The 112062-nt window shown below is 60.7% G+C and carries 112 protein-coding genes, 3 tRNA genes, 1 other RNA gene and 1 pseudogene (2 of these 117 cut by a window edge); 69 read left to right on the top strand and 48 right to left on the bottom strand.

The features are described 5' to 3' along the window. Positions 1-641, bottom strand: partial view of a MurR/RpiR family transcriptional regulator gene (locus ACR0BA_RS04245; RefSeq protein WP_480726582.1) — the 5' portion only. The gene continues 262 nt to the left of window position 1, outside the view; the window shows 641 of its 903 coding nt (coding positions 1-641); its start codon is at positions 639-641; the stop codon falls past the left edge of the window. An 88-nt stretch (positions 642-729) separates the two neighbouring features. Here ACR0BA_RS04245 and ACR0BA_RS04240 point away from each other — a divergent pair, with 88 nt between their 5' ends. Beyond that, complete coding sequence (locus ACR0BA_RS04240; protein WP_480726581.1) at positions 730-1491, top strand: beta-keto acid cleavage family enzyme; 762 nt, start codon at positions 730-732, stop codon at positions 1489-1491. 1 nt (position 1492) lies between these two features. Further along, positions 1493-2809, top strand: coding sequence for an aspartate aminotransferase family protein (locus ACR0BA_RS04235; RefSeq protein ID WP_480726580.1), 1317 nt, complete (start codon positions 1493-1495; stop codon positions 2807-2809). Positions 2810-2888: 79 nt separating this feature from the next. On the opposite strand, the gene infC is transcribed toward ACR0BA_RS04235, so the two are convergent. The 7 genes and pseudogenes from infC to cobA form a co-directional block, all read right to left on the bottom strand. Further along, positions 2889-3350 (bottom strand): translation initiation factor IF-3, encoded by a 462-nt coding sequence (gene infC / locus ACR0BA_RS04230; protein WP_260066269.1) that lies wholly within the window; start codon positions 3348-3350, stop codon positions 2889-2891. A gap of 245 nt (positions 3351-3595) precedes the next feature. Further along, complete coding sequence (locus tag ACR0BA_RS04225) at positions 3596-4429, bottom strand: ferredoxin--NADP reductase (RefSeq protein WP_170339407.1); 834 nt, start codon at positions 4427-4429, stop codon at positions 3596-3598. An 88-nt stretch (positions 4430-4517) separates the two neighbouring features. Next, positions 4518-4925 (bottom strand): DUF934 domain-containing protein, encoded by a 408-nt coding sequence (locus tag ACR0BA_RS04220; RefSeq protein WP_480726578.1) that lies wholly within the window; start codon positions 4923-4925, stop codon positions 4518-4520. Continuing rightward, on the bottom strand, positions 4922-5683 hold the full coding sequence (locus ACR0BA_RS04215) for a phosphoadenylyl-sulfate reductase (RefSeq protein WP_480726576.1): 762 nt from the start codon (positions 5681-5683) through the stop codon (positions 4922-4924). The genes ACR0BA_RS04220 and ACR0BA_RS04215 overlap by 4 nt, the downstream gene beginning before the upstream one ends. Continuing rightward, positions 5673-7337 (bottom strand): nitrite/sulfite reductase, encoded by a 1665-nt coding sequence (locus ACR0BA_RS04210; protein WP_480726575.1) that lies wholly within the window; start codon positions 7335-7337, stop codon positions 5673-5675. Before ACR0BA_RS04210 ends, ACR0BA_RS04215 begins: the two co-directional genes overlap by 11 nt. Positions 7338-7402: 65 nt before the next feature. Then, entirely contained in the window at positions 7403-7717 is a 315-nt protein-coding gene (locus ACR0BA_RS04205) for a DUF2849 domain-containing protein (RefSeq protein ID WP_093961929.1), read from the bottom strand. Beyond that, positions 7717-8463, bottom strand: a pseudogene (gene cobA / locus ACR0BA_RS04200) (uroporphyrinogen-III C-methyltransferase); the annotation flags it as partial. The gene ACR0BA_RS04205 and the pseudogene cobA, both read right to left, overlap by 1 nt. 174 nt (positions 8464-8637) lie before the next feature. Here cobA and ACR0BA_RS04195 point away from each other — a divergent pair. Next, positions 8638-9117 (top strand): Lrp/AsnC family transcriptional regulator, encoded by a 480-nt coding sequence (locus ACR0BA_RS04195; RefSeq protein ID WP_093961931.1) that lies wholly within the window; start codon positions 8638-8640, stop codon positions 9115-9117. A 7-nt stretch (positions 9118-9124) separates the two neighbouring features. On the opposite strand, the gene ACR0BA_RS04190 is transcribed toward ACR0BA_RS04195, so the two are convergent. Continuing rightward, complete coding sequence (locus tag ACR0BA_RS04190) at positions 9125-10306, bottom strand: cytochrome P450 (protein WP_480727457.1); 1182 nt, start codon at positions 10304-10306, stop codon at positions 9125-9127. A gap of 47 nt (positions 10307-10353) precedes the next feature. Here ACR0BA_RS04190 and ACR0BA_RS04185 point away from each other — a divergent pair, with 47 nt between their 5' ends. From ACR0BA_RS04185 to ACR0BA_RS04155, 7 genes are all read left to right on the top strand, one after another. Continuing rightward, positions 10354-12087 (top strand): sensor histidine kinase, encoded by a 1734-nt coding sequence (locus ACR0BA_RS04185; protein WP_480726572.1) that lies wholly within the window; start codon positions 10354-10356, stop codon positions 12085-12087. Then, the gene (locus tag ACR0BA_RS04180) at positions 12084-13313 is read left to right on the top strand and encodes a sigma-54-dependent transcriptional regulator (protein WP_480726570.1); all 1230 of its coding nucleotides are present in this window, start codon (positions 12084-12086) and stop codon (positions 13311-13313) included. The genes ACR0BA_RS04185 and ACR0BA_RS04180 overlap by 4 nt, the downstream gene beginning before the upstream one ends. A 273-nt stretch (positions 13314-13586) precedes the next feature. Further along, the gene (locus ACR0BA_RS04175) at positions 13587-14588 is read left to right on the top strand and encodes a DctP family TRAP transporter solute-binding subunit (RefSeq protein ID WP_170338828.1); all 1002 of its coding nucleotides are present in this window, start codon (positions 13587-13589) and stop codon (positions 14586-14588) included. Positions 14589-14696: 108 nt separating this feature from the next. After that, the gene (locus ACR0BA_RS04170; RefSeq protein ID WP_170338826.1) at positions 14697-15374 is read left to right on the top strand and encodes a TRAP transporter small permease; all 678 of its coding nucleotides are present in this window, start codon (positions 14697-14699) and stop codon (positions 15372-15374) included. Further along, a complete protein-coding gene (locus tag ACR0BA_RS04165; RefSeq protein ID WP_170338824.1) occupies positions 15374-16750 on the top strand; it encodes a TRAP transporter large permease in 1377 nt (458 codons plus the stop codon). The genes ACR0BA_RS04170 and ACR0BA_RS04165 overlap by 1 nt, the downstream gene beginning before the upstream one ends. 193 nt (positions 16751-16943) lie before the next feature. Continuing rightward, the gene (locus tag ACR0BA_RS04160; protein ID WP_480726568.1) at positions 16944-17255 is read left to right on the top strand and encodes a DMT family transporter; all 312 of its coding nucleotides are present in this window, start codon (positions 16944-16946) and stop codon (positions 17253-17255) included. Then, positions 17248-17781, top strand: a complete 534-nt coding sequence (locus ACR0BA_RS04155) for a nucleoside deaminase (RefSeq protein ID WP_244952407.1) — start codon at positions 17248-17250, stop codon at positions 17779-17781. The genes ACR0BA_RS04160 and ACR0BA_RS04155 overlap by 8 nt, the downstream gene beginning before the upstream one ends. A gap of 15 nt (positions 17782-17796) precedes the next feature. On the opposite strand, the gene tpiA is transcribed toward ACR0BA_RS04155, so the two are convergent. Further along, the gene (tpiA, locus tag ACR0BA_RS04150) at positions 17797-18546 is read right to left on the bottom strand and encodes a triose-phosphate isomerase (RefSeq protein ID WP_170338818.1); all 750 of its coding nucleotides are present in this window, start codon (positions 18544-18546) and stop codon (positions 17797-17799) included. A 180-nt stretch (positions 18547-18726) separates the two neighbouring features. Further along, positions 18727-19092, bottom strand: coding sequence for a HesB/IscA family protein (locus ACR0BA_RS04145; RefSeq protein WP_170338817.1), 366 nt, complete (start codon positions 19090-19092; stop codon positions 18727-18729). 168 nt (positions 19093-19260) lie between these two features. Here ACR0BA_RS04145 and ACR0BA_RS04140 point away from each other — a divergent pair, with 168 nt between their 5' ends. Then, positions 19261-19596 (top strand): hypothetical protein, encoded by a 336-nt coding sequence (locus ACR0BA_RS04140; RefSeq protein WP_480726566.1) that lies wholly within the window; start codon positions 19261-19263, stop codon positions 19594-19596. Positions 19597-19859: 263 nt separating this feature from the next. On the opposite strand, the gene ACR0BA_RS04135 is transcribed toward ACR0BA_RS04140, so the two are convergent. From ACR0BA_RS04135 to ACR0BA_RS04125, 3 genes are all read right to left on the bottom strand, one after another. After that, positions 19860-20222, bottom strand: a complete 363-nt coding sequence (locus ACR0BA_RS04135) for an SUF system Fe-S cluster assembly protein (protein WP_170339389.1) — start codon at positions 20220-20222, stop codon at positions 19860-19862. A gap of 95 nt (positions 20223-20317) precedes the next feature. Then, a complete protein-coding gene (locus tag ACR0BA_RS04130; protein WP_480726564.1) occupies positions 20318-20596 on the bottom strand; it encodes an NfeD family protein in 279 nt (92 codons plus the stop codon). Next, positions 20596-21486 carry an SPFH domain-containing protein gene (locus ACR0BA_RS04125; RefSeq protein ID WP_170338815.1) on the bottom strand — a complete coding sequence of 297 codons (891 nt, stop codon included), beginning with the start codon at positions 21484-21486 and terminating at the stop codon, positions 20596-20598. Before ACR0BA_RS04125 ends, ACR0BA_RS04130 begins: the two co-directional genes overlap by 1 nt. 175 nt (positions 21487-21661) lie before the next feature. Here ACR0BA_RS04125 and ACR0BA_RS04120 point away from each other — a divergent pair, with 175 nt between their 5' ends. The 3 genes from ACR0BA_RS04120 to lon all read left to right on the top strand — a co-directional run bounded on the left by ACR0BA_RS04120 (position 21662) and on the right by lon (position 26390). Continuing rightward, the gene (locus ACR0BA_RS04120) at positions 21662-22573 is read left to right on the top strand and encodes a nucleoside hydrolase (RefSeq protein ID WP_480726562.1); all 912 of its coding nucleotides are present in this window, start codon (positions 21662-21664) and stop codon (positions 22571-22573) included. Positions 22574-22636: 63 nt separating this feature from the next. Further along, positions 22637-23767 carry a tRNA guanosine(34) transglycosylase Tgt gene (tgt, locus tag ACR0BA_RS04115; protein ID WP_480726561.1) on the top strand — a complete coding sequence of 377 codons (1131 nt, stop codon included), beginning with the start codon at positions 22637-22639 and terminating at the stop codon, positions 23765-23767. Between the two features lie 214 nt (positions 23768-23981). After that, entirely contained in the window at positions 23982-26390 is a 2409-nt protein-coding gene (gene lon / locus ACR0BA_RS04110) for an endopeptidase La (RefSeq protein ID WP_480726559.1), read from the top strand. Between the two features lie 47 nt (positions 26391-26437). Here the strand turns inward: lon and ACR0BA_RS04105 are convergent, their stop codons facing one another. Continuing rightward, entirely contained in the window at positions 26438-28021 is a 1584-nt protein-coding gene (locus ACR0BA_RS04105) for an APC family permease (RefSeq protein WP_480726558.1), read from the bottom strand. 95 nt (positions 28022-28116) lie between these two features. Then, positions 28117-28191 (bottom strand) — tRNA-Val (locus ACR0BA_RS04100). Positions 28192-28747: 556 nt separating this feature from the next. Here ACR0BA_RS04100 and ACR0BA_RS04095 point away from each other — a divergent pair. From ACR0BA_RS04095 to uvrA, 4 genes are all read left to right on the top strand, one after another. Next, positions 28748-28824 (top strand) — tRNA-Asp (locus tag ACR0BA_RS04095). A 50-nt stretch (positions 28825-28874) separates the two neighbouring features. Next, positions 28875-28951: transfer RNA gene (locus tag ACR0BA_RS04090), tRNA-Asp, on the top strand. A gap of 92 nt (positions 28952-29043) precedes the next feature. Further along, positions 29044-29613, top strand: coding sequence for a methyltransferase domain-containing protein (locus ACR0BA_RS04085; protein ID WP_170368387.1), 570 nt, complete (start codon positions 29044-29046; stop codon positions 29611-29613). A 104-nt stretch (positions 29614-29717) separates the two neighbouring features. Then, on the top strand, positions 29718-32576 hold the full coding sequence (uvrA, locus tag ACR0BA_RS04080; protein ID WP_480726556.1) for an excinuclease ABC subunit UvrA: 2859 nt from the start codon (positions 29718-29720) through the stop codon (positions 32574-32576). A 12-nt stretch (positions 32577-32588) separates the two neighbouring features. Here the strand turns inward: uvrA and ACR0BA_RS04075 are convergent, their stop codons facing one another. From ACR0BA_RS04075 to ACR0BA_RS04060, 4 genes are all read right to left on the bottom strand, one after another. Continuing rightward, a complete protein-coding gene (locus ACR0BA_RS04075) occupies positions 32589-32978 on the bottom strand; it encodes a hypothetical protein (RefSeq protein ID WP_480726555.1) in 390 nt (129 codons plus the stop codon). 102 nt (positions 32979-33080) lie between these two features. Then, on the bottom strand, positions 33081-33953 hold the full coding sequence (gene mmsB / locus ACR0BA_RS04070) for a 3-hydroxyisobutyrate dehydrogenase (protein ID WP_480726553.1): 873 nt from the start codon (positions 33951-33953) through the stop codon (positions 33081-33083). 3 nt (positions 33954-33956) lie between these two features. Further along, positions 33957-34991: an enoyl-CoA hydratase/isomerase family protein gene (locus tag ACR0BA_RS04065; protein ID WP_480726552.1), complete on the bottom strand. Its 1035-nt coding sequence runs from the start codon at positions 34989-34991 to the stop codon at positions 33957-33959. 7 nt (positions 34992-34998) lie between these two features. After that, complete coding sequence (locus ACR0BA_RS04060) at positions 34999-36141, bottom strand: acyl-CoA dehydrogenase family protein (RefSeq protein WP_480726550.1); 1143 nt, start codon at positions 36139-36141, stop codon at positions 34999-35001. Positions 36142-36316: 175 nt separating this feature from the next. Here ACR0BA_RS04060 and ACR0BA_RS04055 point away from each other — a divergent pair, with 175 nt between their 5' ends. Further along, positions 36317-37174, top strand: a complete 858-nt coding sequence (locus ACR0BA_RS04055) for a hypothetical protein (RefSeq protein WP_480726548.1) — start codon at positions 36317-36319, stop codon at positions 37172-37174. 3 nt (positions 37175-37177) lie between these two features. Here ACR0BA_RS04055 and ACR0BA_RS04050 read toward each other — a convergent pair whose 3' ends face one another. Next, positions 37178-38293 carry a carboxylate-amine ligase gene (locus tag ACR0BA_RS04050; RefSeq protein WP_170339368.1) on the bottom strand — a complete coding sequence of 372 codons (1116 nt, stop codon included), beginning with the start codon at positions 38291-38293 and terminating at the stop codon, positions 37178-37180. A gap of 143 nt (positions 38294-38436) precedes the next feature. Between ACR0BA_RS04050 and ACR0BA_RS04045 the strand changes: the two genes are divergently transcribed. After that, positions 38437-39282: a class I SAM-dependent methyltransferase gene (locus ACR0BA_RS04045; protein WP_480726546.1), complete on the top strand. Its 846-nt coding sequence runs from the start codon at positions 38437-38439 to the stop codon at positions 39280-39282. 75 nt (positions 39283-39357) lie between these two features. After that, positions 39358-39834, top strand: a complete 477-nt coding sequence (locus tag ACR0BA_RS04040; protein ID WP_170338788.1) for a fasciclin domain-containing protein — start codon at positions 39358-39360, stop codon at positions 39832-39834. Between the two features lie 56 nt (positions 39835-39890). On the opposite strand, the gene ACR0BA_RS04035 is transcribed toward ACR0BA_RS04040, so the two are convergent. Further along, positions 39891-40487 (bottom strand): L,D-transpeptidase, encoded by a 597-nt coding sequence (locus tag ACR0BA_RS04035; protein WP_409233613.1) that lies wholly within the window; start codon positions 40485-40487, stop codon positions 39891-39893. A 1-nt stretch (position 40488) separates the two neighbouring features. Between ACR0BA_RS04035 and ACR0BA_RS04030 the strand changes: the two genes are divergently transcribed. After that, positions 40489-40692, top strand: a complete 204-nt coding sequence (locus tag ACR0BA_RS04030) for a hypothetical protein (protein ID WP_480726544.1) — start codon at positions 40489-40491, stop codon at positions 40690-40692. Positions 40693-40708: 16 nt separating this feature from the next. Here the strand turns inward: ACR0BA_RS04030 and ACR0BA_RS04025 are convergent, their stop codons facing one another. Next, positions 40709-42208: a CoA-acylating methylmalonate-semialdehyde dehydrogenase gene (locus ACR0BA_RS04025; protein ID WP_480726543.1), complete on the bottom strand. Its 1500-nt coding sequence runs from the start codon at positions 42206-42208 to the stop codon at positions 40709-40711. Between the two features lie 101 nt (positions 42209-42309). Between ACR0BA_RS04025 and ACR0BA_RS04020 the strand changes: the two genes are divergently transcribed. The 3 genes from ACR0BA_RS04020 to coaD all read left to right on the top strand — a co-directional run bounded on the left by ACR0BA_RS04020 (position 42310) and on the right by coaD (position 44288). Further along, a complete protein-coding gene (locus ACR0BA_RS04020) occupies positions 42310-43212 on the top strand; it encodes a LysR family transcriptional regulator (RefSeq protein WP_170419025.1) in 903 nt (300 codons plus the stop codon). A gap of 61 nt (positions 43213-43273) precedes the next feature. Continuing rightward, positions 43274-43711 carry a CBS domain-containing protein gene (locus tag ACR0BA_RS04015; RefSeq protein WP_170367047.1) on the top strand — a complete coding sequence of 146 codons (438 nt, stop codon included), beginning with the start codon at positions 43274-43276 and terminating at the stop codon, positions 43709-43711. A gap of 85 nt (positions 43712-43796) precedes the next feature. Further along, positions 43797-44288, top strand: a complete 492-nt coding sequence (coaD, locus tag ACR0BA_RS04010) for a pantetheine-phosphate adenylyltransferase (protein ID WP_093961954.1) — start codon at positions 43797-43799, stop codon at positions 44286-44288. Here coaD and gap (ACR0BA_RS04005) read toward each other — a convergent pair. The 3 genes from gap (ACR0BA_RS04005) to gap (ACR0BA_RS03995) all read right to left on the bottom strand — a co-directional run bounded on the left by gap (ACR0BA_RS04005) (position 44280) and on the right by gap (ACR0BA_RS03995) (position 46593). Continuing rightward, a complete protein-coding gene (gap, locus tag ACR0BA_RS04005; RefSeq protein WP_449321169.1) occupies positions 44280-45284 on the bottom strand; it encodes a type I glyceraldehyde-3-phosphate dehydrogenase in 1005 nt (334 codons plus the stop codon). The two genes, coaD and gap (ACR0BA_RS04005), sit on opposite strands and share 9 nt — an antisense overlap. 92 nt (positions 45285-45376) lie before the next feature. Next, entirely contained in the window at positions 45377-45520 is a 144-nt protein-coding gene (locus ACR0BA_RS04000; RefSeq protein WP_480726540.1) for a hypothetical protein, read from the bottom strand. A 71-nt stretch (positions 45521-45591) separates the two neighbouring features. Then, entirely contained in the window at positions 45592-46593 is a 1002-nt protein-coding gene (gene gap, locus ACR0BA_RS03995) for a type I glyceraldehyde-3-phosphate dehydrogenase (protein ID WP_170339356.1), read from the bottom strand. A gap of 182 nt (positions 46594-46775) precedes the next feature. Between gap (ACR0BA_RS03995) and ACR0BA_RS03990 the strand changes: the two genes are divergently transcribed. Further along, on the top strand, positions 46776-47747 hold the full coding sequence (locus ACR0BA_RS03990; protein ID WP_480726538.1) for a DUF808 domain-containing protein: 972 nt from the start codon (positions 46776-46778) through the stop codon (positions 47745-47747). A gap of 57 nt (positions 47748-47804) precedes the next feature. Here the strand turns inward: ACR0BA_RS03990 and tkt are convergent, their stop codons facing one another. Continuing rightward, positions 47805-49826 (bottom strand): transketolase, encoded by a 2022-nt coding sequence (gene tkt, locus ACR0BA_RS03985; RefSeq protein ID WP_480726536.1) that lies wholly within the window; start codon positions 49824-49826, stop codon positions 47805-47807. 235 nt (positions 49827-50061) lie between these two features. Between tkt and ACR0BA_RS03980 the strand changes: the two genes are divergently transcribed. From ACR0BA_RS03980 to ACR0BA_RS03970, 3 genes are read left to right on the top strand one after another with little or no spacing between them, the layout of a single operon-like run. Next, complete coding sequence (locus tag ACR0BA_RS03980) at positions 50062-50748, top strand: hypothetical protein (protein WP_170357683.1); 687 nt, start codon at positions 50062-50064, stop codon at positions 50746-50748. Next, on the top strand, positions 50748-51143 hold the full coding sequence (locus tag ACR0BA_RS03975) for a cell division protein ZapA (protein ID WP_170357685.1): 396 nt from the start codon (positions 50748-50750) through the stop codon (positions 51141-51143). The genes ACR0BA_RS03980 and ACR0BA_RS03975 overlap by 1 nt, the downstream gene beginning before the upstream one ends. After that, the gene (locus ACR0BA_RS03970; protein ID WP_170371133.1) at positions 51140-51487 is read left to right on the top strand and encodes an MliC family protein; all 348 of its coding nucleotides are present in this window, start codon (positions 51140-51142) and stop codon (positions 51485-51487) included. The genes ACR0BA_RS03975 and ACR0BA_RS03970 overlap by 4 nt, the downstream gene beginning before the upstream one ends. 8 nt (positions 51488-51495) lie before the next feature. Here ACR0BA_RS03970 and grxD read toward each other — a convergent pair whose 3' ends face one another. The 5 genes from grxD to ACR0BA_RS03945 form a co-directional block, all read right to left on the bottom strand. After that, on the bottom strand, positions 51496-51858 hold the full coding sequence (gene grxD, locus ACR0BA_RS03965) for a Grx4 family monothiol glutaredoxin (RefSeq protein WP_170338767.1): 363 nt from the start codon (positions 51856-51858) through the stop codon (positions 51496-51498). Positions 51859-52240: 382 nt separating this feature from the next. Continuing rightward, positions 52241-52477 carry a BolA/IbaG family iron-sulfur metabolism protein gene (locus ACR0BA_RS03960; RefSeq protein ID WP_093961963.1) on the bottom strand — a complete coding sequence of 79 codons (237 nt, stop codon included), beginning with the start codon at positions 52475-52477 and terminating at the stop codon, positions 52241-52243. A gap of 139 nt (positions 52478-52616) precedes the next feature. Then, positions 52617-54776, bottom strand: a complete 2160-nt coding sequence (gene purL, locus ACR0BA_RS03955) for a phosphoribosylformylglycinamidine synthase subunit PurL (RefSeq protein ID WP_480726533.1) — start codon at positions 54774-54776, stop codon at positions 52617-52619. 196 nt (positions 54777-54972) lie between these two features. Then, positions 54973-57225: a mechanosensitive ion channel domain-containing protein gene (locus ACR0BA_RS03950; RefSeq protein WP_480726531.1), complete on the bottom strand. Its 2253-nt coding sequence runs from the start codon at positions 57223-57225 to the stop codon at positions 54973-54975. Between the two features lie 269 nt (positions 57226-57494). Next, positions 57495-58403, bottom strand: coding sequence for a LysR family transcriptional regulator (locus ACR0BA_RS03945; RefSeq protein WP_170442633.1), 909 nt, complete (start codon positions 58401-58403; stop codon positions 57495-57497). Between the two features lie 169 nt (positions 58404-58572). Between ACR0BA_RS03945 and ACR0BA_RS03940 the strand changes: the two genes are divergently transcribed. From ACR0BA_RS03940 to ACR0BA_RS03895, 10 genes are all read left to right on the top strand, one after another. Further along, on the top strand, positions 58573-61992 hold the full coding sequence (locus tag ACR0BA_RS03940) for an indolepyruvate ferredoxin oxidoreductase family protein (RefSeq protein WP_480726529.1): 3420 nt from the start codon (positions 58573-58575) through the stop codon (positions 61990-61992). A 76-nt stretch (positions 61993-62068) separates the two neighbouring features. Further along, the gene (locus tag ACR0BA_RS03935) at positions 62069-62947 is read left to right on the top strand and encodes a lysophospholipid acyltransferase family protein (protein WP_480726527.1); all 879 of its coding nucleotides are present in this window, start codon (positions 62069-62071) and stop codon (positions 62945-62947) included. A gap of 8 nt (positions 62948-62955) precedes the next feature. Further along, a complete protein-coding gene (locus tag ACR0BA_RS03930) occupies positions 62956-63765 on the top strand; it encodes a glutamate racemase (RefSeq protein WP_480726525.1) in 810 nt (269 codons plus the stop codon). 93 nt (positions 63766-63858) lie between these two features. After that, positions 63859-64887, top strand: coding sequence for an N-acetyl-gamma-glutamyl-phosphate reductase (gene argC, locus ACR0BA_RS03925; RefSeq protein ID WP_480726523.1), 1029 nt, complete (start codon positions 63859-63861; stop codon positions 64885-64887). A 7-nt stretch (positions 64888-64894) separates the two neighbouring features. Continuing rightward, positions 64895-65341 (top strand): cytochrome c maturation protein CcmE, encoded by a 447-nt coding sequence (gene ccmE / locus ACR0BA_RS03920; protein WP_170338751.1) that lies wholly within the window; start codon positions 64895-64897, stop codon positions 65339-65341. A gap of 138 nt (positions 65342-65479) precedes the next feature. Further along, the gene (locus tag ACR0BA_RS03915; protein WP_480726521.1) at positions 65480-66091 is read left to right on the top strand and encodes a holin-associated N-acetylmuramidase; all 612 of its coding nucleotides are present in this window, start codon (positions 65480-65482) and stop codon (positions 66089-66091) included. Continuing rightward, positions 66082-66660 (top strand): holin family protein, encoded by a 579-nt coding sequence (locus ACR0BA_RS03910; RefSeq protein ID WP_480726519.1) that lies wholly within the window; start codon positions 66082-66084, stop codon positions 66658-66660. The genes ACR0BA_RS03915 and ACR0BA_RS03910 overlap by 10 nt, the downstream gene beginning before the upstream one ends. Positions 66661-66735: 75 nt before the next feature. After that, positions 66736-68700, top strand: coding sequence for a heme lyase CcmF/NrfE family subunit (locus ACR0BA_RS03905; protein WP_170368527.1), 1965 nt, complete (start codon positions 66736-66738; stop codon positions 68698-68700). Further along, the gene (locus ACR0BA_RS03900) at positions 68697-69152 is read left to right on the top strand and encodes a cytochrome c-type biogenesis protein (RefSeq protein ID WP_222456616.1); all 456 of its coding nucleotides are present in this window, start codon (positions 68697-68699) and stop codon (positions 69150-69152) included. Before ACR0BA_RS03905 ends, ACR0BA_RS03900 begins: the two co-directional genes overlap by 4 nt. 71 nt (positions 69153-69223) lie before the next feature. Next, positions 69224-70000 (top strand): enoyl-CoA hydratase-related protein, encoded by a 777-nt coding sequence (locus ACR0BA_RS03895; protein ID WP_093961976.1) that lies wholly within the window; start codon positions 69224-69226, stop codon positions 69998-70000. Positions 70001-70003: 3 nt separating this feature from the next. Here ACR0BA_RS03895 and bmt read toward each other — a convergent pair whose 3' ends face one another. Next, positions 70004-71017 (bottom strand): betaine--homocysteine S-methyltransferase, encoded by a 1014-nt coding sequence (bmt, locus tag ACR0BA_RS03890; protein ID WP_480726518.1) that lies wholly within the window; start codon positions 71015-71017, stop codon positions 70004-70006. Positions 71018-71135: 118 nt separating this feature from the next. Next, positions 71136-71453 carry a DUF1476 domain-containing protein gene (locus ACR0BA_RS03885; RefSeq protein ID WP_170403268.1) on the bottom strand — a complete coding sequence of 106 codons (318 nt, stop codon included), beginning with the start codon at positions 71451-71453 and terminating at the stop codon, positions 71136-71138. 188 nt (positions 71454-71641) lie between these two features. On the opposite strand from ACR0BA_RS03885, the gene purC reads away from it, so the two are divergent. From purC to ACR0BA_RS03850, 7 genes are all read left to right on the top strand, one after another. After that, a complete protein-coding gene (gene purC, locus ACR0BA_RS03880) occupies positions 71642-72397 on the top strand; it encodes a phosphoribosylaminoimidazolesuccinocarboxamide synthase (protein WP_170338739.1) in 756 nt (251 codons plus the stop codon). 147 nt (positions 72398-72544) lie between these two features. Further along, entirely contained in the window at positions 72545-73213 is a 669-nt protein-coding gene (locus ACR0BA_RS03875) for a MarC family protein (protein ID WP_480726517.1), read from the top strand. Positions 73214-73342: 129 nt separating this feature from the next. After that, positions 73343-73573, top strand: coding sequence for a phosphoribosylformylglycinamidine synthase subunit PurS (purS, locus tag ACR0BA_RS03870; RefSeq protein ID WP_093961981.1), 231 nt, complete (start codon positions 73343-73345; stop codon positions 73571-73573). A 34-nt stretch (positions 73574-73607) separates the two neighbouring features. Beyond that, entirely contained in the window at positions 73608-74276 is a 669-nt protein-coding gene (gene purQ / locus ACR0BA_RS03865; RefSeq protein ID WP_170339318.1) for a phosphoribosylformylglycinamidine synthase subunit PurQ, read from the top strand. A 36-nt stretch (positions 74277-74312) separates the two neighbouring features. Continuing rightward, a complete protein-coding gene (locus tag ACR0BA_RS03860; protein ID WP_093961983.1) occupies positions 74313-76085 on the top strand; it encodes a sensor histidine kinase in 1773 nt (590 codons plus the stop codon). Between the two features lie 13 nt (positions 76086-76098). Beyond that, entirely contained in the window at positions 76099-77433 is a 1335-nt protein-coding gene (locus tag ACR0BA_RS03855) for a sigma-54-dependent transcriptional regulator (protein ID WP_093961984.1), read from the top strand. Between the two features lie 504 nt (positions 77434-77937). Further along, positions 77938-80640, top strand: coding sequence for a ribonuclease E/G (locus ACR0BA_RS03850; protein ID WP_480726515.1), 2703 nt, complete (start codon positions 77938-77940; stop codon positions 80638-80640). A gap of 39 nt (positions 80641-80679) precedes the next feature. Here the strand turns inward: ACR0BA_RS03850 and ACR0BA_RS03845 are convergent, their stop codons facing one another. Then, positions 80680-80919, bottom strand: a complete 240-nt coding sequence (locus tag ACR0BA_RS03845; RefSeq protein WP_170357716.1) for a sulfurtransferase TusA family protein — start codon at positions 80917-80919, stop codon at positions 80680-80682. 105 nt (positions 80920-81024) lie between these two features. Here ACR0BA_RS03845 and ACR0BA_RS03840 point away from each other — a divergent pair, with 105 nt between their 5' ends. From ACR0BA_RS03840 to ACR0BA_RS03825, 4 genes are all read left to right on the top strand, one after another. Then, complete coding sequence (locus tag ACR0BA_RS03840; protein WP_170338729.1) at positions 81025-81777, top strand: cytochrome c biogenesis CcdA family protein; 753 nt, start codon at positions 81025-81027, stop codon at positions 81775-81777. Between the two features lie 78 nt (positions 81778-81855). Then, positions 81856-83130 (top strand): hypothetical protein, encoded by a 1275-nt coding sequence (locus ACR0BA_RS03835; RefSeq protein WP_480726513.1) that lies wholly within the window; start codon positions 81856-81858, stop codon positions 83128-83130. Further along, positions 83127-84476: a cytochrome P450 gene (locus ACR0BA_RS03830; protein ID WP_480726511.1), complete on the top strand. Its 1350-nt coding sequence runs from the start codon at positions 83127-83129 to the stop codon at positions 84474-84476. Before ACR0BA_RS03835 ends, ACR0BA_RS03830 begins: the two co-directional genes overlap by 4 nt. A gap of 72 nt (positions 84477-84548) precedes the next feature. Continuing rightward, positions 84549-85430 (top strand): fructose bisphosphate aldolase, encoded by an 882-nt coding sequence (locus tag ACR0BA_RS03825; RefSeq protein WP_480726510.1) that lies wholly within the window; start codon positions 84549-84551, stop codon positions 85428-85430. Between the two features lie 2 nt (positions 85431-85432). Here ACR0BA_RS03825 and ACR0BA_RS03820 read toward each other — a convergent pair whose 3' ends face one another. From ACR0BA_RS03820 to fumC, 4 genes are read right to left on the bottom strand one after another with little or no spacing between them, the layout of a single operon-like run. Beyond that, positions 85433-86035 (bottom strand): DNA-3-methyladenine glycosylase I, encoded by a 603-nt coding sequence (locus ACR0BA_RS03820; protein ID WP_480726509.1) that lies wholly within the window; start codon positions 86033-86035, stop codon positions 85433-85435. 51 nt (positions 86036-86086) lie between these two features. Next, positions 86087-86317 carry a ribbon-helix-helix domain-containing protein gene (locus ACR0BA_RS03815; RefSeq protein ID WP_093961991.1) on the bottom strand — a complete coding sequence of 77 codons (231 nt, stop codon included), beginning with the start codon at positions 86315-86317 and terminating at the stop codon, positions 86087-86089. Continuing rightward, on the bottom strand, positions 86314-86490 hold the full coding sequence (locus tag ACR0BA_RS03810; protein WP_170338717.1) for a DUF4169 family protein: 177 nt from the start codon (positions 86488-86490) through the stop codon (positions 86314-86316). Before ACR0BA_RS03810 ends, ACR0BA_RS03815 begins: the two co-directional genes overlap by 4 nt. Beyond that, positions 86490-87884: a class II fumarate hydratase gene (fumC, locus tag ACR0BA_RS03805; protein WP_480726507.1), complete on the bottom strand. Its 1395-nt coding sequence runs from the start codon at positions 87882-87884 to the stop codon at positions 86490-86492. Before fumC ends, ACR0BA_RS03810 begins: the two co-directional genes overlap by 1 nt. A 244-nt stretch (positions 87885-88128) precedes the next feature. Between fumC and ACR0BA_RS03800 the strand changes: the two genes are divergently transcribed. Continuing rightward, the gene (locus ACR0BA_RS03800) at positions 88129-88656 is read left to right on the top strand and encodes a hypothetical protein (protein ID WP_480727455.1); all 528 of its coding nucleotides are present in this window, start codon (positions 88129-88131) and stop codon (positions 88654-88656) included. A gap of 40 nt (positions 88657-88696) precedes the next feature. Here the strand turns inward: ACR0BA_RS03800 and ACR0BA_RS03795 are convergent, their stop codons facing one another. From ACR0BA_RS03795 to ACR0BA_RS03760, 8 genes are all read right to left on the bottom strand, one after another. Further along, positions 88697-89161, bottom strand: a complete 465-nt coding sequence (locus ACR0BA_RS03795; protein ID WP_480726505.1) for an SspB family protein — start codon at positions 89159-89161, stop codon at positions 88697-88699. Between the two features lie 76 nt (positions 89162-89237). After that, a complete protein-coding gene (gene chrA / locus ACR0BA_RS03790; RefSeq protein ID WP_480726503.1) occupies positions 89238-90512 on the bottom strand; it encodes a chromate efflux transporter in 1275 nt (424 codons plus the stop codon). A 215-nt stretch (positions 90513-90727) separates the two neighbouring features. Next, complete coding sequence (locus tag ACR0BA_RS03785) at positions 90728-91159, bottom strand: ester cyclase (protein ID WP_093961996.1); 432 nt, start codon at positions 91157-91159, stop codon at positions 90728-90730. Positions 91160-91260: 101 nt separating this feature from the next. Next, positions 91261-91608: a transfer-messenger RNA gene (gene ssrA, locus ACR0BA_RS03780) on the bottom strand. A gap of 35 nt (positions 91609-91643) precedes the next feature. Next, on the bottom strand, positions 91644-92006 hold the full coding sequence (locus tag ACR0BA_RS03775) for a DUF4345 family protein (protein WP_170339292.1): 363 nt from the start codon (positions 92004-92006) through the stop codon (positions 91644-91646). A 64-nt stretch (positions 92007-92070) separates the two neighbouring features. Next, positions 92071-92721 carry a hypothetical protein gene (locus ACR0BA_RS03770; RefSeq protein WP_170339290.1) on the bottom strand — a complete coding sequence of 217 codons (651 nt, stop codon included), beginning with the start codon at positions 92719-92721 and terminating at the stop codon, positions 92071-92073. A gap of 13 nt (positions 92722-92734) precedes the next feature. Beyond that, positions 92735-94135 carry a selenium-binding protein SBP56-related protein gene (locus ACR0BA_RS03765; protein WP_480726502.1) on the bottom strand — a complete coding sequence of 467 codons (1401 nt, stop codon included), beginning with the start codon at positions 94133-94135 and terminating at the stop codon, positions 92735-92737. A 127-nt stretch (positions 94136-94262) separates the two neighbouring features. Continuing rightward, on the bottom strand, positions 94263-94994 hold the full coding sequence (locus ACR0BA_RS03760) for a FadR/GntR family transcriptional regulator (protein WP_005983321.1): 732 nt from the start codon (positions 94992-94994) through the stop codon (positions 94263-94265). A gap of 85 nt (positions 94995-95079) precedes the next feature. Between ACR0BA_RS03760 and ACR0BA_RS03755 the strand changes: the two genes are divergently transcribed. From ACR0BA_RS03755 to ACR0BA_RS03670, 18 genes are all read left to right on the top strand, one after another. Next, positions 95080-95871 carry a DUF2182 domain-containing protein gene (locus tag ACR0BA_RS03755; RefSeq protein ID WP_480726501.1) on the top strand — a complete coding sequence of 264 codons (792 nt, stop codon included), beginning with the start codon at positions 95080-95082 and terminating at the stop codon, positions 95869-95871. Between the two features lie 4 nt (positions 95872-95875). Then, a complete protein-coding gene (locus ACR0BA_RS03750) occupies positions 95876-96580 on the top strand; it encodes a DUF1326 domain-containing protein (protein ID WP_093962001.1) in 705 nt (234 codons plus the stop codon). Beyond that, positions 96580-97107, top strand: a complete 528-nt coding sequence (locus ACR0BA_RS03745; protein ID WP_170403223.1) for a DinB family protein — start codon at positions 96580-96582, stop codon at positions 97105-97107. The genes ACR0BA_RS03750 and ACR0BA_RS03745 overlap by 1 nt, the downstream gene beginning before the upstream one ends. Next, on the top strand, positions 97108-98211 hold the full coding sequence (locus ACR0BA_RS03740; RefSeq protein ID WP_170403220.1) for a dimethylsulfoniopropionate demethylase: 1104 nt from the start codon (positions 97108-97110) through the stop codon (positions 98209-98211). Between the two features lie 88 nt (positions 98212-98299). Beyond that, positions 98300-99295, top strand: coding sequence for an acryloyl-CoA reductase (gene acuI, locus ACR0BA_RS03735; RefSeq protein ID WP_170338698.1), 996 nt, complete (start codon positions 98300-98302; stop codon positions 99293-99295). Between the two features lie 183 nt (positions 99296-99478). Beyond that, positions 99479-100042 (top strand): ribosome recycling factor, encoded by a 564-nt coding sequence (gene frr / locus ACR0BA_RS03730; protein ID WP_170338696.1) that lies wholly within the window; start codon positions 99479-99481, stop codon positions 100040-100042. A 9-nt stretch (positions 100043-100051) separates the two neighbouring features. Further along, positions 100052-100783, top strand: a complete 732-nt coding sequence (uppS, locus tag ACR0BA_RS03725) for a polyprenyl diphosphate synthase (RefSeq protein ID WP_480726498.1) — start codon at positions 100052-100054, stop codon at positions 100781-100783. Beyond that, positions 100780-101562 (top strand): phosphatidate cytidylyltransferase, encoded by a 783-nt coding sequence (locus tag ACR0BA_RS03720; protein ID WP_480726497.1) that lies wholly within the window; start codon positions 100780-100782, stop codon positions 101560-101562. The genes uppS and ACR0BA_RS03720 overlap by 4 nt, the downstream gene beginning before the upstream one ends. Then, entirely contained in the window at positions 101562-102734 is a 1173-nt protein-coding gene (gene dxr, locus ACR0BA_RS03715) for a 1-deoxy-D-xylulose-5-phosphate reductoisomerase (protein ID WP_170586605.1), read from the top strand. The genes ACR0BA_RS03720 and dxr overlap by 1 nt, the downstream gene beginning before the upstream one ends. Before the next feature lie 4 nt (positions 102735-102738). Further along, entirely contained in the window at positions 102739-104091 is a 1353-nt protein-coding gene (gene rseP, locus ACR0BA_RS03710; RefSeq protein ID WP_480726495.1) for an RIP metalloprotease RseP, read from the top strand. A gap of 103 nt (positions 104092-104194) precedes the next feature. Next, the gene (locus ACR0BA_RS03705; RefSeq protein WP_254920122.1) at positions 104195-104323 is read left to right on the top strand and encodes a hypothetical protein; all 129 of its coding nucleotides are present in this window, start codon (positions 104195-104197) and stop codon (positions 104321-104323) included. 127 nt (positions 104324-104450) lie between these two features. Beyond that, complete coding sequence (bamA, locus tag ACR0BA_RS03700) at positions 104451-106811, top strand: outer membrane protein assembly factor BamA (RefSeq protein WP_480726493.1); 2361 nt, start codon at positions 104451-104453, stop codon at positions 106809-106811. A 59-nt stretch (positions 106812-106870) separates the two neighbouring features. Continuing rightward, positions 106871-107401, top strand: a complete 531-nt coding sequence (locus ACR0BA_RS03695) for an OmpH/Skp family outer membrane protein (protein ID WP_480726491.1) — start codon at positions 106871-106873, stop codon at positions 107399-107401. A 72-nt stretch (positions 107402-107473) separates the two neighbouring features. Further along, positions 107474-107947, top strand: coding sequence for a 3-hydroxyacyl-ACP dehydratase FabZ (gene fabZ, locus ACR0BA_RS03690; RefSeq protein ID WP_093962012.1), 474 nt, complete (start codon positions 107474-107476; stop codon positions 107945-107947). Beyond that, positions 107944-108729: an acyl-ACP--UDP-N-acetylglucosamine O-acyltransferase gene (gene lpxA / locus ACR0BA_RS03685; RefSeq protein WP_170363500.1), complete on the top strand. Its 786-nt coding sequence runs from the start codon at positions 107944-107946 to the stop codon at positions 108727-108729. Before fabZ ends, lpxA begins: the two co-directional genes overlap by 4 nt. 4 nt (positions 108730-108733) lie before the next feature. Continuing rightward, positions 108734-109528 (top strand): LpxI family protein, encoded by a 795-nt coding sequence (locus tag ACR0BA_RS03680; protein ID WP_170339259.1) that lies wholly within the window; start codon positions 108734-108736, stop codon positions 109526-109528. Then, positions 109528-110685: a lipid-A-disaccharide synthase gene (lpxB, locus tag ACR0BA_RS03675; protein WP_480726490.1), complete on the top strand. Its 1158-nt coding sequence runs from the start codon at positions 109528-109530 to the stop codon at positions 110683-110685. Before ACR0BA_RS03680 ends, lpxB begins: the two co-directional genes overlap by 1 nt. Then, positions 110685-111269 carry a hypothetical protein gene (locus ACR0BA_RS03670; protein ID WP_174822860.1) on the top strand — a complete coding sequence of 195 codons (585 nt, stop codon included), beginning with the start codon at positions 110685-110687 and terminating at the stop codon, positions 111267-111269. The genes lpxB and ACR0BA_RS03670 overlap by 1 nt, the downstream gene beginning before the upstream one ends. Here the strand turns inward: ACR0BA_RS03670 and mnmA are convergent. Further along, on the bottom strand, positions 111263-112062 hold the 3' portion of the coding sequence (gene mnmA / locus ACR0BA_RS03665; protein WP_170367080.1) for a tRNA 2-thiouridine(34) synthase MnmA. Its footprint extends 346 nt past the window's final position; only the last 800 of its 1146 coding nucleotides appear in the window; its start codon lies off the right edge, out of view — the gene reads right to left on this strand; its stop codon occupies positions 111263-111265. The two genes, ACR0BA_RS03670 and mnmA, sit on opposite strands and share 7 nt — an antisense overlap.

Genomic DNA, 112062 nt, shown 5'->3' with positions numbered 1-112062 from the left:
ATACCCCTTTCCCGGGCAAACCGGATGGCACGTATCGTGTCAGCAGAATAAGGATGAACGGTGATCGCGAACAGGCAGTCGGTTTCGCCCGCGCTCAGAAGGTCGTCGATGGCCGAGCCCATATGCCTGGGGATCAACTGCATTCCCGGGTGGGCCATGCGTCCGGCGTAGTGGAAGTAATAGGCCAAGGCATAGCTTGCGCGGGTTGCAGTGACCAAGCACTGGGGAGCATCGGACATCAGGGTGACTGCGGATCTGACCTTGACCGGATCCAGCTGGCGTAACGAACGTGACACTACGTTCACTTCGTTGCGGGCATAACTGGCCTGTGCCGACGCAAAGGCATCGCCGGCATTCAACTGGGTCAGCCAATCCCGGCTGAGGCGGTCTTCGCTGTCTGTCACAAGATTCCTGCGGAAAGGGCGGCGAAAGGCTTCGAAGCCATCAAAACCAAGATGTTGTGCCAGACGAACGATCACGTTTGTGCTGACGCCGATCTTTTCGGCAGACACGCGGATGGAGTCGATTCCGAAATCGCCCGGATGGTCGATGATGTATTTTGTTGCGGCCTGCAATTGGGCCGGCAAATGGTCGATCTCTCGGCGCAGCCGATCCATCAGCTGGTGAGTTGAGGGTGTCATGATGGGAGAAAAACAAATGTTATGATTATTACAAGAGAAAAACATCCTCACACGAGCTAAGCACGCAAGAAACCGATAGGATGATTCAATGTCTGACACACAGGCTTCGTCGCTTCCGTATGTTTTGGTCGCACCGAACGGTGCGCGACGCAGTCATGCGGATCACCCCGCCTTGCCGGTTTCGACCGGTGAGATTGTGGAGACGGCCATTGCCTGCCACGCGGCCGGGGCAAACGGGTTGCACCTGCATGTCAGGGATGGGCAGGGCGCGCATTCTCTGGATGCAGGGCGCTATCGGGAGGCTATGGCCGAGCTTGCCCGAACCGTGCCAACGATGGATGTTCAGATCACGACCGAGGCCGCCGGTATCTACGACGTTTCTGCGCAGTTGGAGTGCCTGCAGCAGGTGGCCCCGAAATGGGCCTCGATCTCGGTTCGGGAAGTTGCGCGCGCGCCCGATCTGGCCCCGCGGATTTATGGGCTGTGTGCGGAACAGGGAACTCGGGTGCAGCATATCCTCTACGATTCGACGGATGCGGATCTGTTGGAGCGATGGCAGTCGGATGGGGTCGTGCGGGGCGAGAAGGAAGACCGCTTGCTGGTGCTGGGACGCTATGCCACCGGGCAGGAATCCCAACCGACGGACCTCGAGGCCTTTCCCGCTGCTCGTACGCCTTGGATGGTTTGTGCTTTCGGGCGTCTGGAACACGCCTGTCTGGCGGCTGCGGCCGCTCGTGGCGGCGATGTCAGGGTCGGTTTTGAGAACAGCCTGACGAACTCGGATGGAACCCGATGGACGGACAACGCGACCTCGGTCGCGGCGTTGATCGCTTTGCTGAAAGGGAAATGATATGAGCCATGTTTTTCCGCGCCACACCAAGGCGGAATTGCCGGTCGCTGTCGGCGGTGATGGGTGTTATTTGATCGACGCGCAGGGCAAACGGTATCTCGACTGTGGGGATGCGGCCGTGTCGTGCCTGGGACATTCAAACCCGGCAGTGATCCACGCGGTGCAGGAGCAGGTCCAGAAGATCGCTTTTGCCCATACTGGTTTCATGACCTCGGAACCGGCCGAAGCCCTGGCAGATCTCCTGATCCAGCACGCGCCCGGATCGTTGGAGCGGGTCTATTTCGTGTCCGGCGGGTCCGAGGCGACCGAGGCCGCGATCAAGCTGGCGCGCCAGTACTTCCTTGAAATCGGGCAGCCCGATCGGTCTCGGGTCATCGCACGGCGGCAGAGCTATCATGGCAATACGCTGGGCGCGCTTTCAGCGGGCGGAAATGCATGGCGACGGGCTCAATTCGCGCCAATGCTGATCGAGATGAGCCATATCGCGCCCTGCTACGAATACGCCGAAAAGCCCGAAGGCGAGAGCAGCTATGACTATGGCCAACGCGTGGCGAATGAGCTTGAGTTGGAGATCCAGCGCCTGGGACCCGAGACCGTGATGGCGTTTATGGCGGAACCGGTGGTCGGGGCCACGTTGGGCGCCGTCCCCGCGGTCGAGGGGTATTACAAGCGGATCCGCGAAATCTGTGATCAATACGGCGTGTTGTTGATCCTGGACGAGGTCATGTGTGGCATGGGCCGAATCGGCCATCTGTTTGCCTGCGACCACGATGGGGTGGCGCCAGATATTCTTTGCATCGCCAAAGGCTTGGGGGCTGGCTATCAACCGATCGGTGCCACGCTGTGCACCGATCGGATTTATGACGCCATCCGAAATGGCTCGGGTTTCTTTCAGCACGGCCATACCTATGTTGGGCACCCCGTCGCCACGGCGGCAGCCCTCGCCGTGGTGACAGAGCTTACCTCGCGCGATTTGCCGGCCCGTGCCCGCAGCATGGGTGACAAACTACAAGCCAAACTCGAAGCGGCCTTTGGCCAGCATCCCAATGTCGGGGACATCCGTGGCCGGGGTCTGTTCCGAGGCATCGAACTGGTGGCTGACAGAGATACGCGCGAACCGTTTGACCCGGCCCGGGGGGTGGCGGCCAAGATCAAGAAAGCCGCCGTCGAAGCGGGGTTGATCTGCTATCCGATGTCCGGAACACGCGACGGCAGGAGAGGCGACCATGTGCTTCTGGCCCCGCCATTCATCATCGAAGAGCCGCAGTTGGACGAACTGGTGGAAAAGTTGTCGGTTGCGATTTCCAAAGCAATCTGACCCGCCGTCCTGACTTTGACCCACAAACAAAAAAGCTCCCTCGAACGAGGGAGCTTTGATCACTCGGATCCAAGTGCCGTCACTTCTGGGGAAGCGGTCCGATCATCATGATCATCTGGCGGCCTTCCATCTTCGGCATGTTTTCGATCTTGCCGATTTCCTTGACGTCCTCCGCCACGCGCTCAAGCAGTTCACGTCCCAGGTTCTGGTGCGCCATTTCCCGGCCGCGGAAGCGCAGGGTCACTTTGACCTTGTCGCCATTCTCGAGAAACTTGAAAACGTTCCGCATCTTGACGTCGTAATCATGCGTATCGGTGTTGGGCCGGAACTTGACCTCTTTCACCTCGATGATCTTCTGTTTCTTGCGGGCTTCGCTTTCGCGTTTCTGCTGCTCGTACTTGAACTTGCCAAAGTCCATGATCTTGCAGACCGGCGGATTCGCGTTGGGCGAGATCTCGACCAGATCAAGACCGGCATCGGCTGCCATCTGCATGGCCTTGGCGGGATGAACCACCCCGACATTCTCACCTTCGGCGCCGATCAGGCGAATTTCGGGGGCACGGATCTTTTCATTGACGCGCGGGCCGGTATCACGTTGTGGCGGCGCGTTGTGAGGTCTGCGGGCTATGGGTTCATTCCTTTGATAATTGCCGATTTCCGAGCCGGGAACTTAAACTGAGACGAAGGTTCTTTCAAGCGCCATATAGGTGCTATGACACGAAATTCGCACGTGTCGACGCGGTGCTCGGGCCGGCGGAACGGGCGTTCGCCGGCCCGGATCTCGGCTCAGCCGACAAAGGCTTTTTCGATCACGAATTCCTTGGGGTCCGAGTTCGCGCCTTCGCGCAAGCCGAACTCTTCGAGAATGGCCTTGATGTCGTGGTTGAAGGCCAGGCTGCCGCAGACCATCGCTCGATCGGTCTCGGGCTTGATGCCGCCTTCGATGCCCAGGTCCTTGAAGACGGTTCCGTCCTTCAGCAGGTCGGTGATCCGGCCCATCTTGGGGCTCTGTTCGCGGGTGGTGGTCGGGTAATAGCGGATCTTGTCGGCGAAACCTTCGCCGATCAGTTCGGCCAGCAACTCGTCCTTGCGGATGTTCTCGATCAGCTGGCGGCCATATTCCAGTTCCGCCACTTCGCGGCAGGTGTGGGTGATGATGACCTCGTCGTAGTCCTCATAGGTCTGAGGCTCGCGCAGCAGCGAGGCAAAGGGGGCAAACCCGGTTCCGGTGGCAAAGAACCACAGGCGCTTGCCCGGCAGCAGTGCATCATGCACCAGCGTCCCCACCGGTTTGGGCCGAAGGATAATCTGGTCGCCGGGCTGGATGTGCTGCAGTTTCGAGGTCAGCGGGCCGTCCTGCACCTTGATCGAATAGAATTCCAGTTCCTCGTCCCACGACGGCGACGCGATCGAATAGGCGCGCAGCAACGGTTTCCCGTTGTCGCCCAAAAGGCCGATCATCACGAACTCGCCCGAGCGGAAGCGCAGCGATTGCGGACGCGTGACCTTGAACGAAAACAGGCGGTCGGTCCAGTGTTTCACTTCCAGAACGGTCTGGGCGTCCGGCAGGACGGGGGCCTTCACGGCGGTTGCTTCGGTCACGGGCTTCATCTCTGTCATCGTTTCACTACCGGTCTGTTAAACCGGCATCTCCGTTTAAGCTTTGATCCAGGTCAGGAAAAGGGGGCAGATTGCCCCGATCGTCGCGTCAGCCGCGCAGGCGGGTCTGATAATCGTGGTCCTGCCAGTTGGCGCGGGCCAGCCATTGGTCCTCGGGCTGGCGGGCGGCAAGATCTGCGTCAATCTCGACTTCGTCGAAGCCGCTGCGCCGGGCCATCGCGTATTGGTCGGCCAACACGTGTCCTTTCGCGCGCAGACGGCCTTCATAGCCCTTCAGGCGCAGCGTGCGGGCAATGGTAAAGCCGCGGCCATCGGCAAACGACGGAAAGTCGACGCGCACCATGCGCGTGTTTCCAAGCCGTTCGAACAATTCGTCGGGGTCCGTATCCGAGGTGACGTCCAGTGCGATAACATCGTTTGCGGCATCCTCAAGGGTGACAAAGCCGTCGGTCCAGTCATCAGGGGCAAAGCCCTGGTCATTCACGATCACGTTCATGTTTTCTCTCCGCTGCGTACCATTTTGCCGTCGACGAAATGGATGCCGCATTCTTCCTTGTTCTGATCGCGCCAGCGTCCGGCGCGGGGATCTTCGCCATCCTTCACCGGCGAGGTGCAGGGCACACAGCCGATCGAGGGATAGCCCTTTGCCACCAACGGATGCCGGGGCAGGCGGTTTTCTTCCATGTAGGCGCGCACGTCCTGAGGCGCCCAATGCGCCAGAGGGTTCACCTTGATCCGGCCGGTGCCGTCCTCGACCTCGAAGAACTCGAGCGTGGCGCGGGTACCGGATTGGAACCGCTTTCGCCCGGTAATCCAGCCTTCATAGCCCGCCAAGGCCCGCTGCAAGGGGAAGGTCTTGCGCAGGTTGCAGCAGGCATCCATGTCGCGCAGCCGCAGCGCGCCATAGGGGTCTTCGCGCTGAACATCCTCGTCATCCGCGCGGATGATCTGGACGTTCTTCAAACCCAGACGCTCGCTGACCTCGTGCTGGTATTCCAGCGTCTCGGTAAACAGCATCATCGTGTCGATGAACAGGACCGGCGTGGCCTTGTCGACCACGGCAGCCATGTGCAGCAACACCACCGACTCGGCACCGAAGCTGGAGACCAGCGCCAGGTTGCCTGCCTCCTCAAGCGCACCATGCATGACGTCATGTGCGCTGTGGTGGCGGAACCGGGCGTTCAGCGCCTCGACCTTTTCGGTCAGTTCGCGTCGTTCCCGGCCCAGTTCCGTCTGGATCAGGTCAAGCGGCATTGGCCCGCGCCTCGGGGTAGAGGGCCGCCTTGAATGGCGCCATTCCAACACGGCGGTAGGTTTCCAAAAAGGTCTCCTCGGCGCTTGTGCGCTGTTCCAGATAGGTTTCCACGATACGTTCGACCGCGGGCACGATCTCGTCATAGGCAAAGCCCGGACCGGTGCGGTCGCCGATGGCAGCCGTTTCGGTGGCGTCTCCGCCCAGCGTGATCTGGTAATTCTCGACGCCCGCGCGATCCAAGCCCAGGATGCCGATGTGGCCCACGTGGTGATGCCCGCAGGCGTTGATGCAGCCCGAGATCTTGATCTTCAGGTGGCCGATGTCGTGCTCCAGCTTCAGCTCGTCGAACCGGGTCGCGATCTGCTGCGCCACCGGGATCGAGCGGGCCGTCGCCAGCGCGCAATAGTCCATGCCGGGGCAGGCGATGATGTCGCTGATCAGACCGATATTCGCGGTGGCCAGGCTGTGCTCTTTCAGCTTGGCATGGATCGCGGGCAGGTCCGATTTGTGGACATGCGGCAGGATCACATTCTGCTCGTGGCTGATGCGCAGTTCGTCATAGGCGTATTGCTCGGCCAGATCGGCCATCACGCGCATCTGCTCGGCGGTTGCATCACCCGGCGTCTGGCCGTGCTTCTTGATCGAGATCGTGACGATCGCGTGATCCGCCTGCTTGTGCGGCGCGATGTTGGTGTCGATCCACGAGCGGAATACCGGGTCGTTCGAATAGGCGCTCTCGAATGCCGCGACTGAGCCTTCGCGGAAGGCGGGCGGGGCGAAATGCGCCTTGATCTGATCCAGCAGCGCCATGTCGGCGCCCTTGAACTGCGGGCGGACCTGCAGGAAGCGTTCGTTGACCTTGGCGCGGATCGCGTCGATGCCGTGTTCATGCACGGTGATCTTGATGCGCGCCTTGTACTTGTTGTCGCGCCGGCCGATCTGGTTCCAGACCGAAACGGTGGCCTCCAGATAGGCCAGCAGATCGTCGAAGGCGACGAAATCAGACAGCTCCTTGCCGATCATCGGCGTACGGCCCAGACCGCCGCCGACCAGAACGCGGGCGCCCAGAACGCCGTCGCGCTCGACCAGTTGCAGGCCGATGTCATGGGCCTTGATCACGGCGCGGTCATGCTCGGACCCGGTGATGGCGATCTTGAACTTGCGCGGCATGAACTGAAATTCCGGGTGGTCGGTGGACCACTGGCGCAGCAGTTCGGCATAGGGGCGCGGATCGGCGATCTCATCCGCTGCGGCGCCGGCGAAATGGTCCGCGGTCACATTGCGGATGGTGTTGCCGCTGGTCTGGATCGCGTGCAGGCCGACCTCGGCCAGCGCGTCCAGCATGTCAGGCACGTCGCGCAGTTTCGGCCAGTTGTACTGGATGTTCTGGCGCGTGGTGAAGTGGCCGTAACCTTTGTCCCACTTCTCGGCCAGCAGGGCCAGTTGGCGCATCTGGGCGCTGTTGAGCGTGCCATAGGGGATGGCCACCCGCAGCATGTAGGCGTGCAGTTGCAGATACAGGCCGTTCATCAGGCGCAGGGGCTTGAACTCGTCCTCGGTCAGCGAGCCGTCGATGCGGCGTTCGACCTGGGCGCGGAACTGTGCGTTGCGCTCGGCCAGGAATGCTTTGTCAAACTCGGAGTAGCGGTACATCTTTGGCTGTCCTTTGTTGCAGCCCCGGATCCGGGGCCTTTTTACGGGGAGAGAGGGGCCTGAGGTCAGACCCGGGGCTGCGGGGAAGATTCCTGTTTGCCGTGGGCATAGTTGGACGGACCAGTCCGGCGGAAGTCTTCCCGAAAATGGGTGGGTTCAGGACCGTTTTCGCCTGCAACGACGTCGGCGAGATAGGCACCTACGATCTTGTCGACTTGCTTCTGTGCATCCAGAAGACGCAGCTGAGCGTGCGCTTCGTCGGTGATCAGTTCGGCCTCGCGCAGATCGCGCGACCAACGGTCATCGGCGGTCAGATAGATCACGTCGCCTTCCAGCAGGTCATTTGCGGTAACGACTTTGGGGGTAAAAGCGCGGGCCATCAGGCAAGCTCCTTGTTGAATTCGGTGACGGCTTTGGCCGCGTCGCGCGGGGCCAGGCCATAGAATGTGAGTGCAGGGCCGTCGAGGCCGGCAGCGGCGAGGTCTGCAGGCAGTTGATCCAGCGTCGTGGCGACAACGCGCTGATCAGGTCGCGAGGCGTTTTCGACCAACGTGACCGGCGTGGCGCGATCGGCGCCGTGCATGATCAGGCGTCCTTGAATGAAGCGGGCGGATTTCTTGCCCATGTAGATGGCTGCAACCGACCCCGGACGGGCCAGCGCAGCCCAGTCGTGATCGGCAAAGCCCTGCATGTCGTGCCCGGTCAGAAACCGGACCGAGGAGTTTCGGCCGCGTCGGGTCAAGCTTTGGCCAATTCCGGCCACCGCCGCCGAGGCAGCCGTAATGCCGGGAACGATCGTCCACGGGATACCGGCTGCGTCCAGTGCATCGATCTCTTCGTCCAGCCGGCCGAAAAGGGTCGCGTCACCGGATTTGAGGCGAACGACCCGTTGTCCCTTGAGCGCGTAGTCAACCAGCAATGCGTTGATGTCATCCTGCTTCCAGGACGGACCAAAGCCGGCCTTGCCCACGTCGACCAGCCGGGCGTTCTGGCCGGCCAGTTGCAAAACCTCTGGGCTGATCAGGCGATCATGCAAAACAACCTCGGCCCGCTGGAATGCGGACAGGGCCTTGAGAGTCAGCAATTCAGGATCACCGGGTCCCGCGCCGACGAAGTCGACCTGTCCCGTTTGTCCTTTTGTCTGCGTGGCCTTCATTGGGTAGCCCTGGCTGTTGTTTGACTTGGCCCTCAATATAGGAAATATTCCCGACCAGATGCCATATTGCCGAATAAATAAGGACAAGCGTTCTGAATTGCGCGGCAGGCGGAACAAGGGTTTTCATTCGGAAGGAAAATTGGAATGTCGGTTCGAATAGACGACACGGATCGGAAAATTCTGGCCGAGCTGCAGCGAGACGCCAGTCAATCGCTGGACGAAATCGCGGCCAAAGTGGGCAGTTCAAAGACACCCGTTTGGAATCGGATCCGCAAGATGAAAGGGGCCGGAATCATCGGTCAGCAGACCGTTCTGCTGGACGCAGAGGCGCTGGGTTTCGAGGCGACGTTCTTTGTTCTGATCCGAACCTCCGAGCATGAGGCGGATTGGCAACGCAAGTTCCTGCAGGCCCTGCGTGATCGTCCCGAAGTTCAAGAGGCGCACCGCCTGGCTGGCGACATCGACTACATTCTGAAGGTTCGGGTCAGGAACGCACGGGCCTACGATGCGTTTTATCAGGCGCTGATCTCGGAAGTGCGCGTGCACAACGTCACGGCGCTGTTGTCGATGGAAGAAATCAAGTCGACCACCATGCTGCCCCTGAACGCCCTGGCAGACACCTGATCGGCGCTCAGGCTTGGACCATTAGTCGTGTCAGCCCGTGGAAGTGGTAGGTGTTCGCATATTCCGGAGATTCGGCCAGTCGCAGGCCCGGACAGCGGTCAAAAAGAACCGGCAGAGCGATCCGCATTTCCAGCCGGGCCAGCGGAGCGCCGACGCAGAAATGCAAACCACCGCCAAAGCTCGTGTTGGCCTGAATGCTGCGGGTGGGGTCGAATTTGTCCGGGTCGGTCCAGACGTCGGGGTCACGGTTGGCGGCCCCAAGCATCAACGCCACCTGATCGCCGCGGGCAAACCGATGGCCAAAAACCTCGACGTCCTCATAGACATAGCGCGTGAACATATGTAGCGGCGGGTCGAAGCGCAGGATCTCCTCGACCGTCATGTCGATTGTGTCCGGGCCCAGGGCATCAGGGCTGGTTCCGGACTCCAAAAGCGTTTTGACGCCGTTGCCCAGCGAATGAACGGTCGCCTCATGGCCGGCGTTCAACAAAAGGATGCAGGTTGCGATCAATTCGTCGCGAGACAGTTTCTCACCGTCTTCCTCTGCCGTGATCAAACGGGTGATCAGATCGTCTTTCGGTTCGGATCGGCGGTGAGAGACGTAGTCGTTCAGAAATGCGGAGAACTCGGCGGCGGCCTGTGCTGCCTGATCTTCGGTCTCGCGGGTGCGACTGGCCTGATACATGGCGACCATGGCGTGGGACCACTGCAACAACTGCGGTGCCATGCTTTCGGGTACACCCAGCAACCGGCAGATCGTGATCACAGGAACCTGCGTGCAATAGGCATCCAGAATGTCGAATGGAGCATCGGGGAACGCGTCGATCAGGTTGTGACACAGCCTTTCGATGTCCGGTGCGAGCGCTCCGATAGCCCGCGAGGTAAAGGCGCGCAGAACCAGAGCGCGAAGGCGGGTATGGCGCGGAGGTTCCGCTTCGAGCAGCGAATGCGCTTCGACCGCCAGCCAAGGCGCAAGGTGATCTGGGCCTTTTGTGGCCATCTCTGGCGGTACTTCACGTCCGAAACGCCGATCGCGCAAGAGGGTCTGGACCGCCGCGTGAGACATCGCCGCGGGCATGTCGTAGTCCTGCCAGTACACCAAGTCACCGTGATCGCGCGCTGCCCGATAGAAAGGGTAGGGGTTTTGAACAAATTCGGGCTCGGTCGGAGATTGGTGCACGGTCTTCATGCGGCGCAGACTTGCCATGCGGCGCTGTGAATGCAAGACCCTGTTTCATGCAAAGAGTTTGGGTCACGATTGGTTTCCTGTTCGCGGTCGCGCTGTTGTCGGCAGCCGTCTGGTCTTATGGGTACAGGCAGGCGCTCTCTCAGCTTAGCGAGAAGGCCGAGGCCGATCTGGAGTTGGCGTCGGATCGTCTGAGCACTCAGTTGCAGGTCTATCAGGAACTTGCGGTGCTGATGGCCGAGCATCCCGCACTGCGGGCGTTGGACACCAGCGACGGGCGGCGGGCGGCGCAGGCGCTTCTGCTGGAGGTCGCGGACAAGACCTCGGCTGTGGATGTACTTTATGCGGACAAGACTGGGCGCGTTCTGGCCGCTGCGCGGGACGTGGTGAATGGCAACGTGGCCGATCAGCCCGCGTTTCAACGCGCGCTGCACGGCGCTCTTGGCAGTTCGCACGGGGTTTTGCGCGACACGGGAAACCGGATCTATTCCTATGCGGCGCCTGCGTTTTCCGAGGATGGTCAGGTAACCGGAGCCCTGATGGTCATCGCGGATGTCGAAGACGTTGAAAGCACGTGGCGCGGCAGTACCGAGGCGGTGTTTTTTGTGGATCGTTCTGGCTCGGTCTTCATTTCCAACCGGTCCGAACTGCTGTTTTGGCAACGTCCGCCGGGGCAGATCGGCTTGCAGCCGGCTGATGGCAAGCCGGGCGCGTTTTCGTCTACTCGCATGGGCCCGCATGAACTATGGTCGATCGGCTGGAGCCCGTACCTGCCGGATCGCGCCCTGCACCTGACCCGCGATCTGCCGGTGATCGGAATGACTGGCGAAGTCTTGATGGATGTGACGCCGGCACGACGGCTGGCCGGATTGCAGGCCGCCGCGGTCGCAGCGATCTGCCTAGCCTTTGGCGCGTTGCTTTTTCTTGCGACTGAACGGCGGCGTACGTTGGCCGAAGCCAATGCGGTGCTGGAGAGCCGAGTGGCCCAGCGGACCCGCGCGTTGACGGCCGCCAACGTGGCTCTGCGCCGCGAGGTGGCCGAGCGGCAAGAGGCCGAAGCGGCGTTGAAACGCGCGCAAGACGATCTGGTTCAGGCCGGCAAGCTGAGCGCTCTGGGGAAAATGTCGGCGGGCATCAGCCACGAATTGAATCAGCCGCTGATGGCGATCCGGCAATACGCCGACAATGGCACGGCCTTTCTGGCGCAGGGCAAGCCCGAAAAGGCCCGCGAAAACCTGGGGCGTATCTCGGACATGGCTGCCCGCATGGCACGCATTATCAAGAACTTGCGCGCTTTTGCCCGCAATGAGAGCGAGCCGATGGGCAAGGTCGATCTGGTTCAGGTGCTCAACACCGCCGTCGAACTGACCGACGGCCGGTTGCGCTCGGACGGGGTCACGTTGATCTGGCAGCCGCCCAATGCACCTGTCTTTGCCTGGGGTGGAGAGGTGCGGCTGGTGCAGGTCTTCGTCAATCTGATCACCAATGCCGCCGACGCGATGACAGGTCGCGAAACCCGAAGCCTGACGATCACGCTGACCCGTGGCGAGCGGTTGATGGTCGCGGTGCGCGATACCGGCCCGGGCATTCAGGATCCCGATCGCGTTTTTGAGCCATTCTATACGACCAAAACCGTTGGCTCATCCGAGGGAATGGGCCTTGGCCTTTCGATCTCATACGGTCTGGTCCAGAGTTTCGGAGGAGAGATACGCGGCGCGAACATGCCCGACGGAGCAGAATTCACCGTCGAGTTGGAACCATTTGAGAAGGAAGCCGCGGCATGATCCGAACGGTTCTATTGGTCGATGATGACGCCGCCGTTCGCGAGGCGCTGGCCCAGACTCTGGAACTTGCGGACTATTCCGTAATTCCCGCTGGATCGTTTGTGGCTGCCAAAGACCATATCCGGGAAGATTTCCCAGGTGTGATTGTCTCGGATATTCGGATGCCGGGACGGGATGGGTTTCATCTTCTGTCCTATGCCCGCGAGGTCGACTCGGAGTTGCCGGTCGTTCTGCTGACCGGCGAAGGCGATATACCGATGGCGGTGCAGGCTATGGGGCAGGGCGCGTTCGACTTTCTTGAGAAGCCCTGCGCCGCCGCCGATCTGCTTGCGGTTCTGAGCCGTGCATTTGCCGCGCGCAGTCAGGTATTGGACCACCGGGCAGCCAAGCGCGAACTGGAGAAGGGCGATCCCGCGGCCCGCTTGTTGTTCGGTTTGTCACCGCAGGCTGATGCATTGCGGAACAGGGTGCGCAGCGTTGCCCCAACTCAGGCCGAAGTTCTGGTCACTGGACCGCCGGGCAGCGGTATTTCGAAAGTCGCCGAAGTCATCCATTTGATGTCACCCCGCGCGCAGGGGCCGTTCGTCAAGCGCCCGGCGTCAGGTCTGGGCGCGGATGCCTTGCAGGCGATATGCAAGGATGCGGCAACCGGATCGTTGTTTCTGGATGAAGTCTCGGCCATGCCCGAGGCGACGCAATATGCGGCCCTGGAGATGATCGAAAACGGGCCCGGGGTCCGCATCATCGCCGGAACAACCGCGGATCTGGCCGAGATGGCGGCCGAGGGTCGTTTCAACGCAGATTTGTTCTATCGGTTGGACGTGATGCGGGTGCGCGTACCGTCTTTGGCCGAACGCCCCGAGGACATCCCGGTGATCTTTCGCCACTACGTCGCCCAGGCGGCCGAGCAGGCCGGGATCGCGGTACCTGATGTCTCGTCCGAACACTTGGCGTCATTGATGGCACGGGACTGGCCCGGCAACGCGCGTTCACTGATGTCAGCTGCAATGCGTTTTGTTCTGGGGATGCCCGAGGATGTTGCCGCCGCGGCCGATCTTGGGCTGAACGAACAGATGGCGCGCGTTGAGCGCTCGTTGCTGATTGCGGCCTTGGGTCGTCACAACGGAAGGGCGTCGGATGCGGCCAAGTCCCTGAAACTGCCGCGTAAGACGTTCTACGACAAATTGGCCCGCTACGGCATACGCCCTGAAGACTATCGGCGCTGACGCGGAACGATTCGCCCGATGATTCGATGTATGTGCGGTTTTTCGCACACTCGCGCATTTGGGTGTGCGGTTTCCCGCACAAATGTCTGCGATAACAAAATGCTCATTGCGGATGTTCTATTTAAGCCAATGAAAAGTAATTAGAAAATCTGTATTCTGCCAGTCGTTTTCGAATTGTTGAACGGTGACCGTCGATTCGTTTCACTCTTGCGCATCCGGCATCCGCATGGATGTCAAAGGAAGTTTCTTTGGAAGTCTGGGAGGAAAAGACAGATGAAATTCCTGGCAACAGCCGCCACCGCGCTTGCGCTTTCCGTTACCGCAACAGCGGGCTTCGCTGCCTGCGACGATGGCGAGATCGTCGTCAAGTTCGCGCATGTGACGAACACCGACAAGCACCCCAAGGGCATCGCCGCATCGCTGCTCGAGCAGCGCGTGAATGACGAGATGAACGGCGTCATGTGCATGGAGGTCTATCCGAACTCGACCTTGTACAACGACGACAAGGTTCTCGAGGCGATGCTGCAGGGCGACGTGCAACTGGCCGCCCCGTCGCTGTCGAAGTTCGAGAAGTTCACCAAGCAGTTCCGTCTGTTCGACCTGCCGTTCATGTTCAAGAACATCGACGCGGTTGATGCGTTCCAGGCCTCGGCGGATGGCCAGGCAATGAAGGATAGCATGCAGCGCCGCGGCCTGCAGGGTCTGGCGTTCTGGCACAACGGCATGAAGCAGATGTCGGCGAACAAGCCGCTGATCGATCCTTCGGACGCCAACGGCCTGAAATTCCGCGTTCAGTCTTCGGACGTGTTGGTTGCGCAGATGGAAGCCATCGGCGGCAGCCCGCAGAAAATGGCCTTCTCGGAAGTCTATGGTGCTCTGCAGCAGGGCGTTGTGGACGGTCAGGAGAACACCTGGTCGAACATCTACGGCAAGAAGTTCTTCGAAGTGCAGGATGGCATCACCGAAACCAACCACGGCATCATCGATTATCTGGTCGTGACTTCGGTCGACTGGCTGGACAGCCTGGATCCGGAAGTGCGCGAGCAGTTCCTGACGATCCTGGCCGAGGTGACCGAAGAGCGCAACAAAGAGGCGTTTGCGGTCAACGAAAAGGCCAAGCAGGCCATCATCGACGCGGGCGGAACGATCCGCGAGCTGACACCCGAGCAGCGTCAGGCCTGGGTCGACGCGATGAAGCCGGTTTGGGACAAGTTCTCCGGTGACGTCGGTCAGGACAAGATCGACGCCGCTCAGGCGATCAACGCCGGGTTCTGATCCGACACGCAGGTGTGCTCCGACGGTCGCAAGCCCGCCGGAGCACATACCAGGCGGGCCCAATCGCGCCCGCCACCTCGATAAATCAACAAAAATGGGGACAGAAAGATGTCTGGTGCGAAAACCGGCCCCGGTGGGCTGGTCGACCGAATCGAAGAAACCCTGATCGCGTTGCTTCTTGGCCTGATGACGGCCGTGACCTTTGCCAACGTGATCGCGCGTTTCGTCTTCAACTCCAACATCCTTTGGGCGCTAGAACTGACCGTATTCACGTTCGGATGGCTGGTATTGCTGGGGGCGTCCTACGCCGTCAAGAAACACGCGCATCTGGGTGTGGATGCCATCCTGAATATGCTGCCTCCGGCACCGCGCAGGGTATTGGCACTGATCGCGGTGGGGTGCTGCCTCGTATTCTCGCTGCTGCTGCTGAAGGGGTCCTACGACTACTGGGCGGTTTTTGCCGACCTGCCTCCGACCTCTGGACGCTGGTTCCCCACGGGCTTTGATTTCGACGCTCGTAGTCAGAGCTTCTACGAGGTGGACGACATCCCCATGGTCGCGCCGCTACGGTTCCTCGAAGACCTCATCAACTATGGCGAGTACTACGAGAAGCTGCCCAAGGTCGTGCCGTATTTCGTCCTGCCGCTGTCGATGCTGCTGCTGGTGATCCGCTTTGCCCAGGCCGGGCTGCAGATCCTGCGCGGTGAGGCCGACCGTATTGTCGCAAGCCACGAGGTTGAGGACGAGATCGAAGAAGTCCGGGCCCTTCAGGGAGAACACGACTGATGGATGTAGTACTACTTTTTGCCATGGTCGTGGGCCTGCTGCTGATCGGCGTTCCGATCGCAGTTGCCCTAGGGCTGAGCTCGACCCTGTTTCTTCTGATCTACTCGGACAGCTCGCTGGCTTCGGTTGCCGGGACCCTGTTCGAGGCGTTCGAGGGCCACTTTACACTGCTGGCCATCCCGTTCTTCATCCTCGCATCGTCCTTCATGACGACCGGAGGGGTGGCGCGCCGGATCATTCGGTTCTCGATCGCCTGCGTTGGTCACCTGCCTGGCGGTCTGGCAATCGCGGGCGTGTTCGCATGTATGCTGTTCGCCGCGCTGTCAGGATCGTCTCCGGCCACCGTTGTTGCGATCGGTTCCATCGTGATCGCTGGTATGCGTCAGGTCGGCTATTCCAAGGAATTCGCAGCTGGCGTCATCTGTAACGCCGGTACGCTGGGTATCCTGATCCCGCCGTCGATCGTTATGGTTGTCTACGCGGCCGCGGTCGAAGTCTCGGTCGGCAGGATGTTCCTTGCCGGTGTCATTCCGGGACTCATGGCCGGGTTCATGCTGATGGTCACAATCTATGTGATGGCCAAGGTCAAGAACCTGCCGAAAGGTGATTGGAAAGGCTGGGGCGAGATATTTGCGTCGGCACGCGAGGCCGGTTGGGGTCTGTTCCTGATCGTCATCATCCTTGGCGGCATCTATGGCGGTATCTTCACACCGACCGAAGCAGCGGCGGTCGCGGCTGTATACGCCTTCTTCATTGCCAGCTTCGTCTACAAGGACATGGGGCCACTCAGCACCCAGGATGGTGAGCAAAACCTCTCGCTTGTGAAAAAGCCGCTGGCGCTGATCACGGCCTTTTTCCACCCCGACACCAAACATACGCTGTTTGAGGCCGGCAAGCTGACGGTCACCCTGCTTTTCGTCATCGCCAACGCGCTGATCCTCAAGCATGTTCTGACCGATGAGCAGGTGCCGCAACACATTGCCGGCGCAATGCTGTCGGCGGGTCTGGGGCCGATCACTTTCCTGATCGTGGTCAACGTAATCCTTCTGATCGGCGGTCAGTTCATGGAGCCCTCGGGCCTGCTGGTCATCGTGGCGCCGCTGGTGTTTCCGATTGCCATCGAACTGGGCATCGACCCGATCCATCTGGGCATCATCATGGTGGTGAACATGGAAATCGGGATGATCACGCCTCCGGTCGGTCTGAACCTGTTCGTTACGTCGGGCGTCGCGGGAATGCCGATGATGGCCGTCGTGCGCGCAGCACTGCCGTTCCTGGCCGTTCTGTTCGTCTTCCTGATCATGATCACGTACATCCCGTGGCTGTCGACGGTGTTGCCTAACACCTTCATGGGCCCCGAGATCATTACGAACTAGACCGTCGCAATCGATCCGAACCGGGCAACCGGTTCGGGTCACTTTTTGCGCGGTCGGCCGGCATCTGCCAGGCCGCCTCGCTGAATGGCCGGGCTTGAACTCACCATCGGTTCTTCCCACATAGTGAACGAGGACGACCTCCCCACCATGGGTGATCATTCGGGACGACCCGAAGTCGATAGAGGTGTCCCCGATGTCCTGGATCTTTCTTCTTTTTGCCGGTTTGCTGGAAATCGTCTGGGCAGTTGCCATGAAGCAGTCTGCTGGATTCACGCGGCTCTGGCCGACCGTTGTCATGGGAGGCGCAATGGTCGGTTCGTTCGGTTTGCTGGCCCTGGCCATGCGCTCCTTGCCACTGGGAACCGCCTACGTGCTGTGGACGGGTATTGGCGCGGTCGGTGCGTTCCTGGTTGGTGTGATGTTTTTGGGCGAGGCACTGACCCCGCTGCGTGTCATCGCAGCGACACTGATCGTGTCCGGCTTGGTCGCAATGAAACTTGCGTGACCGGCCCGTTGTTGACGCAGGCACCCGCGGTGGGCAGGCTGGAACCACCCTGATCACCGCAACCAACGAGTGCCGAAACATGCTGACCGATGATGACAAGCGCCTGATGCGCGTTGCCTACCAAGAAGCCAAAGCCGGTTTCGATGAGGGCGGTTGCCCGATCGGATCTGTACTGGCTCGGAACGGCACGATCATCTCGCAGGGCCGAAACCAAAGGGTTCAGCAGGGGGATCCGATCGCCCATGGCGAGATGGATGCGCTGCGCAAGGCAGGCCGGCAGAAGACGTACCGAGATACCGTTCTGTATACCACCCTGTCTCCGTGCATGATGTGTGCCGGAACGATCGTTCAGTTCGGCATCCCACGCGTGGTCATCGGTGACACGGAAAACTTCGGCGGCAACGAAGACTTCCTGCGCGATCATGGGGTCGAGGTTGTTTTGGCCGAAGACCCGGACTGCATTGCCCTGATGTGCAGGTTCGTGACCGAACAGCCTGAGCTTTGGGCCGAGGACATCGCGGACTGAGTGTGCGTGGACCGGTCAGGCCTGTTCCAGCGCTGAAATGATGCCCGAGAAATCGCGTGCCTTCAGGCTTGCACCGCCGACCAGCGCGCCGTCCACGTTTGACACTCCGAAAATCTCCGCCGCGTTGTCCGGCTTGACCGAACCGCCATAGAGCAAACGAACCGACCGGCCGACACCTTCGCCAAATCGCCGTTCAAGTCTGGCGCGAATGAAATCGTGGACTTCTCCGATTTCTTCCAAGGTGGGAACCTTGCCGGTGCCGATGGCCCAGATCGGTTCATAAGCCACGACGAGGTTCTCTCCGGTAGCAAGATCCGGGATCGATCCAGACAACTGTCCGCCAATGATATCGAGCGTATTGGCCGCTTCGCGCTGTTCAAGGCTTTCGCCGACGCAGATGATTGCGGTCAGGCCCGCGTTCATGGCTGCCCGGGCCTTGGCGCGGATATCGTCGTCTTTCTCGCCGTGGTCTTCTCGCCGTTCCGAATGCCCGACGATTACGCTGGTCGCGCCGGCGTCTTTCAGCATCTCGGCGCTCAGATCACCCGTATGGGCGCCCGAAACTTCGGCGTGGCAATCCTGTCCGCCGATGGCGACGCCCGAGCCTTGCACGGCTTGTGCGGCTCGGTGGATCAAAGTTGCCGGAGGGCAGATCAGAATATCGACTGTCGGAGAAGGGTGCGTCGCAGTCAGCGTGTCCAACTCGGAAAGAGCAGCCCCGGTTCCGTTCATTTTCCAGTTTCCGGCTGCCAGTCTGCGTCGCATAGCGGGGTCTCCGTGATCTTTCGTGCGTTTCTATCCAGTTAGCACCCGGATCAAGGTCTGACAATTGCGCTTGGGTGGCTGCGCGCGGGCGAGTCGCGCGACGGATCGATCTGGGTGGACTCAACCAGACGGTGCAGGCGGCAGTTCACCCGCCCACAAACGTTGCAGGCTTTAGGTGACTCAGCGCTGTTCGGCCAGGTTTTCGTCGAACTTGATCGACTCGCCGCAGCCACAGGCATCGACGACATTGGGATTCTTGAACTTGAACCCGGATTCCAGCAGCGAGACCTCGTAGTCGATCTCGGTTCCGAACAGAAACATCTGAGCCATCGGAGCGATCATGACCCGCGCCCCATCCTGTTCGACCACTTCGTCATGCGGATCCGGCTGATCGACATACTCCATGGTATACTCCATACCGGCGCAGCCACCTTTCTTGACGCCAATCCGCAGACCGGCATGGCCACCCGACGTCATCAGGCGGAGGATCTGCTCTGCAGCTTTGGGCGTCATCGTCACGGCCTGTTTGCCGGGAATGCCGAACATCGTCGTCTCCATTTTCGCGCGTTAAACCTAATCTAAGGCCGCAAGGGCCCGGGCTCAAGAGAGCGCGGAGCCCCAAGTTTGCTCATCGCCAGTTTTGACCGTACCGTACGGGCAGTGGGCAGGGTTTGCCGATGAGATCGAATTGACAGCAGAACAAGGTGGGTTTCGATGATGTTGCGGATTTCAAATAAGATTGGCTTGTGCCGGCAGGTTGCGTTTCTGGCTCTTCTGGTGGCCGGCAGTGCCGTTCATGCAGCGGGCGATCACAAGCGGCACCCGGTGAATTGCTCGACCGCCGAAGGTGACCTGCGTGCAATTGCGGCGGAAAAGAAACATGCCGAGGATCAGCAGGCGGAAAGTGTGGTCGCGATCACGCCAGCCGGGGCGCTGCTTGGATTGATCTCTGGAACAGAACAGAAGCGGTTGCAGATGCTGTCGGGTGACTATGTCAAGAAACTGGACGACCGCGCCGCCGAGGTCAAAGCGCAGTGCAACGTGAAGTAAGTGCACCTCAGCGAGTAAAATAGGGCCGCTCTCGGGCAAGAACGGCCCAGTATTGCAGAGCCTCGGCAGGGGGGCGGTAGACGCTCCAACGTGGTCGCCATTGACTGCTGGAGCGATATTTGAGTTGCCGAGTTCCTGTGACGGGTCCGACTGCGAAGCCCGCGTTGTAATTGTTACGCAGCGACGTAACGGTTCGACGACCGATCCGTGACAACTGGGTTTCAGGTTTGTGACGTTTCCCGCGCGCTCAGCGCGGCAGGCGCTTACATAAAGCCAAGTTCCAGCCTGGCTTCGTCGGACATCATCTCCATGCCCCAGGGTGGTTCCCAGGTCAGTTCGACATCCACCTCCTTGACCCCGGCAACGGGCTCGATGGCCTCGACGATCCAGCCGGGCATGTCACCGGCTACCGGGCAGCCCGGAGCGGTCAGGGTCATGATGACTTTGACTGCGTTGTCGCTGCTGATGTCGATCGTGTAGATCAGTCCAAGGTCATAGATATTGACCGGAATTTCAGGGTCATAGACAGTCCTGCAGGCCTCGACCACGGATTCGTACAGAGGGTGCTCAACGGTCGAAGGCGCAATCAGGGGCGTGCCTTCAAGCTGTTCGCTGGGGTGGGTCATGAATGCCTCGGGTTGTTACCTGAGCAATTATATAGGGAAAGCTGAAGGCAGCGTCCAGAGGGGGTAGGGCTCCCCGCTACAGGGCGCCGCACCGGTCAGTCGTTGATATCATGGTCAAACGTCCTGACTTGCCCATGTGGCAGCGCGAACATGCGCCGCAGAACTAGCCATGCGATCAACGACAAGGTGGCGAAGATCAAAAGCAGGACGGGCAGGTTCGGGGCCAAGCCGGGGATGACCAGAAGGATTCCGGTGACAGCCGCGCCGATAGCGAAGCCAAGGAAGATGAAACCTGGCAAGGCCACTTCCAGAATGCCCAGCGCCAGTGCGGCTGCCAGCCATACCCACCACGTCAGCCAGAACGGATCTGCCATCATTTGCCTCCCTTGAGCATTTTGAAGGCGTCGCCAAACGCTTCGAGCGCATTTGCGGGCACAACAATCGTCTGGCTGCCTCCGCTTTTGCCCATCGCATTCAATGCCTCAACTTGTTTCAGCGCAACCTGATACTGGGCGGCTTCGATCCCATTGTCCTGGATGGCCTTTGCGACGACGCCGGTTGCATAGGCTTCCGCGTCCGCCTGAACGCGACGCGCCTTGGCGGCTTGTTCCGCAGCATACAGCTCTGCGTCGGCCTGGAGTTCGACCGCGCGTTTCTGGCCCTCGGCTTCGGTTACCTGAGCGCGACGTGCGCGTTCGGCATTCAACTGCTGAAGCATGGCGTCGCGGGTCGCCTGATCCAGGTTTACGTCCAGAATTTCGGCGCGGGTTACCTCGATCCCCCAGTCGTCAACTGCGGTTTCGACGCTTTCTTGAATGCGTTCAATCAGTTGCGCGCGATTTGACTGAACTTCGTCCAGGTCCATTTTGCCGATTTCAGCCCGCACGATACCAGCGACGGTCGTTGCGATGGCGCCGTCGACGTCCCGAATGCGGTAGACGGTCTTTTCAGGCTCGAGGATACGGTAGAAGACCGAAGTATCGATCTGCACCAACACGTTGTCCTTGGTGATTGCATCCTGCGTCGCATTGGGCAGCTGACGTTCCAAGATGGATATCTTGTGGCGCGCAACGTCAAGAAAAGGAACGATAAAGTTGATCCCGGGGCCCAGCACAGAGTGGAGGCGTCCGAACCGTTCGACCACGTATTTCTCGGATTGTGGAACGATCTTGATACCCTTGAGGATGATGACGACAACCAAGGCCGCCCCAAGCAGGTAGATGATGTTCGATGATAGCAGTCCGATGATCTGGTCTTCGGTCATTTCTGTCCTCATTTTTTGTGTACGATGGTATACATTTGGGGATTGAAGGTCTGAATTTCAACTCAGCTATGAAATGAACCGAACAGGATATCCATGCAAGGTAATTGGGACAAAGCACGGAGATTTCGGGTTGTCACTGCTTTGCATCCGCCGTTGATTGCGCTATCGGGGCGAAATGAAACTGATTATCGACACCGACCCCGGCATCGACGATGCCATGGCGATCGCATATGCCGCCGCCGCCCCGGAAATTGACCTGATCGGCCTGTCTACGGTCTTCGGCAATACGCATGTCCAGCAGTCCAGCCGGAACGCACGGTTTCTGGCTCACAAGCTGGGGTTGGACATACCTGTGGCGCAGGGCGCAGCGTTTCCACGGGAAGCTGACGCACACACGCCCTCTAAGCACGTGCATGGGGATGAGGGTTTTGGCGATGTGGTCGATGTGCCCGAGATCGGCGCGAACCACGACCTGAGCGCAGCCGAGTTCCTGGTTGAGATGGCCCGGCGTCACAAGAAGGACCTGACGGTGTGTGCGGTTGGGCCGCTGACCAACATTGCCGATGCAATGCGTCTGGATCCGGATTTCGCTCAGAACATCGGCCAATTGGTCATCATGGGCGGAGCAGTCTTCTGTCCTGGCAACATCACCGAACACGCCGAGGCGAATATCTATCACGATGTCAAAGCTGCAGACGAGGTGTTTGCCCAGCCCGCTCCGACGGTTCTGGTGGGTCTGGATGTGACCCTGAGAACGCTCTATCGCGCGGATGATTTCGAGGAACTGGCACGACGCGCTCCTGAAATCGGTGGATTTCTGAACGATATCTCTCAGTTCTATCTGAGTTTCTACCGCGATGTCGCCGGGTTGGACGGCTGCGGACTTCATGACTCGACGGCCGTTATCGCCTGTTCGCACCGTGCGATGTTCGAAATTCAAGAAACAGGTTTGAAGGTGGTAACCGAGGGGCCCGAGGTTGGGGCGACCCGGCCGGACCCGTCTCGCCCACCGTTGCAGGTGTGCTGTGACGTCGTTGGTCAGCAAGTGGTGGACCTGTTCACGCAAAGGGTTGCCAGCTTGCCTTGACGGGTTGCATTGGCCGGGCAGATCGGGCAAAGCCTGCCCGGTTCAGCGACCCGAGGCGATGACATGACCCAGCGTTTCTCATTCGAATTGAAGGCCACCGACGGCAAAGCTCGCACCGGCGTGATCCACACGCCGCGGGGCGAGGTGCGCACGCCGGCCTTCATGCCCGTGGGCACCGCCGCGACGGTCAAGGCGATGATGCCCGAAAGCGTGCGGGCGACTGGCGCCGACATCCTGTTGGGCAACACCTATCACCTGATGCTGCGGCCCACGGCCGAACGGATCGACCGTTTGGGCGGGCTGCACAAATTCATGAACTGGGAGCGCCCGATCCTGACCGACTCGGGCGGGTTTCAAGTGATGTCCCTGGCGGGCCTGCGCAAGCTGACCGAGAAGGGCGTGACCTTCAAATCGCATATCGACGGTTCCAAACACGAGCTGACACCCGAGCGGTCGATGGAGATCCAGCGCCTGTTGGGGTCGGACATCGTGATGTGTTTCGACGAATGCCCCGCATTGCCTGCCGACCGCGACCGGATCGCCGAGTCGATGCGCCTGTCGATGCGATGGGCCGAACGGTCGCGCGAGGCGTTCGGCGACCGGCCCGGCCATGCGCTGTTCGGGATCATGCAGGGCGGGTTGGAGCGCGACCTACGCGAGGAAAGCGCCGAGGCGCTGAAGGCCATCGGGTTCGAGGGATATGCCGTTGGTGGCCTCGCGGTGGGCGAGGGGCAGGAGGCCATGTTCGACTGTCTGGACTATGCGCCTGATTTCCTGCCGACCGATAAGCCGCGCTATCTGATGGGCGTGGGCAAGCCCGACGACATCGTGGGCGCCGTGGCGCGCGGGATCGACATGATGGATTGCGTGCTGCCGTCGCGCTCGGGACGGACGGGGCAGGTGTTCACCCGCCGCGGGGTCGTGAACATCAAGAACGCCCGCCACGCCGACGATCCGCGTCCGCTGGACGAACAGTGCACGTGCCCAGCCTGCTCGTGTTACTCGCGCGCCTACCTGCACCATGTATTCCGGGCCAACGAAATGATTTCGGGCATGCTGCTGACCTGGCACAATCTGCATTATTTCCAAGAGATCATGCAGGGCATGCGGGACGCCATCGCCGCCGGTGCATTCGAGGTCTGGCAGGCCGAGTTCCATGCGCAGCGGGCGCTGGGTGATATCGAGCCGCTCTAACGGGCGTGTTGGGCGACCCAAGTCAAAATCAGTGGATATGTTGCCGCGATGCCTTGCAGTCGGGGAAACCTCGGGCCATTCTGATTTGTACAGGTAAGGCGACGAGGTTGAAATGGGGCGGTCCGCGCCCCACCTTTATCGTCCGAGAAAGGAGATGGCCGACGGCTGCCTGAAACAGGGGTCAGTGCCATCTTGCCAATGATAAGGATAGAGCATGCAAGAGCCTCTTAATTCCTCATACCCCGTTCTGCCGCTGCGCGACATTGTCGTGTTTCCGCACATGATCGTCCCGCTGTTCGTAGGGCGTGAAAAGTCGGTGCGCGCGCTGGAAGAGGTGATGCAGGATGACAAGCAAATTCTGCTGTCCAGTCAAGTTGATCCTTCCGTCGACGACCCGACCCAAGACGGTATCTACCGCAGCGGCGTTCTGGCAAATGTCCTGCAGCTGCTCAAGCTGCCCGATGGTACTGTCAAAGTGCTGGTCGAAGGGCAGGCACGCGTCAAGATTTCGGAGTTCATTGAGAATGAAGAATTCTTTGAGGCCCGCGCCGAATACCTGACCGAGATCCCCGGCGACGTTACGACGACGCAGGCGCTTTTGCGCACTGTCGCCGATGAGTTCGAGCGGTACGCCAAAGTTCGCAAGAACATCCCGGAAGAAGCCCTGACTGCCGTCAGCGAGACAACCGATCCGGCGAAACTGGCTGATTTGGTTTCGGGTCACCTTGGCATCGAGGTCGAACAGAAGCAGGACCTGCTGGAAACGCTCAGCATCAGCGAGCGTCTGGAAAAGGTCTATGGCCTGATGCAGGGCGAGATGTCGGTTCTTCAGGTCGAGAAGAAGATCAAGACCCGCGTCAAGTCGCAGATGGAGAAGACCCAGCGCGAATACTATCTGAATGAGCAGATGAAGGCCATTCAGAAGGAGCTGGGCGACGGCGAGGACGGCGCGAACGAGATCGCCGAACTGGAAGCCAAGATCGCCGAGACCAAGCTTTCGAAAGAAGCCCGCGAAAAGGCGGAAGGCGAGCTGAAAAAGCTCAAGAACATGTCGCCGATGTCGGCCGAAGCGACCGTGGTGCGCAACTATCTGGATTGGATCCTGTCGCTGCCTTGGGGCACCAAGTCTCGGGTCAAGAAAGACCTTGGCCGGGCGCAGCAGATCCTCGATGCCGATCACTATGGCCTCGAAAAGGTCAAGGAGCGGATCGTCGAGTATCTGGCGGTTCAGCAGCGCTCGAAGAAGCTGAAAGGCCCGATCATGTGCCTTGTCGGCCCTCCGGGCGTGGGCAAGACCTCGCTTGGGAAGTCGGTCGCCAAGGCCACGGGGCGCGAGTTCATCCGCATCTCGTTGGGTGGGGTGCGCGATGAATCCGAGATCCGCGGTCACCGCCGGACCTATATCGGTTCGATGCCCGGCAAGATCATTCAGGCGCTGAAAAAGGCGAAAACCACGAACCCGCTGATCTTGCTCGATGAAATCGACAAGATGGGGCAGGATTTCCGTGGTGATCCAGCTTCGGCCATGCTCGAGGTGCTGGACCCGGAGCAGAACAGCACGTTCATGGACCACTACCTTGAGGTCGAATACGACCTGTCGAACGTGATGTTCCTGACCACGTCCAACAGCTACAACATGCCTGGGCCGCTTCTGGACCGGATGGAGATCATTCCGCTGGCCGGCTACACCGAGGACGAAAAGCGCGAAATCGCGAAGCAGCACCTGATCTCGAAGCAGGTGAAGAACCACGGGCTGAAAGCCAAAGAGTTCGAGCTGACCGATGAGGCGCTGACCGCGATCATTCGCACCTATACCCGCGAGGCCGGTGTGCGGAATCTTGAGCGCGAGGTTGCCAAGGTGGCGCGCAAATCGTTGACCCGGATCATCAAGAACGAGACCGACCGGGTTGTCGTGACGGCTGAGAACCTGCACGAGTTCCTGGGTGTACCCAAGTTCCGTTACGGTTTGGCTGAACAGGATGATCAGGTCGGCGTTGTGACCGGTCTGGCCTGGACCTCGGTCGGTGGCGACCTGCTGCATATCGAGGCGTTGAAGCTGCCAGGCAAGGGTCGGATGAAGACCACAGGCAAGCTGGGCGATGTGATGAAGGAATCCATCGACGCGGCTTCGTCCTATGTGCGGTCGATTTCGCCTCAGATCGGGGTCAAACCGCCGCAGTTCGACAAGATCGACATCCATGTGCACGTGCCTGACGGCGCGACTCCCAAAGATGGACCCAGCGCCGGCCTGGCGATGGTGACTTCGATCGTGTCGGTTCTGACCGGTATCCCGGTCCGCAAGGACATCGCCATGACGGGCGAAGTTTCGCTGCGTGGCAACGCCATGCCGATCGGCGGGTTGAAGGAGAAACTGCTCGCAGCTTTGCGGGGTGGCATCAAGACGGTGCTTATTCCGGAAAAGAACGAGAAGGATCTGGCCGACATCCCCGACAACGTGAAGGAAGGGCTGGAGATCATCCCGGTCAAGCACGTGTCCGAAGTTCTGGAGCGCGCACTGGTGCGCAAACCTGAGCCGATCGAATGGGACGAGGCCGCCGAAGAAGCCGCGGCCGCAGCGGCCAAGGCTTCGGATAACAGTGGACCTTCAGCCACGGCGCACTGATCTGAAAACAACGAGAAGGGCGGGGAATAATCCCCGCTCTTTCTGATTCAAAGCCCGATTACAGGTTTTGATGGGTCCAGAACTTCTTCCTCGTCTATGTAGCGCTGGAATTTCTCAGGGGGTAGGGCGGACCGGACTGCGATCCAGAAAATCGTCGATGACAGCAGGGTGCACAACAAGATGTCCCACCCGAACGGGATCAGGTGCAGCGCGCCGTCTCCGAACTGACCAAGAAACGAGATCAACCCAAGTCCAGCCAGATAGGGCGCGAGCCACAAGGCCTGATTGAGATCCATCTGCTCCAGGCGTCCCCGAAACCGCGCCAAAAGCAGGAGCAGCCCGATCAGAAGGGTGATGCCTAGGCGCCAGACAGTATCCCAGCCGCTCCAGTAGACGATCAGAGTTGCAATCGCAAAGGCCAGCATTCCGACAAAACCAACCGCTGGAACGCGGATCGAACGGGGCCTGTCTGGCAATAGGCTGCGCAGGCATACAACGGCGATGGGGCCGACGGCAAAGGACAGGACGATCGCTGCCCCGTTCAGGGCGATCACCGTCTCAAAAGGAATGGTCAAAAGGAAAAGGGTGCCAATCACGAAGTTGAGCACCAGCGCCCAGATGGGCACACCAAACGCCGACAGGTGTCGGATGCGCGCGGGCAGAAACCCGTTCTGCGACAGGGCCATCGCGATCCGAGCGTTCGAGCCGGTGGCCACGAGGGCGTTTCCGAACGGTCCGATCACCGAGCCGACGTTTAGGATGCTGATGAACCACAATATCCCGACGGACATTATGACCCCGTCCAAAGGGCCTTCTCCGGCAAAACTCAGCTTGGCCCAGCCCTGCGCCAGCATCTGAGGGTCGAGCGAGCCGATGAAAGCGATCTGCAGGCCCAGATAGATCGCCGCACACATGATGATCGACAATACAAGCGCCGCCGGAATGTCGAATTTCGGGTTTCGCACCTCGCCTGCCATGTCGACCACATGCCTGAACCCAATGAACGAGAAGATTACACCACCGGTCGAAACGGCGGCCATTATTCCCTTGAGCCCATACGGTGCGACCCCCTCGGGCTGCGTGAAGTTCTCGGCATTGAAACGTGAAATGATCAGCACCACGGACAACAGGATTGGAATGGCCACTTTTGCGCTTGTTATCATTGTGTTGACCCGCGCAAAGAACTTTACGCCAAGCATGTTGATCAGGACGAAGAACACCATGAATGCCAAGGCCACAGCCTGTCCGGGCGCGGTCAGGTCACCAGATGGCGCATGCAGCCAGCGTGCATAGGGTGCGAGGTAGGACAGCATCGCCTCGACCTCGATCGGAGCGGTCGTGTTGTACCCAATCCAGGCAGTCCAGCCCATCGTCATGGCGACGATATTACCGTGCGAAAACTGCGGGACCCGGGCGATCCCTCCGGGGATCGGCAACATGGCCGAGATTTCGGCGAATGTGATGGCCAGAATGAACATCGCGACGGCCCCGATGACCCAGGATAAAACGGCCGCGGGGCCTGCGTGCTGAACGGCCAGAAGCGGCCCGAACAGCCAGCCTGAGCCAATGATTCCTCCGACAGATATGAATGTCAGACCCACCAGGCCGATGTCGCGCTTTAGTTCGGCCATGCATGTCCCTGATTGCCATGCCGGTGCTTCACCGACCCGAACTCAAGGATAGACGGCGAGTCTCATCCGTTTCAAGCGTTGAAAAAGAGAGGGAATGGTGGGTGATAAGAGATTTGAACTCCTGACATCTTCGATGTGAACGAAGCGCTCTACCACTGAGCTAATCACCCGTAGGGCGGCGTCTTACAGTGCTTTTTATCCGGCTGCAAGAGGGGAGATACACGGTATTTTCGCCATATCCGGACAAGACCGATTGGGTCCTGTGATTGGGCTTTTGCCCTGTCCGATAACTTTGAGCGTCTAACACGTAGCGCAGCCCAAATGCGGTCAATGCGGCGAGCCAGCTGCGCTAGATTGAAACCGAAACAAATGAAGCCTTGGTATGAACCAGACACTGATCGCTAAATTCGTTTCGGAACTAGGAAACGACTGCAACGTGGACGGCTATGCAAGCCAAGCGAATTGTGTCGAGGGGGATTTTGCAGGGCAATTGGTAGCAGTAGAATCTACCGTCTGACTTTTCGTTAGCGAGTTCGCAGTTTTTGACGGCTCGGCGCTGGCAACCAAGGGTTAGCGTGTCTCCGCGCCGGCGCTATCCAAAAGGAGCGTGCCAAGCGCGCTTGGGAACAAATTTTCCGGTTCGTGCAAAAAACTTGAAAACGCCGCTTGACGATGCCCGGGCGTGGCCATAATACACCCCAACGTTCAGCAATGAACGGGCAGCGGGCGGTTGTAGCTCAGTTGGTTAGAGTACCGGCCTGTCACGCCGGGGGTCGCGGGTTCGAGCCCCGTCAACCGCGCCATCGCTGCCAGCCTTTGATCCGGGCAAACGGATCGACATAGACCCTAATGCGCGGTTGTAGCTCAGTTGGTTAGAGTACCGGCCTGTCACGCCGGGGGTCGCGGGTTCGAGCCCCGTCAACCGCGCCACTTCTCCTCAAAAGTCGTTGCGTTCCCTGTGGACACAGTTTTGCTTTTCTGGACAATCGGTCCCGGCAGGTAGCACGCAGTCGGGGTTTTCGATGGTCAGCTTGAACCGCGTCGTCATGGTTCGGCAAAGCAAGAAATGGATAGGGAGTCTGGGGCCCGAGGCGCTGGATTGCGCCGAAATTTCGGGAAAATGGGGAACGCAGTTCGGGTTTCGCAGCCATACCCAGATCTGGCATCGTCAGCACGATATCTGCAAAGGCCCGCTGATGGATGAGCGCGCGGAGGTTCGGCAATTCGATCTGATACTCGCCAATCAGGTCTGGGAACATCTTGACCGGCCCTATGAAGCCACTCTCAACGTGCTAGAAATGTTGCGGCCGGGAGGGTGGTTCTGGTTGGCCGTGCCGTTCTTCATCCCATTCCATGCCGCACCGCACGATTGTTCGCGTTGGTCGGCGCGGGGATTGCGCAACCTGCTGACCGAATGTGGCTTTGATCCGGAAAGTATACAGGCCGCGCAATGGGGCAACCGTCAGGCGGCTTTGCGGAACCTCGAACCGGTCTGGCCGCCTGTCTATGACCCTGAAACCGACAGCCTGGAAAACGACCCGGATTTTCCGATCTGTGCCTGGGCCATGGCGCGAAAGCCCGAAGACGGGTGACCCAAGCGGAGAAAATCTGCTCGTTCACACTTTGTTCTAACTTTTCGGTTGGAGACTCAGCGTCGCTCGCCTATCTCTAGGACACTTGTGTATTGGGGGCCTGAATGGCTGAGCTGAAGAATATCGAGGTGCGCGGCGCGCGCGAGCACAACCTGAAAAACATCGACGTGGACATTCCGCGCGATCAGCTGGTTGTCGTCACGGGCCTGTCCGGATCGGGCAAGTCGTCCTTGGCGTTCGACACGATCTATGCCGAGGGCCAGCGCCGTTATGTCGAAAGCCTGTCGGCCTATGCGCGCCAGTTTCTGGACATGATGGAAAAGCCCGATGTGGATCACATCAGCGGCCTGTCCCCAGCGATCTCGATCGAGCAGAAGACCACGTCGAAGAACCCGCGTTCGACCGTGGGAACGGTGACCGAGATCTATGACTATCTGCGCCTGCTGTTCGCGCGCGCAGGCACGCCCTACAGCCCCGCCACCGGTTTGCCGATCGAAGCCCAGCAGGTTCAGGACATGGTCGATCGGATCATGGCGATGGAGGAGGGCACCCGAGGCTATCTGCTGGCGCCCATCGTTCGCGACCGCAAGGGTGAGTACAAGAAAGAGTTTCTGGAACTGCGCAAGCAGGGGTTCCAGCGCGTCAAGGTCGATGGCCAGTTCTACGAACTGGACGAGCCGCCGACGCTGGACAAGAAGTTCCGCCATGACATCGACGTGGTTGTTGACCGGATCGTCGTGCGCGAGGGGATGGAGACCCGCCTGGCCGACAGCCTGCGCACCGCGCTGGACCTGGCCGATGGCATCGCGATACTGGAGACCGCCCCGCGCGAGGGCGAGCCCGAGCGCATCACGTTCTCCGAGAACTTTGCCTGTCCGGTCAGTGGGTTCACCATCCCCGAGATCGAACCGCGCCTGTTTTCGTTCAACGCGCCTTTTGGGGCTTGCCCGGATTGCGACGGGCTGGGGGTCGAGCTGTTTTTCGACGAACGGCTTGTGGTGCCCGATCAAACGCTGAAACTGTATGACGGTGCGCTGGCCCCGTGGCGCAAGGGTAAGTCGCCCTATTTCCTGCAGACGATCGAGGCGATCGCGCGCCACTATGAGTTCGACAAGAACACGCCGTGGAAGGACCTTCCGGCGCATGTGCAGCAGGTGTTTCTGCATGGCTCGGGCGATGATGAAATCCAGTTCCGCTATGACGAAGGCGGACGGGTCTATCAGGTGACCCGCAGCTTTGAAGGCGTGATCCCGAACATGGAGCGCCGCTATCGCGAAACCGACAGCGCGTGGATCCGCGAGGAATTCGAGCGGTATCAGAACAACCGTCCCTGCCACACCTGCGAGGGTTATCGACTGCGACCCGAGGCGTTGGCCGTCAAGATCGCAGGGCTGCACGTTGGCCAGGTGGTCGAAATGTCGATCAAAGAGGCTCTGGCCTGGGTCGAGGACGCGCCGAACCACCTGAGCGCCCAGAAAAACGAGATTGCCCGCGCAATTCTTAAAGAGATCCGCGAACGGTTGGGGTTCCTGAATAACGTTGGTTTGGAATACCTTACGCTGTCTCGTTCAAGTGGCACGCTGTCAGGCGGCGAAAGCCAGCGCATCCGGTTGGCCAGCCAGATCGGCTCGGGCCTGACCGGGGTGCTTTACGTGCTGGACGAACCCTCGATCGGGTTGCATCAGCGCGACAATGACCGCCTTTTGGGAACGCTGAAGAACCTGCGCGATCAGGGCAACACCGTGATCGTCGTCGAGCATGACGAGGAAGCCATCCGCGAAGCCGACTATGTGTTCGACATCGGCCCCGGTGCCGGCGTGCATGGCGGGCAGGTTGTCAGTCACGGCACGCCCGAGCAGATCGCGGCCGATGCGGCCTCGATCACGGGGCAGTATCTGTCGGGGGTGCGTGAGATACCTGTGCCCGCCGAACGGCGCAAGGGAAACAAGAAAAAGGTAACGGTTGTAAAGGCTTCGGGCAACAACCTCAAAGACGTGACGGCCGAGTTTCCGCTGGGCAAGTTCGTCTGCGTGACCGGGGTGTCGGGCGGCGGCAAGTCGACCCTGACGATCGAGACGCTGTTCAAGACCGCCTCGATGCGTCTGAATGGTGCGCGTCAGACGCCTGCGCCCTGCGAAACGATCAAGGGGCTGGAACATCTGGACAAGGTGATCGACATCGACCAGCGGCCCATCGGGCGCACGCCACGGTCGAACCCGGCCACATATACCGGCGCCTTCACCCCGATCCGCGACTGGTTCGCCGGTCTGCCCGAGGCGAAGGCGCGGGGCTACAAGCCCGGGCGGTTCAGTTTCAACGTCAAGGGCGGGCGCTGCGAGGCCTGTCAGGGCGACGGAGTCATCAAGATCGAGATGCATTTCCTGCCCGACGTCTATGTCACCTGCGAGACCTGCAAGGGCGCGCGCTACAACCGTGAGACCCTAGAGATCAAGTTCAAGGGTAAGTCCATCGCCGACGTGCTGGACATGACGGTCGAAGACGCGCAGGAGTTCTTCAAGGCCGTACCCTCGATCCGCGACAAGATGGATGCGCTGGCACGCGTGGGGCTGGGCTACATCAAGGTCGGCCAGCAGGCCACGACCCTGTCGGGCGGCGAGGCGCAGCGAGTCAAGCTTTCGAAAGAGCTGGCAAAACGTTCGACGGGCCGGACCCTGTACATTCTGGACGAGCCCACAACCGGCCTGCATTTCGAAGATGTGCGCAAGCTGTTGGAAGTGCTGCATGAACTGGTCGATCAGGGCAATACTGTCGTCGTGATCGAACACAATCTGGACGTGGTGAAAACCGCCGACTGGATCATCGACATCGGCCCTGAGGGTGGCGATGGCGGCGGCGAGATCGTTGCCGTGGGCGCCCCGGAAGAGGTCGCCGAATGCGAGCGCAGCCACACCGGGCGATACCTCAAACCGATGCTGAACCCCGAACGCGTGGCGGCCGAATAGGCTGCCTGCGCGTCAGTACAGAATATCCGCCACGGCGCCGATCAGGTTCAGCACTTTGTGCGTATCGGGGTCGATACTGTAGACGTAGTCGCCCGCGCGAACGTAGTTGCCGCCGCGTTTCAGGCCATAGCGGTACGGATCGTCGATCCAGACAAAGTCGCGGTCGATCCGGTCGCCGACATTGTACCAGTTCTTGACCTGCCCGGGCGGGACGCAGGGCACGGCCTTCTTGGCCAATCCGGGCGGGCAATTGGCAACGGATTTTGCGCCCTTCTGCGGGGCCACGCGCTCGACCGAGAACGCGTCCTTGGTCTTTCCCTTGCCTTTGCCGTTGTCAGCCAGCGTCGCGACCGGGGTCAGCGACAGGCCGGCAAGCAGTGCAATATGCAACAGTGTCTTCATGGGCGGTTCCCCTCGGTTCGTCGCGCCGTCATGCCGCGTTTCCCGATATTTTGGAATGCCCGCCAGAAGTTCAAGCCCTGGGCGGCGAAATGCCGCCCAAGCTCAGCTGCGGCCGCGCTTTTCGAAACGGGGCAGCATGGCCGAGAAATCCATGCCCTTGCCGTCTTCGGCTTCGACGAACTGTTCGTACAGCGCAGTGGCGATCTGGCCCATCGGCGTGTCGGCGTCGGCGCTTTCGGCGGCCTGCTGGCTGAGCCGCAGGTCCTTGAGCATCAGCTCGGCGGCGAAACCGGGCTTGTAGCCGTTGTCGGCAGGTGACTGCGGTCCGACACCGGGGGCGGGGCAATAGGCGTTCATGCTCCAGCTGTAGCCCGACGAGGTGCTGACCACGTCGAACATCTTCTGCCTGTCCAGGCCCAGCTTGTCGGCCAGGGCAAAAGCCTCGCAGGTGGCGATCATGGTGACGCCCAGGATCATGTTGTTGCAGATCTTGGCGGCCTGGCCTGCGCCGGCCGCACCGCAATGCACCGCCTTCTGGCCCATGATCTCGAACAGCGGAGCCGCCTTGGCAAAGGCCGCGTCCGATCCGCCGGCCATGAAGGTCAGCGTGCCTGCGGCCGCGCCACCGATTCCGCCCGAAACGGGCGCGTCCACGGCCAGAAGCCCGGCCCGCTCGGCCTGATCGGCCACGGCGCGGGCGCTGTCCACATCGACGGTCGAGCAGTCGATGAACACCGCGCCTTTCTCCATGTGCGGAATGATCTGATCGGCCACCGCGCGCAGGATGTCGCCATTGGGCAGCATGGTGATGACCGCCTCGGCCCCGCGGACAGCATCAGTGGCCGTTTCGGCCTTGGTCACGCCTTCGACCGACACGCCCGCGGCGTCGAACCCAGTCACGTCGTGACCGGCCTTGGCCAGATTGGCCGCCATCGGCGCGCCCATGTTGCCCAGGCCAATGAATCCGATCTTCATGTTTCACTCCTCCTCGAATGTCAGCGTGTCCGCGCCCAGCGGCATCAGCATCCGTGATACCGCCGTGGCCGGCACGTTCATGTCCGCAAACTGCCATTTCGGGTTGCGGTCCTTGTCGATGATCTGCGCCCGGATGCCCTCCAGAAAATCGCCATGCTCCATTGACCGGAAGGTAAAGCGGTATTCCAGCTCCAGCGCCTTGCGCATGGTCAGGGCGGGTCCGCGCAGGCGGTGCAGCATCTCGATCGCGCAGGCCATCGACAGCGGCGAATTGCGGCCCATCGCCGCGAGCGCGCCGCGTGTGAATTCGGTGTCGCCATTGCGCAGGTCGGTCAGCACGTCGCCCAGGGTTTCACCACCGAAGAAACGGTCGATGTCGTCCTGCGGTAAGGTGCGGTCCGGGGCAGGGGCGGCGTGTTCGGCCAGCAGGTCGGCTTGGCCCGAGGCCTCGAGCATCTCGATCATATCGGGCCATTGCTCCTGCGGGATGAAGTGGTCGGCGAACCCGGCAAAGATCGCGTCGCCCGGACCCATGCGCGCGCCGGTGACGCCCAGATATTCGCCCAGCCGCCCCGGCGCCAGCGCCAGCAGCAGCGACCCACCCACATCCGGCACCAGCCCGATCGAACATTCGGGCATCGCGATCTTCGAGCTTTCGCCGACGATCCGGTGCGTCCCGTGACAGCCGATGCCCACGCCGCCGCCCATGGTAAAGCCCTGCAGGAAGCTGACCACCGGCTTGGGATACTCGAAGATCATCGCGTTCAGGCGGTATTCATCGCGCCAGAACTTCTGCCCATAGGCATAGTCGCCCTTGGTGCCCGTTGCGTACAACTCGGCGATGTCTCCGCCCGCGCAAAAGGCCTTTTCGCCCTCGGCATCAAAGATGACCAGATCGACCTCGTCATCCTCGCGCCAGTTACGCAGGGCGGTGTCGATGGCCATGCACATCTCATAGCTCAGCGCATTCACGGCCTTGGGCCGGGTCAGGGTGATCCGGCCGGCGCGGCCCGTGGTGCGGATGTCGATATCGGACATGGAAACCTCAGCGATGGGCGAGCAGTTGGCGGGCGACGATCACGCGCATTATCTCGTTCGTGCCTTCCAGAATTTGATGCACCCGCAGATCGCGCACAAGCTTTTCGATGCCGTAATCGGCCAGATAGCCGTAGCCGCCGTGCAGCTGCAGGCACTGATCGACCACTTTCGATCCGGTCTCGGTCACGAATTTCTTGGCCATCGCGCAGAATTTGGTGGCGTCGGGCGCGCCCTGATCCAGCTTCCATGCCGCCTGACGCAGGAAGGTGCGGGCCGCTTGCAGTTCGATCTCCATGTCGGCCAGCCGGAACTGCAGGGCTTGGAACTGGTCGATGGTCTGGCCGAAAGCCTTGCGCTCGGACATGTACTGCAGCGTCATGTCCAGCCCCGCCTGCGCCGCGCCCAGCGAGCATGAGGCGATGTTCAGACGCCCGCCGTCCAGGCCCATCATCGCGTATTTGAACCCGTCGCCCTCGGTCCCGACAAGGTTCTCGGCCGGGATCTTGCAGTCGTCGAACTGGACCTGCGCGGTGGGCTGGCTTTTCCAGCCCATCTTCTGTTCCAGCGCGCCAAAGCTGAGGCCTGTTGTGCCGTCCTCGACATAGACGGTCGAGATTCCCTTGGGCCCGTCGCCGCCTGTGCGCACCATGCAGACATAGGCGTCGGAATAGCCGCCGCCCGAGATGAAGGCCTTGGTGCCGTTCAGCGTATAGCCCTCGTTGGTGCGCTCGGCCCGCGTCTTGAGCGCCGCCGCATCCGAGCCCGACCCCGGTTCAGTCAGGCAATAGCTGAGCACCGTGTTCAGGCTGAGAACGTCGGGCATGATGCGCGATTTCAGTTCATCGCTGGCAAAGCTGTCCAGCATCTTGGCGCACATGTTGTGGATCGACAGAAAGGCCGCGACCGAGGGGCAGGCCATCGACAGCGCCTCGAACACCAGCGTGGCGTCCAGACGGGTCAGGCCCGATCCGCCGCTTTCTTCGGACACATAGAGCCCGCCGAAGCCCAGTTCGCCAACCTTGGGCCACAGGTCCTTGGGAATGGTGCCCTCGGCCTCCCACTGGCGGGCGAAAGGTGCGATCTGTTCTTGCGCGAACGCGTAGGCCATATCGAAAATGGCCGTCTGTTCCTCTGTCAGCGCGAAATCCATGGCCGGTCTCCCCCCTTGTGGCGACGTGAATTGAACGACTGTTTATTTATTGCGCAATCCTTACAGAAATTTTTCACGCGGAGCAAACCCCGTGATGCACATGCGCCGGATTTGGGCGATTGCCAAAAGGCGGTTATGCTGAGCCATTCGTTTTAGTGATTGATCGGAGTTGTGGATGTCGAATTACAAGATGGCCGTGGTTGCGATACACGGAATGGGCAGCCAGTCGGTCGGACCGAACCAGCCGTCCTCGGTGCCGACGTTTTCGAGCGACTTGCACGATCGGGTGGGGCGGCAGTTGGGGCAGGACATGAGCAAAGTTGCCTGGCACGAGGTGATCTGGGCGCAGATCCTGCAGCGCCGGCAGATGGACTATCTGAACAGCATAAGCCCCTATACGGGCTATGACCGAACGCGCCGTTTCGTTGTGTGTAACCTGTCTGACGCGGCATCCTATCGCCCGACCCCCGACGGCAGCGACAAAACCTATGCCGCGATCCATGAACGAGTTGCGCAGGTGATACGCATCGTCCGGTTTCAGATCGGCGAGCGCGCGCCCATCCTGATCGTCGCTCATTCCTTGGGTGGGCACATTATGTCGAACTACATCTATGACCTTCAGCGCCATCTGCGCCACGGTGGATTGCCGCAGCATGGCGTTCCGGTGGAGGACATGCAGACAGTGGTCGGGATGGTCACGTTTGGCTGCAACATCCCGATCTTTCTGTTCGCCTATCCCGAACAGGACATCACGCCGATCCAACGCCCCAACCAGGAATTGCCACTGACCCTGCAATTCCATAACTGGTGGCAGAACTATTATGACAAGCACGACGTTCTTGGCTTTCCCCTTGGACCGATCGCGCCCAGCTATGGGCAGCTTGTCGGGACGGGTGAGATCACCGATCAGGCTATTCGGGTCGGGAATATCTTCACCGGATGGAATCCGTTTTCGCACAATGGGTATTGGAAAGCCCGCAGCCTGTACGAGCCCGTGGCCGGCCGGATCAGACAGATCCTGAATGCGGTATGAGAGTCACAGATCAGCGTGGAATTCGTCAATCAGGTGTCGGACCACGGCCTGGCCTGGATCGTCGCCATTGGCCAGCGCTTCGGCGTGAACGCGACGCTGTCGCGTGGCTGAGGTACCGCTCTCGGCAATCTGACGCAAACGGGCCAACTCGGCCATGGTGCCCAATGCTTCGGCATCTTCGGCCAGCATGCCCATCAACTCGCCCATCAGGTCGGGCATCGGTTTGATCGAGCGGTCTCCGAAATCGATCAGACCTTCGCCCACGCCGTAGCGCTGCGCGCGCCAACGGTTTTCGCCGATCAGGAACCGATCATATTGCCGCCAGCGCAGGTTGCGGTCTTTCAGGCGGCAGAGCATTCGGGTCAGTGCCTGCACCATGGCCGCAAGCGACAGCGCGTGTTCCATGCGAGGCTGCACATCCATGATCCGCGTCTCGAGCGTCGGATAGCTGTGCGACGGTCGAAGGTCCCACCAGATCTTCGAGGTATCCTCGATTACGCCCAATTCGACCAGGACACCGGTGGTGCGCTCGTATTCGGACCAGCTACCAAAAACAGGGGGCAGGCCGGTGCGGGGCAGGTTGTCGAACACCGTTAGGCGATACGAGGACAGCCCGGTATCCTGTCCGTTCCAGAAGGGTGATGAGGTTGAAAGCGCCAGGAGGTGGGGCAGAAAATAACACAGTTGCGGCAGGATATCGGCGCGCTGCGCGGGATCGTCCACGCCGACATGCACATGCATCCCGCAGATCAGCATGCGCCGGGCGACACCCCCCAGCGCGTGTTGCAGGTTGTCATACCGCTCTTTTCGCGTGTGGTGCTGGTCTTTCCAATCCGCAAACGGGTGGCAGGATACAGCGATGGGCGACAGGTTGTGCTCGGCGGCGCGCTTGGCGACACAGGACCGCAGCCGCCTGAGGTCCTCACGTGCGGACTTGACCGTCGTATGCGGGCGGGTTCCAACCTCGATCTGGCATTGCAGGAATTCCGGGCTGACCTGACCCTCAAAATCCGCCTGGCAGGCCTGCATCAATGCCTCGGGCGCCTGCGCCAGTTGCAAGCTGTCGCGATCGACAAGCAGGTATTCCTCTTCGATGCCGATCGTGAAATCCTGCTGCATGTGCGGGCCTCCCGTTCCCTTTTGGGATCAGTGAATACGGAATCTGCTCTTTTGCCAAGGCTTTGGCGCCATCGACCTTGCGCTGACCCGTGTGCCGACGGTAAGCACCCCAGAAGCCAGACAGATAATCGGAGCCGTGTGACGTGAAACCCAGGAAATTCCCGAAGCTCAATGCATTCTTGGACAGGTTCGGCACACGGTTGATCGACACGGCACCCGAGCGGGATGAGCGGGCACGGCTTGAAGCATTCGAGCGGGTTGGCGGCCTGACCCGACCGGCCTATGCCCTGTCACCCGGGATGGAAGGGTTCGATATTGCCGAACTGGTCTCAGAATATACGGTCCATGCCGAAGCACTGGCTGCCTTGAAAGATCCTGAGCGGAATCAGACCGGCTACCGGATCGGCAACGGGTACTACGACAGTCCGGACGCCGACGCTCTGTACTTGATGATCCGACGGTTCAAGCCGAAACGCGTCGTCGAGGTCGGATGTGGAAACTCCACCCGAGTGACCCGGCAAGCTGTTCTAGACGGCGGCTTGGAAACGCGGATCACGGCGATCGACCCGTATCCGCGCGCAGACATCGCGCATGTTGTTGATCAATTCGAACAGAAACGACTGGAAGAGGTCGACGCATCCGTGTTCGATCAGCTCGAGGCCGGAGACGTTCTGTTCATCGACTCGAGCCATGTCGTGCGCATGAGCAATGACGTAGCGCATCTGTTCTGCCGCATCATTCCGAACCTGAAACCGGGCGTCGTGATCCATGTCCACGATGTTTTTTTGCCCTATGAATACCCCAAGCGGTTTTTCTATGACTGCCCGGGTTGGGGCGAGCAGTACATGCTGCACGCGTTGCTGCAATCTGGTTCGTTTTCAATGCTTTGGCCCGGCTACTACCTTCAGCAGGCGCGTCCCGATGCCGTCGAAGCCTTGCCCTTTCTGACAGAAGGCCGAGCGCAGAGTATCTGGGTTCAGAAGCGGTAAAGCAGATTTTTTCGTGATCCGCTTTTCGAAAGCGCGCGTACCCCTTTCCATATCACGCTGGAGAGGAGACTAAACATGTTCCGTCGTACATTCATGGGTGCCGCAGCCGCCGTCGCACTCGCACTGCCGATGAAGGCCCAAGCTGCAGACATCGTGGACACCGCCGTTTCGGCCGGGTCGTTCAACACGCTGGTTGCCGCTGTGCAGGCTGCCGGTCTGGTGGACACGCTAAAGGGCAAAGGCCCTTACACGGTGTTCGCGCCCACCGATGAAGCGTTCGCCGCCCTGCCTGAGGGCACCGTCGAGACGCTGCTGATGCCCGAAAACAAGGATCAGTTGGTTGCCATCCTGACCTATCACGTTGTGCCGGCCAAAGTTATGTCGGGTGACATTGCAGGCAAGCGGGCGAAGGTCCTGACCGTTCAGGGCGAACGTCTGAGCGTCAATGCCAAGAACGGCGTCAAGGTCGACGGAGCGAATGTCGTTCAGGCCGACATCGAAGCCAGCAACGGTGTCATCCACGTCGTCGACACGGTTCTGATCCCCGAGTAATCAAGCCACTCGCCACAAAATCAAAGCCCCGGTCGATCGGCCGGGGCTTTGTCGTTTCAAAGCAGTCTGACTTTTGTTCCGATCTGGACCAGAGGATACAGTTCCTCGACATGCTGGTTGTACAACCCGATGCACCCGGATGAACTTTGGCGTCCGATCTTGCGGGTGTCATGTGTGCCATGCACCAGGTAAGCCGGCCAGGACAGGTACATGGCGCGGGTGCCAAGTGGGTTGCCCGGATCTCCACCTTCCATGCGGATCGGCAGGTTGGGATCGCGCTCGCGCATCGATGCGGTCGGTGTCCAGCTGGGATTTTCCGCTTTGCGCACGACTTCGGTGTAGCCGCGTTTGGTCAGCTCTTCGCTCATGGGAACCGAGCTGGGGTACAGTTTGTAGGTACCGTCAGGACCCCAGTAATGCACCGCCCGGCTGGTGATATCTGCCAGCAAGCAGCCCACGCCCAGTTCATCGAAGTGATCCTGCCAGTCCTGCTTGGAAAAGGACGATACGTTGCGGCGAACGGGAAGCTGAGTGCTGATCGCCTCCTCGCTTTGAGGGAAGGCGTCCTGGCTCTGCGCCCGCAACAAGGTCGGCGACGCCAATACGGATGCTACCCCCAAAAGGGCCGAGCGGCGGGAAATTCTGGTTGTCACGATGGCCTCCTGGCGACTGACTGCTCGAATTTTCGGCCAATTTATGCCGGGCAGAGAGGTGAAGCCAGAGGTCGGTGCTGAAATTCTCGTGAACGCAGTCCGGCTTGCGCAGTTTTTTGCCAAGCAGAAGCTGCACAAGGTGACGGTTGGCGGACTGGGTTTGCCTGCGGGCAAAAAGACCGCCCCAATTTTGGGCGGCCTTTGATCTTTAAGTAAGGGTGTTAGTCCATCGCTTTGAAGTTGAACTCGCCACCTTCCTTGATGCCCGACGGCCAGCGCGACGTCACGGTCTTGGTGCGAGTGTAGAACTTGAAGCTGTCGGGGCCGTGCTGGTTCAGGTCTCCGAACATGGATTTCTTCCAGCCGCCGAAGGTGTGATAGGCCAGCGGTACCGGGATCGGGACGTTGATGCCAACCATGCCAATATTGACCCGGCTGGCGAAATCGCGGGCGGTGTCGCCGTCGCGGGTGAAGATCGCGGTGCCGTTGCCGTATTCATGGTCCATCGCCAGCTTCAGCGCCTCTTCGTAGGATCCGGCGCGGACGGTGGACAGAACGGGGCCGAAGATCTCCTGCTTGTAGATGTCCATGTCGGGGGTGACATGGTCGAACAGGTGGGGGCCGACGAAAAAGCCGTTCTCATAGCCCTGCAGTTTGAAGTCGCGGTTGTCGACCACCAGCTTCGCGCCCTGTTCCACGCCCGAGTTGATCAGGCCCAGGATGCGTTCTTTGGCGGCGGCGGTCACAACCGGCCCCATGTCGACGTCGTCGCCGGCGGTATAGGGACCGACCTTCAGTTTTTCGATGCGCGGCACCAGCTTTTCAATCAGCGCATCAGCGGTTTCCTCGCCCACCGGAACGGCCACCGAAACGGCCATGCAGCGTTCGCCGGCAGCGCCGAAACCGGCGCCCACCAGCGCGTCGGCGGCCTGATCCAGGTCCGCGTCGGGCATGACGATCATGTGGTTCTTGGCCCCGCCAAAACACTGGGCACGTTTGCCGTTCGCCGTGGCGCGCGAATAGATGTATTGAGCGATGGGGGTCGAGCCGACGAAGGACACACCCTGGATGATCTCGCTGTCCAGCAGGGTGTCCACGGCTTCCTTGTCGCCGTTGACAACTTGGAACACACCTTTGGGCAGACCGGCCTCGACGAACAGTTCGGCCAGCATCAGCGGTACCGATGGGTCACGTTCCGAGGGCTTCAGCACCACCGCGTTGCCGCAGGCCAGAGCAGGGCCGACATGCCACAGGGGCATCATGGCCGGGAAGTTGAACGGCATGATGGCGGCGACAACTCCCAGCGGCTGGCGCATGGAATACATGTCGATGCCGGGGCCGGCGCTGTCGGTGAATTCACCCTTCAGCATCTGCGGGGCGCCGATGCAGTATTCGATGACCTCGAGCCCGCGCTGCAGGTCGCCTTTGGCGTCGGGCAGGGTCTTGCCGTGCTCGCGGCTCAGCGCTTCGGCCAGCTTGTCCATGTCGCGATGCATCAGGTGGACCATCTGCATCATCACGCGGGCGCGCTTTTGCGGGTTGGTCGCGCCCCATGCGGGCTGGGCTGCAGCGGCGTGTTCGATTGCTGCCGTCGTCTCGGCAGCGCTGGCCATCGGGCATTTGTACTGAACCTCGCCCGTGGCGGGGTTGTAGACGTCGTCAAATCGACCGGATGTGCCGGGCGTGTATTCGCCGTTGATGAAATGGGTCAGGTCTTGCATCGCAAACTCCTCCGCTGAATTTGCGCGCAGCATAGGCTTGCATAAATCTCATGAACAGAGGCAATATCCCAAAAGAGTTTTGCAAAAATGCAGGGGTGGGGATGGACCCGAACTGGGATGACATGCGCGTATTCCTCGCGGTTGCGCGCGAGGAAAGCCTGTCTTCGGCGGGGCGGTTACTAAAGATCGATCCGGCGACAGTCGGGCGGCGGGTTTCCCGGTTGGAAGCAGCACTGAAAGCGCCGCTTTTCACGAAGTCACCGCAGGGCTACGTACTGACCTCGGCCGGAGAGCGACTGTTCGAGCACGCTCAAGGCGCTGAAGAGGCGATGCGCGCAGCGGCTGGCGCGATGGAAGGCGCGACCAAGTCGCTGAGTGGTCAAATCCGGATCGGTGCTCCGGACGGAAGCGCCAACTATCTGCTGCCACAAGTCTGCGCCAAAATCAGCGACTCGAATCCCGACCTGGACATACAGATCCTGGCCTTGCCGCGGATCATCAACTTGTCGCGCCGCGAGGCGGATATGGCCATCACCGTCAGCGCCCCGACGGCCGGCAAGCTGCTGGTGCAAAAGATCAGCGACTACAAGCTGCATATGGTGGCAACAGCCGGCTATCTTTCGCGGCATGGACCCATTCGCTCGGTCGGTGAGCTGAAGGGTCACCGCATGATCGGTTATATCCCGGACATGATCTTCGACCGCGAGCTCGATTATCTCAACGATCTGGGTATTGATCGTGTCCCACTTGCATCGAACTCGGTCTCGGTGCAGTTGCGGCAAGCCTCGCTGGGTACCGGGGTATGTATCGCGCATGACTTCACGTTGCCATTCCATCCTCAGCTGAAAAAAATTCTGACGGATCAAGTCAGTCTGACGCGCAGCTTTCACCTGGTTCGCCATCAGGGTGATCAACGCAACGAACGGTTGAACCGATTTGCAGAAGCGCTCAGCCGGGGAATTCGCGACGAAGTTGCGCGGCTGGAAGCCGAAGCCCAAGCTTGACAGGTTGATCTAATCGGGCAACGCTTTGGAAAACGGGAAAATTATTTCGGAGGTATTGCCCATGCTTGTACAGGCCATTCTGAAGTCCAAGTCGACGGACGGGGTTGTGACGGTGGCGCCTTCGATGACCGTGTCCGAGGCGGCAAAGATTCTGGCCGATAAGCGCATTGGTACGGTGATCGTATCGGAGGACGATGGCGAAACCGCAGCCGGCATCCTCTCGGAACGCGATATCGTGCGGGAATTGGCCGCCAGTGGCAGCGGGTGCCTGACACAGCCGGTCAGCGCCTACATGACCAAGAAACTGGTGACCGCGACCCAACAGGACAAGGTGCAGGACGTTCTCGCTCGCATGACCGAAGGTCGGTTCCGCCACATGCCGATTGTCGAAGATGGTAAACTGATTGGGATCGTCACTCTGGGCGACGTCGTAAAGGCGCAATTGTCCGAACTGGCCATGGAAAAAGATGCCCTGCAGGGCATGATCATGGGGCACTAGCCCCATCTGACGACATTGCGGCCTCTTGCAGCTGCGGAAAACTTGTGTTTGCTTGCGCAGAAATTTTCTTGCTCAGGAGGGCGCGATGCGGGTTGGATTATATCCGGGAACCTTTGACCCCATCACCATGGGTCATATCGATATCATCCGCCGGGCAGCCATGCTGGTCGACAAGCTGGTAATCGGCGTCGCGATCAACCGCGACAAGGGTCCGCTGTTCTCGCTGGAAGAGCGGGTGGCCATGATCGAGGCGGAATGCGCCTACCTGACCGAACAGACCGGCACTGAAATTGTTGCGCATCCGTTCGAAAACCTGCTTATAGACTGCGCCCGGGACGTAGGGGCGCAGATCATCGTACGCGGTCTGCGTGCTGTTGCCGATTTCGAATATGAATTTCAGATGGTTGGGATGAACCGGGCGCTCGACGATTCGATCGAGACCGTGTTCCTGATGGCCGAAGCCCGACACCAGGCGATTGCCTCGAAGCTGGTCAAGGAAATCGCTCGGCTGGGTGGGGACGTGTCGAAATTCGTCACGCCCCAGGTCAATATCGCGCTGAAAGAGCGGTTAGGCTAGGGCGCCCATCGCGGCAGCGGTGTCCAGCATCCGGTTCGAGAACCCCCACTCGTTGTCGTACCAAGCCAGAACGCGGACCAGCGTGCCGTCGGTTACTTTGGTTTCGGCCAGCGACACGGTCGAGCTGTGGGAATCGTGGTTGAAATCGATCGAGATCAACGGGCGGGTTTCCGCGGCCAGAACCGTCGGGATCTTGGCCGCGGCCTCGGTGAACAGGGCGTTGACTTCGTCTTCGGTGGTGGGGCGCGATACCTCGACCACCAGATCGACGACCGAGACGTTCGGAGTGGGAACCCGGATCGCCTGACCGGTCAGCTTGCCCTGCAGTTGCGGCAGAACCAGCCCCACGGCCGAGGCCGCACCGGTGGTGGTCGGGATCATCGACAGGGCAGCCGCGCGCGACAGGTACGGGTCCTTGCCGGCGGTGTCATGCACCGGCTGGCTGGCGGTATAGGCGTGCACCGTGGTCATGTTGCCGTGCACGATACCCAGGCCCGCATCCAGCGCGGCAGCGACTGGCGACAGGCAGTTGGTGGTGCATGATGCGTTGGAAACCACGGTGTCGGCGGCGGTCAGCTCGTGGTCGTTCACGCCGAACACCACTGTTTTAACCTCGCCATCCCCTCGCGCCGGCGCCGAGATCAGAACCTTTTTCGCGCCGTTCTTGAAATGGCGAGACGCAGCTTCGCGCGTGCGGAACACGCCGGTGCATTCCAGAACCACATCCACGTCCGACCAATCCAGCGCCTCGGGGTCGCGCTCGCTGGTCAGCCGGATCGGGCCCGCGCCTACGTCCAGTCCGGCCTCGGTCAGGGTGACCGGCTTGGCGTAGCGGCCATGCACGCTGTCGAACTCAAACAAATGCGCATTCATTTCAGGCTTGGCGAGGTCGTTGATCGCGACGATCTGCACATCCGTACGACCGCTTTCCATCAGGCCGCGCAGGACACCGCGCCCGATCCGTCCAAATCCGTTGATTGCAAGTTTGAGTGTCATGTCGCGCTCCGTCTGAATGGCCGCTAAGCCGCGATTGAAATCAGTTAGCGCTAACAAAGGCAGTCAGGCGAAAATGTCAAGCAAAACCTCTGTCAGCGCCAGAACGCGACCCAGTCGAGAAAGTCGTTAAACTTCTTGCCGAGGAACAGGAGATGCTCGGTTCCAAACAGCGCGAAGTCCAGCATCAGACCGCCAAGAATAAGGACTCCCAGCCAGACTGCGATTTGGTTTGTCATTGCTGCTCCGAACAAAAAAGCCCGCTCAGATAACCTGAGCGGGCGACGCGGTTCAAGCGGTCTTGATGAGATCAGTTAAGCCGTCCCATGGCGACGGCGACATCGGCCATGCGCACCGAAAAGCCCCATTCGTTGTCGTACCAGGCCAGCACGCGGACCATTCGGCCGTCCACGACGCGGGTCTGGTCCGGCGCGAAGATCGAGCTTTCTTCGGTGTGGTTGAAATCGGTCGACACCAGGGGGGCGGGTTCATAGCCCAGAACGCGCTGCATCGGCCCCTTGGCGGCCTCGGCGACGATGGCGTTGACTTCGTCGACGGTCACCTCGCGCGCGGCGCGGAAGGTCAGGTCGACGGCGGACACGTTCGGTGTGGGCACTCGAATGGCCGAGCCGTCCAGACGCCCCTTGAGGTTCGGCAGAACCTCGCCCAGCGCCTTGGCGGCACCGGTGCTGGTGGGGATCATCGACATGGCGGCGGCGCGGGCGCGGTACAGGTCGCTGTGGCGGCGGTCCAGCGTGGGCTGGTCGCCGGTATAGGCGTGGATCGTGGTCATGATGCCGTTTTCGATGCCGATGCCTTCGTCCAGAACCTTGGCAAGCGGGGCAAGGCAATTCGTGGTGCACGAGCCATTCGACACCATCCTGTCGTTGGCGGTCAGGCTGTTGTGGTTGACGCCGAACACGATCGTTTTGTCCACGTTCTTGCCCGGAGCCGACAGCAGAACCTTTTGCGCGCCACGTTCAAGGTGCGTTTTGGCCTTCAGCCCGTCATTGAACTTGCCGGTGCATTCCAGAACGACGTCACAGCCTTCCCAGTCCAGCTCGTTCATGTCGTAGGTCGAGAACATCTGCATCGGCCCGCGACCCAGGTCCATCGTGTTGCCGCTGATCGAGACGTCGCGCGGAAAGCGGCCGTGGATGCTGTCGTATTTCAGCAGATGCGCCGAGGTTTCAAGCGGTCCGGTGGCGTTGACCTTGATCACTTCGATGTCGTTGCGGCCTGACGCGGCGATGTGCGACAGGGTACAGCGGCCGATGCGGCCAAAACCATTGATGCCGACCTTGATGGTCATGTGACGTCTCCAAATCCGCTTGTGTTCCGGGCGATATAGCGATGATCGGCGCATCTAAAAAGATGGAAAATATCATATTTGCAATGTGTTAGCGCAAACTTGGTGTGGTTGCGCTAACGCTTGCGCTAGCTGTCGGATCGGTTAGGGTCCAAAGTGCGACGGATGAACGGAAAGGATGCGGCATGAGCGGTTTGCTGGCCCTGTTGGACGATGTGGCGGGAATCGCCAAAGTGGCGGCGGCCTCGGTCGACGATGTGGCGGCGGCGGCCGGCAAGGCGGGGGCCAAGACCGCCGGCGTGATCATCGATGACGCGGCCGTCACGCCGAAATACGTCCAGGGTTTCGCGCCGGCGCGCGAGTTGCCGATCATCTGGCGCATCGCGCGTGGGTCGGTGTTCAACAAGGTCATTCTGCTGCTGCCTGCGGCGCTGTTGCTGGCGAACTTCGCGCCGTGGCTGATAACGCCCTTGCTGATGATCGGTGGGTCATACCTGTGCTTTGAAGGGGCCGAGAAGATTTTCCACGTGCTGTTCCCACATGGCAGCCACGTGATCGAAGAAGACATGAGCGTGCGCGACCCGGGTCATCTGGAGGAGCAGAAGATCAAGGGCGCGATCAAGACCGATTTCATCCTGTCAGCCGAAATCATGACCATCGCGCTTTCTGCCATCGAGGCGCCGAATGTCTGGATGCAGGCCGCGACGCTGGCGGTTGTTGGGATCGGTGTCACGGTGGCCGTCTATGGCTCGGTCGCGTTAATCGTAAAAATGGACGATGTCGGGCTTTATCTGGCCAAGAACGCGCTGACGTCGGTCGGCCGCGGGTTGGGCCGCGGGCTGGTCAAGGCGATGCCAAAGGTCATGAAGACGCTGTCGGTCGTGGGTACGGCGGCGATGCTATGGGTTGGCGGCTCGATCATGATCCATGGGCTAGAGGTGCTGGGCTTTGGCTGGTTGGCACACCATATCCACGATTGGGCTTATGCGGCCGGTCATGCCGTGCCCGATCAATGGGCCGGTGCGGTGGAGTGGATCAGCAAGGCCGCGATGGATGGCGTGTTCGGGCTGGCCTGGGGGTTCGTTCTGATACCGTTGGCGACCAAGGTCATCGCGCCGCTGTGGCCCAATAAGCCAGAGCAGAAAGCGGACCATTGAAGCCCAAAAGAAAAGGGCGGCACGATGGCCGCCCCTTGAATGCTTGGTTCGGCTGGATCAGCCCAGCAATTCCTTGACCTTTGCAACCGTTGCCTCGGCGGTGATGCCGAAATGCTTGTACAGTTCGCCGGCGGGAGCAGACGCGCCAAAGCCCGACATACCGATGAAACCGGCCTTGGCCTCGCGGCCACGCTCGCCCAGCAGCCAGCGGTCCCAGCCGCCGGCACGGACGGCGGCCTCGATTCCGACGCGGACGGGCCCAGCAGGCAGGACCTTCTTGCGATAGGCTTCGTCCTGCTCGGCGAACAGCTCCATGCAGGGCATCGAAACGACGCGGGTGCCGATCCCTTCGGCCTCGAGCATCGCCTTGGCCTCCATGGCCAGCGACACCTCGGACCCGGTGGCGATCAGGATCGCCTGACGCTTGCCCTCGGCCTCGGCCAGAACATAGGCGCCCTGGGCGGTCAGGTTCTTGGCCTTGTGCTGAGTGCGCAAGGTCGGAACGCCCTGACGGGTCAGCGACAGGACCGAGGGGCTGTCCTTGAAGGTCAGCGCCAGTTCCCAGGCCTCGGCGGTTTCGACGGTGTCGGCGGGGCGGAACACATAGGTGTTCGGCGTTGCGCGCGAGATCGCCAGATGCTCGACCGGTTGGTGCGTCGGGCCGTCTTCGCCCAGACCGATCGAGTCATGGGTCATCACGAAAACGCTGGGGATCTTCATCAGCGCGGCTAGGCGCATCGACGGGCGTGCATAGTCGGTGAAGGCCATGAAAGTGCCGCCATAGGGGCGGATGCCACCATGCAGCGCCATGCCGTTCATCGCCGCGGCCATGCCGTGTTCACGGATGCCGTAGTGGATATAGCGGCCCTTGCGGTTTTCCGGCAAGAACACGCCCATATCGGCTGATTTGGTGTTGTTCGATCCGGTCAGGTCCGCCGAACCGCCGACCGTCTCGGTCATGATCGGGTTCACGACGTTCAGCACCTTTTCCGACGAGGCGCGGGTGGCCAGCTTGGGTTGATCCTCGGAAACCTGCTTTTTGAAGGCACGGATGGCGCCAGCCAGCTTTTTCGGCGCCTCGAACGCGTAGGCGCGGTTGAACTCGGCCTGCTTTCGCTCGGACAGTTGGGCAAAACGTTCTTCCCACGCTTTCCGTTCCATTGCGCCACGCGCGCCGATTGCTTCCCACGCGGATTTCACCTTGGTCGGAATTTCGAACGGTCCGTGCGGCCAGCCGTATGCATCCTTGGCGGCCAGCAGCTGTTCGGCATCCGTCAATGCGCCGTGACCTTTCGAGGTATCCTGCGCGGCATGCCCCAGCGCGATGTGGCTTTCGCAGGCGATCATGGTCGGTTTCTTCGACGCTTTTGCCTGCACAATCGCCGCATCGATGGCCTTGGGGTCGTGGCCGTCAATCTCGATCACATGCCAGCCCGAAGCGGCGAACCGGCGCACCTGATCAGTGCGGTCGGCAATGTCCACGGTGCCGTCGATGGTGATGTTGTTGTTGTCCCAGAACACGATCAGCTTGCTGAGCTCGTGCCGACCGGCCAGGGTGATGGCCTCCTGGCTGACACCTTCCATCAGGCAGCCGTCCCCGGCGATCACATAGGTGTAGTGGTCGACAACTTTTTTGCCGTAATGAGCCCGCTGGATTTCTTCGGCCATCGCAAAACCGACGGCATTGGCAATTCCTTGCCCAAGAGGGCCAGTGGTGGTTTCGACACCGTCAATCAGGAAGTTTTCCGGGTGGCCGGCGGTTTTCGCGCCCAGTTGGCGGAAGTTCTTGATCTCGTCCAGAGTAACTGCGCTGTAGCCTGTCAGGTAGAGCAGGGAATAGATCAGCATCGAGCCATGGCCAGCCGACAGGATGAACCGGTCGCGGTCAGGCCAGTTTGGGGCCGAGGCGTCGAATTTCAGGTGTTTTTCAAACAACACGGTCGCGACGTCGGCCATGCCCATCGGCATTCCGGAATGGCCGGAATTGGCGGCGGCGACAGCATCAAGGGTCAGGGTGCGAATGGCCGCAGCCTTCGCCCAGTGTTCAGGGTTGGCATTGCGCAGCGCAGTCAGGTCCACGGGTGTTGTTCCTTTGGATTACGGCAGATTGCGGGCTGAATACCATCCACCCCCCAAAGTGCAAGCGGAACCCGGCGCGGCGCATTGCCATCGCTTCAAGAGTGTTGCTCAAGCCTTTGAAAGCAAAGAGTGGGTATTTTGGCGAACATTCCGTTAGACTAAGTACCGGTACGAGCCGTATTGATTCGGCCATCGGAAAAACAGAACGAACCTTGGTAAAGAGGTGACAGGGGCAATGAGCCAGATCGAAGACTTACAGCGACGCATCATGGCCGCGATGGATCGGATTGGCACCGGGATCGAGGCGCTGCAATCGGCGGGTCCGGTCGCGGGCAGCGAAGATGGACAATTGCGCGCCGCCCTGGATGAGGAAAAGCTGGCCAATGCGCAATTGGAAGAGCGCCTGAAGTCTCTGAAAGAGCGGCATGATCAGGAAATCGACGCTTTGCGCGCCCAGTTGGGCGAGTCCAATGCCAAACTGGCCACCGTCGAGGCCGCGCGTGCCGAACTGTCCGAAGCCAAGGCCGCGCTGGAAAATCAGGACGAAGTTGCAGCGCTGAAGGCCGAGATCTCCGAATTGCGGCGGCAGCTGGAGGATTCAGAGCGTATCCCCGAATTGAATGCCGAACTGGAAATGCTGCGGGCCGAACGCGCCAGCCACGGCGCAGCCATGTCGCGGCTGGATGACGACCTGCAGCGCTTGCGCAAGGCAAATGATCAATTGCGCGAAGCGGTCGACGAGTTGCGCAAGGCTGCCGAGGGCGGCGTTCCCGATGCCGAGCTTTTGAACAAGGCAACCGTGGCCGAGTTGGAGGCCACCCGGGCCGCCCGCGCCACTGACGCGGCCGAAGCTCATGCGGTTCTGGCGCGGCTTGAGCCTTTGCTGACCCACGCCAACCTGGCCGAAGGAGAGGTAGAGTAATGCCCGAGGTTACAATTCATATTGGCGGGCGCGGATTTGAGGTTTCCTGCCAGGACGGCGAGGAACCGTTTCTGCACGCAGCCGCGAAGATGCTGGACGATGAGGCCCAGGTGATGGCCGACCAGATTGGCCGTATGCCCGAGTCGCGGATGCTGTTGATGGCGGGGCTAATGCTGGCCGACAAGGCGGCGGCCACCGAGGATCGCATCAAGACACTCGAGGCGAAGCTGGCCGAAGTTGAAGGCGAATTGGAGCGTATGCGCAGTGCGCCCGCGCCAGAACCAGAACGGATCGAAGTGGCCGTTGTCCCGCCCTCGGTTACCGACACACTTGCAGAGATGGCGGCACGAGCCGAGGCGCTGGCCTCGGTGATCGAAGAGAAGAATGTGAGATGACACATTTGCGGAGTTTGTGCCTGGCGGCGTTGGTCGGGGCGGTCTCGGGTCCGGCATTGGCACAGATTGACATCCTATCTGTGACCTTCACCTGCGAAAATGGCGTTGAGCTGCCCGTGACATACTTCAACCCCTCCGACGGTGAAGGGGCTGCGGCGATGATCGTCGATGGTCAGTTGATTGCGTTGCGCCAAGTCCAGAGCGGCTCGGGTATCCGTTACGAGTCGGTGAACGGGCAGGGGACGTATACCCTGAGGTCGAAAGGCTGGAACGCGATGGTCAGTTTCGCGGCGGCCGGAGCCACCGACGAAACCGATATTTTGAAAGACTGTGTCAGCCGCTGAGCGGCTGATCAGGCGTTTGCCTCGCGGATTTTGTCGGCGGCTTCCTTGTTGTAGGCGACACCGTTTTCATCGAACAGCGTGTCCAGCTCTCCTGACAGGGTCATTTCCGTGATGATATCACAACCACCCACAAATTCGCCTTTGACGTAGAGTTGGGGCACAGTCGGCCAGTCCGAATAGTCCTTGATGCCTTGACGGATTTCTTCGTCCGCCAGAACGTTCACGTCGGTGTATTCGACACCCATATAGTTCAGAACACCGGCCACCCGAGATGAAAATCCGCACTGCGGCATTTCTTTGGTGCCCTTCATGTACAGCACCACATCGTTGCTTTTGACGGTCTCGTCGATCTGGGTCTTAACGTCGGTCATTTCGCGTTTCCTTGTTTGCGTTCGTCCGTCTGTCGGGCGGTCATTTCGATCGGCGGCTGCGCCACCAGTTTCTTGGTTCAGTACGCTGGTTCATCGCATGAACCTCTTCGATTACATTGACTTTTGTCACGCCGTCGGCTTCCCACGGTCTGCGTTTCAAAGCGTTGGGGTCGGGGCGCATATCCGACAGTCATCTTGTTCTGTTCCGTCTCAGATAGGTTTCGAGCAGAGCCTCGGCAACTACCAGCCCGCCGACACATATTCCGATCCAGACAACCCAACCGATCATGTCACGTGACCGAATTGTCGGATGCCATCGGAATGCCCAAGGCAGCGCGTGCCATCACCAGAGTGGGCAGGGCACTGGCCGCCGCCAGCCTCATCACTCGGGTACTTTCGTGGTCAACGCCAGCGCGTGCAGCTCGCCATCGGGGCCGTCCATCTTGCCCTTCAGCGCCGCATAGACCGCGCGCTGCTGCTGGACCCTGTTCTTCCCGCGAAAGCTTTCGTCCACGACCATGGCGGACATGTGTACGCCATCGGTGCCGCCGACCTGGATTTCCGCATTCGGAAAGGCTTCGCGCAGCAGATGTTCGATTTCGTGGGCGCTCATTGGCATTTAAGATACTCCTGAAGGTCTTTTCAAAGATGTAGAGCGATGCCGAAGCCCGCGCAAGGGTGCGCAGCGCCCTTGAAAAAGTCAGATCCCGCGCTGATCGAACAGCGCAGGATCCGAGTATGGTTCAGCGTCGTCGTGCTCAGGCGACAGCTTCGGCAAAACTGCTGCGATACATCGCTGAGAGTTCACTCAGAGGAGCTTCGGACGCTCCGATCCGCACGGTTTCTCCGGTAAAGCGACCGACCGAAACCAGCGGCACGCCAGCCTGGCCCGCCGCAATCATCAGAGCTTCGGCCTGATCGAAGTTGCAGGCCACCAGGTAACGGCCCTGATCCTCACCGAACAGGAACTCGGTCGGGGCGTCATCAAGATGCACACCCACGCCCGCGGCTTCGGCCAGTTCGAAGGCAGCCAGTGCAAGGCCGCCATCGCTCAGGTCAGTACAGGCCTTGATCATCTCGCGGTTGGCCCGGATGAAGTCGCCGTTGCGCTTTTCCGCATCCAGATCCACATGCGGGGCGTCGCCGTCTTCGCGGTTGAAGACCTCGGCCAGCAGGGCGGATTGGCCCAGATGCCCCTTGGTTTCGCCGATCACCAACGCAACGTGGCCTTCACGCACCTCGGTGCCGATGATTTCGTCGGCGTGCTGCAAAAGGCCGACGGCACCGATGGTCGGTGTGGGCAGGATCGCCTGACCGTCGGTTTCGTTGTAGAGCGACACGTTGCCCGAGACGATCGGCATATCCAGCGCGGCCACGGCGGCGCCGATGCCTTGGATGGCACCGACGAACTGGCCCATGATCTCGGGCTTTTCGGGGTTGCCGAAATTCAGGTTGTCAGTGGTGGCCAGCGGTTTGGCCCCAACGGCGGTCAGGTTGCGATAGGCTTCGGCCACGGCCTGCTTGCCGCCTTCCTCGGGGTTGGCGCGCACGTATCGCGGGGTCACGTCCGAAGTGAAGGCCAGCACCTTGTCGGTGCCATGCACGCGCACCATGCCTGCACCAACGCCAGGCGTACGCGCCGTGTCAGCCATCACCATGGTGTCGTATTGCTCATAGACCCAGTGCTTGCTTGCGTAGTTAGGCGACGAGATCAGCGCCCGCAGCCCGTCGATCGGGTCGATCTGCGGTACCTCGCCCAGATCTACGGCCGCCGAGGTGGGGACCCAGGGGCGGTCGTATTCCGGTGCCGTTGAGGCCAGTTTCGACAGCGGCAGGTCGGCCTTGATTTCGCCGTTGTGCATGATCAGGAAACGGTCTTCGGCGATGGTTTCACCGACGATTGCGAAATCCAGATCCCATTTCTCGAACACGGCGCGGGCTTCGGCCTCAAGCTCGGGCTTCAGCACCATCAGCATGCGTTCCTGGGACTCGGACAGCATCATCTCGTAGGCGGTCATGTTTTCTTCGCGCTGGGGCACGTTTTCCAAGTCCAGCCGGACACCCAACCCGCCCTTGTCGCCCATCTCGACGGCCGAGCAGGTCAGGCCCGCCGCGCCCATGTCCTGAATCGAGATCACGGCGCCGGTCTGCATAAGTTCCAGCGTCGCCTCCATCAGGCGTTTTTCGGTGAAGGGGTCGCCAACCTGCACGGTGGGGCGCTTTTCTTCGATGGTGTCGTCGAATTCGGCCGAGGCCATGGTGGCGCCGCCCACGCCGTCGCGGCCCGTCTTGGCGCCCAGATAGACAACGGGCATGCCCACGCCCGACGCGGCCGAGTAGAAGATCTTGTCGGCATCGGCCAGCCCTGCGGCAAAGGCGTTCACGAGGCAGTTGCCGTTGTAGGCCGGGTGGAACCGAACTTCACCGCCCACGGTCGGCACGCCGAAGCAGTTTCCGTAGCCTCCGATGCCTTCGACCACGCCGTTGACCAATTGGCGGGTCTTGGGGTGGTCGGGTTCGCCGAAGGACAGCGCGTTCATTGCCGCGATGGGCCGCGCGCCCATGGTGAACACGTCGCGCAGGATGCCGCCCACGCCGGTTGCCGCCCCTTGATAGGGTTCGATGTACGACGGGTGGTTGTGGCTTTCCATTTTGAAGACCACGGCCTGCCCGTCGCCGATATCGACCACACCGGCGTTTTCACCGGGTCCGCAGATCACCTGAGGGCCCGAGGTGGGCAGGGTGCGCAACCATTTCTTCGAGGATTTGTAAGAACAGTGCTCGTTCCACATGGCCGAGAAAATCCCCAGCTCGGTAAAGGTCGGCTCGCGCCCGATAATCTCGAGGATCATGTCGTATTCTTCGGGTTTCAACCCGTGTGCGGCAATCAGATCCGGTGTGATGGCGGGCTCTTGCATCGTGTGTCCTGTTTCCAAGGTGGCCGGGATTGCGGGCCTTTTAGGGCAACCGGGCGATTTGGGAAAGGGTCAAGAGCGCGCAGCGAACAGGAACCCGCTATTTGCTGGCAGAATGCAGCGGTCGGCGACCGGGAAATGCAGGTTGCACCACCGGAATGACGGGGACAGCGGCGCGTGCGCCGCTGTCCCGCCGCCGTTATTGAGGCGGCTCTTCCTTCTTGTTCACTGCGTCGGCCGCGGCCGCGCCGATCGCCGCTTTCTGCTGTTCGGTCAGGTTTTCGGCCTCTTCCAAACCGGGGATGGCGACGCGCACCTCACGGCGGGCAAAGTCGATCCCGTTCTCCTTGAAGGCGGCCTTGACCCGGTTGAAGATCTCCTTGCGCAGGGTGAACTGCTTGCCGGGCTTGGCCATGAACTTGCCGCGGATGATCATGCCGACATCGTCAAAGTCGAACACGCCCTGCGATTTGAAGGGCTGCAGGAAGCCATCCTTGTGGAGCGGGTCCTCCATCATCTCAGCGCCGATCTTCTTGAAGATCTTCTTGACCTTGTTCGGATCAGTGTCGAAGGGCACGGTGAATTTCAGCTTCATGATGACCCAGTCGCGGCTGTAGTTGGTCAGCTTCTGGATCTCGCCATAGGGAATGGTGTGCACCGGACCGCGATGGTGGCGCAGTTGCATCGAGCGGATCGAGATCTTCTCGACCGTGCCTGTGGTGCCACCCACATCGACATATTCACCCACTCGGAAAGCATCGTCGATCAGGAAGAAAATCCCGCCCACGATGTCCGAGACCAGTTTCTGAGCACCAAAGCCGATAGCCAGACCCAGGATACCGGCACCAGCCAGAAGCGGCGTGATGTCCAGGCCCAGCGCGCCCAGCGCCAGTAGGGCAAAGATGACCGCGATGGCCACCTGAGCCGTCACGCGCAGCAACGGCAGAACCGTGGCAAGGCGCGAGCCGCCGGCACCGCCGCCTTCGCCGGCTTCCTCATCGGGGCTCTGCTCCGAAGCCGTCTGTTCTTTGGCAAGCCGGCGGTTGATCCAGAGCGAGACCACCTCGTTCAGGATGTAGCCGATTGCGATGATGATGAAGAACTGAACCAGTTTGCTGCCGGTTTCCGAGTCCCCGCCCGCAATATCCTGCAGGTCCAGGTTCCAGGCATCCGCAATCATCAGGATGACCAGAATGCCGGCCAGAACGCGTCCGATGCGGATGTAGCTGCGTTTGGTCGATTTGTAGGCACGTTCCGCGATCGGACCATCGCCAATCATCGGCGGCAGCAGGTGCCGGGTCAGCCCTCGGATCAGCGTGTCGAGTGCCGGTGCGATCAGCAGCCAGAACATCGTGACGAAATGCGCGCCTTCGGCCAGAAGAGCAAACACGGCCGGATTACGCTGAGCGGCGAGGAACTCGACCAAAAGCCACGTACCCGCCGACACGGCGATCGCAAAATACGGATAGTAGCGGGCGACTTCTTCGTCGAAATGGGTGCGATCCGGATCGGAACCACGCATCATGTCGGTCAGACCGTTGCGGGCCGTCCATGCAATGACGCCGACATAGATATGGATGGCGGTGTTCAGCCAGAAACCAAGGCGCGATTCACCCGGCATCACGCCATTCATCGCATTGAAATCCAGGATGAACAGGGTGAACCCGATCAGCAGGAACAGGCCGATCAGGTTCCGATGCAGGTATTTTGCCCATTTGTCATTCACGTTGACCAGTCGCAGGTTGCTCTGCTTCGGGGCGAGAATGAAACGGGAAATCGCGGCTCCCAGGCGGGGGAACCAGATCAGGAAGAACACGAACGGTGCGGCCTGGGCAATCTGTTGTTCGTCCAGCAACCGACGCCCGACGAAGACCAGCGTGTAATAAAAGACAAGCAGCCCCAGAAACTCCACGCAGAAGCGCTTGAACAGAAAAACTACGGCGCCTTTTAGGTTGGTCGAGGCATCCCCATCGACGACTTTGATCCACCTGCGTGTCCAAAGGCCAACCGCCGTTTCTGCGGCATACCCGATTGCAAGCGCCAGGAAGGTGAACCCGAACAGGGTTGCCAGACCGCTTGCGCCAAACTTGTTTCCGAAATTGCTGAAAGCTTCGACCTGGGCCGAAACCAGTAGCGGAACCTTGCGGATCACATCCAGCCAAGACGCAGCCATGTCGCCCGCCGAGGATGAGATCGTTTGCAGCAGCCCCTTACGGGAAGTCTGCGTTTCAGTCTGTTTCGCCGCGACCGCATCAAGCCGTTCCAGCAAAATGGCCCGGACCTGATCGTCAGACATTCGCGCCACCAGATCGTCGACCTGTTCAGGGGTCAGATCTTCTGGGATGGTGACATGGGTGGTAGTGGATTCGCTGGTGCTCTGGGCCATGCTTGGCCGGGCCAGGAACGTGACGGATACCAACGCCATCAAAAACAGGCGGAGTAGGCTGGTCATAAACTTTGTCCTCGAACACGAAATATTATGGTTTTTCGCGATCATAGGCCCGTTGGCAAAATAATTCCAAACGATTTGGCACCGCGCGCCGGGGTGCAGGCCAAAAAAAAGGCCGAGCACTAAGCTCGGCCGTAGTCCAACAGGGAGGTATGAAGATGATGAGCGTTTCAGCATCATCGCCTTCGAGTGCTCATTTAGGGATCACTCTGTGAACGATCAAGGTTTTTTGGGCGCATTGAGGGCATGTCCGCTATGCTGCGAGTGCATAGCTACAGTTTTCCCAGATGTTTCAGCTGCTTGCGATGCGCAATGATTTCATCCTGAACAAAATCTCGGAACGCTGCGACCCGTTTTGAGTGCCTCAGTTCTTCAGGATAGGCCAAATATACCGGCACATTCGCCGTCTCGATGTCGGAGAGGATCGGGACCAGGTCAGGGAAATCCTCGGTCACGTAGTCGGGCAGGACGCCAATTCCGAGGTCATTGAGGACACCCTGCAGAACACCAAAGTAGTTGTTCACCGTCAGCAGTGAGCTGGGTTCGTAGGTCATAAGGTGACTGACCATCGACGCGCCAACGCCAACCTGGGGTGCGGAAGGGGTCTGACAGATCAGGCGGTGTTTCGAAATGTCCTCCAGCGTCTGGGGCGCGCCACCGTGCGAATCCAGGTAGTTCTTGGTCGCGTACAACATCATTCGAACGGTCATCAGACGCTTGCGGACAAGATCGGCCTGACTGGGTTCCTTCATCCGGATCGCGACATCTGCTTCGCGCATCGGAAGATCCAGCACGCGTTCTTCGAGCATCAGGTCGATATTCAAGTCCGGATACTGCTCATACAGCTTGGGCAGGCGCGGCGCCAGCCACAGGGTCCCGAAGCCAAAAGTCGTGGTGACCCGCAGGACTCCAAAGACCTCATCCTCGCTGTCGCGGATTCGCGCCGCGGCAGCGTCCAGACGCTTGGACATGGCCGTTGTTGCATCGAACAGAAGCTCGCCCTGTTCCGTTAGAATCAGACCGCGGGCGTGGCGGTGGAACAGCGTGGCGCCCAGCGATTCCTCAAGCGCGCGAACCTGCCGACTGACGGCCGATTGGGACAGATTCAGCTTGTCTCCGGCATGCGTCAGGCTGCCGGCGTCAGCTACCGCGTGAAATATTCTGAGCTTGTCCCAATTCATCGTCGCAACTTTCGTTATCCTTTGGCAGGCCTATATGAAAGAGGTAACAAATTCCATATTCAAACGGGGAAATCGTTACAGAACAGGGGGAATTTTGTATACAGGTCAGAAATTATGACCTAAAATGACGTCAAATGCAGCACACTATTCCGACGTGGGGAGGCGTCTGATGAGTCAGCCAAAGATTTCGCTCAATGACCGTTTCGATCTGACCAAAAGCCCGGTGCTTTTGAATGGTACGCAGGCGCTTGTTCGTCTGATGATGATGCAGAAGGCCCGCGATACCGCCGCGGGCCTGAATACTGCCGGTCTGGTCACCGGTTATCGGGGGTCTCCGCTGGGTGCGGTCGATCTTCAAATGTCACGCGCCGAAAAGCAATTGGCCGAGTGCGATGTGACCTTTCAATACGGTCTGAACGAGGACCTGGCCGCCACAGCCCTGTGGGGCAGCCAGCAGGCGGGTCTGCGCGGCGATGGAAAGTATGACGGCGTGTTCGGCCTGTGGTACGGCAAGGGGCCGGGTGTGGACCGGTCCGGCGATGTGATGCGTCACGCCAACATGGCCGGAACCGCCAAGCATGGTGGCGTCCTGATGGCGATGGGCGACGACCACACCGGCGAAAGCTCGACCGTGCTGCACCAGTCGGAATGGTCGCTGGTCGACATGTACATGCCCGTGGTCAGCCCGGCCGGAGTGCAGGAAATCCTCGACTATGGAATCTACGGCTTTGCCCTCAGCCGGTTTGCCGGGGTCTGGGTCGGGCTCAAGACGATGAAGGACACGATCGAGGTGACCTCGGTCGTGGATGGCCGGCCCGATCGGATGCAACTGGTGACGCCGGAATTCGACATGCCCGAGGGCGGGCTGAACATTCGGCTGGGCGACACGCCGCACCTGCAGGAGGCGCGGATCATCGACTACAAGCGGTTCGCGGCCGAGGTGTTCTCGCTCGCCAACCGGATGGACCGGCGGGTCTGGGGCAAGCCCGGCGCAAAAATCGGCATTGCCGCGGCGGGCAAGAACTGGCTGGACCTGGTCCACGCCATGTCGCTGCTGAACATCGACGAGGCCGAGGCCGAACGGTTGGGGATCACCACCTACAAGATCGGCCAGACCTTCCCGTTGGACATGAAGGGGTTCCATGATTGGGCCGAGGGGCTGGACCTGATCATCATCGTCGAAGAAAAGCGCAAGCTGATCGAGGTGCAGGTCAAAGAGGCGATCTTTGACGACCGTCGCGGACGTCGCGTGTACGGCTGGTACAAGGGCGGGGCAGGCACGCTGCACCGCGAAGAGCTGTTCCCGACCCGCGGTGCGCTTGATCCGATCATGATCGCCGAAAAGCTGGGCGAGATCTTCATCGAGGAAGGCCGCGAAACCGACGGAATCCGCGCAGGGCTGGCCAGCCTGCAGGAAGCGCGGCGCAACGACAACGCGCAAGAGATCGCGACGCGGCTGCCGTATTTCTGCTCGGGCTGTCCGCATAATAGCTCGACCAAAGTGCCGGAGGGCAGCCGGGCCTATGCCGGCATCGGCTGTCACTACATGGTGCAGTGGATGGATCGCGAGACCACCGGCTTTACCCAGATGGGCGGCGAAGGCGCCAACTGGATCGGTGAGGCACCGTTCTCGACCACAAAACACGTGTTCCAGAACCTGGGCGATGGCACCTACAACCACTCGGGCGTTCAGGCGATCCGGGCGGCGCTGGCGGCCGATACCAACATCACCTTCAAGATCCTGTTCAATGACGCGGTCGCCATGACCGGCGGGCAGGAGAACGAGGGCCACCTGACCGCCGAGCGCATCGTGCGTGAGGTCAAGGCCATGGGCGTCCAGCATGTGGCCGTCGTCTATGACGAAAAGGAAGACGTGAACTTCAAGGCGCTGCCCGGCGACGTGGAAACCCACGAACGGGCCGAGCTGATGGCGGTTCAGAACAAGTTCCGTGAGATCGAAGGCGTGTCGGTCATCGTCTACGTCCAGACCTGCGCCGCGGAGAAACGCCGCCGCCGCAAGCGCGGCACCTTCCCGGACCCGGACAAGCGCGTCTTCATCAACTCGGACATCTGCGAAGGCTGCGGCGATTGCGGGGTGCAGTCGAACTGTGTCTCGATCGTGCCCAAGGAAACCGAGCTGGGACGCAAGCGGGCGATCGACCAGTCCAGCTGCAACAAGGATTTCTCGTGCCTCAACGGGTTATGCCCGTCTTTCGTCACGCTGGAAGGCGCCAAGATCCGCAAGGAGGCCACGACCGAAATCGACATCCCGCATCTGCCGCAGCCGGTTCTGCCGCAGATCGAGGGCACGCATAACGTGGTCATCACCGGCGTCGGCGGCACCGGCGTCGTGACCATCGGGGCGGTTCTGGCGCAGGCCGCGCAGATCGACGGCAAAGGCGCGGGCATGATGGAAATGGCCGGGCTGGCGCAGAAGGGGGGCGCGGTGCATATCCACTGTCGCCTGGCCAACAAGCCCGAAGACATCAGCGCCATCCGCGTGGCTACAGGCGAGGCGCATGCGCTGATAGGCGGCGACCTCGTGGTGTCGGCCGGGGCCAAGACGCTGGGTCTGACGCGCACTGGTCAGACCGGCGCGGTGGTCAACAGCCACGAGATCATCACCGGCGATTTCACCCGCAACACCGAGTTCCACATTCCGGTCGACCGGCTGGAACTGGCGCTCGAGGCGCGGCTGAAGGACGGGCTTGCCCTGTTTGACGCGACCGAGCTGGCGCGCGCGGTAATGGGCGATTCGATCTATTCCAACATGATGGTGTTCGGGGCGGCGTGGCAGCGCGGTCTGCTGCCTGTCAGCCACGAGGCGATCATGACCGCGATCGAGCTGAACGGCGCCGCGGTCGAGCGCAACAAGCGCGCCTTCGAGGTCGGCCGCTGGGCGGTTCTGCACCCCGATGAGGTGGCGCGCATCGTGACCCCCTCGGTGACCGAGTTGCCCAAGACGCCCGAGCAGGCCATCGCCTTCCGTGCCGATCATCTGGTGGCCTATCAGGGTAAACGATTGTCAAAACGCTATCTCAAGCTGGTCGAGTCGATCGAAGACCCGAAGGTCCGGGATGCCGTCGCGCGCGGGTATCACAAGCTGTTGTCCTACAAGGATGAATACGAAGTGGCCCGCTTGTTGTTGGACAGCCGCGACAAGGCCGCCGCCGAATTTGACGGCGACATCAAGATGACCTTCCACTTGGCTCCGCCGATCCTGGGGGGCAAAGGGCCGGACGGGCGTCCGCGCAAGCGGCAGTTCGGCGAATGGCTGCTGGGGCCGATGAAGGTTCTGGCCAAGCTGAAGGGGCTGCGTGGCACTCCTCTGGACATCTTCGGCTATACCGCCGAGCGCCGGATGGAGCGGGCTTTGATCCGTCAGTATGAGGCGGACATGAAAGAGGTCCTGCCCAAGCTGGATGACAACACCCGCGATGCGATTGTCGCGCTGGCGCGGTTGCCGCTGGACATCCGCGGCTTCGGTCCGGTATTGGCCGCCAACGAAGCCAAGGCCGCCAAGCGGCGCGAGGAACTTCTGGCCGTAATCCGGCAAGGAGGGACCGAGACGCGGGCCGCGGCCGAGTAACGTCATATCGGTGTCATGGAGGCGCGGTAGGGTTCCCGTCCGCGCCGTCCAATGACGGCCACGCCGGAGACCCGTGATGAAATCACGTCGCCAAGTCGCTCAGGACATTTCCTACGCCCATTCTGCAGAAACGCGGGGTGGGCGCATGGTCATCAAACTGATGGAGAACACGACCGGTCGGCTGCGTCTGATCCGGCGCGCGGATGGCTACGAGCGCGAGGTCGCCAATGGCCGCGATTTCTGGTCGGTCATGGTCGAACGTTACGGGCTGAGCCTGAACGTGGTTGGTGGGGCGCTGTCAAACATCCCCAAGGACGGCCCGCTGATCCTGATCGCCAACCACCCCTACGGGATTCTTGATGGGCTGATGATGGGGCATGTACTGTCCCAGACCCGCGGAGATTTCCGGATTCTGGCCAACCATGTATTCCACAAGGCTGAGGATCTGAACCGGATCATCCTGCCGATCTCTTTCGATCAGACGAAAGAGGCGATGCGGCTGAACCTGCAGACCCGAAAAACCGCCCTGGATTATCTAGGTCAGGGTGGGGCAATCGGGATTTTTCCCGGTGGCACGGTCAGCACGGCGGCCCGGCCATTCGCGCACCCGATGGACCCGGGCTGGCGCGGTTTCACCGCGCGGATGGTAGCCAAGTCAAATGCCGCCGTGGTGCCTTTGTTCTTTGATGGGCACACCTCACGCCTGTTCCAGATCGCCAGCCATCTGCATGTGACGCTGCGCATGGGTTTGCTGATCAAAGAGTTCAAAAAGCGTGTCGATACCCCAGTGGATGTGGTCGTGGGGCAGCCCATCGGTCGCGACGTTCTGGACCCATTGGCCGGCGATACGCGCAAGATGATGGATTTCTTGCGCAAAGCCACGTATGAGCTGTCTCCGAAGCCGCTGAAGTCGTATGACTATGGCTATGAATTCGAGGAACGGCATCGCGCCTGAAGGGGCAAATGGCAGTAGGCATCTTTGATTCCGGATTGGGCGGGCTGACCGTCCTGAACTCCGCGCAGACACGTCTGCCGGAGGTGGATTTCCTGTATTACGCGGACAGCGCGCACGCGCCGTATGGCGTGCGCGACGCCGAGGATATCTTCAACCTGACCCGAAACGCGGTGCAGGACCTGTGGTCGCGCGGCTGCGATCTGGTGATTCTGGCCTGCAACACGGCCAGCGCCGCGGCGCTGCGCCGGATGCAGGAAGAGGGCGTGCCCCAGGGCAAGCGCGTTCTGGGTGTGTTCGTGCCGCTGATCGAGGCGCTGACCGAGCGCCAGTGGGGCGACAACAGCCCCCCGCGCGAAGTGGCGGTCAAACATGTGGCTCTGTTTGCCACGCCGGCAACCGTGGCAAGCCGCGCGTTTCAGCGTGAACTGGCGTTCCGCGCCATCGGCGTCGATGTTGAGGCGCAGGCCTGCGGTGGCGTGGTCGATGCCATCGAGGACGGTGACATGATCCTGGCCGAAGCCCTTGTGCGGAGCCATGTGGACGCGTTGAAGCGCAAGATGCCGCAACCGCAGGCTGCGATCTTGGGCTGCACCCATTACCCCTTGATGGCCGAAGCCTTTCAGGCAGCGTTGGGACCGGACGTGCAAGTGTTCAGCCAAGGCGACCTAGTGGCCGAAAGCCTTGCGGATTATCTCCAGCGGCATCCGGATATGCTGGGCGGGGGTGAGGCGGGTTACCTGACCACAGGCAATCCGCAGAAGGTCAGTGACCGGGCAACGCAATTTCTCCGACGACAGATCACCTTCAAGGCCGCCTGACTTAGGTCAAGGACCGGCCCCTGTCATGAATTTATTCGGTACCTGTCATGTCGGCGGGTGCCAGACGTGTCACATAAATCTACGAGGTCTGACATGACCCACAAAATCGCAATCCTGGGCGCTTCGGGCTATACCGGTGCCGAACTGGTACGGCTGATCGCCGAGCACCCGAACATGGAAATCACCGCCCTGGCGGCCGAGCGCAAGGCCGGGCAGACCATGGCCGAGGTGTTTCCGCATCTGCGCCATCTGGATTTGCCGCGTCTGTGCAAGATTGAGCAGATTGACTTTGGACAGATCGACCTGTGCTTTTGCGCGCTGCCGCACAAGACCAGCCAGGAGGTCATCCGGGATTTGCCCTCCGACCTCAAAATCGTTGATTTGTCAGCGGATTTCCGACTGGCCGACCCTGATGAATACGAGAAATGGTACGGCAATCCGCATGCCGCACTCACGCATCAGGATGAGGCTGTCTACGGACTGACCGAGTTTTACCGTGAGGACATCCGCGCTGCGCGGCTGGTGGCTGGCACCGGGTGCAATGCTGCCACGGGGCAGTATGTGCTGCGGCCGTTGATCGCGGCCAGTGTTATCGACCTGGATGACATCATTCTTGATCTGAAATGCGCCGTCTCAGGGGCGGGGCGCGCGCTGAAAGAGAACCTTCTGCACGCCGAACTGAGCGAGGGCACCAACGCCTATGCCGTCGGCGGTACCCACCGGCATCTGGGCGAGTTCGATCAGGAGTTCTCGGAACTGGCGGGCCGCGCGGTTCACATCCAGTTTACGCCGCACCTGATCCCCGCGAACCGGGGCATTCTGGCGACCTCGTATGTGAAGGGTGATCCGCAGAGCGTTTATGAAACGCTGTGTGCAGCCTATTTAGACGAGCCTTTTATTCAGATGCTGCCCTTTGGCGACACACCTTCGACCCACCATGTGCGCGGATCGAACTTCTGCCACATCGGCGTCGTTGCTGACAGGATCGAACGGCGTGCCATCGTGATCGCGGCGCTGGACAACCTGACAAAAGGTAGCAGTGGGCAGGCCTTGCAGAACGCAAACCTGATGTTAGGTGAACCCGAAACGACGGGGCTTATGATGGCCCCACTGTTCCCATGAGGGCGAGATGAAGACGCTGAAGAAACGTCGTCGTGTACAGATCATTCTGTTGGCTTTTGTGGCTTTGGCCCTGGCGACGGGCTTGATCGGTTATGCCATGCGAGACGGGATCAACTATTTCCGCTCGCCCAGCCAGGTAATCGCCGAACCGCCGGCGCCGAACGAGGTGTTCCGCATCGGTGGCTTGGTCGAAGAAGGCTCGATCGTACGAGGGCAGGGTGAAACCGTACGGTTCACCGTCACCGACGGGGGTGAGAGTGTGAAGGTGGCCTTCACCGGTGTCTTGCCTGATCTGTTTTCCGAGGGTCAGGGGATGGTCGGCACCGGAAGCTACGTTGATGGCGTGTTCCAAGCCACTGAAATTCTGGCAAAACACGACGAGACCTATATGCCGAAAGAGGTCATCGATGCCTTGAAGGAGCAGGGCGTCTACGAAGAGCCGGCAGACAGTTGAGACAGGACAGCCTTCGGTAGGTTGCCTGAATGAGTGTTCAAGGGCGTTGCGCGATCTGGTCGAGCAGCGCCCTTCTTCGTTTCATGGATTTAAGGATTTCACCGGACCGTGGGCCGCATAGGAACACAGAGGTGCAGCATGCAGTCGGTTCAACAGATTGCCAACGAGATCATAGCCCGCGAGGGCGGTTTCGTCGATGATCCGGACGACCCCGGAGGGGCCACGAAATACGGTGTCACAATCCACACGATGCGACGGTTGGGCCTTGACCTGACGCGTGACGGCACTGTCGATCGCCGCGACGTGATGGCGCTTGGCCGGGATCAGGCCGTCGCGATTTTCATCACGCATTACTTTCAAAAGCCCGGTCTCGCACGGGTGCCCCACGTGCTGCAGCCGACGCTGTTCGATATGTACGTGAATGCGGGCGGACAGGCGGTGCGCATCCTGCAGCGTCTTTTGGTGCAGATGGGATTTTCGCTCGCCGTGGATGGCGTTTTGGGGCCGCGAACGGCTGGGGCGTGCGATCAGGCCGCAAAACCCGATCCGGTGGTGTTGCGCGACGCGTATGGGGTGGCACGAAGGAACTACTATTTCCGGCTTGCTGACCGACGTCCAGCCTTGCGCAAATACGTGCGCAGCCGCAACGGTGTGAAAGGGGGGTGGATCCGCCGAGCCGAGCAGTTTCTATCTCCGCCCTATCACCTGAGCATGGCCGAGTTTCAGCAAAGGATAGCCGCATGGGACTGATCGCAGGTATTTTCGACCTTCTGTTCGGCGGTGGGCGCAACGTGGTGCGCGAAACTGCGGAGGTGTTCCGCGAGAACGCGGAGGCCGGTGCGGAACGCGCTGTTGCGCTGCGCGGACAGGCGATGAACCAGTTCGGCGCGGAATTCGCGGTTCCCCGCAAAGGCGGGTTTGACCGTTTCATGGACGGTTTGAACCGGTTGCCAAGGCCCGCATTGGCGCTGGGGACATTGGGTCTGTTCGTAGCCGCGATGGTCGATCCACTGTGGTTCGCGGCGCGGATGCAGGGAATTGCGCTTGTGCCCGAGCCGCTGTGGTGGCTACTGGGCGTCATCGTGTCGTTCTATTTCGGAGCGCGGCACCAAGCGAAGGTTCAGGACCTTCAGCGTGATATCTCAGTTACGATGATGCGGGCGCCACAGGTCATGGCCAACTTGCAAGCTCTTCACGAGATGCGAGCGGACAGTCCGGGGGCTGCTGATCCGGGGCCGGATTCGGAACTGACGGCCCAGGTGATCATCCCCGATCACAACCCGGCGCTTGAGGACTGGCGGCGTCTGCAGCGCGCCTGACCCGCGACACTATGTGCGCCTGATTGCGGCGAAAGTGATTGGCGCTTGCCCGGGCGCGGGATTATACCCGAGCCCATGATTACCGAGCTTGGACATTTCGCCCTCATCCTGGCCTTCATGGTGGCCATAGTTCAGACAGTTGTGCCATTGATCGGCGCCGCAAAACGCTGGCCGTCATGGATGCTGTTCTCGGAGCCCGCGGCTATTGCTCAATGTCTTCTGACAGGATTTGCCTTCGCTGCGCTGGTGTGGGCCTTTGCGACCTCGGATTTCTCGCTGCGTATCGTGGTGGAAAACAGCCACTCCCTGAAGCCGATGCTGTATAAGATCAGCGGAACCTGGGGAAACCACGAAGGCTCGATGCTGTTGTGGGTGCTGATCGTGGCGCTTTTTGGCGCAACGGCCGCGCTTTTCGGCCAGGGTTTGCCACCCACGCTCAAGGCCCGTGTCTTGGCGATGCAGGCCGCAATCGGGGTGGCGTTCTACGCCTTCATCCTGTTTACGTCGAACCCGTTTGACAGGCTTCCCGTGGCGCCGTTTGACGGCCGCGATCTAAACCCCTTGCTGCAGGATCCCGGTTTGGCTTTCCATCCGCCGTTTCTGTACCTTGGATATGTGGGCCTGAGCATGGCATTCAGCTTTGCCGTCGCTGCCCTGATCGAGGGGCGGGTGGACGCGGCGTGGGGTCGTTGGGTTCGACCGTGGACCCTGGCAGCGTGGATATTCCTGACCATCGGCATCGCGTTGGGATCCTGGTGGGCCTATTACGAACTGGGTTGGGGCGGGTTCTGGTTCTGGGATCCTGTGGAAAACGCGTCTTTCATGCCGTGGCTCCTGGCCGCCGCCCTGTTGCACTCGGCCATCGTGGTCGAAAAGCGCGAAGCCTTGAAAAGCTGGACCATTCTGTTGGCGATCATTGCGTTTGGCTTTTCTCTGATCGGCACCTTCATCGTGCGCTCGGGCCTTCTGACGTCGGTTCACGCCTTCGCAAACGATCCTGAGCGTGGTGTGTTCATCCTGTTCATTCTGGTGGCGTTCATCGGCGGAGCGCTGATCCTGTTCGCCGCCAGGGCGCAGGCGATGGAGGCCAAGGGGCTGTTCGGAATGGTCAGCCGTGAAAGCGCATTGGTGCTGAACAATATCCTGCTGGCTGTCAGCAGTTTTGTCGTGTTCTTCGGGACCCTGTGGCCGATGGTTGCCGAGATGATGTTCGACCGAAAGCTCTCGGTCGGGGCACCGTTCTTCAATGCGGCCTTTACGCCGTTCATGGTGGTGCTGGGCATCGCATTGCCGCTGGGCTCGATGCTGCCGTGGAAGCGCGGCAGGCTGGGCCGCGTCGCATGGCAACTGCGCTATGCGTTTGTTCTGGCCGTTTCGCTGGCCGTACTGGTTTGGGTGCTGCAGACGGGCCGCAGCGCGCTCGGGCCGGTTGGTTTGTTCCTTGGCGCATGGATCACCTTCGGCGCCGCGGTCGATCTGTGGAGCCGTACAGGCCGCACCGGCGGCTTCCGGCGTCTGATGCGTCTGCCGGGTGCGGATTGGGGCAAGGCGATCGCCCATACCGGTCTGGGGGTCACGATCTTTGCGATTGCCGGCTTGACCGCCTGGGAGGTCGAGGACATCCGTGTTGCGCGTATCGGGGAAACCTTCGACGTGGGCGGTTTCTCGTTCACTTTGGACGGCGTGCGCGAAGTTGAGGGACCGAACTATTTCTCCACCATGGCCGATGTGCAGGTTCAAAAAGATGGTCGAGAGATTGCTACGCTGAACCCGGAAAAACGGACCTATCCGGTGGCCGCCATGCCCACGACCGAGGCCGCGATTGACTACCGTTTTCTGCGTGATGTCTACGTGGTCATCGGGGACCAGCAGGACGATGGCGGCTGGGTCATGCGTACTTACATAAAACCTCTTGCGAATTGGATTTGGGGAGGCTGCATTCTGATGGCTCTTGGCGGATTGTTCAGCTTGTCCGACCGCCGCTTCCGGGTGGCCGCAGGCGCGCGCAAGGCTCCGGCAGGCGGGGTGCCAGCAGAATGAAACGTCTGATCGTTTTGCTGTTGTTGCTGGCATCGCCGCTGATGGCGGTCCAGCCGGATGAAGTCCTGGACGATCCCGCGCTCGAAGCCCGAGCGCGGGACATCAGTACGGGCCTGCGTTGTCTGGTCTGTCGAAACGAAAGCATCGACGAAAGCAACGCGGAACTGGCCCGTGACCTGCGAATTTTGCTGCGCGAGCGGCTGGTCGCGGGCGACACCGATGAAGAAGCGGTTGCCTATATCGTCGACCGCTACGGGGAATACGTGCTGCTCAAACCCACGACCACGGGGGCGAACCTTCTGTTGTGGCTGGCAGGGCCGGCCATGCTGTTGATTGCCGCGGGTCTGGGGTGGAACTTCTTGCGCGGTCGTGCGCGGGTTGACGAGACCTCCGCCGTAGACGGTTTGAGCGACGACGAGAAAGAGCGCCTGCGCCGGATTCTTGAAGACTGACGTGCGGTTTGCCTTTCCCTTGCGCGGCATTTGCGTCAGGGTTCGGGAAATTCTGCGCATGTGAGGACTTCATGGAATACGAAACGGTGCTTTTGGACATCACGGACGGTTTGGCTGTGGTCACGCTGAACCGGCCGGACAAGATGAACGCGCTTACGACAAAAATGCGCGCCGAGATTACCCATGCGATGAAAAAAGCCGCTCATGACGCGCGCGCAATCGTCCTGACGGGCGCGGGTCCGGCGTTTTGCTCCGGCCAGGATCTGGGCGATGCGTCCAGCACCGGCAAGATCGATCTGGAACGCGCGCTGCGCGATGAATATGAACCGATGCTGGAAGCCGTTCATGATTGTCCGGTGCCGACGATCGCGGCGGTGAACGGTCCCGCGGCGGGGGCAGGGGCCAACCTGGCCCTGTGTGCCGATGTGGTTATTGCGACCGAAAGCGCCTATTTCCTGCAAGCCTTTGCCCGGATCGGTCTTTTGCCGGACGCCGGCGGGACGTGGTTCATGCCGCGCCAAATGGGTCTGGCCAAAGCCATGGGTGCGGCCTTGTTCGCCGACAAGATTTCTGCGCGTCAAGCCGACCAATGGGGCATGATCTACGAGGCGGTTGCCGACGATGAATTCGCCGCGCATTGGCGCAAGCGCGCCGAATACCTGGCCAAAGGGCCGACTGCAGGCTTTGCCGCGATCAAAAAGGCGATGAGAGGCACCTACGAAAACACCTTGCCGCAACAACTGGCGACCGAGGCGCACCTGCAGGGAGAATGTGGGCGCACCCGTGACTTCGCCGAAGGCGTGGTGGCATTTCTGGAAAAACGCGCCCCCCGGTTCGAGGGGCGCTGATCCTCAGGCCCGGCGGCGGCGACGCGCGCGCCGTTCGGGCATCGCCTCGTCCCCGGTTCCGTCACTGGCCGACGAGAAAGGCCCAAGGACTCCAGTGATTTGCTCGAGCGACGGACGGGCGCCACGGGGTTCAGTGTCCAGTGCCTTGCGCATCTCACGCAGGTGCGCTGGCATCGTTCCGCAGCAACCACCAATAATGGTCGCACCTGAATCCCGCGCCATAGCGGCGTAACGGCCCATCAGTTCGGGTGTGCCGTCATAGTGGATGTGGCCATCGACATATTTCGGAATGCCCGCATTGCCCTTGGAGATCAGGGGGCGTTCGGTTCCCTGAGCCACAAAACCCAGAACCGTGCGCAGGATGTCAGACGCGCCAGTGCCGCAGTTGGCGCCAAAGGCGATCGGTGGGTTGGGCAGGGTTTCGACAAGCTGCGCCAGGTCGGCCGAGGTCACGCCCATCATGGTGCGCCCGGCGGTGTCAAAACTCATGGTACCGCACCAAGGCATCTCGGCCAGGGCAAAGGCCTCAGCCGCGGCGCGGAATTCCTCGGGCGCGCTGATCGTTTCTACCCACAGCACGTCGACGCCTCCTTCTTTCAGCGCCTCGGCCTGTTCGTGGAACATCTCGACCGCCTCAGCATGGGTCAGGCTGCCCACTGGTTCCAGGATTTCCCCGGTCGGGCCGACCGATCCTGCAACCACCACCGGGCGTCCGGCGGCATCCGCCACCTCGCGCGCCAGTTCGGCGCCGATGCGGTTCAGTTCGGCCACGCGGGTATGGGCGTCGTGCAGTTTCAGACGTGCAGCCGTTCCCCCGAATGTATTGGTCAGGAACAGGTCACTGCCCGCATCCACCGACCCCCGATACAGGGCGCGGATCTTGTCGGGCTGGTCGGTGTTCCACAGCTCGGGCGCGTCACCTGATTGCAGCCCCATGTTGAACAGGTTCGTTCCGGTGGCGCCGTCGGCAAGAATGGCGTCCTTCGTTTCCAGCAGTCTGGTCAGCGCGTTGGTCATTGGAGATGTCCGGAGTTGTGGCCCCAAGGGCCAAAAATTTAGACGCCCCGTGTCGCATGACCGGGACGTCAAATCAAATTCATAATACTCATGAAGATCATGAGGTGGGCGGCATGCCTCAGTTGGCTTCGCTCATCACCTGAGCTTTGGCCACTGGCAGCAGTTCCGCCATCTTGGCGCGGATTTCCTCGGGGCTGGACAGATCGCCCAGATCGGCGGCGACTTTGCGCACCACGTCTTCGTGGCCGGCCTCTTCGAAATCGGCGATCACGACGGATTTTGCATACTCGGCGGCCTCGTCGCCGCTTTTGCCCATTTTTTCCGCAGCCCACAGGCCCAGCAACTTGTTGCAACGGGCTTGTGCCTTGAACTGCATTTCTTCGTCATGGGCGAATTTTGCTTCAAAGGCGTTTTCGCGTTCGTCGAACGTGGTCATGGGTTTTGGGCCTCTTCAAGTAAAAGTGTGTTTCCTGATGATATGACCATACGCGATGCTGGGTGCAAGGTATTTGCGCTGCGTCAAAGCCTCTCGGATGCATGAACTTGCGGGAAAGGGGGGCTTGCACTATGAGAGCGCCAACGCGATGGGACTCATTCCCTCGCCCCAGCCTGGAAAGGTCGCACATGGCGCGTCGCAAGAAGATTTACGAAGGCAAGGCCAAGATCCTGTACGAAGGCCCGGAACCGGGCACGATCGTGCAGTATTTCAAAGATGACGCCACCGCGTTCAACGCGGAAAAGAAAGACGTGATCGACGGCAAGGGTGTTCTGAACAACCGCCTGAGCGAATTCTTCATGACGGGTCTGAATCAGATTGGCGTGCCGACCCATTTCATCCGCCGCCTGAACATGCGCGAACAGCTGGTCCGCAGCTGCGAGATCATCCCGCTGGAGGTGATCGTCCGCAACTATGCCGCCGGGTCGCTGTCGAAACGGCTGGGCATCGCTGAGGGTACGCAGCTGCCGCGTCCGATCGTGGAATACTGCTACAAGGACGACTCGCTGGGTGATCCGCTTGTGACCGAAGAGCACATCGCCGCCTTTGGCTGGGCCAGCCAGCAGGATATGGACGACGTCCTCAGCCTGGCGCTGCGGGTGAACGACTTCATGAGCGGCGTGATGCTGGCCGTGGGTATTCGTCTGGTCGACTTCAAGATCGAGATCGGGCGCGTCTACGAAGGTGACTTCCAGCGCCTGATCATCGCTGATGAGATCAGCCCGGACAGCTGCCGACTGTGGGATATCGAGACCGGTCAGAAACTGGACAAGGACGTATTCCGTCGCGATCTGGGCAGCTTGACCGATGCCTATTCCGAGGTCGCCCGCCGCCTGGGCGTTCTGCCGAAAAGCAACGTGAGCAAGCCCACCCTGATCAACTGATCGCGCCGACTGGCAGGGCCTAACAAGGATGCGCTGCTCCTATTCGGAGCGGCGCATTTTTCATTGCGGGTTTGACAGGTCAGGCCCCCGTCACGCATCTTCGGGTTGACCGACCAACTCGGTCCGCTAACCAAGGTGGCACACTGAATGAGCGCGTTGTTCGATCAAGCGGTTTTCCTGAAATTTCTGGCGGCCGTGCTGGCCATATTCAACCCGCTCTACAACATCCCGATCTTCCTGAGCATGACGCGCGACTGCACACCTGCCGAACGGCGCAGGGTAGCCATGATCGTGATGGCCTCGGTGACGGTGATCGCGCTGATCTCAGTTGCAATCGGCGAAGAGGTGTTGGCTGTCTTCGGGATCGACGTTCCATCGTTTCGCGTGGCTGGCGGGCTGATTATCTTTGGCATCGGCATGTCGATGCTGAACGCGCAGGACCGGGCGCCGGGCGATCAGGCTGCGATGGTCGATGGTCACGCGCGCAAATTGAACTTTGCCGTTGTTCCGCTGGCGATCCCGTTGACAATCGGCCCGGGGACAATTGCCGTGACGATCGTGTTCTCGCATCAACTGTCGGATGGGGCCGAACTTGTGACCCTTGGCTCGGCGATCCTGATCGCCTGTTTCATCGTCGGGCTCGGCCTGTTGTTTGCTGACAGCATCTCGCGTCTTGTGGGTGAGACGATGATCAATGTGCTGACCCGGATCATGGCGATCCTGCTGGTTGCCGTGGCCGTCGAGATGGTTCTGACCGGCATCTTCAACGCGGTTGATGCACATTATCCCGGCCTGACGGGCAGCGCGGGCAATTGAATTCCTCAAGATGAAGCGCCTGCGGTCATTCGACCGCATCACAAAGGCTTGTTCTGCGCGGTCAGTCGCGCTATCCCCCGCGCAACGGAACAGGCCCCGGCGCGGCGGGCCACAGGTGGAGTTGCGACGATGAAGGCACGGGTGCACGTAATGCTCAAGAACGGGGTTCTGGACCCTCAAGGCGAGGCTGTGCGCCACGCATTGGGCGCACTGGGGTTCGACAAGGTGCAGGGCGTGCGGCAGGGCAAGGTGATTGACCTGGAACTGGCCGATGGCGCGACCGAGGCCGATGTGGCCGAAATGTGCGAGAAACTGTTGGCCAACACGGTCATCGAGCGTTACGAGATCGAACTGGTCTGAGTTCTCTGACCGTCATCCCCAAGGAGGGTTTCCCATGCGCGCAGCGGTTGTCGTTTTTCCGGGGTCCAACTGTGACCGGGATCTTGCCGTCGCCTTTGAGCAGGCCGGTTTTCAGGTCGACATGGTCTGGCACAAGGATGCCCAACTGCCGCAGGGCGTGGACATCGTGGGCGTGCCGGGCGGGTTTTCCTACGGCGATTACCTGCGCTGCGGTGCGATTGCTGCGCAGTCTCCGATCTGCAAGGCGGTGGTCGAGCACACCGAACGGGGCGGCTATGCCATCGGCATCTGCAACGGGTTCCAGATCCTGACCGAGACCGGCATTCTGCCGGGCGCGCTGCTGCGCAATGCCGGCTTGAAATACATCTGTCGAACCGTCGGGCTGAAGGTTGCGACCAGCGACAGCGCCTTTACTCAGGGCTACAACGCCGGAGACGTGATTCAGATTCCGATCGCGCATCACGATGGCAACTACTTCGCTGATGACGAAACCATTGCCCGCCTGCGGGACGAGGATCGGATCGCCTTCAGCTATACCGACAACCCCAACGGCTCGCGCGGGGATATTGCCGGGATCTTGTCGCACAACCGGCGCGTGCTGGGCATGATGCCCCACCCCGAGCGGGCGGCGGACGAGGCGCATGGCGGCACCGACGGAGTGGCGCTCTTCCGCGCATTGTCGGGTGTGCTTACACCTGCGTGACTTGAGGTCGTGGGCGCGGAAGCGTAGCTTCGGAGCATGAGTTCCGACGCGCAATCAGGCTGGACAAATCTATTTGGCCGCGGTGCCCCTTTGGGGTGGCGCCTGCGGCTGGCCGTGTTCGTGTTGCTGGTTGCTGCTGCGGCAACGGTCTGGGTCACCAACAGCCTGCTGACAAATCGGTTCACGGAATCGACCCGTAACAGGGCTGAACTGCGTCTGGCCCTTTATTCCGGCAACTTGCTGAGCGAATTGCGCCGAAATGCGATCGTTCCGCAATTGCTGGCCCGGGACCCGACCTTGATCTCGGCCTTGCAGTCAGCCGATTTTTCCCTGTCGACGCAGCGGCTTTTGTCCTTTGTTGAGGAAATCGGGGCCGCGTCGCTGATGCTGCTGGATCGGGATGGTCGGGTCGTTGCCGCAACAGACCGCAATCGACTGGGCGAGTCCCATCGAAGTGACCCGTATTTCGTGAATGCCGTCAGGTCGAACGCAACGATCTTTTCGGAGATTGCGCGCGAGACCGGCAGTTATGGCTTTCTCTATTCCCGCAGGATCGAGGCCGGGTCGGAAATTCTGGGCGTGATCGTGGTCGAGGTTGATCTGCGCAAGTTCGAGAACGCATGGGCCGGGATCTCGGACGCGGTCATGGTGACTGACAGCACCGGAACGATCATTCTGTCCACCGAACCCCAGTGGCGCGGCCTGAACGAGACAGAGGCGTTGTTGCGGCAGCATCCGCAGGGTGCCATTCAGCGCGCAATTCGGGCGACTACCGATTGGACGGCCTTGCCACCGGACGCCTATGTTGCGGGCGAGGCCGTGATGCGGATGGAGACCCGCATCCCGTTCCGCGGCTGGAAGATGACCTCGTTCACGACCTATTCCTCGATCCGCGAAAAGGTGAACAGCGTGCTGGCGCTCGAGATCATGGGGTTTGCGATTCTCCTGGCGCTGACCTTCTATGCACTGAGCCGCAGGGCCACGTTCCGCATGGCGCTGTTCCAACGCGAGTCGGCGGAGCTTCGCGCATTGAACGCAAGGCTGCAGCGCGAAATCGCCGAACGCGAACGGGTTGAAAAGACGCTGGAAGTGGCGGAACAGACGCTGGCGCAAAGCTCGAAGTTGGCAGCCCTGGGCGAGATGTCGGCGGCCGTCAGTCACGAGTTGAACCAGCCGTTGGCGGCGATGAAGACCTATCTGGCGGGCGCGCGGCTGTTGCTGCGCCGAAACCGCCCCGAAGAGGCGCTGGCCAGCTTTGGTCGGATCGACGGTCTGATCGAGCGGATGGGCGCGATCACGCGGCAGCTCAAGTCTTATGCCCGTAAGGGCGCGGACGCGTTTTCACCCGTAAATCTTGGGGAGGCGTTGGCCTCATCCCTGTCAATGATGGAACCGCAGCTGCGCCAGAGGCAGGTCAAGATCACCCAGATTCTTCCCGAAGAGCCGGTGATCGTGATGGGAGATCGGATGAGGATCGAACAGGTTATGGTCAACCTGTTGCGAAACGCGCTCGACGCCACCAAATCTGTTGCAGAGCCAGAGGTCGAGATCATTCTGGCCGCAGGCGAGACCGCCGTGCTGGCGGTGCGCGACAATGGCCACGGGATCGAGGATATCGAGAACCTGTTCGAGCCGTTCTACACCACCAAGCGGCCCGGAGATGGGGTCGGCTTGGGTCTTGCCATCTCGTCCGGGATCGTGAACGACCATGGCGGACGGCTGACTGCGCGCAACGGCCAGAACGGCGGCGCGGTATTCGAGATGCAACTGCCCATTTTGGGACATGACGGCCTTGAGGCCGCAGAATAACGAGGACGTACCTATGGCACAGGCCATGAAAATTGCCATCGTGGATGATGAACAGGACATGCGCCAGTCGATCAGCCAATGGTTGGCGCTGTCCGGCTATGACACCGAAACCTTCGCCAGCGCCGAGGATGCGCTCAAGGTTCTGGGGCCGGATTACCCGGGGATCGTGATCTCGGACATCAAGATGCCCGGCATGGATGGTATTCAGCTTTTGAAAAAGCTGATGGGCGCCGACAGCACCTTGCCGGTGATCATGATTACCGGTCACGGCGACGTGCCGATGGCGGTCGAGGCGATGCGGGTGGGGGCGTTCGACTTTCTGGAAAAGCCGTTCAACCCCGACCGGATGTCGGAACTGGCCAAACGCGCCAGCAACGCTCGGCGTCTGACGCTGGACAACCGCGCCCTGCGGCGCGAGCTGTCGGGCGGCACGCAGATCATGAACAAGCTGATCGGCGCCAGCCCGGTGATGGAGCGCCTGCGTGAAGATATTCTCGACCTGGGCCAGGCCGACGGGCATGTGCTGATCGACGGCGAAACCGGCACCGGCAAGACCCTGGTGGCGCACGCCTTGCATGCAGTGGGCAGCCGGGCGGGCAAGAAATTCGTTCTGGTCTCGTGTGCCGCGCTGGAAGAAGAGGCGCTGGCCAAGCGGCTGTTCGGCCCGATGATGCCCGAGGACACGCAACTGCCCGCAATCGAGGAAGCCCGCGGCGGCACTCTGGTGCTGGAGGATATCGAGGCGCTGAGCGACACGCTGCAGGCGCGGTTGCTGAGCGTGATGAACGAGCAGGGAACGCCGGCCGAGACCCGGATCGTTGCGATCTCAAACCTGCAGGAAGCGGGCAAGACCAGCGAGGACGTGCTGCGGCCCGATCTGTTCTATCGTCTGGCGGCGCTGCGGATCACCATGCCGCCGCTGCGGCAGCGCGGCGAGGATATCCTGACCCTGTTCACCCGGCTGAGCGAGCAGTTTGCCGAGGAATATGGCTGTGAGGCACCGCAAGTCAGCGCCCAGGAGGCCGCGCAGCTGCTGCAGGCCCCATGGCCGGGCAATGTGCGCCAGTTGATCAACATCGCCGAACGCGCGGTTCTGCAGTCGCGGCGCGGCTCGGGCACCATCGCGTCGCTGTTGATGTCCGATCACGAAGAGATGCAGCCGGTGATGACCACCGAGGGCAAGCCGCTGAAGGAATACGTTGAGGCGTTCGAACGGATGCTGATCGACAACACCATGCGGCGCCACAAGGGGTCCATCGCCTCGGTGATGGAGGAACTTTGCCTGCCGCGCCGGACTTTGAATGAAAAAATGGCCAAGTACGGGTTGCAACGGGCGGACTATCTGTAGGCGAGGGGGCCAGTCCCTTTTTGGCCTTTTGGCCAAAGTACACCCGGGAAATTTGAAGCCGGAGGAAGCCCGACCTGTCCGTAGATCGGGCTCCTTTGCAGTTTGCCCATTGTGTTTTCCACAGGACTGCTTTTATTGTACCGGGACGGGTCGGGCGCATTTTTGTGCCTGAATGTCCCGAATCATTGAGTTTCGCTGCTTTGCTGCAGGTGGTGACCTTTCCCGCCCGGCCAAGCAGACCGATTGTGCCCCATTCCGGGGCAGTAGAGTACCTGAGCCCGAATTTCGGGCGAAAGGAATAATGGGCAGGCAGCGGCGTGTTCGCGCCTGTCGGAGAAGAACCGCGATGACGCGCGCGCTACGATTGAGTATACGGGCAGGGGGCCACAGCGCCGATCCCTGCCGCGCGCCGTCCGTAATCGCCCAGACAAGACACCACCCCAGATGCGCCTGTCCGCCTGGACAGGTTAGGACAACGCGTTTGGCGCGGTGCACCAAGGACACATGGCAAAGAAAATGCTTATCGATGCCACCCACGCGGAGGAGACCCGCGTCGTGGTGGTGGACGGAAACAAGGTCGAGGAGTTCGATTTTGAATCCGAAAACAAACGCCAGCTTGCTGGCAACATCTACCTGGCAAAAGTAACGCGCGTCGAACCTTCGCTGCAGGCGGCCTTTGTTGACTACGGCGGGAACCGGCATGGCTTCCTTGCGTTCTCGGAAATCCATCCGGACTACTACCAGATTCCGGTCGCGGACCGCGAAGCCCTGATGGAGGAAGAGCGCGCCTATGCCGAGGCAATGAAGGCGCGGGACGAGGCCGAAGAATCCAAGCCCAAAAAGCGCCGCTCGCGGTCGCGCTCGAAAGCGGCAGAGGTCAAGACGGACGATCCGGTCGAAACGCTGGACGTATCCGCCGAACCGACGGGCATGGAAACCATCGACCTGCTTGAGGAAGAGGCCGCTGATCAGGATGTGCCCGAAGGCACGTCTCCGATGGAGACGGTCGCTGAAACTCCGGTCGAAGAGCCGAGTGAAGACGCGAGTGACGAACCGGCGGACGAAAAGGTCGAAGTCGAAGCTGACGCCGCACCCGCTGAACCGGTCGAAACAGACGAGCCGTACGCGGATGCAGCGGACGACGCTGACGCCGAAGCTGATGAGGCCAAGCCGGATGCGGCTGCCAAGGATGACACGATCGAGTCGGTTGCGGATGATGATGACAGCGAGGATATCCGTCCTCCGCGCAAACCACGCCCGCGCCGCTACAAGATTCAGGAAGTCATCAAAGTGCGCCAGGTTCTGTTGGTGCAGGTCGTCAAGGAAGAACGTGGCAACAAGGGTGCCGCGCTGACCACTTACCTGTCGCTGGCCGGCCGGTATTGTGTGTTGATGCCGAACACCGCACGCGGGGGCGGCATCAGCCGCAAGATCACCAACGCCGCGGACCGCAAGAAGCTCAAGGAAATCGCATCCGAGATCGACGTGCCTACGGGCGCCGGTCTGATCATCCGTACAGCCGGCGCCAAGCGTACCAAGTCCGAGATCAAGCGCGACTACGAATACCTGCAGCGCCTGTGGGAGCAGATCCGCGAACTGACGCTCAAATCGATCGCTCCTGCAAAGATCTACGAGGAAGGCGACCTGATCAAACGGTCGATCCGTGATCTTTACAATCGGGACATCGACGAGGTTCTGGTCGAAGGCGAAGGTGGCTACCGCATCGCCAAAGACTTTATGAAGATGATCATGCCGTCGCACGCCAAGAACGTGAAGCGGTACGAGGACCAACTGCCGCTGTTCGCGCGCTATCAGGTGGAAAGCTATCTGGCGGGGATGTTCAACCCGACGGTCCAGCTGAAATCGGGCGGGTATATCGTGATCGGCGTGACCGAGGCGTTGGTTGCCATCGACGTGAACTCGGGCCGCGCCACCAAAGAAGGCTCGATCGAGGAAACTGCGCTGAAGACCAACCTTGAGGCCGCCGAGGAAGTTGCACGCCAGCTGCGCCTGCGCGACCTGGCCGGTCTGATCGTCATCGACTTCATCGACATGGACGAGCGCAAGAACAACTTGGCGGTCGAAAAGCGCCTGAAGGACAAGCTGAAGACCGATCGGGCCCGTATTCAGGTCGGACGGATCTCGGGCTTTGGCCTGCTGGAGATGAGCCGCCAGCGCCTGCGCCCAGGAATGCTTGAGGCAACCACACAGCCTTGCCCGTCCTGCCATGGCACCGGTCTGATCCGCTCGGACGACAACATGGCTCTGTCGATCCTGCGTCAGATTGAAGAGGAAGGCACACGCCGCCGCTCGCGCGAGGTGCTGGTGCGGTGTCCGGTCAGCATTGCGAACTTCCTGATGAACCAGAAGCGCGAGCATATCGCGCAGATCGAAGCCCGCTATGGCCTGTCGGTTCGGATCGAAGGCGACACTCATCTGGTCAGCCCTGACTTCTCGATGGAAAAGTTCAAGACGGCCAGCCGGATCGTTCCCGAAGCGTCTGCGCCGGTGGTGTCCGCGACGGCATCGCTGATGGATCTGGTGGATTCCGAGGACGAGGTTGAAGACAGCGCCGTCGAGCCGGAACAGGCGGAAGAGGAAGCTAAGCCGAAGCGCAAGCGCCGCCGGCGTCGCCGCAAGAAGAACGGCGGTAACGGCGAGCAGGCCGAGGCAACCAGTTCTGACGAAGCTGCGGAAGACAAGGCGACCACCGAGGCGCAACCCGAGGAGTCCGGGACGGAAAAGACCGCAGAGTCTGAATCCGCTCCGGCTGAGACCGCAGAAGCTGGCGCCGAAAACGTGACCGAGGGTGAAGCGGAACAGGCCGAAGAAAAATCGGCCCAGCCCAAAAAACGTCGGGCACCGCGCCGCAAGAAGACGGCCGAAGTCGAAGAGGCGCCCGCGCCGGAACCCGAGGTGGCCGAAGAAGCGGTTCAGGCGGCCGCAGAAACGCCTGCTGATGAGGCTGCGGGTGCTGAGGACAACGCCCCCGAAGCGCAAGCCGAGGAGCCGGTCGAAGAGAGTGAGCCCGAGGTAGCGGCAGAAGTCGAAACGCCAGATGCCGAGCCCGTGGCGGAAGCGCCGGAAGCGGCAACAGAAGAAAAAGCCGAGGACGCCGCAGAGCCGGTGCTTGAGACGGTGGCGGAAGAACCCGAGCCGTCTCCGGCCAAGCCCAAACGGCGCGGTTGGTGGTCACTGGGCCAATAAGACAAAAAAAGGCGGACAGTATTGTCCGCCTTTTTTCTTTCAGGTCCCGCCGTTTTTCCGAATGAGAAAGACGTGGTGATCCGCAGCTTCTTCCATCCCGATCAGCTCGTGCCCGGACTCCGAGCAGAAATGAGGTACATCGACGATCGCGGCCGGATCGTCGGCAAGGACCCGGAGAAGGGAGCCCGCAGGCATGGCCTTGAGCCGTTTGCGGGCTTTCAGGACGGGCAGGGGGCACAGCAGGCCCAATGCATCCAGTGTTTCGGCTTCTTGTGTCATGGCTCTCAGATATTTGCATGGCGCACAGCTGTCCAGCCGGCAACCACGAGGATGTGACCGAATGGCCCCGTGACGCGCCCCACTGGATATCCTATGTGCAGTGGCATGTTCGGAATCGATATCATCGACGCGGGGCTGCTGCCCGCCATGTTCATCGCGCTGGTCGGCGGGTTGATCAGTTTTCTGTCGCCCTGCGTGTTGCCGATCGTGCCGCCTTATCTGGCCTACATGAGCGGCGTGACCATTCACGAGATGCAGGATCAGGCGCAGGCTAGACGCAAGGCGACTCTGTCAGCGCTGTTCTTCGTTCTTGGACTGTCGACGGTGTTCCTGCTGCTGGGCTTCACGGCCTCGGCCTTCGGCGCATTCGTGCTGCAGAACCAGGAACTGTTCGCCAAGGCCTCGGGTCTGGTGGTGATCGTGTTCGGCCTGCATTTCCTGAACGTGTTCCGAATTCCGATCCTGGACCGCGAAGCGCGGCTCGAAACCGGGGACTCCGGCGGCTCGGTCTTCGGGGCTTACATCCTGGGGTTGGCTTTCGCATTCGGCTGGACCCCTTGCATCGGCCCCCAGCTTGGCGCGATTCTGTCGCTGGCCGCGTCCGAGGCCTCGGTGGCGCGGGGCACGCTGTTGCTGGGCGTCTACGCGGCGGGTCTGGGCATACCGTTCCTGCTGGCTGCGATGTTCCTGAACCGTTCAATGGCGGTGATGAACAAGCTGAAACCGCATATGGGAACGATCGAAAAAGTCATGGGTGGCTTGTTGCTGGTCGTCGGCATCATGCTGGTGACGGGTCTGTTCACCGAGTTCAGCTGGTGGCTGCTTGAGACGTTCCCGGCATTGGCCACTCTGGGCTGACGCGGCGCCCGGTCGCGATGATCGGGCCTTACCTTGGCCACATCGCTGCGCTAACCTGCCCGCAACAAGGGCAAAGGCATGAGCAGTCAGGTTCCGCAATCTGGGGTACAACGACGCCGGGTGTTCTATATCCCCGGCTATGATCCGATCCATCCCCGCCGCTATCGCGAACTCTATCGGAAAGAGGGGCGCGCGCAGTCAGCGATTTCCGGGTATCGGTTGGAGGTCTCGGCCAAGACGGGCGATGGCCCCTATGGCTGGCACGTCCGGTCGGAGCAGGACGGGGCCGAAGTAGATACGGATGTCGAGGTTTTATTCTGGTCCGACATCGTGCGCGACAGCATGGACAGCTCGATCCCGGCGACCTACTGGCAACTGCTGTGCACGGCCTCGATCTACATCTCGACTGGCACGCTGTGGCGGCTGATGCGGCTGCGCAAAGGACCGGTGATCGCCGCACTCTATCCGGTGGCGATGTTGCTGGGGCAGTTGGCGCTGGCGGGATTGGTCTTCTACGGTGTGGCAATGTTGTCCGAGTCCGCGATGCATTGGTTGGTTGAAGCTGTGGAAGGACCCGCGCTGTTCGGTCCCTATTTTGCGGCGCGGATGTATCTCAGCCTGGCTATTGGCGTGTTGGCGGGCTGGTGGGTCTTGCGCTGGTTCCGAAAGATCGACAACCGCCTGTTCGCCTATTACCTGATGCACGACTATGCCTATTCTGCGCGGCTGCGGGGAGAAACGCCGCCCGAGTTGCAGGCTCGGCTGGACGAATTCCGTGCCACTATTGCGGCAGCGCTACGGTCGCCCGTCGATGAGGTTCTGGTGGTGGGCCACAGTTCCGGCGCCCATCTGGGGGTTTCGGTTCTGGCCGACCTGCTGCGGCGGGGCGAGGTGCCACCGGATGGCCCGGTCCTGTCGTTCCTGACATTGGGGCAGGTGGTGCCGATGGTGTCATTCCTGCCGCGGGCCGGCCGGTTGCGGTCCGACCTGCAATTGCTGTCGCAGACCGAGCAGTTGACATGGGTCGATGTCTCGGCACCCGGGGATGGCTGCGCCTTTGCCCTATGTGATCCGGTTGCGGTCAGCGGGGTTGCCGGGCCGGGCAAGCGGTGGCCGCTGGTTCTGTCAGCCGCTTTTACGCAAACCCTGTCGCCCGAACGCTGGGCCGCGTTGCGCTGGCGGTTCTTCCGTTTGCATTTCCAGTATCTTTGCGCGTTCGACCGGCCTAGCGACTATGACTATTTCCGCATCACGGCCGGCCCGCTGACACTGGGCGCTCGGTTCGCCGGCCGGGCGCCGTCGAAATCGCGGATCGAGCGGGCGGTGTCCAAGTACCGGACGGTGCGCGCATGACCCCGCCCAAGCCGCCCGCCAGACCGGACAAGGTATCTCTGTGGCAATACCTGCGCCTGTTCCGGCGTGACATCCTGTCGGCCCAGCCGCAACGCCTGTACCGCGCCTGGATGGCCGAGTTCCGCACCCCGTTCTTCCGGTCCTACCTGATCAACCAGCCCGAGCTGATCGACCGGGTTCTGAAACACCGTCCTCAGGATTTCCCGAAATCCGGCCGGATCAGCGAAGGCCTGCGGCCCCTGCTAGGCCAATCGGTATTCCTGACCAATGGCGCGACCTGGGAGCGCCAGCGCCGCATCATCGACCCGGCCTTCGAGGGCGGGCGGCTAAAACAAACCTTTCCCGCGATGCTGGCCTCGGCCGAGGCTTGCGCCGACCGCCTGCGCGACAGGACGGGCGTGCCGGTCGAGATCGAAGAGGTCACCAGCCATGCCGCCGCCGACGTGATCTTTCGCACCTTGTTCTCGGTGCCTATCGAGCACGAAATCGCCGCACAGGTGTTCGAGAAATTCCGCGCCTATCAGCGGCAGCAACCTCTGCTGAACCTTGCGGCTTTCGTGCCGCTGCCAGGCTGGGTGCCTCGGTTCCACCCGCGCAAGACCCGCCGTGCGGCGACTGAAATCCGCGCCTTGATCGCCCGCCTGACCCGCGAGCGGGCCGCGCAGATCGCCGCCGGCGCCGCGCCCGACGATCTGGCCACCAAGATCATGACCACGTCCGACCCCCTGACCGGGCAGTGTTTCGATACCGATGAGATGATCGATCAGGTGGCCATCTTCTTTCTGGCCGGGCACGAGACCAGCGCCTCGGCCCTGGCATGGACGCTGTACCTGATGGCCGCCTATCCTGACTGGCAGGACCGCGTGGCCGAGGAGGCCTGCGCGCAGGATGAAATCAGTTTTGCCAGCATGTCCAGACTGCGCATCAGCCGCGATGTGTTCCGCGAGGCGCTGCGCCTCTATCCCCCGGTCCCGATGATGGTGCGCGAGGCCACATGCCCTGAACGCTTCCGCGACCGCGACGTGCCCAAGGGCGCTCAGATCGTGATCAGCCCATGGCACCTGCACCGGCATGAACGGCTGTGGGAGGACCCCGACAGCTTTGACCCGGCCCGCTGGGCGACCGAAAACGGCAAAGCCTGCCAGCGGGCGACCTTCATTCCGTTTTCGGCTGGGCCGCGCGTCTGCACCGGGGCGGGGTTTGCGATGGTCGAGGGGCCGTTGATCCTGTCGACCCTTCTGCGCCGATACCGGTTCGAACCTGTCGAGGGCCGCTCCCCGGTCACGGTGGCGCATCTGACGGTCCGGTCCCGCGACGGAATTTGGCTGCGCGTGGTTGAGCGCTAACAAACTATCATCGCCCCGCGCCATGCTGTATGCGGTTGGAAAAGCGGAATCATTACTGAACGGGAAAGTGTTATGTCCAAGGCTGAACAGCGCGAACAGATGATCAACGGTGCGGGTTTTATCGCGGCTTTGGATCAGAGCGGCGGCTCGACGCCCAAGGCGCTGGCGTTGTACGGGGTGCAGCCGTCCGACTATGGCTCGGACGAGGAAATGTTTGCCGAGATCCAGAAGATGCGCGCCCGGATCATCCTGGCCGATGACTTCACCCGCGACAAAGTGATCGGCGCGATCCTGTTCGAACGCACGCTGAGCGAGGAAATCGACGGTCGCAAGGTGGCCGATTACCTGTGGTCGGTCAAAGGCATCGTGCCGTTCCTCAAGATCGACAAGGGGCTGGAGGACACCGCCAACGGCGTGCAGCTGATGAAGCCCATCCCGGGCCTGGCCGAGACGCTGGCCAAGGCCGAAGGTGTGTTCGGCACCAAGGAACGCTCGGTCATCCACGAGGCCAATGCCGAGGGCATTGCCGCCGTGGTGAAACAGCAATTCGACGTGGCCCGCGAGGTGATCGCGGCCGGCATGGTTCCGATCATTGAACCCGAGGTGAACATCAAGTCGGACACCAAGGCCGAGGCCGAAGAGATCCTCAAGGCCGAGATCCTCAAGAACCTCGACGAGTTGGGCGAGGGGCAGGATGTCATGCTGAAGCTGACCCTGCCCAGCACACCCAACCTGTATGACGAGGCCGCCGACCATCCGCGTGTTCTGCGGGTGGTGGCGCTGTCGGGCGGCTATTCGACCGACGAGGCCTGTGACTTGCTGGCGCAGAACGGCAAGATGATCGCCTCTTTCTCGCGCGCGCTGACCGAGGGGCTGTCGAAACAGCAGTCGGATGCCGAGTTCAACGCGGTCCTTGGCAGCAATATCGACAAGATCTACTGCGCCTCGGTCTGAGGTCAGACCGGTTTGATGAACAAGCGGCGCATCTGCGCCGCTTTTTCGCGCATGGCGCAGCCTGTGGCGTGGTCATTCACCAGCCCCATCGCCTGCATGAAGGCAAACACCGTGGTGGGGCCGACAAATTTCCACCCGCGCTTTTTCAGGTCCTTGGACATGGCGACCGACTCGGGCGAAGTCGAGGCCGTCTGCGGCGCAGGAGGGGTCTCGGGCTCGAACCGCCAGACATAGGCCGCCAGCGAGCCGGCTTCGTCCACCAGCTCCTGTGCGCGGCGGGCGTTGTTGATCACCGCCTCGATCTTGCCGCGATGGCGGATGATACCGGAATCTTGCAGCAGGCGCTCAGTGTCTGCATCAGTAAAACCGGCCATCACGTTGAAATCAAACTCGGAAAAGACTTTTCGAAAGTTTTCCCGTTTGGCCAGAATGGTGCGCCAGCTGAGGCCGGACTGGAAGCTTTCAAGGCAGAGCTTCTCGAACAGGCGCTGGTCGTCACCTACCGGATAACCCCATTCATTGTCGTGATAGTCGAAAAACTCCGGCGCGGCCTGACACCAGCCGCATCGCGGTTGGCCATCCGGCCCGGTCACGAGTTCGCGCATCGAATGTACCCCTTTTGTTCACCATCAGCCTAGACACCGACGGGGATCAGATCAAGGGCTGCGATCGGGTGATCGATACCAGTTCAGAACAAAGACGCGAATGGCCGACGCCAACCCGGTTTCGGGGTCGCGCGCGACATCAATTTCCGAGGCCAAAACGTTGATAGGTAGACCTTTTGCCTTGGCGATGTCCCGAAACGCCTGCCAGAACTCGTCCTCAAGCGAGACCGAAGTGCGGTGCCCCTTGAGGGTCAGCGAGCGTTTGACGGGCGGGCCGCTCATTCATCCAGCTCGTGATTGTCCAGATCGCGGCGGGCTTTGTTGGCACGGGCCTTGTCCAGCTGTTTGTCCGCCTTGCTGCGCCCGAACGCCGCCGCGTTCCGGTCGGCGCGGGCCTTTTTCTCGGCCCGCGCCTTTTCCTTGCGATACCGGTTCAGATTGACCGGCTTGCCCATCAGTCCTTGGGCCCGATCATCTGCTCGGGGCGCACGACGGCGTCAAAGGTTGCCTCGTCGACGAAGCCCAGCTTGATGGCCTCTTCCTTCAGCGTGGTGCCGTTCTTGTGCGCAGTCTTGGCGACCGTGGTGGCGTTGTCATAGCCGATGGTGGGGGCCAGGGCGGTCACCAGCATCAACGATTCTTTCATCAGCTTGTCGATGCGCGCCTCGTTGGCCTTGGTGCCCAGCAGCATACGCTCGGTAAAGCTGTCCGTTGCGTCGCCCAGCAGCTGGATCGACTGCAGCAGGTTGTAGGCCATCATCGGGTTGTAGACGTTCAGCTCGAAATGGCCCTGGCTGCCAGCGAACTTGATCGCAGCGTCGTTGCCCATCACGTGGGCGGCGACCTGGGTCAGCGCCTCGGCTTGGGTCGGGTTGACCTTGCCCGGCATGATCGACGAGCCGGGCTCGTTCTCCGGCAGGATCAGTTCACCCAGACCCGAGCGCGGACCCGAGCCGAGGAAGCGGATGTCGTTGGCGATCTTGTAGCAGCTGCCCGCAACGGTGGCCAAGGCGCCCGACAGGAACACCATGGCGTCATGAGCGGCCAGCGACTCGAATTTGTTGGGCGCGGTGACGAAGGGCAGGCCGGTGATTTCGGCCATGTTGGCGGCAACGGCCTCGGCCCAGCCATTCTGGGTGTTCAGCCCGGTACCGACGGCGGTGCCGCCTTGTGCCAACTCGTAGATGCCGGGCATGGCGGCGCTCACGCGGGCGATGCCCTGACGGATCTGATGGGCATAGCCGCTGAATTCCTGGCCCAGGGTCAGCGGAGTCGCGTCCTGCGTGTGGGTGCGACCGATCTTGATGATGTCGTTGAATTCCGCGGACTTCTGCTCGAGCCCGGCGGCCAGCTTCTCCAGCCCCGGCAGCAGCACGTCACGCACGCTCATTGCAGTGGCGATATGCATTGCGGTGGGGAAGGTGTCGTTCGACGATTGCCCCATGTTGCAGTGATCGTTCGGGTGCACCGGATCCTTGGAGCCGATCACGCCGCCCAGGATCTCGATCGCGCGGTTCGCGATGACCTCGTTGGCGTTCATGTTCGACTGGGTGCCTGATCCGGTCTGCCAGACGACCAGAGGGAAATTGTCGTCGAACTTGCCCTCGATCACCTCGCCGGCGGCCTGGATGATGGCGTCGGCGATGCGTGCGTCCAGCTTGCCCGTGGCCTTGTTCTGCATGGCGCAGGCCTTCTTGACCACGCCCAGCGCGCGCACGATGGCGACGGGCTGCTTCTCCCATCCGATGGGGAAGTTCATAATCGAGCGCTGCGTCTGCGCCCCCCAATACTTGTCGGCAGGAACCTCGAGCGGGCCAAAACTGTCGGATTCGGTGCGGGTCTGAGACATCTGTCACTCCGTCTGGTATGCAGTCGCATGCCGTTTAACCGCAGCTAAGCTATGGTGCAATCGGCCAGTTGCGCGCACCTTAGTCCGAAGGGCAAAAAAGGTATAGCCATGCGGTGTGCGTCACTTTTCTTGGTTGGTCACAGGGCCGTACCATTGTGCCCGTTCCCGGCTGAGCTAAGATAAAGAAGGCAATCGCGGAGAAAGAACCATGAATCGCTCAGACCGGACCTCATTTTTCGCGCAAATGGCCCGATGGCTGTCGATACTGGCGTTTGGAATTTTGTTGGCGTCTCCAGGATGGGCGCAGGACATCGGTCCCTTTGTCGGCGACTATGTCGGATCTGCCAACCTGGTGGATGCGGACGGATCGTCGACCCCGCGCGACATGAGCGTTTCGATCGCAGAGACCGGCGAAGGGTTCGTGGTCAAATGGAAGACTACCACCTACAAAGCCGACGGTCGGGTGAAAGAACAAAGCTTTTCGGTCGAGTTCCGACCTTCTGATAGGAACAACATCTATTCCGCAGCCATGAAGCGGAATGTCTTCGGTCATGAGGTTCCGCTGGACCCAATGAAGGGTGAGCCTTTTGTCTGGGGCCGGATCGAAGGGGAAACGCTGACCGTCTTCTCGCTGTTCATAGATGAGGACGGCGGGTACGAATTGCAGCAGTATGACCGGACGCTGGCCGAGGGTGGGCTGAACCTATCCTTTTCTCGGTTCAGAGATGGACAGAAGTCGCGTTCAGTCGAAACATTCCTGGAAAAACAATAGGCTCCGCCAAAAAAGCGAAGCCTGGTCGAATGGATACGAATTACTTGCGGAAGCTGTCCAGCGATACGATATCCGCATCATGATGCGGCTCGTCTTCGGGTTCGACCTCGATCGACTCGACATCGATTTCCGCCGGGTCCTCATCCTCTTCGTCCGAGCTTTCGAAGCGCAGCCCGAATTCGACCGACGGATCGACAAATGTCTGGATGGCCGAATAGGGGACATACAGCGGCTCCGGAGCGTCACCGAAATTCAGCGTGATGGCAAATCCGTCCTCGCCAACCTCGAGATTTTCGAACCAGTGCTGCACCACGATCGTCATCTCGTCAGGGTAGCGTTCGCGCAGCCAGTCAGCGATTTCGACGCCGGGCTCACGGGTATCGAACGTGATGAAGAAATGGTGCGCGCCGGGCAATCCGGTTTCGGAAACGCGCTTCAGAACAGTCTTGATCAGCCCGCGCATAGCGGTGTGCATCAAGTTGCCGTAGTCAATGCCTTGCGACATGTGTCATCCTCGAAAGTGGTTATCCCAAGCATAAGGGATTTGATCGGAAACGAAAGAGCGGGTTGCGTCTGATTGTTCAAACCAGATGCAGGATTGCGCCTGCTCCTATCATGATGCCCAGCGTCATTGCCAGACCGGTTTTTCTTATGAAAATCAAGAGTCCGGCAAGGGACGTCAATCCAACGGCTGCGATGTCCAAGGTCGAAAAAAACGGAATGGGTAGTGAGATCGGACCAATCTGGACTTCTCCGATGGTTCCAAACAGGACATGCAGTCCGAACCACACCGACAGGTTGAGAATCACACCGACGACCGCCGCGGTAATTGCGCGCAATGCGCCCGACAGTCTTGGTCTTTGTGCTATGACGTCCAAGTAAGGCGCGGCAACGAATATCCACAGGAAGCACGGAACGAAGGTCGCCCACAGCGCAACGACCCCGGCTGCCAGCGCAAGGGACATCCCGCCCGCCAATTGCCCGGCGAGCATGGCGACGAATTGCGTGACCAGTATCAATGGGCCGGGGGTTGTTTCTGCCAGCCCCAGCGCGTCGATCATCTGATCGGTAGAGATCCATTGATAGTTTTCGACGACCGTCTGGGTCATGTAGGCCAGCACCGCATAGGCCCCGCCGAAAGTGACTACTGCCAATCGTGCAAAGAACCAGCCCAGATCGCTTAGCAACGTCTGGTCGGAAAGGGTCAACAACACCAGCGGAGCCAACCAAAGAAACAGCCAGAGCGCTGCGGTCCGCGCGGGCCGAGCCAAGGCGGTATCGACATTCTGCGAAACTGAAGGCTGCTCTGAAGGCTTACGTGAAAAGCCCCAGACAGCCGCGGCCAGAATGATCAGGGGGAAAGGTAGATTCAGAGCGAAGATCGCCAGGAACGCCAGTATCGCAAGAATCCCGGGCTCTGCCCCAGATAGAGTTTTGCGAGAAAGATTGAGCACCGCCTGGAGAACGATCACGATAACCGTGGCCTTGATCCCGAGAAATGCAGCCTGGACCAGGGGAAGGTCTCCGTAGGCAGCATACAGGCCGACCAGCACGGCTATCACCAGCGCTCCGGGCAGAACGAACAGGCCGCCGGCAATCAGCCCGCCCGGCACCCCCCGCAGCCGCCAACCGGCATAGGTGGCCAGTTGCATGGCTTCGGGGCCGGGCAGCAACATGCACAACGACAGCGCGCGCAGAAAGCTCTGCTCATCCAACCATGGCCGCCGTTCGACCAATTCCTGGTGCATCAATGAGATCTGTGCCGCTGGGCCACCAAATGAGAGGAGGCCGATGCGGCCGAACACTAGGACCAGTTCTGACAGTGAGGGGTTCACTACAGGGGATCCGCCCTGCATGCGCCGGTTTCGGCGGTCCTCGGGCGGCTCCATCCGATATTCGGAGCATAGGTGCCGATCCGACCACCAGCGATCATTGGAAATTGCGCAGCCATGGCATGTGCCCCTTTGGATTTGGAGACATGCGAACCCGGGCTGCCGCCGGGCAGGGCGTTCACATGCTGACCCCGTGTGCTCTTGCTACTCGGGGTCAGCACGCGCGGTCAAGAACCGGTTCAGGCCCAGTCCAGCCGTTGCCCTGTCATGCAAACGGGCAAGGTATCCTGCGGGAACTGGCCGAGCTGTTCGAACAGGGAAACGAAGTCGAACTGGTTGTAAGCTTCGACCATCTTGTCACCTTTGAAGCGCGCCATAACTTGGCCTGTGACCTCCAAGGGCGCGCCGTTGTCCGCCCGCGAGGTCCGCACATGCAGAACGGCCGACGCCCAATCGCCGTTTTCGATAATTTTGGGCAAGTCCACCTGGATTTCGCCCAGAACGTGCCGAAAGGCCATGACCAGGTCGCGAAAGTCGTCCGCCCCGACCTGCATTTCGGGTATCAGCCCTTCGGCCATCGTTTCCGGGGCAAAATACTGGTCGATCGCGTCAATATTGCCTTTTTCCCAGACCTCGGAATACCAGGCCCTGAGTATCTCTGAATGAGTCATCCCAACTCTCCTGTCTGTATTCCGCTACTTTGAATGACAGGAGTGAACAGTTTCTGAATGGCGGCCAAATTCGGAGCAAAAACTCAGACAAAATCCAGGGAAATGCAGGTTTCTGTTGCCAGGTACCTGCGAACCCCGCCTTACGCGGCTAGGCGCAAGGACTTAAGTTTCGGTCTGGTTACTGCTTACGCAGCAACTGCAACCGGAGCACGATTGTCATTTGCAATTGTACTGTTTTCGCCGGTAACGGTGGCAGACAGCCGAGACAAAGCTAACCCCTTTAGACGTTCGTCGATCCTGTTTCGGCCCCATGATCCCCAAATGAAGGATGTATGGTGGAGCCGCCGGGTACCGCCCCCGGGTCCGATCCGCTTATTACGAGCGCGTTTATGTCCATAGTCCCGAAGGACAGGATTTATATAGGTGAGGATATTTGCGGATGCAAACCCTCAAAGCGCGGGATCATGGCGATTTTTCCAACCTTTCACGCGGGCTTGAAGAGGTTGGCTGCGATCAGCCAGATCGCCAGCACCAGCTCGATTCCGCCGAAGGTCAACGCTTTGGCCAACGGTGGATTGTCCAGCAGTACGGACACGAACCGACCCAGCGCCGCGCCGCCATAGACCACGCCCAACATCGCGTAGGCCATCGGGTGGTTCAGCCACAATACAGCTATGCCGGTCACGACAAACAGCCCGCCGACCGAGGCCCGCATCTCGCTGAGGCCCATCGTGCTGTTGGTGGGCGCAAGGTCCAGCGAGGCCGCCGTCCAGGCCGGAGCCAGAAAGCCGAACAGGCCAAAGCCGATGGTCAGAAGGGCTGCGATGATGTTGAGTGTTCCGGTCATGGGGGCCTCGCTTTTCAAATGCCTGCCCGTCGAACCTAATCTGTTTCGGGGCAGGGGGAAGACCTCAGATTGCGGCCCAGAGGCCGAGCACCCCCACAAGGATCAGGCTGAGCGCCCAGACCATTTCCAGGTTGAACCAGCTGCGAGACAGAAACTGCAGGCCCAGCCAGCGATAGACCGCGAAGGCCAGCGCACCGCCGCCCAGCATCATAGCGCCCGTATGGACCGCGGCCACAGCCAGAACCAGCAGGCCATTGGTGCCCATGATCTCTGACACGGCTCTGTGGCCGGTATCCAGCTCGTCCAGCCCGCACAGGCCCAGATAGATCGGGACCAGCATCAGCGCCGCACCATGCGCCAGCGCCACCAGAAACGACCACAGCGCCAGCCGGCTGGGCGGTACACGCGCTAGAAACCGTGGGTGGCGCCGGGTGATCGCGATGTAGAGGCCCATAGCGATCACGATCAGGGCCGCTCCAATCCGGATTTCGCGCTGATAGTCTACAAGGATGGTCATCAGCGCAAAGGGCAGCAAAACACCCAGCATCGCCACAAAATGCCCGCCCGCCAGCGCTGCCAACGCGCGCCAGAGAGCGGATTGGCGTTGCTCCATCAATGCCGCCGACACGGCCAACGGCCAGCCCATACCGGGGTTCAACCCGTGATAGGCACCGCTCAGAACAACGGCCAGCCAGAGGCCGGCCGTCGATGTCATCAAGACGTCCAATTCAGACCGAAGGGTAGCAGAAACTGTCGGTGGAGCAGTCTCCTCCCTCAAGCCGGATCTGGTGGCTGCGATACCCTTTCGGGAAGTCCACCCAGAAATCCTTGTCCAGTGTCAGGCCGCCTTTTTCGCCTACATCTGCCTTGACCATCGCAGCGCCGCGATCGCCGGGATAGAATTGGTCATCCCATGTGGAATAGAGCGAATTGGTCCAATAGACGCGTTTGCCGTCACGGCTGATCTCGACCATCTGCGGGCCATAGCCAAAGTCCTGGCCGTTGGGATGCTTGGTCTTCTTGACGATTCCGCCGATCTCGACCTTGCCGGCCAGCTTGGGCTTCATCGGGTCCGAAACATCGTATTGGTGCATTTCACCGGTGCCCCAGCACGCGACGTATAGGTATTTGTCGTCCAGACTCAGATCGATGTCGGTCACCAGCGGCGGTACCGCCGAGAACCCTTTGAGCAGATCGGGAAGATCATCAGGATCAGCGGGTTGCGGGTCGATCGTGATGGTCTTCTTGGCCTCGAAACTGCCATCCTTGTTGCGCCACCAAGTAAAGATCGCGCCCTGAAGATTGGTGGTATCGACCACCACGCCGCAGAACCCGTATTGCTTGACCGGGTCATGCGCCGGCCGGATTTCAAGCGCCATCTGGTGGTTCTCGCCCAGGTCGATGGTCTGGATGTTGGTGCGGTCGCGCAGGTTCCAGAAATGGATCCGGTGGCCATATTTGTTGGACAGAAGATCCTCGGCCACGATCCCGTTCTCGAATTGCGGTGGCAGGCCCCATTCGGAACTGACCATGTAGTCCCGCGGCAAGTTCCACCAGAAATCATAGTGCTTGTCCTGCACGCCGCGCTCGATCTCGTAACGTCCGATGATGTCGAAGGTCTCGCAATCCATGATGAAGATGCCCGGAGGGCCGTCAGTACCATCTGGTCCGCCGCCACCCAAGGTGCTGACATAGATACCTTCGGGTCCGCAATGGATCGTGTGGGGGCGGGAATATCCCGTCTTTGCAAAGACTTCTTCGGGTTCGATGATCTTGTGGATTTTGGCCTTCAGCGGCTCTTTCACGTCAATCACGTAGATCCGGCTGGAACGGATACCGGGGATGATCAAGTACCGGCGCTCAAGAAAAGCGTGGCCGGTCAGCGGAGAGAGGGCCGAGGAACAGGCGTTCCATCCGAAATGGTGAAACTCGTCGCCCTTGTTGGGCATCATCACCTTGTGAACGATCTTGCCATAATCGCCCGAAGTTGGGTCGACATTCACGACGGCCAGGCCATCGGGCTGCGAAAAATCGGGGCTGAGCATCAGGGTGAAGGCCAAGGTCTCGGGCGGGGCCTCCATGGCCATCTTGGCGGATGGATAAAATGTTGGATCCGGTCTTTTGTTCATAACGTCCTCCCGTAAGTCATTGAAAATCAATTTTATTGAGAGCGCCGGTCTTCCCGCCGGATGATGGTCTGCCTGCTCGAGTGTCCTTTCCGTTGATGTGATGCGTCAAGAAGTATTCAGAGTGTCTTCAGGCCGGTTTCCGCCGACGTTCGGCCACATCATGGGCCAGGCGGCGTGTGTAGGTTTCCAGCTCGACCAGAGCGGCGTCGACTGTTTCGGCGTCCTGCGCCTCCAGCGCGTCGGCAATCTTGCTGTGCAGGCGGATGATCTCTTCGCGCGAGCGGGCGGTGAAGGTGATCATGTTCATCAGGGGCTGCATCGCCTCGACCGCTCCGGCCAGTTGATAGGACAGCACAGGGTTGCCCGCACCATCGACCAGCGCCCGGTGAAAGGCCACGTCCGACGCACAGAAGGCCTCATCCGTCAGACCGGGTTGCGCCTGGCGGAAGATTTCCGCGCGCATTGTCGCCAGTTGATCCGCGGTGCGCCGCTGCGCCGACAGGGGCGCGCAGGCCCGCTCCAACGCATAGCGGGCCTCGCAAGCGGTGTCGAAACTGACCTCGTTCATCGACAGCAGCAGCGTCGAAGTCGTGATCTGCTGAGAATAGGCGTCCTGGAAACTCAGCCGGTTGACGAAGGCACCCCCCGTCGCGCCGCGCTGGGTGCGGATTAGCGATTGCGCCGCCAGCCGTTTCAGCGCTTCGCGCACAGTGGGGCGCGACACCTGGAACTGGTCCGCCAGCTCGGATTCCGAGGGCAGGCGCTCGTCCACGATCAGCTCTCCTGATACGATGGCATCGCGGATGGCCTGGGCGATCTGTGCAGACAGGTCGGTGCTTTTCTGAGGATCGATTTTCATATTCTGCAGGCCGCCGTGAAAAATTTATTTGTCTGACATTTAAAAGTCTGACATTTGAAAAGCAAGCACCGAGTCGGGAGGGAACATGAGTCGGGCACTTCTACGCAACGGTTTGTGGCTGGGCTTTTTCGTCCTGATCCTGTGGGCCTGGTGGGTGATGTACACCATGAGCCGCGACATGGGCGTCGATTGGATTGGCCGACCCGGGCCGATGGCCGAAGCGATGCGTGCGATGGATCCCCGCATGGACATGCACATGCCGATGGCCGAGTTCGGCCCGCTGTTCGTGATGTGGGCGATCATGATGGCCGCGATGATGCTTCCGACGTTGGTTCCAACACTGAGAAGCTATGAGGATTTGATCCAAAGCGCCAATGGTACAAGGCTCGGGTGGGTCGGCGTTCTGTTGGGTTATTTCGTGGTCTGGGCCGGGTTCGCCGCGTTGATCACAGGTTTTCAGCTGGCGTTGCTGTTCGGAGGCGTGATCGACATGCTGGGCATTGCCAAATCTCCGCTCTTTGCTGCCGGTCTTCTGATCGCCGTCGGCGCCTTTCAGTTCACCCGAGCCAAGGAGGTGTGTCACGGGGTGTGTCATGCACCCATGACCTATTTCCTTGGACACTGGCGCACCGGGTTCTCTGGCGGTCTGCGCATGGGGCTGGGGCTTGGCGCCTTTTGTGTCGGCTGCTGCTGGGGGTTCATGGCGCTTGGCTTCGTCGGAGGCGTGATGAGCCTGCTGTGGATGGGCTTGGCGACCCTGTTCATGGTGTTGGAGAAATTGCCCCAGATCGGTCATGTTCTGACACGGCCGCTGGGTTTCGCTTTGATTGTAGGTGGCCTTGGGCTGCTGATCTACCCAATTGCATACGGAGGATAAGCCGATGGCAAAAAACAGAAAACCCGATGCCGACAAGCTGCCGGTCAGTCAGCGAATTGACAGCCGGATGCCGAATCCCAAGCGCCGAGAGATGAGCCCGACGGACTGGGCCATCAAGGGTGAGCTTATCCTGAACTGCTCCTGCGACGTGTTCTGCCCCTGCGTGGTTTCGCTTGGGGCTCATCCTCCGACCGAAGGGCATTGTCATGCCTGGATGGGCGTGATCATCGACGAGGGACACTATGAAGGTGAGGACTTGTCGGGTCTGAACGTCGGTCTGCTGGTCGATATTCCCGGCCGGATGGGCGAAGGCCAGTGGAAGGTTGCCGCTTACGTGGATGAGCGCGCAAGTGGCAAGGCGTACAACGGTCTGCTGCAGATTTTCAGCGGGCAGGCCGGTGGAACCACTGGGCTGTTCACGATGCTGGTGAGTGAAATTATCGGCGCCGAGCGTGCTCCGGTGCAGATCGAGCGCGACGGCAACAAACGCCGCATCGTCATCGGCCGCAAGATCCAGGGTGAGATCGAGATGCTGGCAGGCAAAGACCCCGAACATCCTGTCATGGTTTCGAATTCCAAATATTGGATGGGTCCGGACATCATCGTGGCGCGTGGCACCAAGTCGAAGGTGCGCGACTATGGTCGTGTCTGGGATTTCGGCGGCAAATCGGCCGAAATCTGCCCGATCGACTGGCACGGACCCAAGTGATGATCACCGGCGCCTATGCTCGGCAGATGGCCCGCTATAACCGCTGGCAGAACAGCCAGTTGGCGGGTTTTCTTCAAGAGCTTTCTCCCGAGGAGTTGACCCGGGAACGCGGTGCGTTTTTCGGGTCGATCCTGGGGACTGCCAGCCATCTGCTGTGGGGCGACTGGATTTGGATGTCGCGGTTCGACAAAGGTCCGGGGCCTGAAAGCAATCCGCACCGCAAGGGCGGCGGTATTCACGAAAGCGTCCACCTGTGCTCGGATCTGGCGCACTGGCTTCCACTGCGCGAGACCATCGATGCGCGGATCGATGCATGGGTTGAAACACTGGGCGACGAGCCAATCTCGGGACCGTTCACTTGGTATTCCGCAGCAAAAGAAGAAGACATTACATTACCTTACGCCGTGTGTGTGATGCATTTATTTAATCATCAAACGCATCACCGGGGACAAATCCACAAAATGCTGACCGAGGCCGGGTCTGGGGCTCCGGTCAGTGATCTCGTTTTCTTGCCCGAGGAGGTCTAAGTGCCACAGATTTCTTTGTCGCGCCGTCTGCGGCGCACGCCGTTCTCTGACGGGGTCGAGGCGGCCGGTGTCAAAGGCTATACCGTGTACAACCGGATGTTGCTGCCGACGGTGTTTGAAAGTGTCGAGGCCGACTATCGGCATCTCAAGACCCATGTGCAGGTCTGGGACGTGTCATGCGAGCGGCAGGTCGAACTGCGAGGCCCCGATGCCGCGCGGCTGATGCAGATGCTGACCCCGCGCGACCTGCGCGGCATGTTGCCGGGCCAGTGCTACTATGTGCCGATCGTGGACGAAACCGGGGGGATGCTGAACGATCCCGTGGCGGTGAAACTGGCGGATGACCGCTGGTGGATTTCGATCGCAGACAGCGATTTGCTGTTGTGGGTCAAAGGCTTGGCCAACGGATATCGACTGGATGTTCTGGTGGATGAGCCGGACGTTTCGCCTTTGGCGGTGCAGGGACCCAAGTCGGATGACCTGATGGCGCGGGTCTTTGGCGACCGGGTGCGTGATATCCGCTTCTTCAAGTTCGACATGTTCCAGTTCGAGGGGCGTGATCTGGCGATTGCGCGGTCGGGCTATTCCAAACAGGGCGGGTTTGAGATCTATGTCGAAGGCGGCGACGTCGGCATGCCCTTGTGGAATGCGCTTTTCGCCGCCGGAGAGGACCTGCAGGTTCGGGCGGGCTGCCCCAACCTGATCGAGCGGGTCGAGGGCGGGTTGCTGTCTTACGGCAATGACATGACCGATGACAACACGCCCCATGAATGCGGGTTGGGCAAGTTCTGCAACACGCATACGGCCATTGGCTGCATCGGGCGGGATGCGCTGTTGCGGGTGGCCAAAGAGGGGCCGGTTCAGCAAATCCGTCCGATCGCGATTGAGGGAGACGCGGTGCCCCACTGCGATCGGCCGTGGCCGGTCTATGGCGGCGGCAAGCGTGTGGGCCAGGTGACCTCGGCTACCTGGTCGCCGGATTTTCAAACCAACGTGTCGATCGGTATGCTGCGGCTGAGCCATTGGGATCCGGGAACGCAGGTCGAAGTCGAAACGCCGTCTGGAATGCGGACTGCAATCGTGCAGGACAAGTTCTGGATTTGAGCCGGGAAGGGCGCGCGGGACGCGCCCGGGAAGTATTTGGGCCAGATGAGAAATCGCTCGGGCCACGGTCAATGAAAGGAATTGGAATATGTTCAACGCTTTGGTGATGGAAAAGGACGAGGAAAGCGGACTGGCCAGCCCGGTGATCAAGCAGATCTCGGAAGATGACTTGCCGCATGGTGAAGTACGTGTGGCCGTCGAGTTCTCGACCGTCAACTACAAGGATGGTTTGTGCATGTCGCCCAAGGGCGGCGGTCTGGTCCGAAATTATCCGCATGTGCCCGGGATCGACTATGCCGGAACTGTCGAAGAATCCTCGGACGACCGGTACAAACCCGGCGACAAGGTCGTGCTGACCGGTTGGCGCGTGGGTGAGGCGCATTGGGGCGGATACGCCCAGAAGGCCAGCGCGCTGGCCGATTGGCTGGTGCCTCTGCCCGAGGGGTTGAGCACGCGCCAGGCCATGGCCGTGGGAACTGCCGGTTTTACCGCGATGCTGGCGGTGATGGCGCTGGAAGATCACGGTCTGACGCCCGACCGCGGACCGGTTCTGGTAACCGGTGCAGCCGGGGGCGTCGGCTCGGTTGCCACGGCGATCCTGGCCAATCTGGGATATGAAGTTGCGGCTGTGACCGGGCGCCCCGAAACCGAAGGCTATTTGAAGGCACTTGGTGCGACGTCGATCGTGCCGCGTGACGAATTGAACGAAACCACCAAACGTCCGCTGGAAAGCGAAACCTGGGCGGGCTGCGTTGATGCCGTCGGAGGCGCAATGCTGGCGCGCGTTCTGGGTCAGATGAAGTATGGCGCGTCGGTGGCAGCGGTCGGTCTGGCCGGTGGCGCGGGCCTGCCGGCGACCGTCATTCCATTCCTGCTGCGTGGGGTCAACCTGTTGGGAATCGACAGTGTGATGCAGCCGTTCGACAACCGACTGCGGGCCTGGCAGCGGGTGGCTTCGGATCTGCCGATGGACAAGCTGGAAGCGATGATTCAGCCGGCCACTCTGAATGATCTTCCGAAGCTGGGTGCCGACATCCTAAACGGTCAGGTCAAGGGGCGCGTGGTCGTTGACCTGAACGCCTGAGCCTTGGTTTTTTCTGTGCCAGACCGGCCCGCCACAGGGCCGGTCTTTTTTGTCCGGGGGATTGGATTTTTCGCGGAAACAACTCTGGTCATTGCCACATTTCCCGATCATGATTGCTATACATCCCAGGTGCGATGGCGTAAGAGCCATTCCAACATCACCTGAAGACGGGGAGTGAGCAGCATGTCTGACGATTTTGAACTGGACACCGATGATCTGAAACGCCGCATGGATGGCGCGATGGCCAACCTCAGAACCGAATTCGCGTCGCTGCGCACCGGGCGTGCGTCGGCTTCGATGCTCGAACCGGTTATGGTGGATGCCTATGGGTCGATGACACCGATCAACCAGGTCGGCACTGTAAACGTTCCCGAGCCGCGCATGGTCACCGTGAATGTTTGGGACAAGTCTTTGGTCGGCAAAGTGGAAAAGGCGATCCGGGAAAGCGGACTGGGCATCAACCCGCAGCTGAATGGCACGATCATCATGCTGCCGATCCCCGAGCTGAACGAAGAGCGCCGCCGCGAGCTGGGCAAAGTGGCCGGGCAGTACGCCGAACACGCCCGCGTTGCCATTCGCAACGTGCGCCGCGATGGCATGGATCAGATCAAGAAAGCCAAGGCCGACGGCCTGTCGGAAGACGATCAGAAGTTCTGGGAAACCGAGGTTCAGGAACTGACCGACCAGATGATCAAGGCCGTGGATGCGGCCCTTGAGGCCAAGCAGGCCGAAATCATGCAGGTTTGAGCGCAAGCCATGCCCGCTGATCCCCAAAACGAGCCCCCCTGTGGTCCGCGTCACGTGGCCATCATCATGGATGGCAACGGTAGGTGGGCCCAGGCGCGCGGCCGGCCACGGCTGTACGGGCATCACGCCGGTGCCCGTCGGGTGCGCGAAGTGGTCGAAGCCTGCCCGGGGCTGGGGATCAAGTACCTGACGATTTTTGCCTTCTCGACGGAAAACTGGAAAAGGACCCAGGTCGAGGTTGCCGGTCTGATGAGCCTGTTCAAGCGCTACATCATCAAGGAAACCCGAACCCTGGCCCAAAACGGTATCCGTGTCCGATTCATCGGCGACAGGGTGCGGCTGGATGCCAAACTGATCGAGTTGATGGACACGTTGGAGCGCGAGACGGCCGACAATGACCTGGTCCACCTGACCGTCGCTCTCAACTATGGTGGTCGGGACGAAGTGGCCCGGGCGACCAAGCGACTGGCGCGGGACGTTGCCGCAGGCAACCTGCGGCCCGAAGATGTCGACGAGGAAACGCTGCCCAGATATCTGGACACGCGCGTCCTGCCTGACCCCGATCTGGTCATTCGCACCAGTGGCGAGGCGCGGATATCGAATTTCCTTCTCTGGCAATCCGCTTACTCGGAATACGAATTCATCGACACGCTCTGGCCCGACTTCACCGCGGCCGAGCTGGCACGGCTGTGCAAGAGCTTCGGGTCGCGCGAACGACGGTTCGGAGCAGTTCCGGCATGACGGACGGCCGATGGTCCGACCTCACCACCCGGGTGTTGTCTGCCCTGGTACTGGTCGCTATTGGAGCGGTCGAGGTTTGGCTGGGCGGACTATGGTTTGAGACATTTGTTGCCGCCGCGTGCGGTCTGATGACCTGGGAACTGGTTCGCATGATCGATTCCGATCGGATGGGCGTCGCAGTTCAGTTGGGAATCCTGACCGGCGTTGCCGTCATGCTTAGCTATCATGTTCCGCCGCTCTACAAACTGCCCTTTCTGATCGCGCCCGCACTGGTCGGGGCAGGGCAGGTCGCGCACTCGCGCGGGATCTACGTGCTGTTTGCCATGTGGATTGCCTGTGCGGGTTACGGGTTCATCCAGATCCGCGAGACGATGGGGTTTGGCTGGATGGTTTGGTTGATCCTGGTCGTCGTTGCCACGGACGTAGCTGGTTACTTTGTGGGAAAGACGTTCGGTGGCCCGAAGTTCTGGCCGCGCGTCAGCCCCAAGAAGACCTGGTCGGGCACGGCGGGCGGCTGGGTGGCGGCCGCACTGGTGGGCGCAGCCGTTGCCGCGTATGCCGGATTTGGCTACCGGTTTGTTTTGGTTTCGGTCCTGGCCTCGATGGCCAGCCAGGCCGGCGATATCGTGGAAAGCGCCGTCAAGCGGCGGTTCGGGGTCAAGGATAGCTCGAACCTGGTGCCGGGGCACGGCGGTTTTCTGGATCGATTTGACGGCATGATGGGTGCATCGCTGATGGTTCTGATCGCGTCACTGGTCTATTCGCCCGGGGAAATCTGATGCGAAAGGTTTCGATATTCGGCGCGACCGGATCGATCGGCCAGAATACGATCGATCTGATTGCGCGGGCCCCGGAGGATTACAAGGTTGTCGCCGTCACCGGCGGGGCGAATGTCCGGCAACTGGCGCAGGACGCCCGCCGGCTGGGCGCTGAAGTGGCAGTAACCGCCTTTGACCAGCATCTGGATGATCTTCGTGATGCATTGTCCGGCACAGGGATCGAGGCTGCCGCGGGCGCAACCGCGCTGATCGAAGCGGCCGCTCGCCCGGTAGACTGGGTCATGTCCGCCATTGTTGGCTCGGCCGGTTTGGCGCCGGGACTTGAGGCGTTGAAGCAGGGCGCGACCCTGGCCTTGGCAAACAAGGAAACGCTGGTGTGTGCCGGCCCGCTTGTTCTGGAAACCGCGGAACGCCATGGCGCGCGTCTGCTTCCTGTGGACAGCGAGCATTCGGCGGTCTTTCAGGCGCTTGTGGGTGAAGACATGGATGCGGTCGAGCGCATCATCATCACTGCCAGCGGCGGCGCCTTTCGTGACTGGCCGGTCGAGAAGCTGGCCGGCGCTACGGTCGAGCAAGCTTCGAGCCACCCCAATTGGGACATGGGTCAGCGGATAACGATCGACAGCGCCTCGATGTTCAACAAGGCGCTGGAAGTAATCGAGACCAAAGAGTTTTTCGGGATCAACCCTGACCGGATCGAGGTTGTGGTTCACCCGGAATCCATCGTGCATGCTCTGGTCGGATTTCGCGATGGCGCAGTGATGGCGCATTTGGGCGCGCCTGATATGCGGCATGCGATAGGCTATGCGCTGCATTGGCCGGAAAGGCGCGACCTGCCGGTGCCGCGCCTGGACCTGGCCAAGTTGGGCCAGCTGCGTTTTCGTGATCCGGACCCGGCGCGTTACCCGGCCCTGCGGCTGGCCCGCGAGGTCATGCAACGCGGTGGCCTGTCAGGCGCGATCTTCAACGCCGCCAAGGAGCGTGCGTTGGATCATTTCATCGGTCAACGCATCGGCTTTCTGGACATGACCGACGCCGTGGCCGCCGTTCTGGGCCGTTTCGACGATGCAGGAGGCCTTATTGATGCCCCTTTGACCCTTGATAACGTCCTGAAAACGGACCATCTGGCACGTCAATGGGTGGATGACGCCGTACTACGAAGAGCAGGATAGAATTTTGGACATACTCTCGCTGATCCCGCAATTTGGTGGGCTGGTCTATACGATTGCCGCATTCGTCGTGGCGTTGTCCGTCATCGTGGCGGTGCATGAATACGGGCACTACATCGTTGGCCGCTGGTCGGGGATCCATGCCGAGGTGTTCTCGTTGGGGTTTGGTCCGGTGCTTTGGAGCCGAATGGACAAACGCGGCACCAAATGGCAGATCGCTCTGTTGCCTTTTGGCGGTTATGTGAAATTCCTGGGCGATGCCAATGCGGCCTCGGGCAAGGATACCGAGACGATGGCCGAAATCACCACGCAAAGCCCCGAAGAATTGCGTCGGACGATGCATGGCGCACCGCTTTGGGCGCGGACTGCCACGGTTGCGGCCGGGCCGGTCTTCAATTTCGTTCTGTCGATCCTTGTCTTCGGTTTGATCTTCTGGTCGCAAGGCGTGACCCGTGAGCCACTGACGGTCGGATCGCTGAAACCTTTGCCGGGCACTGTGCAGGAGCTTCAGGAGGGGGACGAAATCGTTGCGATCGCCGGCATTCCCACGCCTGATTTCGATCAGGAGGGGGCCTGGACCGAGTTTACCGAGGCGCTGCCGGTGCAGCCGGTTCTCGAATACACTGTCATCCGCGACGGCCAGACTCTCGACGTGTCGGCCCCGTGGCTATTCCCGCCCTTGATCCAGCAGGTCGCTCCGCGCAGTGCTGCGATGGATATCCAGTTGCAGGCGGGCGACGTCATCACCTCGGTTGATGGCGACCCGATTTTTGCCTTCGAACAGCTCAAGGAAAAGGTCGAAAGCTCGGACGGAAAGGTGCTTTTGCTGGACGTCTGGCGCGACGGCGCCGAGTTGGAATTTGCGCTGGCGCCGCGTCGCACGGATGAACCACAGGCGGACGGCGGCTTCAAAACCGAATGGCGGATTGGAATCGTCGGCGGCATGATGCTGGTGCCGGCGACCGAACCTGCGGGTTTTGTTGACTCGCTGCATGGCGGTGTCATCCAAACCGGCCGCATCATCGAGGGGTCGCTGTCCGGCATATGGCACATGGTCACCGGTGCGATCAGCACCTGCAACATGTCCGGACCCATAGGTATCGCGGAAACCTCAGGCGCGATGGCGAGCCAAGGGGCACAGAGCTTCATCTTCTTCATCGCGGTTCTGTCTACTGCTGTAGGCTTGCTGAACCTGTTCCCAATCCCGGCATTGGACGGGGGGCACCTTGTTTTCTACGCCTATGAAGCCGTCGCAGGGAAACCGCCCAGCGACCGAGCTTTGCAACTGTTGATGGCGGTGGGGATCACGTTGATTCTCAGCCTCATGATCTTCTCGGTAAGCAACGACTTGTTCTGCTGATTGTGGCGGCATTGACGCGTTGCGGTCGCAAAATTGCCTCAATTCAAACCTAGTTTGTTTGGGGTAATTTTGCCGAGACATGCAATCAAGCGGGCTGTGACCAATGACCAAGGCATTGCGGAATTCCTACCGAGGCTTCAGTTTCCTGTTCGTGTTGAACTGGGACGCGTTGCTCAGCTTTGGGCTGACCGCTCTGGCATTGGCCGGTGCCGCATATCTGGCCGGCATGTGATTCCCCATACCCAGCTGAACGAGCCGAGCGCGACCGATCCGGTCGCGTTTTTCGTTTGTGCTTTTGACAAGGCCCACCAGAGCGGCTACTCAACTTCTAAAGTCCGAAATTCTAGGTAGAGACAAAAATGGCTTACAGGAGAGGCGCGGGCACATCCTGCGGTACTGCGCAACCGCACGGCAACATTTTGTGGCGAGCACTAACGTTTTTTTTCCTCTTTGCGGCAATGAGTTTTACGGCGGTACCGCAAGCCGCCCAGGCCCAGACCTACACGATTTCGTCGTTCGATGTTCAGGGCAACCGTCGCATTGAGACGTCCACCATCATCGCCCGGACAGGAATCACACCCGGCCAGTCAGTCACTGCGGGCCAGTTGAATGACGCCTACCAGCGTTTGCTTGACAGTGGTGTTTTTGAGACAGTCGAATTGACCCCGCGCGGGAACACTCTGGTGATCGAGGTCGCCGAGTATCCGACGATCAACAAGATCAGCATCGAGGGCAATCGCCGCGTCAAGGACGACGTGTTGATCCAGGCAATCTCGTCGCAGCCTCGCCGGGTGTTCACCCCGCAGGTCGCGGAGTCCGACGCTGACAAGATCGCCGAAATCTACTCGGCGCAAGGGCGTGTGTCGGCCACTGTCATTCCGCGGATCATCCGCCGCAGCGACAACCGGGTGGATCTGGTTTTTGAAGTCGCCGAAGGCACCACGATTGAGATCGAGCGCGTCAGCTTTGTTGGAAACCGTGCATATTCCGACCGTCGTCTGCGCCGTGTCCTTGAATCCAAGCAGGCCAACATCCTGCGTACCTTCCTGCGCGGTGACACGTTCATTGCCGACCGCATCGAATTCGACAAACAGGTTCTGCGTGATTTCTACCTGTCCCGCGGCTATGTCGATTTTCGGATCAACAGCGCCAATGTCGAGTTCACGCGTGAGCGCGACGCCTTCTATCTGGTGATGAACATCACCGAAGGTCAGAAATTCTCGTTCGGCAACATCTCGACGGTCAGCGAAATCCCGGGCGTTGATGCGGCCGAGTATCAGAAGGCCCTCAAGATCAAACCTGGTGTTACGTATTCGCCAACTCTGATTGAGAATTCGATCGCTCGGCAGGAGCGTCTTGGCCTGAAGCAGGGTGTCGACTTCCTGCGCGTTGAGCCGCGCGTGACCCGCAACGACCGTGACCTGACGCTGGATGTTCAGTTCGTGCTGACCAGAGGCCCGCGCATTTTCGTCGAACGGATCGACATCGAGGGCAACACGACCACTCTGGACCGGGTCATCCGGCGCCAGTTCGACACGGTCGAGGGTGACCCCTTCAACCCGCGCGAAATCCGGCAGAGCGCCGAACGTATCCGGGCCTTGGGTTTCTTCTCGGTCGCGGATGTGGAAACCCGCGAAGGGTCCAGCCCCAGCCAGGTGATCGTGGACGTGGATGTCCAGGAGCAGCCGACCGGTTCACTGGCGTTGGGCGGCAGCTACTCGGTTTCCGACGGTTTCGGGATCGCCATCCGGCTTGAGGAGCGAAACTTCCTCGGGCGCGGTCAAGAATTTGGCCTGACGCTGTCGACAGCGCAGGATTCTGAGCAGTACGTCATCAACTTTGCCGAACCGTATCTGCTGGGCCGCAAACTGCGTTTTGATCTGGGCTTTGGTCTTTCGAGAACCAATTCCAGCTTTGCCAGCTATGATACCAAGAGCGTGTTCTTTAATCCGCAGCTCAGCTACGCGATCGGCGAGCTGTCTTCGTTGCGGCTGCGGTACAACTGGAACAACTCAGAAATGACGCAGCAAGATGATGAAACCAACGGGGCCGTCATCGCATCGGAGATTGCACAAGGGGAGCGTTCAACCAGTTCTCTCGGGCTCGCTTACGTCTACGACAGCCGACTGGGTGGCCTGAACCCGAATGCCGGTGTTCTGTTCGAGGTTGGCGTGGACGCGGCCGGCCTTGGTGGAGACAACAAGTACTTCAAGACTTCGACCCGGGCGATTGCCCAAACTAAGGTGCTGAACGAGGAGATGACGCTGCGTGCGTCCTTCGAGGCCGGCGCGCTTCATTGGCAGGGCAACGATTTCAGCCGAACCATTGATCGCTTTGTCTTAGGTCCAAACACTTTCCGTGGCTTCGAGCCGGCCGGTATCGGCCCTCGTGACCTGTCGAACGGGCAGGATGATGCGATCGGCGGCAACTACTACTGGGTCGCCCGGTTCGAGTCGGACTTCCCCTTGGGGCTGCCCGAGGAACTGGGGCTGCGCGGCGGTGTGTTCTATGACATCGGCAACCTGTACAACATTAACAATGTTGATACGACGGGTGCCAATATCGTCGGCGCAGACGGCTCGATCCGTCAGGTTATCGGCGTCTCGCTGCTGTGGGATACGCCGTTCGGTCCGCTGCGGTTCAACTTCTCGCAGGCCGTGAAGAAGGAAGACTTCGACAAAGAGCAGAACTTCGACTTTACCATTCAGGCACGGTTCTGACGTCCATGGTCAAGACGATATCGAAGTTTGTACAGGGCCCGTCACGGGCCCTGTGTGTTTTGATCTTCCTGGTAGTGTCGCTCCCAGTGGCCGCCCAGCAGTTGGGTGTACCGCAATCCGGCGTGCTGACCATCTCGAGCGACCGAATATTTACCGAGTCAGCATTCGGGCGACGGGTTTTTGATGAGATCGAAGAAGAAAGTGCTGCGCTGGCCGCTGAAAATGAACGCATCGTTGCCGAGCTGAGCCGCGAGGAAAAAGAGCTGACGCAAAAGCGCGAAGTTCTGAGCCCTGAGGAGTTCCGCCCGCTTGCGGAAGCCTTCGACCGAAAGGTCCAGTCTCACCGCGAGGGGCAACGCGCGAAACTGGATGCTCTGGCGCGCCGCAGTGACGAGGCGCGCAATCAGTTCTTTGAGCTGGCGCAGCCCGTGCTCATCGACCTGCTGCGTGAAACAGGCGCGTCGCTGATCATCGAACGATCCAACGTGTTTCTCAGCTCGGACGCCTCGGATGTTACGGCCATCGCCATCCGCAAGATCGATGCTGCCATCGGCGATGGATCGCAGCTGGAAGAGGGCGACAAGCCATAGCGTGGCTTGCCCTTGGGTACGGGTATTGCTAACCACGCGTGAACGAGACCCCGAGAACAGGACATCCTGAAAATGACCACGGAAACCAAGAGCGCCGACATTCAGCTGATCCAGCGGATCCTGCCGCATCGCTATCCGTTCCTGCTGGTTGACAAGGTTGTCGAGATCGACGGCTATCAGTCGGCGGTCGGCATCAAGAACGTCACCATGAACGAGCCGCATTTCCAGGGCCATTTCCCCGGTACGCCGATCATGCCCGGCGTGACCATCGTCGAAGCGATGGCGCAAACCGCAGGTGTTATGCTGGGCGTCGGCATGGATGTCATCGACAGCGAACTGCTGATCTATTTCATGAATATCGACAAGTGCAAATTCCGCCGCAAAGTGGTGCCGGGTGACGTGCTGAAAATGCATGTCGAAACCGTTCGCGGCAAGAAGGGCGGCAAGATCTTCAAGTTCAGCGGCCGCGCGACCGTTGACGGCGAAGTGGCGGCCGAGGCCGAGTTCTCGGCCTATGTCGATTGGGATATGGAAAAAACAGCATGAGCCGAATTCATCCCAGCGCGATCATCGAAGACGGCGCTCAGATCGGCCAGGACTGCGTAATCGGCCCGTTCTGCCATGTGGGGCCACAGGTGCGTTTGGGCGACCGAGTCGAGCTGAAGTCGCATGTGGTTGTCACCGGGGATACCTCGATCGGTGACGACTGCGTCATCTTCAACTTTTCGGTGATTGGTGAAATCCCGCAGGACCTCAAGTTCGGGGGCGAAAACACGCGGCTGGAAATTGGCAAGCGAAACCGCATCCGGGAACACGTTACGGTCAATACCGGCACCGAGGGTGGCGGCGGCGTCACTCGCATCGGCGATGACTGCCTGCTGATGGCCGGGGTCCATGTGGCCCATGACGTACAGATCGGCAACCGGGTGATCATGGTGAACCATTCCGGCGCCGCCGGCCACTGCATCATCGAGGATGACGTGATCATCGGCGGCATTTCCGGCTTGCATCAATGGGTGCGCGTGGGCCGCGGTGCCATCATCGGAGCGCTGACCATGGTGCCCAACGATGTCATCCCTTACGGCCTGGTTCAGGCCTCGCGCGGCGAATTGGAGGGGCTGAACCTTGTTGGCCTTAAACGCCGTGGCGTTTCCCGCGCGGACATTTCGGCCCTGCGTGCGGCCTTTCGCGAACTGTCCGAAGGCGAGGGCACCTTCATGGACCGCGCCAAGCGTCTGGGCGACAGCACAGACAGCGACTATGTGCGTCAGATCGTGGAATTCGTGACGGGCGAAAGCGATCGTTCGTTCCTGACACCAAGGAAATAGGATCATGCTGGCTCTGATCGCGGGAACAGGGGTTTTGCCGGACGAACTGGTTGCGCACCTGCCGGAACGCCCCTTGGTTTGCGCGATGGAGGGATTTCAGCCCGACACTCTGACGCCAGACGTGACCTTCCCGCTCGAGCAGTTGGGCAGCTTTGTCGCCGAGCTCAAAGCGCGCGGCGTCACAGATGTATGCCTCGCAGGTGCGGTCCGCAGGCCAGACATAAACCCCGCCCGGATTGACGCGCAGACCATGCCCTTGGTTCCGATCATCCAGCAAGCGCTGGTGTCGGGTGACGACGGAGCCTTGCGGGCGGTGATCGGCATTTTGGAGGGAGCCGGACTGCGCGTGCGGGCCGCACACGAGATCGCTCCGGACCTGTTGCCTCCTCTCGGGTGTCTGACCCAGGCACAGCCGACCGAGGCGGAGCTGGGCGATGCGAACCGGGCCGTGGGTGTCCTGCGTGCCATGGGGGCAGCGGATATCGGACAGGCTTGCGTTGTTCACAAAGGCCAGGTTCTGGTTGTCGAAGGGGCCTTCGGCACGGCCTGGATGCTGCAATCTCTGGCCGCTCGCCCTGATGCGGGCGGTGGTATTCTGTTCAAGGGCCCCAAGCCGGGCCAAGACCGACGTGCCGATCTGCCTGCCATCGGCCCCGACACCGTATCCAGCGCCGTTGCGGCCGGTTTGTCCGGCATCGTCATCGAAAAGGGTGGGGTGATCGTGTTGGACCGGCCCCAAGTGATCGCGGAATGCGACCGCCTGGGCCTGTTCCTGCATGTGCACGAGCGGGCCGTCTGATGCGCGTTTTTCTGGTCGCCGGTGAACCGTCGGGCGACCGTCTGGGCGGTGCGCTGATGGAGGGGTTGAAGACCCTCGTTCCGGATATCGAATTCGACGGGGTTGGCGGGCCGCTGATGCAGGCTCAGGGTCTGGTCAGCCGCTTCCCGATGTCCGAGCTCAGCGTGATGGGCCTGGTCGAGGTTCTGCCCAAGTTCTTTCACCTCAAACGTCGCATCGCCGAAACGGCGCAGGCCGTTCTTGATACCCAGCCCGACGTTCTGATCACCATCGACAGCCCCGACTTTTCGCTACGCGTGGCCAAGCAGGTCAAGGCGCGCAGCAATATACGCACCGTGCACTACGTCGCGCCCAGCGTCTGGGCCTGGCGCCCCAAGAGGGCGGACAAAATGGCCAAAGTCATCGACCATGTTCTGGCCCTGCTGCCGTTCGAGCCACCCTATATGGAAAAAGCCGGAATGGAGTGCGATTTCGTGGGCCACCCGGTGGCCAGCGAGCCGGTTGCAAACGACGCGCAGATCGCGCAGTTCCGCGCCGATCACGGGCTGGGCGACGCGCCGATCCTGCTGGCGTTGCCCGGCTCGCGCCGGGGCGAGGTCGATCGGCTGGCGCCGGTATTCGGAGCGGCGCTTGACCTGTATCTGAAAGACCGCCCCGACATGCGGGTGGTGGTTCCGGCGGTCGCGCATGTGGCCGATACCGTAGCTGCCCATGTCCGGTCCTGGCCGGGCCAGCCGGTCGTGGTGGATCCGCGCAACATCGACACGGATGAGGCGGTGGCCACCAAGCGCGCGGCCTTTGCGGCCGCCGAGATCGCCCTCGCCGCGTCCGGCACGGTCTCGCTGGAACTGGCGGCCCAGTCCACGCCGATGGTGATTGCATACAAGCTGACCTGGCTGACCCAGAAGATCGCCGAGCGCATGGTCAAGCTGGATACGGTCACGCTGGTCAACCTGGTGTCCGAGACCCGGACAGTGCCGGAATGCCTGCTGGATGACTGCACGCCTGAAGCCATTTCTGCCGCGCTTGCCGCCGTCTCGGCCGCGCCGAACGCGCAGGAACAGGCCATGGCCGTCACGATGGAACGTCTCGGCCGGGGTGGCGAAGCGCCCGGTCTTCGGGCCGCGCGCGCGGTGTTGGAGCGGATGACGCCGTGATGCTGGACTATGTGGTTTTTGCGGCCTCGGCCTTCATGGCGCAGGTGCTGACCAATCTCGACAACCTCATGGCGCTGGTCGCCCTGATGATCATCACCGGCCCGCAACGCGCGGTTCTCGGGTTTCTGCTGGCACAGGGGCTGGTGATCGGCGCGGCTTTCCTGCTGGCGCTGGGGGTCGAAGATGTTGTGCCGCACTGGGCCGGCTACCTCGGTGGCATCCCTCTGGCCTTGGGGCTTTTAGGGGCCGTCCGACAACTTCGTGGAGCAAATTCCCAAGACGCACCCGCTGTGCCGGGCAGCGCCTCGGCGCTGGTGACAATGCTGTTGTTCACAAGCCTTTCGATGGACACGTTTGCTGTCCTCGCCCCCTTGCTGGCAGACTCGACCCCCGATTTCCGGCTGGCAGGTGTGCTTGGGGCAGGACTAGCCGCGCTCTCACTTGCGATCGTGGGGCTGATCGGTGGGCGCGCCCAGATCATGACGGGGCGCCTGGCGCAACGGCTGGAGTACCTCGTGCCTTATGTCATGATCTGCGCCGGGCTTTATATCCTCAGCAATTCGTGGACCGACGCGGTTCAGTAACCGCGCCAGATCCAGCCGCCGCCGAAGATGCGGCTGCCCTCGGTTTCATAGAACACGCAGGCCTGCCCGGGCGAGACACCTTCTTCGGGCGTCAGCAACTCGACCTCGGCGGTGGTGTTGGTCAGCGGACGGATGATCGCCTCGCGCGGGGGGCGGGTCGAGCGGACCTTGACCGAAACATGCCATTCTTTCTGCGAGGTGAAGGGCGCATCTCCCAGCCAGTTGATCTCGCGCACGGGGATGGTGCGGGTGGCCAACAGTTCCTTTGGGCCGACGACGACCTGCTTGCGATCCACGTCCAGCTTGACGACATAGAGCGGCTCGCTGAGCCCCCCGATGCCAAGACCGCGCCGCTGGCCGATCGTGTAGTGGATCACGCCCTCATGCTGGCCCAGAACGCGACCGTCGGCGTGAACGATCTCGCCGGGCTCGGCCGCGCCGGGGCGCAGTTTCTCGATCACGCTGGCATAGTTGCCGTTGGGGACGAAGCAGATGTCCTGGCTGTCGGGCTTATCGGCTACGCTCAGCCCGTATTGCGCGGCCATCTCGCGGGTCGCGTCCTTGGACGGCAGATGCCCCAGCGGGAAGCGCAGGAACTCCAACTGCTCGGGCGTGGTTGAGAACAGGAAATAGGACTGGTCGCGGTTGGCATCCTCGGCGCAGTGCAATTCGGGGCCATTGGGGCCCATTTTGCGCTGGATGTAGTGGCCGGTCGCCATGCAGTCGGCCTCGAGATCCTTGGCGGTTTCCAACAGGTCCTTGAACTTGACGCGCTCGTTGCAGCGGATGCAGG

Source organism: Ruegeria sp. CI5 (assembly GCF_056536885.1).
Note: the sequence above shows the minus strand (reverse complement) of the source record. Positions and strands in the feature narration are given on the sequence as shown.

Coding starts and splice junctions, on each gene's coding strand:
- ACR0BA_RS04030 (WP_480726544.1), top strand. CDS start 40,489: ATGGCCTCCTGGCGACTGACTGCTCGAATTTTCGGCCAATTTATGCCG.
- ACR0BA_RS03795 (WP_480726505.1), bottom strand. CDS start 89,161: ATGTCGCAAGGCATTGACTACGGCAACTTGATGCACACCGCTATGCGC.
- ACR0BA_RS03950 (WP_480726531.1), bottom strand. CDS start 57,225: ATGACCAGCCTACTCCGCCTGTTTTTGATGGCGTTGGTATCCGTCACG.
- ACR0BA_RS04025 (WP_480726543.1), bottom strand. CDS start 42,208: ATGCAAGACCTGACCCATTTCATCAACGGCGAATACACGCCCGGCACA.
- ACR0BA_RS03915 (WP_480726521.1), top strand. CDS start 65,480: ATGCAGTCGGTTCAACAGATTGCCAACGAGATCATAGCCCGCGAGGGC.
- ACR0BA_RS04050 (WP_170339368.1), bottom strand. CDS start 38,293: ATGCAGCAGGATTTCACGATCGGCATCGAAGAGGAATACCTGCTTGTC.
- ACR0BA_RS04105 (WP_480726558.1), bottom strand. CDS start 28,021: ATGGCCGAACTAAAGCGCGACATCGGCCTGGTGGGTCTGACATTCATA.
- ACR0BA_RS04040 (WP_170338788.1), top strand. CDS start 39,358: ATGTTCCGTCGTACATTCATGGGTGCCGCAGCCGCCGTCGCACTCGCA.
- purQ (WP_170339318.1), top strand. CDS start 73,608: ATGCGCGCAGCGGTTGTCGTTTTTCCGGGGTCCAACTGTGACCGGGAT.
- ACR0BA_RS03830 (WP_480726511.1), top strand. CDS start 83,127: ATGACCCCGCCCAAGCCGCCCGCCAGACCGGACAAGGTATCTCTGTGG.
- ACR0BA_RS04170 (WP_170338826.1), top strand. CDS start 14,697: ATGTCTGGTGCGAAAACCGGCCCCGGTGGGCTGGTCGACCGAATCGAA.
- ACR0BA_RS04060 (WP_480726550.1), bottom strand. CDS start 36,141: ATGGATTTCGCGCTGACAGAGGAACAGACGGCCATTTTCGATATGGCC.
- coaD (WP_093961954.1), top strand. CDS start 43,797: ATGCGGGTTGGATTATATCCGGGAACCTTTGACCCCATCACCATGGGT.
- ccmE (WP_170338751.1), top strand. CDS start 64,895: ATGAAGACGCTGAAGAAACGTCGTCGTGTACAGATCATTCTGTTGGCT.
- ACR0BA_RS03850 (WP_480726515.1), top strand. CDS start 77,938: ATGGCAAAGAAAATGCTTATCGATGCCACCCACGCGGAGGAGACCCGC.
- gap (WP_170339356.1), bottom strand. CDS start 46,593: ATGACCATCAAGGTCGGCATCAATGGTTTTGGCCGCATCGGCCGCTGT.
- chrA (WP_480726503.1), bottom strand. CDS start 90,512: ATGCAGGGCGGATCCCCTGTAGTGAACCCCTCACTGTCAGAACTGGTC.
- ACR0BA_RS03860 (WP_093961983.1), top strand. CDS start 74,313: ATGAGTTCCGACGCGCAATCAGGCTGGACAAATCTATTTGGCCGCGGT.
- ACR0BA_RS03970 (WP_170371133.1), top strand. CDS start 51,140: ATGACACATTTGCGGAGTTTGTGCCTGGCGGCGTTGGTCGGGGCGGTC.
- fumC (WP_480726507.1), bottom strand. CDS start 87,884: ATGTCTCAGACCCGCACCGAATCCGACAGTTTTGGCCCGCTCGAGGTT.
- ACR0BA_RS03765 (WP_480726502.1), bottom strand. CDS start 94,135: ATGAACAAAAGACCGGATCCAACATTTTATCCATCCGCCAAGATGGCC.
- ACR0BA_RS04235 (WP_480726580.1), top strand. CDS start 1,493: ATGAGCCATGTTTTTCCGCGCCACACCAAGGCGGAATTGCCGGTCGCT.
- ACR0BA_RS04195 (WP_093961931.1), top strand. CDS start 8,638: ATGTCGGTTCGAATAGACGACACGGATCGGAAAATTCTGGCCGAGCTG.
- ACR0BA_RS04065 (WP_480726552.1), bottom strand. CDS start 34,991: ATGTCCGATATCGACATCCGCACCACGGGCCGCGCCGGCCGGATCACC.
- ACR0BA_RS03815 (WP_093961991.1), bottom strand. CDS start 86,317: ATGAGCGGCCCGCCCGTCAAACGCTCGCTGACCCTCAAGGGGCACCGC.
- ACR0BA_RS03840 (WP_170338729.1), top strand. CDS start 81,025: ATGTTCGGAATCGATATCATCGACGCGGGGCTGCTGCCCGCCATGTTC.
- ACR0BA_RS04240 (WP_480726581.1), top strand. CDS start 730: ATGTCTGACACACAGGCTTCGTCGCTTCCGTATGTTTTGGTCGCACCG.
- ACR0BA_RS03800 (WP_480727455.1), top strand. CDS start 88,129: ATGGCCCGATGGCTGTCGATACTGGCGTTTGGAATTTTGTTGGCGTCT.
- ACR0BA_RS04205 (WP_093961929.1), bottom strand. CDS start 7,717: ATGGCCCGCGCTTTTACCCCCAAAGTCGTTACCGCAAATGACCTGCTG.
- dxr (WP_170586605.1), top strand. CDS start 101,562: ATGCGAAAGGTTTCGATATTCGGCGCGACCGGATCGATCGGCCAGAAT.
- ACR0BA_RS03875 (WP_480726517.1), top strand. CDS start 72,545: ATGAGCGCGTTGTTCGATCAAGCGGTTTTCCTGAAATTTCTGGCGGCC.
- ACR0BA_RS04145 (WP_170338817.1), bottom strand. CDS start 19,092: ATGTTCGGCATTCCCGGCAAACAGGCCGTGACGATGACGCCCAAAGCT.
- ACR0BA_RS03980 (WP_170357683.1), top strand. CDS start 50,062: ATGAGCCAGATCGAAGACTTACAGCGACGCATCATGGCCGCGATGGAT.
- tgt (WP_480726561.1), top strand. CDS start 22,637: ATGACCCAGCGTTTCTCATTCGAATTGAAGGCCACCGACGGCAAAGCT.
- ACR0BA_RS04160 (WP_480726568.1), top strand. CDS start 16,944: ATGTCCTGGATCTTTCTTCTTTTTGCCGGTTTGCTGGAAATCGTCTGG.
- ACR0BA_RS04210 (WP_480726575.1), bottom strand. CDS start 7,337: ATGTACCGCTACTCCGAGTTTGACAAAGCATTCCTGGCCGAGCGCAAC.
- ACR0BA_RS04120 (WP_480726562.1), top strand. CDS start 21,662: ATGAAACTGATTATCGACACCGACCCCGGCATCGACGATGCCATGGCG.
- grxD (WP_170338767.1), bottom strand. CDS start 51,858: ATGACCGACGTTAAGACCCAGATCGACGAGACCGTCAAAAGCAACGAT.
- ACR0BA_RS04165 (WP_170338824.1), top strand. CDS start 15,374: ATGGATGTAGTACTACTTTTTGCCATGGTCGTGGGCCTGCTGCTGATC.
- ACR0BA_RS04185 (WP_480726572.1), top strand. CDS start 10,354: ATGCAAAGAGTTTGGGTCACGATTGGTTTCCTGTTCGCGGTCGCGCTG.
- ACR0BA_RS04055 (WP_480726548.1), top strand. CDS start 36,317: ATGTCGAATTACAAGATGGCCGTGGTTGCGATACACGGAATGGGCAGC.
- ACR0BA_RS03670 (WP_174822860.1), top strand. CDS start 110,685: ATGCTGGACTATGTGGTTTTTGCGGCCTCGGCCTTCATGGCGCAGGTG.
- argC (WP_480726523.1), top strand. CDS start 63,859: ATGACCCACAAAATCGCAATCCTGGGCGCTTCGGGCTATACCGGTGCC.
- ACR0BA_RS04125 (WP_170338815.1), bottom strand. CDS start 21,486: ATGACCGAAGACCAGATCATCGGACTGCTATCATCGAACATCATCTAC.
- ACR0BA_RS03885 (WP_170403268.1), bottom strand. CDS start 71,453: ATGACCACGTTCGACGAACGCGAAAACGCCTTTGAAGCAAAATTCGCC.
- ACR0BA_RS04130 (WP_480726564.1), bottom strand. CDS start 20,596: ATGGCAGATCCGTTCTGGCTGACGTGGTGGGTATGGCTGGCAGCCGCA.
- ACR0BA_RS03975 (WP_170357685.1), top strand. CDS start 50,748: ATGCCCGAGGTTACAATTCATATTGGCGGGCGCGGATTTGAGGTTTCC.
- ACR0BA_RS03770 (WP_170339290.1), bottom strand. CDS start 92,721: ATGACATCGACGGCCGGCCTCTGGCTGGCCGTTGTTCTGAGCGGTGCC.
- ACR0BA_RS03990 (WP_480726538.1), top strand. CDS start 46,776: ATGAGCGGTTTGCTGGCCCTGTTGGACGATGTGGCGGGAATCGCCAAA.
- ACR0BA_RS04015 (WP_170367047.1), top strand. CDS start 43,274: ATGCTTGTACAGGCCATTCTGAAGTCCAAGTCGACGGACGGGGTTGTG.
- ACR0BA_RS03820 (WP_480726509.1), bottom strand. CDS start 86,035: ATGCGCGAACTCGTGACCGGGCCGGATGGCCAACCGCGATGCGGCTGG.
- bmt (WP_480726518.1), bottom strand. CDS start 71,017: ATGACCAACGCGCTGACCAGACTGCTGGAAACGAAGGACGCCATTCTT.
- purS (WP_093961981.1), top strand. CDS start 73,343: ATGAAGGCACGGGTGCACGTAATGCTCAAGAACGGGGTTCTGGACCCT.
- acuI (WP_170338698.1), top strand. CDS start 98,300: ATGTTCAACGCTTTGGTGATGGAAAAGGACGAGGAAAGCGGACTGGCC.
- ACR0BA_RS03810 (WP_170338717.1), bottom strand. CDS start 86,490: ATGGGCAAGCCGGTCAATCTGAACCGGTATCGCAAGGAAAAGGCGCGG.
- ACR0BA_RS03905 (WP_170368527.1), top strand. CDS start 66,736: ATGATTACCGAGCTTGGACATTTCGCCCTCATCCTGGCCTTCATGGTG.
- purL (WP_480726533.1), bottom strand. CDS start 54,776: ATGCAAGAGCCCGCCATCACACCGGATCTGATTGCCGCACACGGGTTG.
- uppS (WP_480726498.1), top strand. CDS start 100,052: ATGCCCGCTGATCCCCAAAACGAGCCCCCCTGTGGTCCGCGTCACGTG.
- ACR0BA_RS04000 (WP_480726540.1), bottom strand. CDS start 45,520: ATGACAAACCAAATCGCAGTCTGGCTGGGAGTCCTTATTCTTGGCGGT.
- ACR0BA_RS04075 (WP_480726555.1), bottom strand. CDS start 32,978: ATGAAGACACTGTTGCATATTGCACTGCTTGCCGGCCTGTCGCTGACC.
- frr (WP_170338696.1), top strand. CDS start 99,479: ATGTCTGACGATTTTGAACTGGACACCGATGATCTGAAACGCCGCATG.
- ACR0BA_RS04220 (WP_480726578.1), bottom strand. CDS start 4,925: ATGAACGTGATCGTGAATGACCAGGGCTTTGCCCCTGATGACTGGACC.
- tpiA (WP_170338818.1), bottom strand. CDS start 18,546: ATGCGACGCAGACTGGCAGCCGGAAACTGGAAAATGAACGGAACCGGG.
- ACR0BA_RS03960 (WP_093961963.1), bottom strand. CDS start 52,477: ATGCCAATGAGCGCCCACGAAATCGAACATCTGCTGCGCGAAGCCTTT.
- ACR0BA_RS03855 (WP_093961984.1), top strand. CDS start 76,099: ATGGCACAGGCCATGAAAATTGCCATCGTGGATGATGAACAGGACATG.
- ACR0BA_RS03745 (WP_170403223.1), top strand. CDS start 96,580: ATGATCACCGGCGCCTATGCTCGGCAGATGGCCCGCTATAACCGCTGG.
- lpxA (WP_170363500.1), top strand. CDS start 107,944: ATGAGCCGAATTCATCCCAGCGCGATCATCGAAGACGGCGCTCAGATC.
- ACR0BA_RS04140 (WP_480726566.1), top strand. CDS start 19,261: ATGATGTTGCGGATTTCAAATAAGATTGGCTTGTGCCGGCAGGTTGCG.
- ACR0BA_RS04135 (WP_170339389.1), bottom strand. CDS start 20,222: ATGACCCACCCCAGCGAACAGCTTGAAGGCACGCCCCTGATTGCGCCT.
- ACR0BA_RS03760 (WP_005983321.1), bottom strand. CDS start 94,994: ATGAAAATCGATCCTCAGAAAAGCACCGACCTGTCTGCACAGATCGCC.
- purC (WP_170338739.1), top strand. CDS start 71,642: ATGGCGCGTCGCAAGAAGATTTACGAAGGCAAGGCCAAGATCCTGTAC.
- lon (WP_480726559.1), top strand. CDS start 23,982: ATGCAAGAGCCTCTTAATTCCTCATACCCCGTTCTGCCGCTGCGCGAC.
- uvrA (WP_480726556.1), top strand. CDS start 29,718: ATGGCTGAGCTGAAGAATATCGAGGTGCGCGGCGCGCGCGAGCACAAC.
- ACR0BA_RS03720 (WP_480726497.1), top strand. CDS start 100,780: ATGACGGACGGCCGATGGTCCGACCTCACCACCCGGGTGTTGTCTGCC.
- ACR0BA_RS04020 (WP_170419025.1), top strand. CDS start 42,310: ATGGACCCGAACTGGGATGACATGCGCGTATTCCTCGCGGTTGCGCGC.
- ACR0BA_RS03775 (WP_170339292.1), bottom strand. CDS start 92,006: ATGACCGGAACACTCAACATCATCGCAGCCCTTCTGACCATCGGCTTT.
- ACR0BA_RS03845 (WP_170357716.1), bottom strand. CDS start 80,919: ATGACACAAGAAGCCGAAACACTGGATGCATTGGGCCTGCTGTGCCCC.
- ACR0BA_RS03935 (WP_480726527.1), top strand. CDS start 62,069: ATGAAATCACGTCGCCAAGTCGCTCAGGACATTTCCTACGCCCATTCT.
- bamA (WP_480726493.1), top strand. CDS start 104,451: ATGGCTTACAGGAGAGGCGCGGGCACATCCTGCGGTACTGCGCAACCG.
- ACR0BA_RS03945 (WP_170442633.1), bottom strand. CDS start 58,403: ATGAATTGGGACAAGCTCAGAATATTTCACGCGGTAGCTGACGCCGGC.
- ACR0BA_RS03900 (WP_222456616.1), top strand. CDS start 68,697: ATGAAACGTCTGATCGTTTTGCTGTTGTTGCTGGCATCGCCGCTGATG.
- ACR0BA_RS04175 (WP_170338828.1), top strand. CDS start 13,587: ATGAAATTCCTGGCAACAGCCGCCACCGCGCTTGCGCTTTCCGTTACC.
- ACR0BA_RS03705 (WP_254920122.1), top strand. CDS start 104,195: ATGACCAAGGCATTGCGGAATTCCTACCGAGGCTTCAGTTTCCTGTTC.
- ACR0BA_RS03940 (WP_480726529.1), top strand. CDS start 58,573: ATGAGTCAGCCAAAGATTTCGCTCAATGACCGTTTCGATCTGACCAAA.
- ACR0BA_RS04085 (WP_170368387.1), top strand. CDS start 29,044: ATGGTCAGCTTGAACCGCGTCGTCATGGTTCGGCAAAGCAAGAAATGG.
- ACR0BA_RS03930 (WP_480726525.1), top strand. CDS start 62,956: ATGGCAGTAGGCATCTTTGATTCCGGATTGGGCGGGCTGACCGTCCTG.
- lpxB (WP_480726490.1), top strand. CDS start 109,528: ATGCGCGTTTTTCTGGTCGCCGGTGAACCGTCGGGCGACCGTCTGGGC.
- ACR0BA_RS03785 (WP_093961996.1), bottom strand. CDS start 91,159: ATGACTCATTCAGAGATACTCAGGGCCTGGTATTCCGAGGTCTGGGAA.
- ACR0BA_RS04215 (WP_480726576.1), bottom strand. CDS start 5,683: ATGCCGCTTGACCTGATCCAGACGGAACTGGGCCGGGAACGACGCGAA.
- ACR0BA_RS04225 (WP_170339407.1), bottom strand. CDS start 4,429: ATGACAGAGATGAAGCCCGTGACCGAAGCAACCGCCGTGAAGGCCCCC.
- fabZ (WP_093962012.1), top strand. CDS start 107,474: ATGACCACGGAAACCAAGAGCGCCGACATTCAGCTGATCCAGCGGATC.
- ACR0BA_RS03835 (WP_480726513.1), top strand. CDS start 81,856: ATGAGCAGTCAGGTTCCGCAATCTGGGGTACAACGACGCCGGGTGTTC.
- ACR0BA_RS03895 (WP_093961976.1), top strand. CDS start 69,224: ATGGAATACGAAACGGTGCTTTTGGACATCACGGACGGTTTGGCTGTG.
- mmsB (WP_480726553.1), bottom strand. CDS start 33,953: ATGAAGATCGGATTCATTGGCCTGGGCAACATGGGCGCGCCGATGGCG.
- ACR0BA_RS03750 (WP_093962001.1), top strand. CDS start 95,876: ATGGCAAAAAACAGAAAACCCGATGCCGACAAGCTGCCGGTCAGTCAG.
- ACR0BA_RS03680 (WP_170339259.1), top strand. CDS start 108,734: ATGCTGGCTCTGATCGCGGGAACAGGGGTTTTGCCGGACGAACTGGTT.
- ACR0BA_RS04190 (WP_480727457.1), bottom strand. CDS start 10,306: ATGAAGACCGTGCACCAATCTCCGACCGAGCCCGAATTTGTTCAAAAC.
- ACR0BA_RS03825 (WP_480726510.1), top strand. CDS start 84,549: ATGTCCAAGGCTGAACAGCGCGAACAGATGATCAACGGTGCGGGTTTT.
- ACR0BA_RS04180 (WP_480726570.1), top strand. CDS start 12,084: ATGATCCGAACGGTTCTATTGGTCGATGATGACGCCGCCGTTCGCGAG.
- gap (WP_449321169.1), bottom strand. CDS start 45,284: ATGACACTCAAACTTGCAATCAACGGATTTGGACGGATCGGGCGCGGT.
- ACR0BA_RS03755 (WP_480726501.1), top strand. CDS start 95,080: ATGAGTCGGGCACTTCTACGCAACGGTTTGTGGCTGGGCTTTTTCGTC.
- ACR0BA_RS03910 (WP_480726519.1), top strand. CDS start 66,082: ATGGGACTGATCGCAGGTATTTTCGACCTTCTGTTCGGCGGTGGGCGC.